99 protein-coding genes, 2 tRNA genes, 5 pseudogenes and 1 riboswitch (2 of these 107 only partly in view) are annotated in these 115,343 nt (G+C 53.5%); of the genes and pseudogenes, 57 read left to right on the top strand and 49 right to left on the bottom strand.

The features are described 5' to 3' along the window. The 14 genes from nrfC to ccmI form a co-directional block, all read left to right on the top strand. Nucleotides 1-586, top strand: partial view of a cytochrome c nitrite reductase Fe-S protein gene (nrfC, locus tag LCF41_RS12880; protein ID WP_225084954.1) — the 3' portion only. It extends 86 nt beyond the left edge of the window; the window shows 586 of its 672 coding nt (coding positions 87-672); the start codon falls outside the window, past its left edge; it ends in the stop codon at nt 584-586. Further along, entirely contained in the window at nt 583-1,545 is a 963-nt protein-coding gene (gene nrfD, locus LCF41_RS12875; RefSeq protein ID WP_225084953.1) for a cytochrome c nitrite reductase subunit NrfD, read from the top strand. Before nrfC ends, nrfD begins: the two co-directional genes overlap by 4 nt. A 21-nt stretch (nt 1,546-1,566) precedes the next feature. Further along, complete coding sequence (locus tag LCF41_RS12870; protein ID WP_225084952.1) at nt 1,567-3,441, top strand: heme lyase CcmF/NrfE family subunit; 1,875 nt, start codon at nt 1,567-1,569, stop codon at nt 3,439-3,441. Continuing rightward, nucleotides 3,434-3,835 carry a heme lyase NrfEFG subunit NrfF gene (nrfF, locus tag LCF41_RS12865; protein WP_225084951.1) on the top strand — a complete coding sequence of 134 codons (402 nt, stop codon included), beginning with the start codon at nt 3,434-3,436 and terminating at the stop codon, nt 3,833-3,835. The genes LCF41_RS12870 and nrfF overlap by 8 nt, the downstream gene beginning before the upstream one ends. Then, nucleotides 3,832-4,677 carry a heme lyase NrfEFG subunit NrfG gene (gene nrfG / locus LCF41_RS12860; RefSeq protein WP_225084950.1) on the top strand — a complete coding sequence of 282 codons (846 nt, stop codon included), beginning with the start codon at nt 3,832-3,834 and terminating at the stop codon, nt 4,675-4,677. The genes nrfF and nrfG overlap by 4 nt, the downstream gene beginning before the upstream one ends. A 191-nt stretch (nt 4,678-4,868) precedes the next feature. Then, on the top strand, nt 4,869-5,501 hold the full coding sequence (gene ccmA, locus LCF41_RS12855; protein ID WP_225084949.1) for a cytochrome c biogenesis heme-transporting ATPase CcmA: 633 nt from the start codon (nt 4,869-4,871) through the stop codon (nt 5,499-5,501). Continuing rightward, nucleotides 5,489-6,145, top strand: coding sequence for a heme exporter protein CcmB (gene ccmB / locus LCF41_RS12850; protein ID WP_005970933.1), 657 nt, complete (start codon nt 5,489-5,491; stop codon nt 6,143-6,145). The genes ccmA and ccmB overlap by 13 nt, the downstream gene beginning before the upstream one ends. Nucleotides 6,146-6,211: 66 nt before the next feature. Further along, a complete protein-coding gene (locus tag LCF41_RS12845; protein ID WP_225084948.1) occupies nt 6,212-6,952 on the top strand; it encodes a heme ABC transporter permease in 741 nt (246 codons plus the stop codon). Then, a complete protein-coding gene (ccmD, locus tag LCF41_RS12840) occupies nt 6,949-7,170 on the top strand; it encodes a heme exporter protein CcmD (protein WP_225084947.1) in 222 nt (73 codons plus the stop codon). Before LCF41_RS12845 ends, ccmD begins: the two co-directional genes overlap by 4 nt. Beyond that, nucleotides 7,167-7,649, top strand: coding sequence for a cytochrome c maturation protein CcmE (gene ccmE, locus LCF41_RS12835; RefSeq protein WP_225084946.1), 483 nt, complete (start codon nt 7,167-7,169; stop codon nt 7,647-7,649). Before ccmD ends, ccmE begins: the two co-directional genes overlap by 4 nt. Continuing rightward, nucleotides 7,646-9,601: a heme lyase CcmF/NrfE family subunit gene (locus LCF41_RS12830; RefSeq protein ID WP_225084945.1), complete on the top strand. Its 1,956-nt coding sequence runs from the start codon at nt 7,646-7,648 to the stop codon at nt 9,599-9,601. Before ccmE ends, LCF41_RS12830 begins: the two co-directional genes overlap by 4 nt. After that, nucleotides 9,598-10,155, top strand: coding sequence for a DsbE family thiol:disulfide interchange protein (locus LCF41_RS12825; RefSeq protein WP_180742715.1), 558 nt, complete (start codon nt 9,598-9,600; stop codon nt 10,153-10,155). Before LCF41_RS12830 ends, LCF41_RS12825 begins: the two co-directional genes overlap by 4 nt. Continuing rightward, nucleotides 10,152-10,610, top strand: coding sequence for a cytochrome c-type biogenesis protein (locus LCF41_RS12820; RefSeq protein WP_225084944.1), 459 nt, complete (start codon nt 10,152-10,154; stop codon nt 10,608-10,610). Before LCF41_RS12825 ends, LCF41_RS12820 begins: the two co-directional genes overlap by 4 nt. Next, nucleotides 10,607-11,476: a c-type cytochrome biogenesis protein CcmI gene (ccmI, locus tag LCF41_RS12815; protein ID WP_225084943.1), complete on the top strand. Its 870-nt coding sequence runs from the start codon at nt 10,607-10,609 to the stop codon at nt 11,474-11,476. Before LCF41_RS12820 ends, ccmI begins: the two co-directional genes overlap by 4 nt. Before the next feature lie 660 nt (nt 11,477-12,136). On the opposite strand, the gene napC is transcribed toward ccmI, so the two are convergent. From napC to napF, 7 genes are read right to left on the bottom strand one after another with little or no spacing between them, the layout of a single operon-like run. After that, nucleotides 12,137-12,739, bottom strand: coding sequence for a cytochrome c-type protein NapC (gene napC, locus LCF41_RS12810; RefSeq protein ID WP_431191538.1), 603 nt, complete (start codon nt 12,737-12,739; stop codon nt 12,137-12,139). Between the two features lie 8 nt (nt 12,740-12,747). After that, a complete protein-coding gene (gene napB / locus LCF41_RS12805; protein WP_411561433.1) occupies nt 12,748-13,149 on the bottom strand; it encodes a nitrate reductase cytochrome c-type subunit in 402 nt (133 codons plus the stop codon). A 47-nt stretch (nt 13,150-13,196) separates the two neighbouring features. Further along, the gene (gene napH / locus LCF41_RS12800) at nt 13,197-14,060 is read right to left on the bottom strand and encodes a quinol dehydrogenase ferredoxin subunit NapH (protein WP_225084940.1); all 864 of its coding nucleotides are present in this window, start codon (nt 14,058-14,060) and stop codon (nt 13,197-13,199) included. Further along, nucleotides 14,047-14,739 (bottom strand): ferredoxin-type protein NapG, encoded by a 693-nt coding sequence (gene napG / locus LCF41_RS12795; protein ID WP_225084939.1) that lies wholly within the window; start codon nt 14,737-14,739, stop codon nt 14,047-14,049. Before napG ends, napH begins: the two co-directional genes overlap by 14 nt. A gap of 5 nt (nt 14,740-14,744) precedes the next feature. After that, nucleotides 14,745-17,231, bottom strand: coding sequence for a nitrate reductase catalytic subunit NapA (napA, locus tag LCF41_RS12790; RefSeq protein WP_225084938.1), 2,487 nt, complete (start codon nt 17,229-17,231; stop codon nt 14,745-14,747). After that, on the bottom strand, nt 17,228-17,563 hold the full coding sequence (gene napD / locus LCF41_RS12785) for a chaperone NapD (protein ID WP_225084937.1): 336 nt from the start codon (nt 17,561-17,563) through the stop codon (nt 17,228-17,230). Before napD ends, napA begins: the two co-directional genes overlap by 4 nt. After that, nucleotides 17,560-18,096, bottom strand: coding sequence for a ferredoxin-type protein NapF (napF, locus tag LCF41_RS12780; protein ID WP_225084936.1), 537 nt, complete (start codon nt 18,094-18,096; stop codon nt 17,560-17,562). The genes napD and napF overlap by 4 nt, the downstream gene beginning before the upstream one ends. Before the next feature lie 258 nt (nt 18,097-18,354). Here napF and narQ point away from each other — a divergent pair, with 258 nt between their 5' ends. Beyond that, complete coding sequence (gene narQ / locus LCF41_RS12775; RefSeq protein WP_225088172.1) at nt 18,355-20,073, top strand: nitrate/nitrite two-component system sensor histidine kinase NarQ; 1,719 nt, start codon at nt 18,355-18,357, stop codon at nt 20,071-20,073. 47 nt (nt 20,074-20,120) lie between these two features. Then, complete coding sequence (gene narP, locus LCF41_RS12770) at nt 20,121-20,753, top strand: nitrate/nitrite response regulator protein NarP (protein WP_225084935.1); 633 nt, start codon at nt 20,121-20,123, stop codon at nt 20,751-20,753. A 234-nt stretch (nt 20,754-20,987) separates the two neighbouring features. Here the strand turns inward: narP and LCF41_RS12765 are convergent. Beyond that, nucleotides 20,988-21,064: transfer RNA gene (locus LCF41_RS12765), tRNA-Val, on the bottom strand. Nucleotides 21,065-21,591: 527 nt separating this feature from the next. On the opposite strand from LCF41_RS12765, the gene LCF41_RS12760 reads away from it, so the two are divergent. After that, the gene (locus LCF41_RS12760; protein WP_225084934.1) at nt 21,592-22,383 is read left to right on the top strand and encodes an HAD-IIB family hydrolase; all 792 of its coding nucleotides are present in this window, start codon (nt 21,592-21,594) and stop codon (nt 22,381-22,383) included. A 47-nt stretch (nt 22,384-22,430) separates the two neighbouring features. On the opposite strand, the gene LCF41_RS12755 is transcribed toward LCF41_RS12760, so the two are convergent. Then, nucleotides 22,431-23,204: a DeoR/GlpR family DNA-binding transcription regulator gene (locus LCF41_RS12755; RefSeq protein ID WP_225084933.1), complete on the bottom strand. Its 774-nt coding sequence runs from the start codon at nt 23,202-23,204 to the stop codon at nt 22,431-22,433. A gap of 213 nt (nt 23,205-23,417) precedes the next feature. On the opposite strand from LCF41_RS12755, the gene LCF41_RS12750 reads away from it, so the two are divergent. Both LCF41_RS12750 and katG read left to right on the top strand, forming a co-directional pair. After that, nucleotides 23,418-24,548, top strand: coding sequence for a metallophosphoesterase (locus LCF41_RS12750; RefSeq protein ID WP_225084932.1), 1,131 nt, complete (start codon nt 23,418-23,420; stop codon nt 24,546-24,548). Between the two features lie 427 nt (nt 24,549-24,975). Further along, nucleotides 24,976-27,150 carry a catalase/peroxidase HPI gene (gene katG / locus LCF41_RS12745; protein ID WP_225088171.1) on the top strand — a complete coding sequence of 725 codons (2,175 nt, stop codon included), beginning with the start codon at nt 24,976-24,978 and terminating at the stop codon, nt 27,148-27,150. Between the two features lie 50 nt (nt 27,151-27,200). On the opposite strand, the gene LCF41_RS12740 is transcribed toward katG, so the two are convergent. Next, nucleotides 27,201-27,467 (bottom strand): DUF3861 domain-containing protein, encoded by a 267-nt coding sequence (locus tag LCF41_RS12740; protein ID WP_411561432.1) that lies wholly within the window; start codon nt 27,465-27,467, stop codon nt 27,201-27,203. Nucleotides 27,468-27,727: 260 nt separating this feature from the next. Then, a riboswitch (guanidine-I (ykkC/yxkD leader) is annotated at nt 27,728-27,829 on the top strand. A 59-nt stretch (nt 27,830-27,888) separates the two neighbouring features. Between LCF41_RS12740 and LCF41_RS12735 the strand changes: the two genes are divergently transcribed. The 7 genes from LCF41_RS12735 to uca all read left to right on the top strand — a co-directional run bounded on the left by LCF41_RS12735 (nt 27,889) and on the right by uca (nt 35,855). Continuing rightward, entirely contained in the window at nt 27,889-28,947 is a 1,059-nt protein-coding gene (locus LCF41_RS12735) for a putative urea ABC transporter substrate-binding protein (protein WP_225084930.1), read from the top strand. 22 nt (nt 28,948-28,969) lie between these two features. Then, on the top strand, nt 28,970-29,785 hold the full coding sequence (locus LCF41_RS12730) for an ABC transporter permease (protein ID WP_225084929.1): 816 nt from the start codon (nt 28,970-28,972) through the stop codon (nt 29,783-29,785). Then, on the top strand, nt 29,782-30,573 hold the full coding sequence (locus LCF41_RS12725; RefSeq protein ID WP_225084928.1) for an ABC transporter ATP-binding protein: 792 nt from the start codon (nt 29,782-29,784) through the stop codon (nt 30,571-30,573). Before LCF41_RS12730 ends, LCF41_RS12725 begins: the two co-directional genes overlap by 4 nt. Before the next feature lie 13 nt (nt 30,574-30,586). Further along, the gene (locus tag LCF41_RS12720) at nt 30,587-31,321 is read left to right on the top strand and encodes an urea amidolyase associated protein UAAP1 (protein ID WP_225084927.1); all 735 of its coding nucleotides are present in this window, start codon (nt 30,587-30,589) and stop codon (nt 31,319-31,321) included. A gap of 11 nt (nt 31,322-31,332) precedes the next feature. Continuing rightward, a complete protein-coding gene (locus tag LCF41_RS12715; RefSeq protein ID WP_225084926.1) occupies nt 31,333-31,968 on the top strand; it encodes an urea amidolyase associated protein UAAP2 in 636 nt (211 codons plus the stop codon). Beyond that, on the top strand, nt 31,959-32,099 hold the full coding sequence (locus LCF41_RS12710) for a hypothetical protein (RefSeq protein WP_225084925.1): 141 nt from the start codon (nt 31,959-31,961) through the stop codon (nt 32,097-32,099). Before LCF41_RS12715 ends, LCF41_RS12710 begins: the two co-directional genes overlap by 10 nt. 150 nt (nt 32,100-32,249) lie before the next feature. After that, complete coding sequence (gene uca, locus LCF41_RS12705; protein WP_225084924.1) at nt 32,250-35,855, top strand: urea carboxylase; 3,606 nt, start codon at nt 32,250-32,252, stop codon at nt 35,853-35,855. Nucleotides 35,856-36,488: 633 nt separating this feature from the next. Here uca and LCF41_RS12700 read toward each other — a convergent pair. Both LCF41_RS12700 and LCF41_RS12695 read right to left on the bottom strand, forming a co-directional pair. After that, nucleotides 36,489-36,565 (bottom strand) — tRNA-Val (locus LCF41_RS12700). Nucleotides 36,566-36,725: 160 nt separating this feature from the next. After that, the gene (locus tag LCF41_RS12695; protein ID WP_225084923.1) at nt 36,726-38,099 is read right to left on the bottom strand and encodes an MATE family efflux transporter; all 1,374 of its coding nucleotides are present in this window, start codon (nt 38,097-38,099) and stop codon (nt 36,726-36,728) included. A gap of 242 nt (nt 38,100-38,341) precedes the next feature. Here LCF41_RS12695 and LCF41_RS12690 point away from each other — a divergent pair, with 242 nt between their 5' ends. Further along, complete coding sequence (locus LCF41_RS12690; RefSeq protein ID WP_225084922.1) at nt 38,342-38,977, top strand: riboflavin synthase subunit alpha; 636 nt, start codon at nt 38,342-38,344, stop codon at nt 38,975-38,977. Between the two features lie 61 nt (nt 38,978-39,038). On the opposite strand, the gene LCF41_RS12685 is transcribed toward LCF41_RS12690, so the two are convergent. Next, complete coding sequence (locus tag LCF41_RS12685) at nt 39,039-39,908, bottom strand: class I SAM-dependent methyltransferase (RefSeq protein ID WP_225088170.1); 870 nt, start codon at nt 39,906-39,908, stop codon at nt 39,039-39,041. 201 nt (nt 39,909-40,109) lie between these two features. Then, nucleotides 40,110-41,135, bottom strand: coding sequence for an HTH-type transcriptional repressor PurR (gene purR / locus LCF41_RS12680; RefSeq protein WP_225084921.1), 1,026 nt, complete (start codon nt 41,133-41,135; stop codon nt 40,110-40,112). A gap of 377 nt (nt 41,136-41,512) precedes the next feature. Here purR and cydH point away from each other — a divergent pair, with 377 nt between their 5' ends. After that, on the top strand, nt 41,513-41,602 hold the full coding sequence (gene cydH, locus LCF41_RS12675; RefSeq protein ID WP_121575788.1) for a cytochrome bd-I oxidase subunit CydH: 90 nt from the start codon (nt 41,513-41,515) through the stop codon (nt 41,600-41,602). 103 nt (nt 41,603-41,705) lie between these two features. Here cydH and LCF41_RS12670 read toward each other — a convergent pair whose 3' ends face one another. After that, complete coding sequence (locus LCF41_RS12670) at nt 41,706-42,557, bottom strand: C40 family peptidase (RefSeq protein ID WP_225084920.1); 852 nt, start codon at nt 42,555-42,557, stop codon at nt 41,706-41,708. A 341-nt stretch (nt 42,558-42,898) separates the two neighbouring features. Between LCF41_RS12670 and LCF41_RS12665 the strand changes: the two genes are divergently transcribed. Continuing rightward, nucleotides 42,899-43,249 (top strand): Grx4 family monothiol glutaredoxin, encoded by a 351-nt coding sequence (locus tag LCF41_RS12665; RefSeq protein ID WP_010276591.1) that lies wholly within the window; start codon nt 42,899-42,901, stop codon nt 43,247-43,249. 101 nt (nt 43,250-43,350) lie between these two features. Here LCF41_RS12665 and rnt read toward each other — a convergent pair whose 3' ends face one another. Continuing rightward, the gene (rnt, locus tag LCF41_RS12660) at nt 43,351-44,022 is read right to left on the bottom strand and encodes a ribonuclease T (protein WP_225084919.1); all 672 of its coding nucleotides are present in this window, start codon (nt 44,020-44,022) and stop codon (nt 43,351-43,353) included. Nucleotides 44,023-44,169: 147 nt separating this feature from the next. After that, entirely contained in the window at nt 44,170-44,577 is a 408-nt protein-coding gene (gloA, locus tag LCF41_RS12655; protein ID WP_225084918.1) for a lactoylglutathione lyase, read from the bottom strand. A gap of 288 nt (nt 44,578-44,865) precedes the next feature. On the opposite strand from gloA, the gene LCF41_RS12650 reads away from it, so the two are divergent. Then, nucleotides 44,866-45,105: a DUF1289 domain-containing protein gene (locus LCF41_RS12650; protein WP_347880943.1), complete on the top strand. Its 240-nt coding sequence runs from the start codon at nt 44,866-44,868 to the stop codon at nt 45,103-45,105. 227 nt (nt 45,106-45,332) lie between these two features. Continuing rightward, a complete protein-coding gene (gene slyA / locus LCF41_RS12645) occupies nt 45,333-45,770 on the top strand; it encodes a transcriptional regulator SlyA (protein WP_015840595.1) in 438 nt (145 codons plus the stop codon). Nucleotides 45,771-45,901: 131 nt separating this feature from the next. On the opposite strand, the gene LCF41_RS12640 is transcribed toward slyA, so the two are convergent. Further along, nucleotides 45,902-46,369 carry an outer membrane lipoprotein gene (locus LCF41_RS12640; RefSeq protein ID WP_225084917.1) on the bottom strand — a complete coding sequence of 156 codons (468 nt, stop codon included), beginning with the start codon at nt 46,367-46,369 and terminating at the stop codon, nt 45,902-45,904. Nucleotides 46,370-46,717: 348 nt separating this feature from the next. Here LCF41_RS12640 and anmK point away from each other — a divergent pair, with 348 nt between their 5' ends. The 5 genes from anmK (at nt 46,718) to pdxY (ending at nt 51,492) form a co-directional block, all read left to right on the top strand. Next, nucleotides 46,718-47,830, top strand: a complete 1,113-nt coding sequence (gene anmK / locus LCF41_RS12635; RefSeq protein WP_225084916.1) for an anhydro-N-acetylmuramic acid kinase — start codon at nt 46,718-46,720, stop codon at nt 47,828-47,830. 97 nt (nt 47,831-47,927) lie between these two features. Then, nucleotides 47,928-48,245, top strand: coding sequence for an MliC family protein (locus tag LCF41_RS12630; RefSeq protein ID WP_225084915.1), 318 nt, complete (start codon nt 47,928-47,930; stop codon nt 48,243-48,245). Between the two features lie 106 nt (nt 48,246-48,351). Beyond that, a complete protein-coding gene (pdxH, locus tag LCF41_RS12625) occupies nt 48,352-49,032 on the top strand; it encodes a pyridoxamine 5'-phosphate oxidase (protein ID WP_180742802.1) in 681 nt (226 codons plus the stop codon). Nucleotides 49,033-49,269: 237 nt separating this feature from the next. Beyond that, entirely contained in the window at nt 49,270-50,547 is a 1,278-nt protein-coding gene (gene tyrS / locus LCF41_RS12620) for a tyrosine--tRNA ligase (protein ID WP_225084914.1), read from the top strand. Nucleotides 50,548-50,631: 84 nt separating this feature from the next. Beyond that, on the top strand, nt 50,632-51,492 hold the full coding sequence (pdxY, locus tag LCF41_RS12615; protein WP_225084913.1) for a pyridoxal kinase PdxY: 861 nt from the start codon (nt 50,632-50,634) through the stop codon (nt 51,490-51,492). A gap of 54 nt (nt 51,493-51,546) precedes the next feature. Here the strand turns inward: pdxY and gstA are convergent, their stop codons facing one another. Next, the gene (gstA, locus tag LCF41_RS12610; protein ID WP_225084912.1) at nt 51,547-52,155 is read right to left on the bottom strand and encodes a glutathione transferase GstA; all 609 of its coding nucleotides are present in this window, start codon (nt 52,153-52,155) and stop codon (nt 51,547-51,549) included. Between the two features lie 924 nt (nt 52,156-53,079). On the opposite strand from gstA, the gene LCF41_RS12605 reads away from it, so the two are divergent. From LCF41_RS12605 to LCF41_RS12595, 3 genes are all read left to right on the top strand, one after another. After that, nucleotides 53,080-54,384 carry a dicarboxylate/amino acid:cation symporter gene (locus LCF41_RS12605; protein ID WP_225084911.1) on the top strand — a complete coding sequence of 435 codons (1,305 nt, stop codon included), beginning with the start codon at nt 53,080-53,082 and terminating at the stop codon, nt 54,382-54,384. A gap of 296 nt (nt 54,385-54,680) precedes the next feature. Further along, nucleotides 54,681-57,353 carry an aconitate hydratase AcnA gene (acnA, locus tag LCF41_RS12600; protein WP_225084910.1) on the top strand — a complete coding sequence of 891 codons (2,673 nt, stop codon included), beginning with the start codon at nt 54,681-54,683 and terminating at the stop codon, nt 57,351-57,353. Between the two features lie 212 nt (nt 57,354-57,565). After that, on the top strand, nt 57,566-59,197 hold the full coding sequence (locus LCF41_RS12595) for an ABC transporter substrate-binding protein (protein ID WP_225084909.1): 1,632 nt from the start codon (nt 57,566-57,568) through the stop codon (nt 59,195-59,197). Nucleotides 59,198-59,268: 71 nt separating this feature from the next. On the opposite strand, the gene ribA is transcribed toward LCF41_RS12595, so the two are convergent. Then, entirely contained in the window at nt 59,269-59,862 is a 594-nt protein-coding gene (gene ribA / locus LCF41_RS12590) for a GTP cyclohydrolase II (protein WP_225084908.1), read from the bottom strand. A 312-nt stretch (nt 59,863-60,174) separates the two neighbouring features. Between ribA and pgpB the strand changes: the two genes are divergently transcribed. The 3 genes and pseudogenes from pgpB to LCF41_RS22350 all read left to right on the top strand — a co-directional run. Beyond that, complete coding sequence (gene pgpB / locus LCF41_RS12585; RefSeq protein ID WP_225084907.1) at nt 60,175-60,951, top strand: phosphatidylglycerophosphatase B; 777 nt, start codon at nt 60,175-60,177, stop codon at nt 60,949-60,951. Nucleotides 60,952-61,282: 331 nt separating this feature from the next. Continuing rightward, nucleotides 61,283-61,609 (top strand): annotated as a pseudogene (locus LCF41_RS22355) (substrate-binding domain-containing protein); the annotation flags it as partial. Beyond that, nucleotides 61,583-62,473, top strand: a pseudogene (locus tag LCF41_RS22350) (sugar phosphate isomerase/epimerase family protein); the annotation flags it as partial. The pseudogenes LCF41_RS22355 and LCF41_RS22350, both read left to right, overlap by 27 nt. 89 nt (nt 62,474-62,562) lie before the next feature. Here LCF41_RS22350 and LCF41_RS12575 read toward each other — a convergent pair. Continuing rightward, a complete protein-coding gene (locus LCF41_RS12575; RefSeq protein ID WP_225084906.1) occupies nt 62,563-63,507 on the bottom strand; it encodes a sugar-binding transcriptional regulator in 945 nt (314 codons plus the stop codon). 251 nt (nt 63,508-63,758) lie between these two features. Here LCF41_RS12575 and LCF41_RS12570 point away from each other — a divergent pair, with 251 nt between their 5' ends. The 4 genes from LCF41_RS12570 (at nt 63,759) to yciH (ending at nt 66,504) form a co-directional block, all read left to right on the top strand. Then, nucleotides 63,759-64,064, top strand: coding sequence for a LapA family protein (locus tag LCF41_RS12570; RefSeq protein WP_015840581.1), 306 nt, complete (start codon nt 63,759-63,761; stop codon nt 64,062-64,064). Nucleotides 64,065-64,076: 12 nt separating this feature from the next. Then, nucleotides 64,077-65,246: a lipopolysaccharide assembly protein LapB gene (lapB, locus tag LCF41_RS12565; RefSeq protein ID WP_225084905.1), complete on the top strand. Its 1,170-nt coding sequence runs from the start codon at nt 64,077-64,079 to the stop codon at nt 65,244-65,246. Between the two features lie 182 nt (nt 65,247-65,428). Then, on the top strand, nt 65,429-66,172 hold the full coding sequence (gene pyrF / locus LCF41_RS12560; protein ID WP_225084904.1) for an orotidine-5'-phosphate decarboxylase: 744 nt from the start codon (nt 65,429-65,431) through the stop codon (nt 66,170-66,172). Further along, the gene (yciH, locus tag LCF41_RS12555; RefSeq protein WP_225084903.1) at nt 66,169-66,504 is read left to right on the top strand and encodes a stress response translation initiation inhibitor YciH; all 336 of its coding nucleotides are present in this window, start codon (nt 66,169-66,171) and stop codon (nt 66,502-66,504) included. Before pyrF ends, yciH begins: the two co-directional genes overlap by 4 nt. Before the next feature lie 74 nt (nt 66,505-66,578). Here yciH and osmB read toward each other — a convergent pair whose 3' ends face one another. Then, nucleotides 66,579-66,791, bottom strand: a complete 213-nt coding sequence (gene osmB, locus LCF41_RS12550; protein WP_039359270.1) for an osmotically-inducible lipoprotein OsmB — start codon at nt 66,789-66,791, stop codon at nt 66,579-66,581. Nucleotides 66,792-67,124: 333 nt separating this feature from the next. Between osmB and araD the strand changes: the two genes are divergently transcribed. Then, entirely contained in the window at nt 67,125-67,820 is a 696-nt protein-coding gene (gene araD, locus LCF41_RS12545) for an L-ribulose-5-phosphate 4-epimerase (RefSeq protein ID WP_225084902.1), read from the top strand. A gap of 265 nt (nt 67,821-68,085) precedes the next feature. On the opposite strand, the gene LCF41_RS12540 is transcribed toward araD, so the two are convergent. From LCF41_RS12540 to LCF41_RS12530, 3 genes are all read right to left on the bottom strand, one after another. Continuing rightward, nucleotides 68,086-70,149: a carbon starvation CstA family protein gene (locus LCF41_RS12540; RefSeq protein ID WP_225084901.1), complete on the bottom strand. Its 2,064-nt coding sequence runs from the start codon at nt 70,147-70,149 to the stop codon at nt 68,086-68,088. 625 nt (nt 70,150-70,774) lie between these two features. Beyond that, nucleotides 70,775-72,709, bottom strand: coding sequence for an exoribonuclease II (locus LCF41_RS12535; RefSeq protein WP_225084900.1), 1,935 nt, complete (start codon nt 72,707-72,709; stop codon nt 70,775-70,777). A gap of 252 nt (nt 72,710-72,961) precedes the next feature. Then, a complete protein-coding gene (locus tag LCF41_RS12530; RefSeq protein ID WP_225084899.1) occupies nt 72,962-75,274 on the bottom strand; it encodes an FdhF/YdeP family oxidoreductase in 2,313 nt (770 codons plus the stop codon). Between the two features lie 184 nt (nt 75,275-75,458). On the opposite strand from LCF41_RS12530, the gene LCF41_RS12525 reads away from it, so the two are divergent. Continuing rightward, a complete protein-coding gene (locus LCF41_RS12525) occupies nt 75,459-76,361 on the top strand; it encodes a LysR family transcriptional regulator (protein ID WP_225084898.1) in 903 nt (300 codons plus the stop codon). Here the strand turns inward: LCF41_RS12525 and LCF41_RS12520 are convergent. Further along, nucleotides 76,352-77,266: pseudogene (locus LCF41_RS12520) on the bottom strand (LacI family DNA-binding transcriptional regulator); the annotation flags it as partial. The gene LCF41_RS12525 and the pseudogene LCF41_RS12520 sit on opposite strands and share 10 nt — an antisense overlap. A 106-nt stretch (nt 77,267-77,372) precedes the next feature. Here LCF41_RS12520 and LCF41_RS12515 point away from each other — a divergent pair. From LCF41_RS12515 to LCF41_RS12500, 4 genes and pseudogenes are all read left to right on the top strand, one after another. Beyond that, nucleotides 77,373-78,161 (top strand): annotated as a pseudogene (locus tag LCF41_RS12515) (DUF5110 domain-containing protein); the annotation flags it as partial. A gap of 530 nt (nt 78,162-78,691) precedes the next feature. After that, complete coding sequence (locus tag LCF41_RS12510; RefSeq protein WP_225084896.1) at nt 78,692-81,556, top strand: flavocytochrome c; 2,865 nt, start codon at nt 78,692-78,694, stop codon at nt 81,554-81,556. Nucleotides 81,557-81,671: 115 nt separating this feature from the next. Beyond that, on the top strand, nt 81,672-82,658 hold the full coding sequence (locus LCF41_RS12505) for an FAD:protein FMN transferase (RefSeq protein ID WP_225084895.1): 987 nt from the start codon (nt 81,672-81,674) through the stop codon (nt 82,656-82,658). Between the two features lie 186 nt (nt 82,659-82,844). Further along, nucleotides 82,845-83,885 (top strand): IS630 family transposase, encoded by a 1,041-nt coding sequence (locus LCF41_RS12500; protein ID WP_225084894.1) that lies wholly within the window; start codon nt 82,845-82,847, stop codon nt 83,883-83,885. A gap of 69 nt (nt 83,886-83,954) precedes the next feature. On the opposite strand, the gene fabI is transcribed toward LCF41_RS12500, so the two are convergent. From fabI to LCF41_RS12460, 8 genes are all read right to left on the bottom strand, one after another. After that, nucleotides 83,955-84,743, bottom strand: a complete 789-nt coding sequence (gene fabI, locus LCF41_RS12495; protein WP_039351636.1) for an enoyl-ACP reductase FabI — start codon at nt 84,741-84,743, stop codon at nt 83,955-83,957. Between the two features lie 191 nt (nt 84,744-84,934). Continuing rightward, nucleotides 84,935-85,750: a putrescine export ABC transporter ATP-binding protein SapF gene (gene sapF, locus LCF41_RS12490; protein ID WP_225084893.1), complete on the bottom strand. Its 816-nt coding sequence runs from the start codon at nt 85,748-85,750 to the stop codon at nt 84,935-84,937. Beyond that, on the bottom strand, nt 85,750-86,742 hold the full coding sequence (sapD, locus tag LCF41_RS12485; protein ID WP_225084892.1) for a putrescine export ABC transporter ATP-binding protein SapD: 993 nt from the start codon (nt 86,740-86,742) through the stop codon (nt 85,750-85,752). Before sapD ends, sapF begins: the two co-directional genes overlap by 1 nt. A gap of 16 nt (nt 86,743-86,758) precedes the next feature. After that, the gene (sapC, locus tag LCF41_RS12480) at nt 86,759-87,649 is read right to left on the bottom strand and encodes a putrescine export ABC transporter permease SapC (RefSeq protein ID WP_225084891.1); all 891 of its coding nucleotides are present in this window, start codon (nt 87,647-87,649) and stop codon (nt 86,759-86,761) included. Further along, the gene (sapB, locus tag LCF41_RS12475) at nt 87,636-88,601 is read right to left on the bottom strand and encodes a putrescine export ABC transporter permease SapB (RefSeq protein ID WP_225084890.1); all 966 of its coding nucleotides are present in this window, start codon (nt 88,599-88,601) and stop codon (nt 87,636-87,638) included. The genes sapC and sapB overlap by 14 nt, the downstream gene beginning before the upstream one ends. Next, complete coding sequence (gene sapA, locus LCF41_RS12470) at nt 88,598-90,286, bottom strand: ABC transporter substrate-binding protein SapA (RefSeq protein ID WP_225088168.1); 1,689 nt, start codon at nt 90,284-90,286, stop codon at nt 88,598-88,600. Before sapA ends, sapB begins: the two co-directional genes overlap by 4 nt. A 359-nt stretch (nt 90,287-90,645) precedes the next feature. Continuing rightward, on the bottom strand, nt 90,646-91,968 hold the full coding sequence (locus tag LCF41_RS12465; protein WP_225084889.1) for an IS4 family transposase: 1,323 nt from the start codon (nt 91,966-91,968) through the stop codon (nt 90,646-90,648). A gap of 129 nt (nt 91,969-92,097) precedes the next feature. After that, a complete protein-coding gene (locus LCF41_RS12460; protein WP_225084888.1) occupies nt 92,098-92,907 on the bottom strand; it encodes an AraC family transcriptional regulator in 810 nt (269 codons plus the stop codon). A gap of 276 nt (nt 92,908-93,183) precedes the next feature. On the opposite strand from LCF41_RS12460, the gene LCF41_RS12455 reads away from it, so the two are divergent. Both LCF41_RS12455 and LCF41_RS12450 read left to right on the top strand, forming a co-directional pair. Further along, nucleotides 93,184-94,863, top strand: a complete 1,680-nt coding sequence (locus LCF41_RS12455; protein ID WP_225084887.1) for a 2-isopropylmalate synthase — start codon at nt 93,184-93,186, stop codon at nt 94,861-94,863. Between the two features lie 296 nt (nt 94,864-95,159). Beyond that, on the top strand, nt 95,160-96,677 hold the full coding sequence (locus tag LCF41_RS12450; protein WP_225084886.1) for a cellulase family glycosylhydrolase: 1,518 nt from the start codon (nt 95,160-95,162) through the stop codon (nt 96,675-96,677). A gap of 181 nt (nt 96,678-96,858) precedes the next feature. On the opposite strand, the gene pspF is transcribed toward LCF41_RS12450, so the two are convergent. Continuing rightward, a complete protein-coding gene (gene pspF / locus LCF41_RS12445; protein WP_225084885.1) occupies nt 96,859-97,848 on the bottom strand; it encodes a phage shock protein operon transcriptional activator in 990 nt (329 codons plus the stop codon). 225 nt (nt 97,849-98,073) lie between these two features. Between pspF and pspA the strand changes: the two genes are divergently transcribed. The 3 genes from pspA to pspC all read left to right on the top strand — a co-directional run bounded on the left by pspA (nt 98,074) and on the right by pspC (nt 99,416). Further along, the gene (gene pspA / locus LCF41_RS12440; protein WP_010276756.1) at nt 98,074-98,739 is read left to right on the top strand and encodes a phage shock protein PspA; all 666 of its coding nucleotides are present in this window, start codon (nt 98,074-98,076) and stop codon (nt 98,737-98,739) included. A gap of 87 nt (nt 98,740-98,826) precedes the next feature. Next, nucleotides 98,827-99,051 carry an envelope stress response membrane protein PspB gene (gene pspB, locus LCF41_RS12435; RefSeq protein WP_010276759.1) on the top strand — a complete coding sequence of 75 codons (225 nt, stop codon included), beginning with the start codon at nt 98,827-98,829 and terminating at the stop codon, nt 99,049-99,051. Beyond that, a complete protein-coding gene (gene pspC, locus LCF41_RS12430; protein ID WP_225084884.1) occupies nt 99,051-99,416 on the top strand; it encodes an envelope stress response membrane protein PspC in 366 nt (121 codons plus the stop codon). The genes pspB and pspC overlap by 1 nt, the downstream gene beginning before the upstream one ends. Nucleotides 99,417-99,508: 92 nt before the next feature. On the opposite strand, the gene LCF41_RS12425 is transcribed toward pspC, so the two are convergent. From LCF41_RS12425 to LCF41_RS12360, 14 genes and pseudogenes are all read right to left on the bottom strand, one after another. After that, the gene (locus tag LCF41_RS12425) at nt 99,509-100,063 is read right to left on the bottom strand and encodes a hypothetical protein (protein WP_225084883.1); all 555 of its coding nucleotides are present in this window, start codon (nt 100,061-100,063) and stop codon (nt 99,509-99,511) included. Continuing rightward, nucleotides 100,060-100,317: a hypothetical protein gene (locus tag LCF41_RS12420; RefSeq protein ID WP_225084882.1), complete on the bottom strand. Its 258-nt coding sequence runs from the start codon at nt 100,315-100,317 to the stop codon at nt 100,060-100,062. The genes LCF41_RS12425 and LCF41_RS12420 overlap by 4 nt, the downstream gene beginning before the upstream one ends. A gap of 241 nt (nt 100,318-100,558) precedes the next feature. Next, nucleotides 100,559-100,828: pseudogene (locus tag LCF41_RS22440) on the bottom strand (hemagglutinin); the annotation flags it as partial. Nucleotides 100,829-100,875: 47 nt separating this feature from the next. Next, nucleotides 100,876-101,430, bottom strand: a complete 555-nt coding sequence (locus tag LCF41_RS12410; protein ID WP_225084880.1) for a hypothetical protein — start codon at nt 101,428-101,430, stop codon at nt 100,876-100,878. A gap of 61 nt (nt 101,431-101,491) precedes the next feature. Beyond that, nucleotides 101,492-101,857 (bottom strand): hypothetical protein, encoded by a 366-nt coding sequence (locus LCF41_RS12405; protein WP_225084879.1) that lies wholly within the window; start codon nt 101,855-101,857, stop codon nt 101,492-101,494. Nucleotides 101,858-102,386: 529 nt separating this feature from the next. Then, the gene (locus LCF41_RS12400; protein WP_225084878.1) at nt 102,387-102,677 is read right to left on the bottom strand and encodes a hypothetical protein; all 291 of its coding nucleotides are present in this window, start codon (nt 102,675-102,677) and stop codon (nt 102,387-102,389) included. Beyond that, a complete protein-coding gene (locus LCF41_RS12395) occupies nt 102,674-103,054 on the bottom strand; it encodes a hypothetical protein (RefSeq protein ID WP_225084877.1) in 381 nt (126 codons plus the stop codon). The genes LCF41_RS12400 and LCF41_RS12395 overlap by 4 nt, the downstream gene beginning before the upstream one ends. Then, nucleotides 103,008-103,702 (bottom strand): IS1 family transposase gene (locus LCF41_RS12390; protein ID WP_225084876.1). Its coding sequence is split into 2 segments (ribosomal slippage): nt 103,008-103,456 and nt 103,456-103,702, totalling 696 coding nucleotides; the frame shifts between segments, so codons are not numbered across the junction. The genes LCF41_RS12395 and LCF41_RS12390 overlap by 47 nt, the downstream gene beginning before the upstream one ends. A 203-nt stretch (nt 103,703-103,905) precedes the next feature. Further along, nucleotides 103,906-104,409 carry a contact-dependent growth inhibition system immunity protein gene (locus LCF41_RS12385; protein WP_225084875.1) on the bottom strand — a complete coding sequence of 168 codons (504 nt, stop codon included), beginning with the start codon at nt 104,407-104,409 and terminating at the stop codon, nt 103,906-103,908. Beyond that, the gene (locus LCF41_RS12380; RefSeq protein WP_225084874.1) at nt 104,409-106,172 is read right to left on the bottom strand and encodes an endonuclease toxin domain-containing protein; all 1,764 of its coding nucleotides are present in this window, start codon (nt 106,170-106,172) and stop codon (nt 104,409-104,411) included. Before LCF41_RS12380 ends, LCF41_RS12385 begins: the two co-directional genes overlap by 1 nt. A 54-nt stretch (nt 106,173-106,226) precedes the next feature. After that, a complete protein-coding gene (locus LCF41_RS12375) occupies nt 106,227-106,718 on the bottom strand; it encodes a hypothetical protein (protein ID WP_225084873.1) in 492 nt (163 codons plus the stop codon). 208 nt (nt 106,719-106,926) lie between these two features. After that, on the bottom strand, nt 106,927-107,409 hold the full coding sequence (locus LCF41_RS12370) for a hypothetical protein (RefSeq protein WP_225084872.1): 483 nt from the start codon (nt 107,407-107,409) through the stop codon (nt 106,927-106,929). Nucleotides 107,410-107,421: 12 nt separating this feature from the next. Further along, nucleotides 107,422-115,257, bottom strand: coding sequence for a hemagglutinin repeat-containing protein (locus tag LCF41_RS12365; protein ID WP_225084871.1), 7,836 nt, complete (start codon nt 115,255-115,257; stop codon nt 107,422-107,424). Nucleotides 115,258-115,284: 27 nt separating this feature from the next. Further along, nucleotides 115,285-115,343 carry the 3' end of a toxin-activating lysine-acyltransferase gene (locus LCF41_RS12360; protein ID WP_225084870.1) on the bottom strand. Its footprint extends 457 nt past the window's final position, so the window shows 59 of its 516 coding nt (coding positions 458-516); the start codon falls outside the window, past its right edge — the gene reads right to left on this strand; its stop codon occupies nt 115,285-115,287.

Genomic DNA, 115,343 nt, shown 5'->3' with positions numbered 1-115,343 from the left:
GCTGAATATCAACGGTATCCGCTACGGCATGATCCACGATGAATCGCGCTGTATCGGCTGTACGGCGTGTATGGATGCCTGTCGGGAGGTCAATCAGGTGCCGGAAGGGGTATCACGCCTGACGATCGTTCGCAGCGAACCGATCGGGACCTTCCCAGACGTGAAATACCGTTTTTTCCGTCATTCCTGTCAGCACTGCGATCATGCACCCTGTGTTGACGTGTGTCCTACCGGAGCGTCGTATTGCGATGCGGCAAACGGCATTGTAGATGTGAATCCCGATCTGTGCGTCGGGTGCCAATACTGTATTGCTGCTTGCCCTTATCAGGTGCGCTTTATTCATCCGCGGACGAAAACGGCGGATAAGTGCGATTTTTGCCGCAAGACCAACCTGAAAGCCGGAAAACTGCCCGCCTGCGTGCTGTCTTGCCCGACTAACGCGCTGACGTTCGGCAACCTTGACGATCCCGACAGCGAGATTTCCCGCCTGCTGCGTCAACAGCCGACGTATCGCTACAAAATCGCGCTCGGCACTCGTCCTAAGGTTTATCGCGTACCGTTTAAATACGGGGAGGTTCATCAATGACGCCCGTGTCTTCAAGCGCATTCCATTTTGCTTCGTTAGTTTGGGACTGGCCGATTGCGATTTATCTGTTTTTGGTGGGTATTTCTGCGGGGCTGGTGACGCTGTCGGCGCTACTGCGGCGTTACCACCCCGAACAGGCAAACGCAGACAGTACGCTAATGCGCACAACGCTGATTCTCGCGCCGTGCACCATCATTTTGGGCTTGCTGATCCTGATCTTCCACCTGACGCGTCCCTGGACGTTCTGGAAGCTCATGTTCCATTACAGCTTTACCTCGGTGATGTCGGTTGGCGTCATGCTGTTTCAGGTCTACATGGCGGCGTTGGCAGTGTGGCTAGCCAACATTTTCAGCAAGCAGGTTATCGTGCTGCAACAGCGCTGGCTACCGAAGCTGACTCTCGTTCCCCGAGTGCTTGGCTGGCTGGCACCGATGCAGAAATCGCTGGATATTGTGATGCTGCTGCTGGCGGTGATGTTAGGGGCTTACACCGGATTTTTACTTTCCGCGCTGAAGACCTATCCGCTGCTGAATAATCCGATCTTACCCGCGCTGTTCCTGTTCTCAGGGGTGTCCTCTGGTGCTGCGGTGGCGTTGATCGCCATGGCCTGCCGTTATCGCCGCAATCCGCATAGCGAAGAAGCGCATTTTGTACACCGCGTTGAAACGCCAGTCGTGTGGTTAGAGATCTTCTTACTGTTCGCGTTCTTTATCGGCCTCGCCTTAGGGGACGATGGAAAGCAGCGCGCGCTGGTGGCCGCGCTGGCCGGGGGATTCTGGGCCGCGTGGTTCTGGCTGGGCGTGGTCGGGATTGGGTTAGTCATTCCCTTGCTGCTCAAGTCATGGGCTAGCCGACAGCATTCACCGTATGGCGTGCTGGCGGTTTGTGGTCTGAGTCTGGTGGGCGTTTTGCTCCTGCGCTTCTTTATCCTCTATGCGGGGCAGTTAACCGTTGTCTAATTCCCAGCAAGAGGCCTGTTGATGTTGCTATTGCCAGAATGTGGATATGTGGCGCTGTTGCTGGCGGTGTGCGCCGGTGTAGCGACGGCGTTGCTGACATTTTCAGGCTACTCCCTGCGCTGGTCGGGCACGTACCGACTGGCGCGGTGCTGGACGTTGGTGCTGTTTGGCCTGGTACTGTTTGCGTTTGTCGCGCTGACGCTGAGCGTGGTGCAGGATGATTTCTCCGTTAACTACGTCGCCCAGCATAGCCATCGTGATTTACCGCTGGGGCTAAAAATGGCGGCGGTCTGGGGCGGACATGAAGGATCGCTGCTGCTGTGGCTGTTATGTTTAACTGGTTGGAGCGCCGCGTTCGCTTGCCGCTATCGTAAGGCGACAAACGATCTGTTCCCACTGACGTTGGCGGTGCTGGCGGTAATAGCGACCGCGCTGCTGGTGTTCATTGTCTTTTTCTCCGATCCCTTTGCGCGTCTCTTCCCGCCTGCGGTAGCGGGGAGGGATCTCAACCCCATGCTGCAACACATTGGCCTCATCCTCCATCCGCCGTTGCTCTATCTGGGTTATGGCGGGTTAACCGTAAGTGCGGCACTGGCGTTAGCGGCGCTGATTCACGGTGCGTTTACGGCACCGGTCGCCTGGATTTGCTGGCGCTGGACGCTGCCCGCCTGGAGCCTGTTAACGCTGGGCATTATCCTCGGATCGTGGTGGGCCTATAACGAACTGGGCTGGGGAGGATGGTGGTTCTGGGATCCGGTAGAGAACGCCTCGCTACTCCCGTGGCTCACGGCCAGCGCATTACTACACAGTCTGTCTGTCACCCGCATGCGCGGCATCTTCCGCCATTGGTCGCTGATATTGGCGCTGCTGACGTTCATTTTATGCCTGCTGGGCACGCTGATTGTGCGTTCGGGGATACTGGTTTCCGTTCATGCCTTTGCTCTCGAACATGACCGTGCGGTGCCGCTATTTATCCTGTTTACCTGCTTGAGTATGGCGGCGCTGGCGGTTTATGGCTGGCGTGCTCAGCTTGTCCGCTCTGCTGCCCGCTTCTCCGGCTGGTCGCGGGAAATCGTGCTACTGCTGGTGCTGCTGTTATTCAGCGCCGTCGCCCTAGTGGTGCTGCTTGGCACGCTTTACCCGATGATTTACGGGCTGGTGGGGTGGGGAAAGATCTCCGTGGGCGCGCCCTATTTTAACCGTGTGCTCTTGCCCTTCGGCGGGGTGATGCTGTTGCTCATTGGGATAGCGGCAGGTGGCTATTGGAAACGCAGCGCGCGGTGGCCTGCCTGGCGCTTATTCATGACGCTGGCGGTCGGCGTCGTCACCGTGCTGGTCTTATGGCCGCATGGGTATGCCGTCGCACTGGCTGCGGGTTTGATCGGCTGGGTCATGGCCGCGCAGTGGTTGCAGCCGCTGTCGGCGATACGTCAGCAGCTTCCTGCATTGTTGGCGCATACGGGCGTGGCGCTGTTTGCTCTGGGGATTACATTTTCTGCGGGCAGCAAGCAGGAAATCAGCGTCAACGTGGGGCAGGGAGAACAGGTCACGCTGGGCGACTACCAATTTCGCTTTTTACAGCTGGATTTAGTGGCCGCGCAGAATTACACCGCAGAGCAGGCCATGATTGCGATTTATCGTGGCAACTCGCCAATCGCCCGCGTTATGCCGGAGCGCCGTTATTACAACGCACGCAAACAGCAGATGATTGAACCGGGCATTGCCTGGGGGCCGATCCGGGAATGGTATGCCGTGATGGGAGAGAAAACCGGCGAAAACCGCTATGCGATGCGTTTCTATGTGCAAACTGGCGTCCGCTGGGTGTGGGGCGGCGGCATGTTGATGGTGGCGGGCGCACTGCTGGGGTGGTTCAGAGGGCGAAGAGCGTATGACTAAACACATTGTGTTTCTTCTTATGCTGCTGGCGTTTTCTGTGCAGGCTCAGGTGGTGGATACCTGGGTGTTTGCCAGTCAGGCACAGCGTCAGGACGCGATGGCGATTGCTGGCGAATTGCGCTGTCCGCAATGTCAGAACCAGAGCCTGTTGGAATCGAATTCGCCCGTCGCGGTCAGCATGCGCCATGAGGTCTTTTCCATGGTGGCGCAGGGCAAGGACAAGTCAGACATTATCGCCTTTATGAATCAACGCTATGGCGATTTTGTTCAGTACAACCCTCCGATGAAAATGCAAACCAGCATCCTCTGGCTCACGCCGCTGCTGTTGCTGTTAGCGATTGCCGTTATCGCGTGGCGAGTGATTCGACAACAGAATCGGGGAGGACGCCAATGAGCCTGTTAAATCTAAACCTGTTAACTATCGTGTTCATCGTTACCGCGAGTGTCGCGCTGGTTGCTGGGCTATTGTGGCCGCTGTTGCCCCAGCGTAAACCGGAGGGGGAAGACAAGCTATCGTGTGTAGCCGAGCGCCTCTGGCAGTTTCAGAGCGAGCAGGCAGGGAACCACCTCTCCGAACATGAGGCAAAGCGGTTGAGTCGTGAGCTGATTCATGACTTGCCGTTAGCGCCATCTCCGCCCGCCGTGCCGCGTCCGATGCCCATCCTCGCTGTTGTCGTCGCGATCGTCGCTATTTTAGTGAGCAGTGGAGCCCTTTACGCGTTGAGCCAGCGCGGGGCGCTTGTTCAGGCGGAACGCCAGCGGCTGGCCGATCCGCTACACGATTTTAGTGCCGCGCAGCAGCAGGAAAAGCAGCTTGCTGCCTTGCAGGGCAACATTCGTAAAACGCCGGGCGACAGCGTCCTCTGGGCTGAACTGGGTGAATATTATCTTTACCGCAACGCGTATGACAACGCGCTGCGCGCCTATCGGCAGGCGATTGCGCTGAGGGACGATAGCGCGGAGCTGTATTCAGCACTGGCGACAGTGCTGTATTACCAGGCGGGTCAGAGCGTCACGCCATCGATGCAGGAAATGGTCGATAAAGCGCTGGCGCTGGATGCCAATGAAGTGACGGCGCTGATGCTGCTGGCGTCTGATGCGTTCCTGAAAGCGGACTATGCGCGCGCGATTACGCTTTGGCAGCGCCTGCTGGATACCTACAGCCCGCGGCTCAATCGTGCTCAGTTGATCGAGGCGATCAACACGGCAACGCTGCTGAAGAACAGTCAGAAATAGTAGGTGATTCCTCCTCTGTTCAGCGGTGCCTGCACGACTTTTGACGCCGTCATAATGGCGAGGCTAACCGGAATCACCGATTTTATTGATCTCAATAAAAGAGATTAACTCTTTAGGGTTACGGCCCCCAAGAGGGGGAGTAAGGGCAGCATGTTATTCTATAGCCACTGAGAAAGTAGGAGTACACCCCGATGTTAGAAGCGCGCGACGTGGTTTGCATACGCGATGAGCATGTGCTGTTCAGCGCGTTGTCGTTTACGGCAAGCCCCGGAGAAATGGTGCAGATTGCCGGCGCTAACGGCGTGGGTAAAACGTCGCTGTTGCGTATTTTAAGCGGCCTGGCGACGCCAGAATCGGGGGAAATCTGCTGGCGGGGGCAACGTATTGATCGTATGCGCGAGCAGTTTAACCAGCAGCTTCTGTGGTTAGGCCATCAGCCGGGTATCAAGAGCGTCCTGACCGCTGAAGAAAACCTGCGCTTTTTCTATCCGCAACACCATCAGGATGCACATTGGCAGGCGCTGGCTGCTGTCGGGCTGGCAGGGTATGAAGACGTGCCCGTGGCGCGTCTTTCGGCAGGGCAACAGCGGCGCGTCGCACTGGCGCGCTTGTGGCTTACCGACGTCCCGCTGTGGATTCTGGATGAACCGCTTACCGCGCTTGATGTGGCGGGCGTCGAAATGCTGACACAACGTATGGAACACCATATTGCGCGCGGTGGCATCATCATTTTAACCACCCACCAGCCGCTGCGTCCGTTCGCTCAGGCTATTCGCTGTATCCCGCTTACGCCGAGTGAGGGAGCATCATCATGCGGCGTCTGATTGCCCGAGAGCTGCGCGTCGCGTTGCGCAATAACGCGGAAATCCTCAATCCGCTGTGGTTCTTCCTGATCGTCATCATTTTGTTCCCTCTGGCCATCGGGCCGGAGCCGCAGCTCTTAATGCGTGTCGCGCCGGGCGTGGTGTGGGTCGCGGCATTGCTCGCGTCTCTGCTGGCAATGGATCGGCTTTTCCGCGACGACTATCAGGACGGTTCGCTGGAACAACTGACGCTGCTGCCGTTGCCGCTGCCGTTAGTGGTGCTGGCGAAAGTCGTGGTGCACTGGATGGTCAGCGGGCTGCCGCTGTTACTGCTTTCTCCGCTGGCGGCGCTGTTGTTTGGGCTGGACAGCCACGGCTGGTGGGTGATGGCGTTAACGCTGTTGCTCTGCACGCCCACGCTCAGTTTTCTGGGTGCTATTGGCGCGGGATTAACGGTCGGGCTGCGCCGCAGCGGCGTGTTGTTAAGCCTGCTGGTCTTGCCGCTCACCATACCGCTGTTGATTTTTGCGACGGCGGCGGTCGAGGCCGCGATGATGCAACTGCCGGTCGGTGGGTATCTGGCGATCCTTGGTGCCTTTCTGGCAGGCAGCGCCACCCTGAGTCCGTTTGCCACGGCGGCGGCATTGCGGGTGAGCATACAATAATTTTCCGATCTCAGGATCGCATTCATCGTCCCGTTGGGATGAGTTTTAGCAGAGTGAGCACACGTTATGTTGAAAAAGCACTATCAGCTTACGCAGCCGGATCGCCTTTATGGCCTGTGCGGCAGGCTTATCCCTTGGTTTGCCCTGCTTAGCGCCGCGCTGCTGATCGGCGGTTGTCTGCTGGGATTTGGGTTTGCGCCGGCGGATTATCAGCAAGGGCAAGGGTATCGCATCATGTACCTGCACGTGCCAGCAGCCGTGTGGTCGATGGGCGTCTATGCCGTGATGGCGATGTTTGCGCTTGTCGGGATGGTTCGGCAGTCCAAAACAGCAGAGCTTGCCGTGGCGGCGATGGCACCGGTCGGCGCGATATTTACCTTTATTGCGCTGACCACGGGGTCTACCTGGGGCAAACCGATGTGGGGAACCTGGTGGGTCTGGGATGCACGCCTGACGTCGGAACTCGTTCTGCTGTTTCTGTACGTGGGCATCATTGCGCTCTACAACGCGTTTGACGATCGCCGTCTTGCCGGTCGTGCGGCGGCGATTCTGGTGCTGGTTGGCGTGGTGAACTTACCCATCATCCATTTCTCGGTCGAGTGGTGGAATACCCTGCATCAGGGATCGACAAAAATGCAGAAAACGATCGATCCCGCCATGCGTCTTCCACTGCGAATCATGATGTTAGGATTCATGAGCCTTTTCGTGACGTTGTCACTCATGCGTTTGCGTAACCTGATACTGGAGCAGCAGCGCCGCGCGCCCTGGGTTGCGGCGTTGGTCAATAAAGGAGGAGTCGCACGATGAACATCGCGTTCACAAGCTGGCAGGATTTCTTTGCGATGGGTGGCTATGCCTTTTACGTCTGGCTGGCCGTGGTGCTAACGCTGTTACCGCTGAGTGCATTGATCGGGCATACCCTCTGGCATCGCCGCACATTGCTGAATGATATACGCCGCCAGCAGGCGCGCGAGCAGCGCAAGAGTACGGCCCGTCAGTCGGAAACGATGGAGGTGGTGCAATGAGTGCCCCGCGTAAAACCCGCCTCTATGCCATTTTGGCCGTCATTTGTGGCGCGGTGTTGACGATTGCGTTGACGCTCTATGCGCTGAGTTCAAATATTGACCTCTTTTATACGCCCAGCGAAATTCTTTACGGCAAGAACGAAACGCAGGAAAAACCGGCGATCGGGCAGCGCTTGCGCGTCGGCGGCATGGTGATGCCAGGCAGTGTGCACCGCGACAGCCAAAGTCTGGAAGTCCGCTTCACCGTTTATGATGCGCAGGGTTCAGTGGATGTGACTTATAACGGGATGCTGCCAGATCTGTTCCGCGAGGGGCAAGGGGTGGTGGCGCAGGGCATTCTGGACACCGACGATCATATTATGGCGAAAGAAGTGCTGGCCCGACATGATGAAAACTACACGCCACCGGAAATTAAAGCGGCGATGGAAGGACAGCACGGTCATGCGCCGGCGGCGACCACTGAGGGTAAACGGTTATGATGCCTGAAGTGGGCAATTATCTGCTCTGTCTGGCGCTGGGTGTCGCGCTGTTGCTTAGCGTGTATCCGCTGTGGGGCGCATCGCGTCAGGATACCCGCCTGATGGCCTTGGCGCGTCCGCTTGCCTGGGCGCTGTTTGCCTGTATTTTGGCGTCTTTCCTCGTGTTGGTGCATGCGCTGGTGATTAATGATTTCACCGTCCTCTACGTGGCTAACAACTCGAACCGCGCGTTACCGGTATGGTATCGCGTGGCGGCAGCGTGGGGGGCACATGAAGGGTCGCTGCTGCTCTGGGTGCTGCTGATGAGCGGCTGGACCTTCGCCGTGGCGGTATTCAGCCGGGGAATGTCGTTGGATGCGGTCGCGCGCGTGCTGGCTGTCATGGGAATGATAAATGTCGGCTTCTTGCTGTTCATCATACTGACGTCGAATCCCTTTACGCGTACGCTGCCGGACTACCCTATTGACGGGCGCGATCTCAACCCGCTGTTGCAGGATGTCGGGTTAATCTTCCACCCTCCCTTGCTCTACATGGGCTATGTCGGGTTTTCCGTGGCGTTTGCGTTTGCCGTCGCTTCGCTGCTGGCTGAGCGACTGGACAGCGCATGGGCACGCTGGTCGCGACCGTGGACGCAGGCCGCCTGGTCGTTCCTGACGTTGGGTATCGTACTCGGTTCGGGCTGGGCCTATTACGAGCTCGGCTGGGGCGGCTGGTGGTTCTGGGATCCGGTAGAGAATGCGTCATTGATGCCGTGGCTGGTGGGCACAGCGCTGTTGCACTCGCTGTCAGTCACCGAAAAGCGCGGCAGCTTCAAGGCCTGGACGGTACTGCTGGCTATCGGCGCGTTCTCGCTCTGCCTGCTGGGGACGTTTCTGGTACGTTCCGGCGTATTGGTATCGGTGCACGCGTTTGCCTCCGATCCGGCGCGCGGCATGTTTATTCTCGCGTTTCTGGTCATTGTCATCGGCGGTTCTTTGCTGCTGTTTGCCATCAAAGGCAACCGGGTACGGGCGCGGGTAACGAACTCGCTCTGGTCGCGTGAGACTTTCCTGCTCGGCAATAACCTGATCCTGATTGCGGCCACGCTTGTGGTACTGCTGGGAACGCTGCTGCCGCTGGTGCATAAGCAGTTGGGTTTAGGCAGCATCTCGATTGGTGCACCGTTCTTCAACACCATGTTTACCCTGTTAATGGCACCGTTTGCCTTACTGCTGGGCGTAGGGCCGCTGGTTCGTTGGCGGCGCGATGAGCCGCAGAAGCTGCGTAAGCTGCTGCTGATTGCACTGGCCGTGACCGCCGCGCTGTCGCTGCTGCTGCCGTGGCTGTTACAGGATTCCCTTGTTGCCATGACGGTGGTTGGTCTGTCGATGGCGCTGTGGGTGTTCTTTTTAACGGTGTTCGAGCTGCATACCAGTTCCACCCGTCGTCATGGTCTGCTGCGCGGTTTGACCACGCTCTCACTGAGCCAGTGGGGCATGGTGTGTGGTCATATTGGGCTGGCGGTGACGGTCGTCGGGATCGCCTTTAGCCAGAATTATAGCGTTGAGCGGGATGTGCGGATGCGGGTGGGCGACAGTATTCAGATCCACGATTACCGTTTTACGTTTCAAGGCGTGCGTGATGTCGTGGGGCCGAACTGGCAAAGCGCTAAAGGAACGATTGAGGTGACGCACAACGGCAAACCGGAAGCGACACTGAAGGCGGAAAAACGCTTTTACAACACCAGCGGCGCGATCATGACGGAAGCCGCCATTGATGCGGGTGTGACGCGCGATCTTTACGCCGCCTTGAGTGAAAAGCTGGATGACGGGAGCTGGGCGATACGGCTGTATTACAAACCCTTTGTCCGCTGGATTTGGTACGGCGGCGCGCTGATGGCGTTAGGCGGCATCCTGTGTATGTTCGATCCGCGCTATCGCCTGCGCCGCGCTGTTAGGGAGGCATCATCATGAGCCGCAAAATCTTGTTAATCCCGCTCGTCCTGTTTTTACTGCTGGCGGTGGCCTTGCTGTGGCAACTGGTGCGCAACAGCGACGGTGACGATCCGATGAGGCTGGAGTCGGCTCTGATTGGTAAACCGATTCCCGCATTTCGTCTTGAATCGCTGGATCAACCGGGAAAGGTCTATAACCAATCTGAACTGAGCGATGGCAAACCGCTGCTGCTGAACGTCTGGGCGACCTGGTGCCCGACGTGCCGTGCCGAGCATCAATTTCTCAACACGCTGGCGGCGCAGGGGATTCGCGTCGTAGGCATGAATTATAAAGATGAACGCCCCAAAGCGGTGGAGTGGTTGAAGACGCTAGGCAACCCCTATGCAATGAGCCTGTTTGATGGTGATGGCATGCTGGGGCTGGATTTGGGCGTGTACGGCGCACCGGAAACCTTCCTGATCGACGGGAAAGGCATCATTCGCTATCGCCACGCAGGCGATCTCAACATGCAGGTGTGGCAAGAAACGCTGCAACCGCTGTGGGAGAAATACAGCAAGGAGGGGGGCGCATGAAAGTGCTGAGTTTCCTTGGTGCATTGCTGCTGTCGTTCAGCGTACTGGCGTCCTCCGAGGTACTGCGTTTTGACAACGACACGCAGGAGCAACAGTTTCGTGAATTAACCATGCAACTGCGCTGCCCGAAATGCCAAAACAACAGCATTGCCGATTCCAATTCGATGATTGCCTCGGATATGCGGCAGAAAGTGTATGAGCTGATGCAACAGGGGCAAACGAAAGAGCAGGTTGTCGATTATATGGTGGATCGCTACGGTTACTTTGTGACGTATGAACCGCCGATCACGCCTTTCACTATCCTGCTATGGCTGCTGCCTGCGCTGTTTCTGGCTGCGGGGGCGTGGATGATTATTCGGCGTGCACACCGCATCCGAAGCGCCAAAGAACCCATGAGCGAACAGGATAAAAAGCGCTTGCAGACGCTGTTGGGACGTGAGGAGAAATCGGAATGATGCTACTGACTGCAACCATTGTGCTCTCGCTGATGGCGCTTTCTGCGCTACTGCTTGCACCGTGGTCGTCACGGGGCGAATACGATCGCGATGCGATCAATCAGGCGCTGTATCGCGACCGTCTGCGTGAGCTGACTGCGGATGTGGCCAATGAGCAGGAGCGCGCTCAACTGGTTGAAGAACTCCAGCATACGCTATTGCAGGATATTCCCGACGGCGCGAAGGCACAGCAGCGTCCGCTAAACCGCTGGATTTTGCTGCCGGGCATGCTGTTGCTGGTTATGGTCAGCCTCGGCGTATTTTGGAAAACCTCGGCGGTTAATCGCGTACAGGAATTGCAGCAGATTGTTGCGTTAACGCCGGATCTGATGAAGCGAGCATTAGATCCGGACGCTGAACCGCTGACTCTTGAAGAGGTCGCACGTCTCGGTTTGGGGCTGCGTAGTCAACTGGAAGCCCAGCCAGACAATCCACAAGACTGGTGGATGTTGGGGTGCATTGCGGGATTACTGAACAACTACGACATGTCCGTGCAGGCGTTTGCCAGGGCGTTCCAGCTCGATCCGAAAAATACGGATCTGGCACTGGATTATGCCGATCTGCTGTCGCGCTCCACCGATCCGCGTGATAGCCAGCGCGGTGGTGACATGTTGCGTGAGTTGATGAATTCCGGTTCGACCAATGTCCGCGTGCTGAGCCTGCTGGCTTTCAATGCTTATGAAGCCCAGCGCTATCAGGATGCGATTAACGCCTGGGAAGCGATGTTGAAGCTATTACCGCAAAACGACACGCGCCGTGCGGTTATCGAACGCAGCGTCGGGCAGGCGAAAGCGTCACTGTCGGTTCAGGCAACCACCGGCAAGTAAGTTATCTTCATCTAAATAGTAAAAGGGCGATATCTATCGCCCTTTTGTTGTTTCTGTTGTTACAGTGCTTGCTGTTTCTATTGTTACGACGAAGGTTTCGTGCGCATTAAGAAGGGGCATTCTCTGCAACTCGCGTTGCACGCGCCCGACACGGGGCGGCTCAGTTGCCGTCGCCCCGTGACCCCTGGCTTTTCGCGGTAAATCGCGCCGCTTCGCGGTGCCTTCGGTGTTCATGCCCACTGTTCGGACCGCCTGCGACGCGCTCCCGACGCGGCGCAGGCTTTCGCGGCGTCCATGCCGCTCATCCGGCGGTCATGTACACCTCTGCGCGATTTTTTTACGCGAGCCAACCCCATAAAATCAAAAGACTGAACGTAGCACATCTTTATTTGTGAAGGGATTACTCCGCCTGCACGGAGGATTGCTGTGGACGGCCTTCATGTTGAAGGGGGTGCCGTCCTTATACCGTTCTATTTGCAGAATGAAAACGGGAGTAACGGAATAGAAGAGTAAAGCGTTTGCGCCATGGATGGCGCAAGCCGAGCGTACATGGATGTATTCACAGCGTCTTTACGATCTATCCGTTACTCCCGCTCGACGGCCTTTGTCAGAAACGATAGGACGGCATACGCCGTCCCGAGTGTGACGAAGGGGGGTGGGTTATAACCCGCTTTTGACGCCGTGCATGTCCGGTAGTTTGTGGGCGATGCCTTTGTGGCAATCGATACAGGTTTGACCGAGTTTTATCGCTTCGCTGTGTTTCTCCGCTGCGACCGTTTTTTGCCCTGAAAAGTCCATATAGTCAACGTTGTGGCAGTTGCGGCATTCCTGAGAATTGTTATTTTTCATGCGCCGCCATTCGTTTTGCGCCATCGTCAGCCGATGTGCTTCAAATTTTTGTGGCGTATCGATGGTGCCCATTATTTTACCGTACAGCTCTTTACTGGCCTGAATTTTACGTACCATTTTGGGCACAAACTCATGCGGAACGTGGCAGTCTGGGCAGGTGGCACGCACGCCGCTGCGGTTGCTGTAGTGCGCGGTTTCCATATATTCCTGATAGACGGTATTGCGCATTTCATGACAGCTGATGCAGAACGCCTCGCTGTTACTCATCTCCATGCCTTTCTGGGACGTTGCCAGAAAGAAAATACCGCCCGCGAAGCCGATAATGAGCAACGTGCCCAGCGCCAGCCGGCTCGGGCGGCGCCACCATTGCCACAGCTGGCGCAACAACCGTCCTGCTTTTCCTGGTTGTTTCATAGAAAACCTCACTGTCCAAAGCCTTTAGAAGGTGCGAAGGTGTTGCCGGTAATTGGCGCACTGTCCGCTTGCGGCACGTGGCATTGCAGACAGAAATGGCGTGCAGGGGCGACATTGCTCAGCACTTTGCCGTCTCTGTCGACAAAATGGGTTGGGCTGACGCGAGGGGCGCTGGTGGAACGATAATTCTCCACGCCGTGACACTGTAGGCAGCGGTTAAAGGTCGGGGTGACCTGATAGCCATCCACGCTATGCGGGATCATCGGTGGCTGGTTGACATAGTTGAGCGCCATACGTTCCTGCTGCTTTGGCATCCGGCTATTGCCCGGCTGCGTTGCGGCAACTTCCGGCGATTGGCTTAAATCAACCTGTGCAGTCGCTATCGCACTACCTATTATTGTAATGCCCATTATCGCCAGGGCGGTGATCCAGCGAAACCATCCCATTCTCAGGCTTTTCATGACTTTGCTCCCGATTTCCATCTAAGGGTTATTTTAAAAACGTCTTCAGCGCAGACATCAATACAGCGTCCGCATGTTATGCAGTCTCGGTCAGTGACCTGTACCGGACTGTGTTTATCGAGCAAGGGCGCGCGCAGCACCTGTGGTTCTGGACAGACATGGAAGCAGTCCATACAGCGCGTACAGCGTTCACGCTCGGTGGCTTCTACCGCCAGCGCGCCTTTACCGCCGAGCACACCGTACAGCGCGCCAGTCGGGCACAGGTGTCCGCACCAGCCGTGTTCCACGACCAGCAAATCAAACAGAAACAGCGCCAGCAGCAGCCAAATACCTGCGCCAAAGCCGAAAATCAGCCCGCGTCCCACCAATGAGACCGGGTTGACCCATTCCCACAGCAGCCCGCCCGTCAACGCACTTCCTGCCAGAATAAGCACCAGCAGCAGGTAGCGCAGATTACGGGGGAGCGTCGCCGAGGCGGTGATGCCAAAGCGACGACGTAGCCAGGCGGCGAAATCGGTGAGCGGATTAACAGGGCAGACCCAGCTACAGAACAGGCGCTTGCCTGCCAGCGCATAGCTCAGCGCAATAATCAGCGCACCGACCAGCGCGAGTGTGGCGGGCAGATGACCGCTAGCCAGACTTTGCAGCACCATCAGCGGATCGCTAAGTGGCACGGTGTCGAACAAGCGGCTGGCGCTGTAGTTACCGTGCAGGATCCAGAACCCTAACAGCGGACCGCTGAGGAACATGAGCAGTACCAGAGACTGCGTCAGACGACGCAATGCCAGCCAGCGGTGGCTGCGCCACCAGCCTTTTTTCGCCAGGGCTTCTCGTCCGGCGTCTTGCTTACGATTTGCCATCGCGTGCCTCCAGCCAACTGAAACGGTAGTGGTGTCCGAGTTCGCCTTTTGCCAGCGCGCGCGGCAACACCTTGATCGCAGGCTGTTCCAGCACGCAGGCTTTTTCACATTTGCCGCAGCCAGTACAGACATCGCTATGCACCGTAGGCAGAAAACGGGCGTGTTTTCCGGTTCGGGCATTGCGCTCTGGCTCCAGAGTGATGGCGCTATCGATGAGAGGACAGACGCGATAGCACACATCGCAGCGTAACCCCTGATAGTTCAGGCAGTTCTCCTGATCGAGCAGCACCGCTAATCCCATGCGGGCATCATCGACGGCGTCCAGCGGCTGTAAGGCACCGCTGGGGCAGGCGACCACGCAGGGAATGTCCTCACACATCTCACACGGAATATCGCGTGCGACAAAGTAAGGGCTACCGGCAGCGGGACCGGAGGCCAGCGTCGCCAGCTTCAGCGTGTCATACGGGCAGGCCTGAACACATTGGCCACAGTGTATGCAGGCACCGGAAAACGCCGCTTCAGGCAGTGCACCCGGTGGCCGCAGTCGGAGTCCGTCTGCCTGAGCGCGCTGCTGCTGAATGCCAAGCACCGTCACCGCGGCGGATAAACCCGCAACGGCGCGGACGGCGTCACGCAGAAAGCGACGGCGAGCAGGTGAAGTATTCTCCGGGCGTGCCATGCGCGTTACACCTTAGCCAGCTTGACGGCACACTTCTTAAAGTCCGTTTCTTTCGACAGCGGATCGGTCGCATCCAGCGTCAGGACGTTAGTCATCTGTGCGGCATCGAAGAACGGCATATAGACCAGCCCACGCGGCGGCTTATTACGGCCACGTGTCTCAACAATCGAGACGACTTCACCACGGCGCGAGATAATGCGGACTTTCTCGCCGCGACGTAGATCGCGCGCTTTGGCATCCTGCGGGTGCATAAACAGCACGGCCTCGGGGAAGGCGCGATGCAGTTCCGGTACGCGGCGCGTCATGCTGCCGGTGTGCCAGTGTTCCAGCACGCGGCCGGTGGAGAGCCAGAGATCGTATTCGTCGTCCGGCGCTTCTGCGGCAGGCTCGTACGGCAGCGCGAACATCACCGCTTTGCCATCCGGTTTACCGTAAAAACGGTAGGCTTCTCCTGCTTTCACGTAAGGATCGTGCCCTTCGCTATAGCGCCACTGGGTTTCTTTACCATCCACGACTGGCCAGCGTAGCCCACGAGCCTTGTGGTAGTCATCGAACGGCGCCAAATCGTGACCGTGTCCACGGCCAAACGCGGCGTATTCTTCAAACAGGCCTTTTTGCAGGTAAAAACCGAATTCGCGAGATTCATCGTTCAACTGATTGTCTGCTAATTCGCTGAGTGGGAAGCGTGTAGTGACATCGTTGGCAAACAGCACGTCGTAGAGCGTTTTGCCGCGATAGGCCGGCTTCTGCGCCAGAAGTGCTTCCGGCCAGACTTCTTCTACGGCGAAGCGTTTGGCAAAGCTCACCACCTGCCACAGATCGGATTTTGATTCGCCTGGCGCTTTAACCTGCTGACGCCAGAACTGCGTCCGACGCTCGGCGTTGCCGTAAGCGCCTTCTTTTTCCACCCACATTGCCGTCGGTAAAATCAGATCGGCAGCCAGCGCACTGACGGTCGGGTAGGGGTCAGAAACCACGATGAAATTGCGCGGATCGCGCCAGCCCGGCATCCGTTCCTGATTGATGTTCGGGCCGGCCTGCATGTTGTTATTACACATCACCCAGTAGGCATTCAGTGTGCCGTCCTTCAGCGCCCGATCTTGTGCGACGGCGTGCAGACCGATCTTTTCAGGAATCGTGCCTGTCGGGAGTTGCCACAGTTTTTCCGCTGTCGCACGGTGTTTCTCGTTGGTGACGACCATATCCGCAGGCAGACGGTGGGCGAAGGTGCCGACTTCACGCGCGGTGCCGCAGGCGGAAGGTTGACCGGTTAATGAGAACGGCCCGCAGCCCGGCTGAGAGATCTTGCCCGTCAGCAGGTGGATGTTATAAATCAGATTGTTCGCCCAGACGCCGCGCGTGTGTTGGTTAAAGCCCATCGTCCAGTAGGAGATCACTTTTTTCTTCGGATCGGCATAGAGTTTTGCCAGCGCTTCTAACTGATCGGCGGGAACGCCGCTGAGCGCGACCGTTTTTTCCAGCGTATAGTCGGCGACAAAGGTTTTGTATTCTTCAAAACTCATCGGTTCAGACGCATCGGAACCCGGATTTTTCGCCGCTTTCTCCAGCGGGTGCGTTGGGCGTAGCCCGTAGCCGATATCGGTCATGCCTCGGCGCAGGTTCACGTGGCGGGTAAAGAAGGCCTCGTTCACCGCATTGTTTTGAATAATGTAGTTAGCGATGTAGTTGAGAATGGCCAAATCGGTTTGCGGTGTAAACACCATACCGTTATCCGCCAGCTCAAAACTGCGGTGCTGATAGGTGGACAGCACGGCGACGGTCACATTGCTGTTCGACAGGCGGCGGTCGGTAATGCGCGACCAGAGAATCGGGTGCATCTCCGCCATGTTGGAACCCCACAGCACAAACGCATCGGTTTGTTCGATATCGTCGTAGCAGCCCATCGGTTCATCCATACCGAAGGTACGCATGAAGCCGACTACTGCCGAGGCCATACAGTGGCGCGCGTTGGGGTCAATATTGTTGGAGCGGAAGCCAGCTTTGAACAGTTTGGCGGCCGCATAGCCTTCCCAAATCGTTGATTGCCCAGAGCCAAACATGCCTATCGCGTTCGGGCCTTTTTCCTTCAGGGCGGTTTTGAATTTCTCCGCCATGATGTCAAACGCTTTATCCCAGGAGATCGGGGTAAATTCGCCTTCTTTATCAAATTTGCCGTCACGCATGCGCAGCAAAGGCTGGGTGAGGCGATCCTGCCCGTACATGATTTTTGGCAGAAAATAGCCTTTGATGCAGTTTAATCCACGGTTAACTGGCGCGTCGGGATCGCCCTGACTGGCGACGATACGGCCGTTTTGCGTCCCGACTAGCACACCGCACCCTACGCCACAGAAGCGGCAGGGCGCTTTATCCCAGTGGATAGCCTCTGACTGTTCGGTCACGGCACGCACCGCAGTCGGTATGGTGATGCCTGCGACTGCGGCCGCCGCTGCGACAGCGTTCGCCTTCATAAAGTGTCGTCGACTGAGTTTCATGGTATTTCCTCACCCTGAGCTTGTTGATCAAGAGGTTGTTTATCGAAAGCAAAAGATTGTTCATCGCAAAATTGTTCATCGAAAGACGGTTCATCAAGCTGGTGATAAACCAGCGAAACCGCCAGTACGCCTGTAAGCTCGCGTATTGACGCTATTTGTTTTAACAGCGTGTCTTCTGAATCTGATTCCAGCACCACGGCCATTTTTCCGGTATCGCTATCGCTGGCACTCACCTCGACATTGGGATAGGTCGCTAACGTCTCGCTGACGGCCGCCATCTGCGCCGTATTGACGTGAACCACTACACTGCAAACATGCCAGACTGTGCTCATCGGTTTTCCTGTTGCGTCGGGAGACGCGTTGGCGCGGTGTGATATCCCGCGGTGATTTTTTTCATCGATAGGGCGCCGACAGGACACCCGGAAATGCAGGCGCCACAGGTGGTACAGGCGTCGTTGTCGATTGCCGGAGCCGCAACGCGTCCGAGGGCGGGACGAAACCGTATTGCCCCGGTTTCACACGCATCCTGACAGCTGCGGCATTCCACCTGATGTAGCGCTAAGCAGGTGTCCTGAATCGTCAGGTGGTATTCCCACGGCGTCGTGTGGCTCTCCGCGAACAGCGCTTGTGGACAGGCACGCGCGCAGTCGTAGCAGAACGTGCATTCGCCGCGCTGAAAGTCGATGGTGGGAAAACCGCCCGAACCGCGCTGAATAATCGCTGAACCGCAGGCCTCAACGCAGGCGTTGCAGCGCGTGCACTGGCTTAGGAACTGGCTTTCTGCACCGCTCCAAGGTGGACGCAACGCGTTGTCTGCCCGCTGTAGGCCACCAGTCAGTAGGGAACGCCGGGAGAGGTTAGTCATGGCAGTTTTTCGCTCTGGCACGCAATGAAATATCCAATAAAAAACACGCTGTTTTTGTAGGGGTTACACTATTCCCCTTAGGTTGTATGCGATAATCACCCTTTAGAGGTAAATGGTGGTGCCGGATCAAGCTTATGTGGGATTCGTGCCTTATCGGCTTGCGGGAGCGTGTGGGGATCGTGATAGTGCACAGAGGGCTAACTCGAATTATTGAGGGTAGTAGAGTCGGTATGATGCCAAAGAGGATTATTCGTTGTGATGGTCAAACGTCCTGTTTCTACCAGTCTGGCTCGCGCGTTTTTCTATATCGCGCTGCTCTCATTCCTGACGACGGGTATTGCGCTACTGACGCTGGCTAGCGGTTTACGCGATGCGGAAGCGATCAACGTCGCGGGCTCCATGCGTATGCAAAGCTATCGTATGGGATATGATCTACAGGGCGATCGCGCGGAATTAGAACCGCATCGCCGTCTCTATGCGCAAACGCTGGATTCCCCGGTTTTTCACCTGCTGGATCGCTGGTATGTGCCGCGCGATGTACGCGATCGTTATGCTGCGCTGTTGCAGAGCTGGAAAACGATGGATGAGCGGCTGAGCGCGGGCGATCGGGCCTGGTATCAGGATAATATTGTTCGCTATGTCACCCAGATCGACCTCTTTGTGCTGGCGTTGCAGCATTATTCCGAGCGTAAGATGATGATTGTTGTTGCGACATCAATAATGGGTTCGATCGCTATCTATATACTGATCTTCTTTACGCTGCGTCGTATTCGTTGTCAGGTGGTGGTGCCGCTGAATAAATTGATGGCGGCCTGTACCTCCATCGAGAAAGGGCGGTTTACCCATTCACGGCTGGACGTTAATTTGCCAAACGAACTGGGCTTACTGGCGCAAACCTTCAGTAGCATGACGGACGAACTGCAAAAGCTTTATCGTTCTCTGGAAGATAAGGTACGGCAGAAAACGCTGCGCTTACAGGAAGCGAACCGCATGCTGAAGGTGCTGTATCACTGTTCTCAGGCGATGAACGTCAGCACAATTGACAGGCATTGCTTTCAGCAGATTCTGCAAATTGTTCGCCGCTATGAAACGGTCGGCTGTCTGGAAATGCGGGTTGGGGAAAACTGGCGGTTATGTGAAGGCCAGCCGGATGAGCTGTCTGTGTGGCAGGCCTTGCCCATCTGTTTGCAAGAGGTCGAATTCGGGCAGTTGCGTTGGCAGGCATCAACGCAGCAGCCGTCGGCGCAGCTGATGGAAAGTGTCGCCAACATGCTGGGGCGTGGCCTCTATTTTAATCAGGCGCAGAAGCACTACCAGCAACTGTTACTGATGGAAGAACGCGCCACCATTGCGCGTGAACTGCATGACTCATTGGCGCAGGTGCTTTCGTATCTGAATATCCAGATGACGTTGTTAAAGCGTGCGGTAGCGGAAGAGAATGCGCAGGCCCGGCAGATCATCACCGATTTTGAACAGGCGCTCAACGATGCTTATCGCCAACTGCGGGAACTGTTGAGCACGTTCCGACTGACGCTGCAACAGGCCGATTTACCTGCGGCGATGCAGGAAATGATTGAGCCGCTAGGCGCGCAGACCCCGGCGACTATCACGATTGACTGCCGGATCCCTACACAGGCGCTGGATGCTTCACAGCAGGTTCACTTGCTGCAAATCATCCGTGAGGCGGTGCTGAATGCCATTAAGCACGCGCAGGCGACGGCGATTACCGTCAACTGCCGTACGCAGCCTGATGGCCGTCATTATGTGGATATTCGTGATGACGGCTGCGGTATTATCAATCAGGAGGAGCCAGCGGGGCATTACGGTTTAAATATTATGCAGGAACGCGCCGAACGGTTGGGAGGAACGCTATCTATCGGCCTCCACCCTGAAGGGGGAACGCAGGTTAGCGTCTGTTTCTCGACGCCGACGGCAGCGCGTGAACGTGATAACACGAACAATTTCTATCCAGAATAATTCACAAATAAAACAATAATAAAATTCATATTACATTGGGGCTGGGCATGTCAGAAAAACCATCTTATCGTGTGTTGATCGTCGACGATCATCCGCTTATGCGTCGGGGAATCCGTCAGTTATTGGCAACCGATGCCATCTTTGACGTGATAGGGGAAGCCAGTAACGGCATGGAGGCACTGAGCCTCGCGAATCGGGATTCTCCCGATATCATCTTGCTCGATCTCAATATGAAAGGATTGAGCGGGTTGGATACGCTTCATGCGCTGCGGCGCGATGGGATCTGCGCCCGCGTGATTGTGCTGACGGTCTCCGATGCGCCCAGCGATATTTATGCGCTGATGGATGCGGGTGCCGATGGCTACTTGCTAAAAGACAGTGCGCCGGAACACTTACTGGATGCTATTCGCAGCAGTGATGCCTTCAGCGAACAGGTGCGTGACGTGCTGCGTCACCGTATCGCCATACAGGAGACGCCGTCGCCCTTTACCGTATTGACGGAACGGGAACTGGACGTACTGCAAGAAGTGGCTTCAGGGCTATCCAACAAACAAATTGCGAGTGTGCTGTATATCTCAGAAGAGACGGTAAAAGTACATATCCGCAACATGCTGCGCAAACTCAACGTGCGCTCCCGCGTCGCCGCCACGGTGCTTTATTTGGAAACACGCGGCCAGTAGGGCCGTGTTGTTGTTTAAATTGTTGTTGTTTGAATCGTTGCTGTTTGAATGATGAGATGCCGTTTTATTCGCCCATACTGTTTTTAGGGGGGTAAATTACCCGAGCCAATTAGCAGAAAGATCAATGTATTGGATTGAATTTGGTTTTTAGGAAATTAATACGATACGAGTAGGGGAGAATTTCAACTCACATTCCTTAACCTACGGGCGCAGATTAAATTGCAGAACATGAATTGGTACGACCGAGTGGACTCGAACCACCGACCCCCACCATGTCAAGGTGGTGCTCTAACCAACTGAGCTACGGTCGTACAGGAGATAACATCTTAATCATTAACGTTTTGATTAGAATGCTTTTCTTCATTCCAGCGTTTGGAATGGGCGCTATTATGGACGGCTCTGATGTCGGTGGCAAGCGCTTTGTTTAGTATCCTCTTTCAAGTGTTGAATGTTTAGCCGAATTCGTCGAATGATGTCGTGGCATCCGCAAAATATGCCACTGCGGCGGTTCATTTTCATCGCGGCTCAGCTATGGTCTTCCCTCCTTGCCTGTTGCTCACTGTTGATTTATTTTGCTTCTTGTTGCTTGTTGTCAATAAATGCTATGCTAGTTATCGCATGATATCTCAATGAACTTGGCGAAAATCGCGTCTTATCGTATGTCGCATGCTCTTTTTGGTATGTTTTATTTTACATCGAGCTAAATCAAGCATTGGCGTTGAGTTGCCGCGCCAATCGTCTAACACACCGCACAAAATTGATATTTTCTTTGTTCAGGCAGGCTGTTCACAGCCTGACTTGCGACTATACGTGTACGTAAATCTGTAAGGGGAGTGGAATGATCAAGTTGGTAATTACCGATCTGGACGGCACGTTTCTTCACAGCGATGGCGACTACAACAGAACCTTGTTTGCCGACGTGTATGCGTTAATGAAAGAGAAGCGCGTGCAGTTTGCTGTCTGCACGGGTAAGCAGTGCGAGCGGGTCGAGGCACTTTTTGGCGATGTTGCAAAAGATATCTGGATTCTGGGAGACAGCGCGACGCGCATCAAGTATCAGGGAGAGTACGTTTACCTGTCGCTCATTAAAAACCGTCTGGCCTTGAGTCTGATTGGCGTTCTGGAAAGCGTAGACGATCGCCATGTGGTCATCGGCTGTACCCCACATGGTGCAATGGTCAGAGAAACGATCGACCCAGCTTTACTGGAAAAGATAAGGAAGTCGTACACCAACGTGACGCTGATCTCCAGCTTTGCTGCCGTGACTGATGACTTTGTGAAAATCACAGTTTATGACCCGGAAGGGAACTGTCATGAGACGGCGAAGTATCTCGATGCGTTCCACGATCATGTCTATATCGTGGTCTCTGAAGCGGCTTGGATCGACATTGCGAATGTCGGTGTACACAAAGGGCACACCGTCGACATCCTTCAGGAAAAATTGGCGATTACGCCACAGGAAACGATGGTGTTCGGCGACGGCTACAATGATATTGAGCTAATGAGCCGTGGGGCTTACAGCTTTGCGATGCGCAATGCGTTTGAGGAAACCAAAGCCGCGGCGAACTTTGTTGCCCGCAGCAATGACGATGATGGGGTACTCAACACGATAAAGCTGCTGCTTTCATGAATTGAACCGTGTGAACCGATCCGGCAGCCGCTAGGGCTACCGCTGTGTTATCTGGCAATAATCAGATCCAGGTTTTTTTCGCTTAATGCACTTTGGCAGGCAGGGGCAATTTGATCATCGGTCACCAGCGCGGTAATATCATCACACCCAGCGACGCGATAGCGTGCCAGAGCAGACATCTTATTGGCGGTCAGCGCAACGATCACTTCGCTGCTGCGGGTGACCAGACACTTTTTGAATTCTGCATCGTCATATTCAAAAACGGTCAGGCCTTCATTGACGTCAAAGGCACAACCTCCCAGCAGGCATTGATCGAAATACATTTTCTCTAGCTGCCGAAGCGTATCAATACCAATCGCGCCGCCAACTTCTTTCTGGATCCTTCCGCCAAGAAAAATCACTTCTACATCCTGATGCTGCATCAGCTCGGTCGCGATAATGGGCGAATTACATACGGCGGTAAACTTCAGGCCCGGCGGGAGCTGCTTCGCCACGGCCAGATTGGTGGTGCCGGTGTCAAAGAAGACGCAGCTATTCGATTTTATCAGTGGGATAACGGCCTGCGCGATGCGATCTTTCTGGACCGCATCGATGGTCGCTCGACTGGCAAAATCGATGGCTTCTGGCGGCATAATGACCGCGCCACCGTAGACGCGCTTACAGGCACCGGATAGTGCCAGCTCCTTCAGGTCGCGCCGTATGGTGTGCTCGGAGACGTTCAATTCGCGTGAGAGCTGGGCACAGACGACTTTGCCTTCCTCGCTGAGGATCTGCCGGATTTTGGCTTGCCGTTGTTCGGGAAAGTCGGTGTAATCGAACATAAATGTCCTTGGTTAATCAAAATCATGCGTCACCAGCCGCCGATGGCAGGCTTCACTGCTGTTAGTGCCGTGTACCGCAGGGAATCGCGCCATGGTAATCCGCCATTTCTGGCAACACAACCTCTCTAATGTGTTGCTCTGCAATGTGTGAGTCATAGTGTAAAATTTACGCGTTACTATACCAATATCACCGATAAAGAGAGAAAAACATCCGTGTTTCATGTCATTACCGGGCTTATCGCCCTCTATGTTATCTGGCGTCTGGTTTGGCGTTTGCGTGTCGGTGTGTCCGCCAAGCGTATACTGGCGGTGTTAGTGCTGTTGGCTTCGCAGCATCATCTGATTACGCGTACCTTTTTTGGCACGATGGCGTCGCCGGAAGTGCCCGCGTTTGTCCTGATGTTTCTGGGGTGGGCGTTTGGCGCGCTGCTGATATCCGCATTTCTGCTGTTGGCTGCTGATCTGCTTGGCATTGTGGGGCGTCTGTTATCCCGCTCGGTTGCGAATGTTCTGCTGAACAATAGGGCGCTGCGTGGCGGCATTGCCGTCGTGGCGATGGGGCTGGCGGCTAGTGGCGTTTGGGAAGCGGTGCGCGTTCCGGACGTTCGCACGGTAGACGTTGAACTGAAGCAGCTACCGCCCGAATTGGATGGTTTCCGGCTGGTACAGCTAACCGATTTACATGCCAGTCGTCTGTTACAGCGCGCCTGGATGGAGGCTGTGGTGGCAAAAACCAATGCGCTTAAGCCCGATCTGACGGTGATTACTGGCGATCTGGCTGATGGCACCGTGAATGCTCGATACGAGGATATGGAACCGCTACGTAACCTGACTGCGCCACACGGTGTGTTTGCCATCGTGGGCAACCATGAATATTACGTGGAATATACGCCATGGGTGCAGCGGTTGAATGCGCTGGGTTTACGTCTGTTGCTCAATGAACATGTGTCGATCGGTCGCGATAATGCCGCGTTTGTACTGGCTGGCATCACCGATCGTACCGCCGCTGATTTTCAACAGCCGCTGCCGGATATCGGCGCGGCGCTCAATGGAATCTCGCCAGATAGCGCCGTTGTTCTGCTCAGCCATCGGCCAACGGGAGCGAAAGAGAATGCGCGTGCTGGCGCGGATTTACAGCTTTCCGGCCATACGCACGGTGGTCAGGTGCTGGGCATGCACTGGGTGACACAGTTGGCGAATGAAGGCTATGTGTCTGGCAGCTATGACGTGGATGGCATGCATCTGTATGTCAGCAATGGTGCAGGCTTGTGGAACGGCTTTCCGATCCGCTTAGGGAAGCGCGCCGAAATTACCCAGTTCATACTCCGTTCGCCGTCGCTGTAGTTTTTGGGAGGCGTGAAATACCCGCAAGTTCTCTGAAAATGCCTCTATTACACGTTAATACTGGTCACTTAAGTATGGATTCAGGGGGAAACACGATGATGAGGCTCCCGCAGGGCTGCCTCACTCCGTGGTCGCCCCGGTATCTCTCTCCTTAAACGATTAGCACTGCCTACGACAAACAGGCTCATTATCACACGCTGTTCTGGCGGCGAGATTATTGATGCAGATAGGAAAAATGTGCGATTGAGCTACTTTTCATCAGCTTAAACTATCGCAGAAGTTAGCATATACAATTATAAATTATAGGGAGACTCTGGCACTGTCTTGCATCAAGAAGAGGGAATAGGCGAAGGCTCCGTAAGGCTATTGGAGGACGACCCTGCCTTCTTGCAGCGTTTAAGGCAATGCAACATACTGGGAGATAATGATGGACGAGAATAAAACGAAACCAGCCGGCAAGTGTCCGGTTATGCACGGCGGAAATACTTCTACTGGCTCATCAAACACTGACTGGTGGCCAAATGCCCTCAATCTCGACATTCTTCATCAACATGATACCAAGACCAACCCGTTAGGCAGCGATTTCAGCTACCGCGACGCCCTCAAAACCCTCGATGTCGATGCCCTCAAAAAAGACCTGCATGCACTGATGACCGACAGCCAGGAGTGGTGGCCGGCGGACTGGGGCCATTACGGTGGCCTGATGATTCGTATGGCCTGGCACTCGGCGGGGACTTACCGTACAGCCGACGGTCGCGGCGGCGGCGGAACCGGTAACCAGCGTTTTGCACCACTTAACTCTTGGCCGGATAACGTCAGCCTTGATAAAGCGCGTCGTTTACTGTGGCCCATCAAGAAAAAATACGGCAATAAACTGAGCTGGGCAGACCTGATTATTCTGGCGGGTAATATCGCGTACGAATCCATGGGGTTGAAAACATTCGGCTTCGCTTTTGGGCGTGAAGATATCTGGCACCCGGAAAAAGACATTTACTGGGGTGCCGAAAAAGAGTGGCTGGCGAAGAGCACCGGGCGCTACGGCAGCGATGATCGTACCTCGCTGGAAAACCCGCTGGCTGCCGTACAGATGGGGCTGATTTACGTGAACCCGGAAGGGGTTGATGGCAATCCCGATCCGCTGCGTACCGCACAGGACATGCGTGTGACGTTCTCCCGTATGGCGATGAATGATGAAGAAACCGTTGCCCTGACGGCGGGTGGACACACGGTAGGTAAAACCCACGGTAATGGTGATGCCAGTTTGCTGGGAGCGGCACCGGAAGGCGCCGATGTTGGAGAGCAAGGCCTCGGCTGGCATAACCCGACAGGGTCGGGCAAAGGGCGCTATACCGTTACCAGCGGGCTGGAAGGCGCCTGGACAACGCATCCGACGAAGTGGGATAACGGCTTCTTCCATATGCTGTTGAATCACGAATGGGAACTGAAAAAGAGCCCGGCGGGAGCGTGGCAGTGGGAACCCGTCTTCATTAAAGAAGAAGACAAACCGGTGGATGTTGAAGACCCGTCTATCCGTTACAACCCGATGATGACCGATGCCGACATGGCGCTGAAAGTTGACCCGGAATACCGCAAAATTTCCGAGCGCTTCTATCAGGATCAGGCTTATTTCTCCGAAGTGTTTGCCCGCGCGTGGTTCAAACTGACGCACCGTGATATGGGGCCGAAAGCGCGTTACCTCGGCCCAGATGTGCCGCAGGAAGATTTACTGTGGCAGGATCCGGTTCCGGCTGGCCGTACCGACTATGATGTCGATGTGGTCAAAGCCCGCATTGCGGAAAGTAGCTTGTCCATTAGCGAGCTGGTGGCTACCGCCTGGGATAGCGCCCGCACGTTCCGCAGTTCCGATATGCGCGGTGGTGCTAACGGCGCGCGTATTCGTCTTGCTCCGCAGAAAGACTGGGTAGGGAATGAACCTGACCGTCTGGCGCGTGTATTAGTCGTACTGGAAAGTATTGCGGCCGCAACCGGAGCCAGTGTGGCCGATACCATTGTGCTGGCCGGTAATGTGGGGATTGAGAAAGCAGCGAAAGCGGCAGGTGTAAATATCACCGTGCCGTTTGCACCGGGACGCGGCGATACCACCGATGCCCTGACTGATGCAGAGTCTTTCGATGTCCTCGAACCCATCCACGATGGCTATCGCAACTGGTTGAAGAAAGATTATGCCGTGAGTCCAGAAGAACTGATGCTCGATCGCACCCAACTGATGGGGTTAACGGCGAAAGAGATGACGGTGCTGGTTGGTGGGCTGCGTGTGCTGGGAACCAACTACGGCGGCACGAAGCATGGCGTATTTACCCATCGTGAAGGGGCGCTGACGAATGATTTCTTCGCCAACCTGACCGACATGAAATACACCTGGAAGCCATACCGTAAAGACCTGTATGAAATCCGCGATCGTAAAACGGGTGAAGTCAAATGGACAGCGACGCGTCTGGATCTGGTCTTTGGGTCTAATTCCATTCTGCGTTCTTACGCCGAGCTGTACGCACAGGACGACAATAAAGAGAAGTTTGTGAATGACTTTGTTGCCGCCTGGGTGAAAGTGATGAATGCGGATCGCTTCGATCTGGCAGAGTAAGGCGTAGCGCTCTCCGTGCAGGCGCTATAGAGCACGGGGAGCATCATTTTTTACTGCTGCCCCTTTGTGGATCCCTGCTTCTTGAGATTAAGCATAAATTCCCTGAACGGGGCGGCAAATTCCTTAAACAACGGGTGCTTTCTATTCTGCATCATCACTTCACTAAATAGCTTCAGCCCCACCAGAAAAGCCTGCGTCTGTTCCGGCGTCATATCCATCTTGCCATCGACTTTTTCCAGTATCTTGAACAAGTCATCGTGAATCGAGCATTCAAACGACAGCGTGCGCTGCGGCTCTGCTTTTTCTTCCACCGTAATCTTGACGAACAAGCCACGTTTAGCGCGCTGCTGGAAAAAATAACGGCGAATTGTTCTGCACGCTAAGTCTCGTATCCGTTAACCCTCACTGCACTGCCGTGAAGCGCACTTGCTGTGCTACTGCACCGAGATAGCGCGCTTCCCCGCATAATTCTCCCTAGATTATCCATAGAAACGACAGCTGTACTGTGCTTTTCGGTACTGGCATGCATTTTGCTTTTCTCTATTCGGGACAGCACCACGCATGGCGCTGAACAACCTGAATAGCTGGCTAGGGTTCCGATCCATACCATATGGATGTCTGGTCCGAGAGCTGGCGACCTCCAGTTGAGGTTACACGGCGGGACAAAAGCCCGGGAGACAGCAACACCCATGGTGTCGCGCTGTTCCCGCTTTTTTCCTACTCAACCGGAGGTCTGGCATGAACCTATCTCGTTTACTGGGCGTTTGCGTCCTCAGTCTCTCAGCGTTGCTGAGCTTCCCTTCTCAGGCTGCGCCTAAAACGCAATTCAACGTGTGCTGGACGATCTATGCCGGATGGATGCCGTGGGGGTTCATCGGCACGCAGGGCATTATCGATAAATGGGCCGACAAGTACGGCATCAAGATTAAGGTCACGCAGCTTAACGACTACGTCGAGTCGATCAACCAATATACCGCCGGACAGTTTGACGGTTGCACGATGACCAACATGGATGCGCTGACCATTCCGGCTGCGGGCGGTGTGGATACTACGGCGCTGCTGCTCGGCAGTTTCTCGGCGGGCAACGATGGCATTGTGCTCAAAGGCAAAGGGAAAACCCTGAGCGATTTACGCGGGATGAAGGTCAACCTGCCTGAACTCTCCGTCTCGCATTATCTGCTGGTGCGCGGTCTGGAAAAAGCCGGATTGCGGGAGCGAGATGTCACGGTCGTCAATACGTCGGATGCTGATATTGTCGCCGCCTTCGCCACCCGCAGCGTGCAGGCTGCCGTCGCCTGGAACCCGCAACTGTCTGCGATTAAAAGCCAGCCGGACACCACGGAGGTCTTTCAGTCCGGCCAGATCCCCGGTGAGCTGATCGACATGATGGTCGTGAACACGCAGACGTTACAGGACAATCCAGTATTGGGCAAAGCGCTGGCCGGTGCCTGGTTTGAAATGATGACGCTGATGAAGGCAGGCGATAAACCCGCGCTGGAGTCAATGGCTGCCGCCTCCGGCACCGATTTAGCGGGCTATCAGGCGCAGTTAAAAACCACCCATCTGTTTTATTCCCCACAGGACAATCTGGCATTTCTGACCAGCCCGGATCTCCCTAACACCATGAAGCGCGTGGCGGATTTCTCCTTTGATAAAGGGTTGCTTGGTGCAGGCGCACAGAGCGCGGATTTTATTGGCATGACGTTCCCCGGACAGATTACGCAGGGTGACAGCGCCAATGTGAAACTGCGCTTTGACGACACCTTCGTGCGTCTGGCCGCAGAGAACAAACTCTGACCCGCAAACTGGAGAGACTATCGTGCGCTTGATCAATCGCTACCCCAGCAGGGGCGGACGGCTGTTGCTGGTCCTGCTGCCGTTTGTCGTGCTGCTGGTGCTGTACCTCATCGGGTCGGCATTGCGGCTGGAGGCTAACCCCAATGACAAACTTCTGCCGAGTCTCGGGCAAATGGCCGAGGCGATTCAGCGCATGGCACTGACCGAGGACAAACGCAGCGGCGATTACCTGTTCTGGCTGGATACGCAGGCCAGTCTGGTGCGTCTCGCGCTGGGGCTGGGGATCGCCAGCCTGTTGAGCCTGCTGTTCGGGATTGCGGCCGGGGCTTTCCCGCTGTTTCGCGCGTCGCTCTCGCCGCTGATGACCGTACTGTCGATGATTCCGCCGCTGGCGATTTTGCCCATTCTCTTCATCGTTTTCGGGCTGGATGAACTCTCGAAAGTGATGCTGATCGTGATTGGGATTACGCCGATGCTGGCGCGCGACCTCGAACAGCGCGCTCGCAACATACCGCAGGAAACGTTGATTAAAGCGCAGACGCTGGGGGCGAACAGTTGGGTCGTGGTGCTGCGGGTCATTCTGCCGCAGCTGTTGTCGCGGCTGTTGATTTCACTGCGACTGCTGCTGGGCGCGGCGTGGCTGTTTCTGATTTCTGCCGAAGCGATTTCGGCAACGGCAGGACTCGGTTACCGCATCTTTCTGGTACGCCGCTATCTGGCGATGGACGTGATTCTGCCTTACGTCGTGTGGATCACGCTGCTGGCATGGCTCATGGATAGGGCGCTGCGGTGGCTGCATCGCCGCTGGTTCCCGTGGTCAGAGGAAAGCAAAGCATGAGTTTTATCGAGATCGATAACATCTGGCAGGAATACGGCGACCACGTTGTGCTGGAACGGCTCAACCTGAACGTTGAGGAAGGGGAGTTTTGCACGATGGTTGGGGCATCCGGCTGCGGTAAATCCACCTTTCTGCGCCTGCTGCTGGGGCAAGAAACGCCCAGTCGTGGTGAAGTACGGCTTGAAGGGAAGCAGCTGCCCGCTGAACCGGATGCCAGCCGCGGCGTGGTGTTTCAGCGCTATTCGGTTTTCCCACATTTAACCGTGCTGGAAAACGTGGTGATTGGGCTGGAGATCCCGCGTTCCCCTTGGCTCGGCAGGCTGTTTGGAGCGCGTAAGCAGGCGGCGCGAGACCGTGCCGCGCGGATGCTGGAGCGCGTCGGGCTGGGACATTCCATGCACAAATACCCGAACCAGCTTTCTGGCGGCATGCAGCAACGGCTTGCGATTGCGCAGGCGTTTATTGTCCAGCCGCGCATCCTGCTGCTCGATGAACCGTTTGGAGCGCTGGATCCGGGTATTCGCGGCGATATGCACACGCTGCTGCTGGAGCTGTGGCGAGAAACTCGCTTAACGGTCTTTATGGTCACCCACGATTTGCCGGAAGGTTTCCATCTCGGCACGCGTTTGCTGGTGTTCGACAAAGTGCGCGTCGACCCGCATGCGCCGGAAGCCTATGGCGCACGTATTACCTATGACATCCCGCTTAATCAGGAGCGTCTCGCTACGCGCCAGCGTGCGCTGACGCTAGTGCCTCCTGCAGTCAGCGTGGCGACATCCCCCATTTAAGGAGCTTTCGGTTATGACAGCGATACAGACATCGACAGGCCGAACAACATTTGATGAAGAAATAGTGCCGGGCGGAGGCCATACCTCCTTCATTCTCAAACGTGGACAGATTCTGCGTATCGAAGATCTGGAAGGCGGCGGCAATGTTGGCCTGCTGCTGTTTAACGCGCACCAGACCAGCGAACGCCTGAACCTGCCGGATACCCTGAAAGGGCAACATACCGCCAAATTAACGGCTGGGCACTGCCTCTATTCCGATATGGGACGCGTGCTGGCGGCAATCATTACCGATACCTGCGGCTGGCACGACAGCTTCGGCGGTGTGCTCAATGCACAGGAAGTGCAGGAGAAATACGGGCAGGGGCGTTATCAGGAATTGCGCAACGGTTTTTTCCGTAATGGCATGGATAACCTGCTGGTCGAGATGGGGAAATGGAATCTCAATCTGCAAGATCTGCTGATGACCATCAACCTGTTCAGCAAAATCACCGCGGATGCGCAGGGGCAGTTTCATTTTCACGCCAATCATTCTCAGGCGGGGGACTACATCGAGCTGTATGCGCCGATGGATACGCTGGTGGTGCTGACCGCCCTGCAACACCCGATGGATCCTAACCCGACGTATGCACCGCGCCCGATTGCACTCACCTGGAGCCGGGCGGAAGGCGAGGATGTCGCTGCGTACTGCCGTGCGTTCCGTGAGGAAAATGCACGCGCGTTTCACAATACCGAACGCTTTTGCCTGTAAGGAGGCCGGACATGACGTTAATTGCCAGCAATAAAACGGCCGAGGACGCGGTATTCCGCCATGTGATTCCTGCCGGAGAACCCTATCTGTTTGAAGTGAAGCAGGGGCAGACGCTGCGGCTGCTGGATTTGGAAGGCAATCAGGCGGTGGATACGCTGTTCTATCGCGTCGATGATCCGCGTGAACGCTATGATCCACAACGCACGCTGCGTCGCCAGAATAGCGTCTACCTGACGACGGGCAGCGTGCTGTATTCCAACCTTGGCAACCCGCTGCTGACGATTGTCGCCGACACCTGCGGTCGCCATGACACGTTGGGCGGAGCCTGTGCGCAGGAGAGCAACACCGTGCGCTATGCGCTCGACCGACGCTACATGCATAGCTGTCGCGATAACTTTCTCTGTGCCTGCCTGCACGATGGTCGCCTGAATAAAAAAGACATTAGTGCAAACATCAACTTCTTTATGAACGTGCCAGTAACGGCGGAAGGTGGGCTGACTTTTGAGGACGGCATTTCTGCACCGGGGAAATATGTGGAGCTGCGCGCTGAAACGGACGTCATCGTGCTGATTTCCAACTGCCCGCAGTTGAATAACCCGTGTAATGGCTGGAACCCGACGCCAGCGGAGGTGCTGATATGGAATTGATGTCGGATCGCGGCGATGAGAAACGTACGCGCTGGCAGCGAGTGAAAGCGTGGCTGGTGAGCGCGATGGAGGCTCGGGCAAATCGCTATTACCTGCCGTCGGCTAACGCCCGAACGGACAACGCCCCGTGATACCGACTCGATAGCCTGTTTCAGTTCTATCTGTTTCAGCATGACCCGTTTTACCCGCTGTTTCAGCAGCACCTGACTGTTAGCGTGATGGACGACCATCATGCGGATCGCATTTTGGTGGGACGACCCGCCCTTGCATGAGTCTAGCGTATGTTCGACAAACTTCTGATTGCCAACCGTGGCGCAATTGCGTGCCGTATTCTGCGTTCGCTGCGCGAGATGAACGTCCATGGCGTCGCAGTCTATTCTGATGCCGATATCAGTAGCCTGCATATTCAGGACGCCGATGAAGCCATTAGCCTGGGGGAGGGCGCGGCGGCGTACACCTATCTGGATGTAGAAAAAATTCTCTCTGCGGCTCGGCGCAGCGGCGCGCAGGCCATCCATCCCGGCTATGGTTTTCTGTCCGAGAATGCCGCGTTTGCCGAAGCCTGCGAAGCGGCGCAGATCGCTTTTGTCGGGCCGACACCACAGCAGCTACGAGTATTTGGCTTAAAACATACGGCGCGCGCGTTGGCGAAGCAGCACAACGTACCGCTGTTGGAAGGCACCGAACTGCTGGAAAATCTTGATGCGGCCCTCCGTGCGGCGGAAGCGATCGGCTATCCGGTCATGCTTAAAAGCACAGCCGGAGGTGGGGGGATCGGGATGCGCGTTTGCTATAGCGCCACGGAACTGTCCGACGCGTTTGAAACGGTAAAGCGTTTGGGACAGAACAATTTCAGCGATGCGGGCGTATTCATCGAAAAGTATATCGAACGCGCCCGACATCTGGAGGTACAGATCTTTGGTGATGGTCAGGGAGATGTACTGGCGCTGGGCGTTCGGGACTGCTCGGTACAGCGTCGCAACCAGAAGGTGATTGAAGAAACGCCTGCACCCAATCTGCCGGACGGCGTCGCTGACGCGCTGTGCGCGGCGGCAATCAGTTTGGCTCAGGCGGTGAATTATCGCAGTGCTGGGACGGTGGAATTCGTTTATGACAGCGCGACGGATCGTTTTTACTTTCTTGAAGTCAATACGCGCTTACAGGTAGAGCACGGTGTAACGGAACAGGTCTGGGGTGTGGATCTGGTGCGCTGGATGATCGAACTGGCCGCAGGGGATTTACCACCACTGCGCGACTTGGCTGTGGGTCTGAACCCTCAGGGGCATGCGATACAGGCGCGCCTGTACGCGGAAGATCCGGGCAAACAGTTCCAGCCTTCGCCGGGGTTACTGACGCAAGTCGCGTTTCCTGCCGCAGAGGATCATCGCCTGCGCATCGACACTTGGGTGAGCGCAGGGTGTGAGATCCCCCCGTTTTTCGACCCGATGCTGGCGAAGATCATCGCCTATGCCCCCACCCGCGAGCAGGCGATGGCCGGGCTGGATCGGGCGCTGGCGGATACGCGACTCTACGGCGTGGAACACAACCGTGACTATCTGCGTCAGATTCTGGCGGCAGAGCCGTTTGCCAGCGGCCAGCCGTGGACGCGTTGTCTGGATGCGCTGATCTATCAGGCGACAACCTGCGAAGTGGTGAGCGCGGGTACGCAGACCACCGTACAGGATTATCCCGGACGCCTCGGATACTGGGCGGTCGGCGTACCACCGTCGGGGCCGATGGACGATCGCGCATTACGTTTAGGTAACCGTCTGGTAGGGAATCCGGCGGGAGTGGCCGCCCTGGAGATCACAATGAACGGGCCGACGCTGCGTTTTAATACGGATGCGGTAGCGGCGGTCACCGGTGCGTCTCTCGCTATCGACTTGGATGGGCAACCCGTTCTGATGGATACTGTCTTTGCGATACCTGCGGGGGCCACGTTGCGGTTAGGGACGGCGAATGCGCAAGGGGTACGCAGCTATCTTTGCCTGCGCGGCGGGGTCGATGTGCCGGAGTATCTCGGCAGTAAAAGCACCTTCACGCTGGGGCAATTTGGCGGCCATGCGGGCAGGGCGCTGCGGGCGGGCGATGTATTGCACCTCGCGCTGCTGGCTGATAGACGTACCGGCGATAGGCTGCCGGACGCGTTGCGCACCACGTTGTCCGCGGTACGTGAACTGCGCGTCATCTACGGCCCGCATGCGGCACCGGACTATTTCACGCCTGCCTATATGGACACCTTTCTCACCACCGAATGGGAAGTGCATTTTAACTCCAGCCGCACGGGCGTGCGCTTGATTGGGCCGAAACCGGAATGGGTACGCGACAGCGGTGGTGAGGCGGGGCTGCACCCGTCGAATATTCACGACAACCCGTATGCCATCGGCGCGGTGGATTTCACCGGTGACATGCCGGTTATTCTGGGGCCGGATGGCCCGAGTCTGGGAGGTTTCGTCTGTCCGGTGACGGTGATCGAGGCCGATTTGTGGGCGCTGGGGCAGCTCAACGCCGGTGACCGCGTACGCTTTATTCCCGTCGAGCTCTCCACGGCGCGCGCGCTGGCGCAGGCACGCCAGGCTGAGGTAGACCAGCTTGCCCCGATCGTGATTGACTGGTCGCCTGCCGCACTGATTTCCCCGGTAGTGTTGGATAGCGGGGAAGCGGATAAGCGGTTGGTTGCACGGTTATCCGGCGATACCCACTTACTGCTGGAAGTGGGGGCGGCAGAACTGGATGTCGCGCTGCGTTTCCGCGTCCATGCGCTGATGCTGGCGCTGGAGCAACTGGCGCTTGATGGCATTATTGACGTGACGCCGGGGATTCGTTCGTTACAGGTACATTATCGCCCTGAGGTACTTTCGCTATCGCACCTGTTGGACGTGCTGTCCATGCTATGGCAGGACGTTTGCACACAGCAGAATCTGACCGTGCCGTCGCGGGTGGTTTATTTGCCGCTGTCCTGGGACGATCCCGCCTGCCAACTGGCGATCGAAAAATACATGACCACGGTACGCCGTGATGCGCCCTGGTGCCCGAGCAATCTTGAATTTATCCGTCGTATTAACGAGTTGGAGAATCTCGATGAGGTTTACCGAACCGTCTTTGACGCCAGTTATCTGGTGATGGGGCTGGGCGATGTTTACCTCGGCGCACCGGTGGCAACGCCGCTGGATCCGCGCCATCGGTTAGTCACCACCAAATATAATCCGGCGCGCACCTGGACGGCGGAAAACTCGGTGGGCATCGGCGGTGCTTACTTGTGCGTTTACGGCATGGAAGGGCCGGGGGGCTATCAGTTTGTTGGTCGTACGCTGCAAATGTGGGATCGCTATCGCGGCGTTGACGCATTTGATGGCAAACCGTGGCTGCTGCGATTCTTTGACCAAATTCGCTTCTATCCGGTGTCGGCCGATGAGTTGTTATCCATTCGGCGGGATTTCCCGCTGGGGCGCTATCCGCTGCGGATCGAGCAAAGCGAGCTGGCGTTAAGCGCCTATCAGGATTTCCTGTCGCGGGAAGCGGAAGACATCGAGGCATTTCGCGTGCACCAGCGAGCGGCGTTTGAGGCGGAGCGCGAGCGCTGGCGTATTGCCGGTCAATCGGTGACGGATAGCGTTGACGTGGTGATTGAGGACGCGAACGACGCGCCGATCCTGCCGGGACAGGTCGGCGTAGAAAGCCCGATTTCCGGCAATCTCTGGCAGGTGACGACGGAGATCGGCAAGACGGTAGCCGCGGGCGAAACGCTGATGATTCTCGAATCCATGAAAATGGAAATCCCGATTGTGTCGCCACAGCGCGGTACGGTGCGGGATATTCGCTGCCAGCCCGGTGCATCTGTACGCGCCGGACAGTGTGTGGTGGTGATCGAGTCGCTGGCGGAATAACAGTGGCGCGCATGCTTTTACGCCAGAGTGACACTCTGGCGTGACATTACCTATGGCAAGTTTGAACACCATGCAGAGTCACATGGATATGTTGTTGAGGCTAATGGTTATCAGAGCAAATAAAAGTGAGAGACATACGGTTGCAGCCAATCAGGGAGGAGCAAATATTTTCTGATGAGAAAGAGGCTAACGACGAACGTGCCTATTGAAAAAATAATATGAAAGCCGATCCAAAAACTAAACCAAAATTCGCCACGATGAAATGTCACGTCTTTTCTATTAATTCTCTCGACTAACACGCCAGATTTGAGTCCGTTATAGACGTGACAAATTTCCCATATCCCACCACCAATGAGGAGCAGTGGTATGTAATCTTTTAACCAATCCATTGCAATTTACTCTTTCAATATTATTTTCGCGGAAGGATTTTATCATAACGGCTGGGGCGTCTATACAAACCTGAGGAAGTTCAATACGTTGCTTTGAGTCAGAACAAATAGGTGTCGCGACCGTGAGGATAGCCAGAACGAAATCGATCTTACGTGGAGAGAATAAATGCAGTTACTTCAGAGGATATCGCCGATTATTTTCAGTAAGAAATACTGGAAAGTAAAACGTGTAGAAAGCGGAAAATGGTGCGTTCAATTGGACTCGAACCAACGACCCCCACCATGTCAAGGTGGTGCTCTAACCAACTGAGCTATGAACGCATTAATATACCGTGCTGCCTGTGTGACAGCGAGGCGAATAGTAGCGAGCAAGGGGAAAACTGGCAAGAGGAAAAATGCAATTTTGTGCTCTTGCCAGCGCGATTGCTGGGGTTGTATCCATTGTGTCGTTTTTTTCGACTCAAAATGGATAAAACGTTATCTAGCGAGCCGCGCGCGCTAAAATCTGTGCGACAGGCTGGTGCTGAAGAAAACGAATCCGCGTCACCATCATCACGGCCGCTGCCGTCAGGCCAATAATGAAGCCACACCAGAAACCCGCAGGCCCCATGCGCGGTACGACGATATCCGTCAAGGCCAGAATATAGCCGCTCGGTAAACCCAGCACCCAGTACGCGGTGAACGTAATATAGAAAATCGACCGGGTATCTTTATAGCCGCGCAATACGCCACTGCCGATAGCCTGAACGGCATCGGAGATTTGATAAACGGCCGCCAACAGCATGAGCTGAGACGCCATTGCCACCACCAACGGATCCTGATTGTAGAGCAGCGCAATAGGCTCACGCAGCAGCGTGGTGAAAATGGCCGTACAGCTGGCTAGCGCCACGCCGGCCATGATGCCAGTATGCGCGGCAATGCGGGCGTTATCGACCGAACCTTCCCCTAACCGATGTCCGACGCGAATGGTGGTGGCGACGCCAACCGACAGCGGAAGGACGAACATCAGCGAACTGAAATTCAGCGCGATCTGGTGACCGGCCACATCGACGACGCCCAGCGGTAGCACCAACAGCGCCACGACGGCAAACAGCGTGACCTCGAAAAGCAGCGCCAACGCGATAGGTAAACCGAGACCAAAGAGGCGTTTGAGTACGGCAACGTCTGGGCGGAATGCTGGACGATGCAGGCGGATGTCGCGTAGCCAGGAGGCGCGTCGGGTGTAGGCCATCATCAACAGCATCATGATCCAGTAAACCGATGCGGTAGCGACGCCGCAGCCTACGCCGCCCAGTTCGGGCATGCCAAATTTACCGTGGATAAAGACATAGTTGATCGGGATATTGATTAATAACCCGATGAACCCAATCATCATGCCGGGGTAGGTTTTGGACAGCCCTTCACACTGGCAGCGCAAAACCTGATAGAACAGATAGCCAGGTACGCCCCACAGCAGCGCATGCAGGTAGCCAATGGCCTTTGCCGCCAGCTCTGGTGAATCGTCGCTCATCAGGTTAATGGCATATTCCCCCTGATACAGCACCAGCATCGTAAATACAGAAATAATAGCGGCCAGGAAAAAAGCTTGTCGCACCTGATGCGAGATGCGATCGCGTCGGCCGGAACCGTTGAGCTGTGCGACAACGGGCGTCAGCGCCAACAGCAGACCGTGACCAAAAAGAATGGCGGGTAGCCAGATTGATGTTCCTACAGCAACGGCGGCCATATCGGTGGCGCTATAGGCACCAGCCATGACGGTGTCAACGACACCCATCGATGTTTGAGACACTTGCGCAATAATGACAGGAACAGCAAGCGCTGATAATTTACGCGCTTCTGTCAGATACTGTTGCACGGATACCTTCCTTGAATGACTTGACGGCGGAATAAATAATTTAGATATAAGAAACAGATCGGGATAAAGAGAGAGTCATTGTAACGACTTAACGAAAGTAAACCAGCATGGAAGAGAATATATTCTTTTTGTTACGCTACGGTTTCGATGACCATGCGGTGTGCAGTATTCCGGTTTGGTTTTCCGCGAAATATCGGGCACACTGCACAAAATCATTTCTTTGTTTTTAAGAGGCAAACCGTATGTTTACCGGTATTGTGCAGGGCACCGCGCCGGTGGTGTCGATTGAAGAAAAATCCAATTTCCGTACGCATGTCGTTCAACTCCCGCCCGACCTGCTGCCCGGACTTGTACCTGGTGCCTCGGTGGCGCACAACGGCTGCTGCCTGACGGTAACCGCTATTGACGGCGATCGTGTCAGCTTCGATCTCATAAAAGAAACGCTGCGATTAACGAATCTGGGCGATATTCATGAAGGCGATGTCGTGAATATTGAGCGTGCCGCGAAGTTCGGTGACGAGATCGGCGGGCACGTCATGTCGGGCCATATTATGTGTACGGCGGAAGTGGTGAAGATTCAGGTTTCAGAGAATAACCATCAGATTTGGTTCCGTCTGGCAGATGACGCGCTGATGAAATACGTGCTGCATAAAGGCTTTGTCGGGATTGATGGCATCAGCCTGACGGTAGGGGAAGTAACTCGTGGGCGCTTCTGCGTGCATTTAATCCCCGAAACGTTGAACCGGACTACGCTGGGGCAGAAACGCCTGGGGAATCGCATCAATATTGAAATCGATCCGCAGACCCAGGCCGTAGTGGATACCGTTGAGCGTGTGTTGGCGAGCAAGCAGGCGAACGACCAGAGCAAAGAAGAGTAATTTCTGCGTTGCCTGATTCTGTAAACCGGACGAACAGCGTCGTCCGGTTTTTTCTCTTCTGCTAGCGTGAAACACGTACTCCTCCTTCGATCCCATCCAGACTGAATACCACTTGCCAGAGCTGGAGTGTTCTTGCTCTGAAGGCTCCAGCACAGAGGTTCAGGTAGTAGCTGAACATCCGGCGGAAGCGGTCATAGTTGCGCGGTCCGACGTGTTCAAACATGCCTACCGACACCACGCGGTCAAATTGCTGATCGAGATCGCGATAATCTTGTAGATCAATCGTGACATTCAGACTCTGACAACGCTGTTGTGCCAGCATCTGCTGTTCTCTGGAAATGGTGACGCCATAAACTGACACACCGTAGTGGCGTGCGGCGAATTCGGCAAGCCCGCCCCAGCCGCAACCGATGTCCAGCAGCGTCATTCCCGATTTGAGCTGGAGCTTTTCGCAGATCATCGCGAGTTTATCTTCCTGCGCCTGTTCCAGCGTCTGTGCTTGTTTCCAGTAAGCACAGGAGTATTGCATGTAAGGATCCAGCATCAGGGTAAAGAGGTCATTGCCTAAATCGTAATGTGCCTTGCCAACAATCTGAGCGCGTCTGCGGGATTGCGGATTCATGACACGTGAGAGGGCGACTCGCGTAAGATCGTGCAGACGGCGGGGCAACTTCGTTTCCAGCCCTGCACGCAGGACGCGATGGGAAAATATATCCAGTCGTTCACATTCCCACCAGCCCTCCATATAGCTCTCTCCCAGCCCCAGCGATCCTTCGCGCAGAACACGTTTAAAAAAACCAGGATGGGTCACGCGGATGTCAAAAGGGCGAGAGCCGTTGATGGTGATATCGGCGACATCCAACATGTCCTGCACGATGTGGAACCAGGGCGCGATATCGTCATCCCATTCTTCTGTATAAGGTAAACCCATCATGTCTCCTTAACTTTATGTAAAAGTATCGTAAAACATACCTGGACAGCACTTATCGCAGCCGACGTATCGGCTGTCACCAGAGAAAATGAAACGCGGTATTAAATTTAGAACTACTTCAGCCAGCATACAAGAAAATTGGCTGAAGCAGAGAGGGAAGCGGACAGGAATAAGAAAGTTGTCTGTATCGTGTCGTCGCGCTTAGCGGCGATAGTCGAGGTAAGGGCCGTCTGCCACAGAACGACGTTCAATTAACGTCGGATGGACTTCAATGACATGTGCATCTTCCCGCTTACTGGTAATGCGATCCAGCAACATCGCGAAGGCGGACTGCCCAAGACGCTCTTTCGGCTGATGAATGGTGGTCAGCGCCGGCGTAAAGAAACGCGCGTGGCGCACGTTGTCATACCCGATCACCGAAATATCCTGCGGCACGCGCAGACCCAGTTCGTCTGCCGCACAGATGGCACCCATCGCCATGATATCGCCACCGCAGAATACGGCCGTTGGTCGTTGTTTCTGCGCGAGAATCTGATGCATGGCTTTGTAACCGGATTCCGGCTCGAAATCGCCCTGAACCACCCATTCCTCGCGTACGGTGATGTCTGCTTCCTTCAGCGCTTTTAAAAAGCCGAGGTAGCGCCCGCTGCCAGTATTACGTTCTTGAATACCGGGAATGGCGCCGATATCCCGATGGCCGCGTTCGATCAGGTAGCGGCCTGCCATATAACCGCCTTCAAAGGCGTTATCGATAATCGTATCGGTAAAGTCGCTATGCATCTGGCCCCAGTCCATCACGACCATCGGGATGCTGCGATAGTCTTCCAGCATTGCCAGCAGCTCAGGTGGATATTCGGCACACATCACCAGTAAGCCGTCCACACGTTTTTGCGCCAGCATGGAGAGATAAGCGCGCTGTTTACCGATGTCGTTATGCGAATTACACAGCACCAGCGTGTAGCCTTTGGCATAGCAGCTGTTTTCGACGGCTTCGATGATCTCGGCGAAATAGGGGGCTTCGCTGGATGTAGCCAGCAAACCGATTGATTTAGTGTGGTTAACTTTGAGGCTGCGTGCGACGGCGCTGGGCGAATAGTGCAATTCTTTGATTGCCGCCCTGACGGCTGCCTTAGTCTCTTCGGCGACGAAACGTGTTTTATTGATCACGTGCGATACGGTTGTGGTGGAAACGCCAGCACGTTTTGCCACATCTTTAATCGTTGCCATCTAAAAATGACTCCTGAACTTACCTGTTACAGACGTAAGTATATTGTTAATCGTTTGCCTACGTTTAAAGTTCTTCTTCTAAGCTAAAAAACAGAATTTCAGAAGGAGAATGCCGAATGTTATACCGAAGGGATCTGGGTTGACGTTTTTCGACCGATACGCAGCGCTTTCATAAACAGCGGATTGTGTCCGATTTATCATGAAAGGGAAAGGGCTAATTTATACTATTAGTGATGCATTGGTCCGAGATTTTTCACTAAAATTATGAAAGAATCGTAATAACCCTATTGTTTGTGGTTTTAACCGCCTGGATGGGTTCGCAGTAAAGGGCGGTTTCCTCTTTCAGATAAAATTTGTTCGTTAATAAGGAGTGGTTTATGGATACAGATCTGAAGATGTCTTTGCTGACAACGGTTGGCGCACTGGCGATGATCATTGTGTTCAGTTTTGTTGCGGTGCTGAACTAACCGAACGATGCCTCTGTGTGATTTCCGTATTCAGACACGTTTATGCTACAGCTACATAAAACGTGTCTGAATCATTCTTCTTCTTCGATGCCGAATCCATTTCTCAACGAATTGTCTGTGGCGTTACTACGCGACGCGCGCCAACGTAGTGCTCCTGCCAATAATCTTCACTCAGTTTGCTGATACGAATATCTGAACCGGTACGCGGCGACTGGATAAATTTCCCTTCTCCCAGATAAACGCCGACATGATCGGCGGCACCGCGATTGTTGATGCGGAAGAAGACCAGATCGCCACTTTCCAGCTCGCTCTTTTTAATCGGAGCGGCATCACGCAGGTGATACATTTCATTGGCGGTACGTGGAATCTGGATCTTAACGACGTCTTTGTACGCGTAATAGACCAGTCCGCTACAGTCGAATCCGGTAAAAGGAGATGAGCCGCCCCAGTGGTAAGGCTTGCCTATTTGGCTCATCAACTTATTCATTGCTGTCGTTTTGGCATGTTGATAACGCTTTTTATGCGCCGCGCTCAGCGCCATACCTTTTTCTGTAGGCGCCGGATTTTTCTCCGCTTTTCCCTTGACCGTCGTTTTCTTCAGCCCGGTTTTGACTCTGGCCTGTGCGGTTGTCTGCTTTTCTTCTTCAGGCTTCAGCTTTTTGAGATTCTTTTTCACGAGTGCGGGCGTGCTGCTTTGCGTCCGTGACGGTTTTTTTTCTGTTGATTTGTTTACGCTGCGAGGTTTGGTTTTCGTGCTGACCGCGGTAGGTTCTGGTTTTTTGCTTTTGATCGGTGTCGGTGACTTCGCATTACCCTTTGTTTGACGGCTTTTCTTATTGGTTTCTTCAACGGCGCTTTTCTTTGGCGCAGAATGCGGGGTATGCGGTGCAGCCTGAACGACGTTCAGGGACAGATTGCTGAAAAATAATATAAAAAGAGTAATAAACAAGCGCATAATAAAAGTGACCGAACATAATCCTTAACTCGCTCAATCCGCACAGTATTCCTGAAAACGGCGGCATAAAAAAGTGGGCATGGTCGCTTTATTCATACAGAATAGTGAAAAAACGTTAATAGTTGTTTTTTCGATTGATTTATCAACGCTTTCTGGCGTTGATTTCATCAAGGGCGAATAACTTGCAGGGAAAATATCCCTACAAAAAATGGCGTTTTTTTGTGACTGGTGGCATCGGTACAATATCACTGAGTCAATGTCGCTGTCGTAGTACCTCTGACGGCGGCTCATGGCTAGCGTTTTGGACGTTAGCCATCCTATAAGTTTAAGGAAGCAAGAAGATGACGACACCGACAATTGAAAAAATTCAGCGCCAAATTGCTGAAAACCCGATTCTGCTGTACATGAAAGGCTCCCCGAAATTGCCAAGTTGCGGTTTTTCCGCACAGACAGTTCAGGCGTTGTCTGCATGTGGCGAGCGTTTTGCGTATGTTGATATTTTACAGAACCCGGATATTCGCGCTGAGCTGCCGAAATACGCGAACTGGCCGACATTCCCACAGCTGTGGGTTGACGGCGAGCTGATTGGCGGTTGTGATATCGTGGTTGAAATGTTCCAGCGTGGTGAACTGCAACCGCTGATCAAAGAAACGGCCGACAAGTACAAAGCACAGCAGGCCGATCAAGAGTAATGCGTTCTTAATGACGATGCTATACGTCATTACCGGAGCGTAAATCCTTCCAACGGGTGCCTTATGGCACCCGTTCTTTTATCTCTGATTTTCCCGTCTTTTTAGTCTTCGGCTGACGCGTCTTCCAGCGAATGTTCTTCCTGCGCAATCGGCCACCCACCCAGACGTTTCCAGCGGTTAACCAACTCACAGAACAGCAAGGCTGTCTGATTGGTATCATACAGCGCGGAGTGTGCCTGACTGGAGTCAAACGCAATACCCGCAGCAATACAGGCCTTGGCAAGGACGGTTTGTCCTAACACCAGCCCGCTGAGGGCCGCGGTATCAAAGGTGGCGAAAGGGTGAAATGGGTTGCGTTTCAGGCTACAGCGCTCCGCTGCCGCCATCATGAAACTGTGGTCGAATGTAGCATTATGCGCCACGATAATGGCACGGTTGCAGTTTTGCTCCTTGATCCCTTTGCGCACGACTTTGAAAATTTCGTGCAGCGCATCATATTCGCTCACGGCGCCGCGTAGCGGATTGGTAGGGTCAATGCCGTTAAACGCCAGCGCGGCGGGTTCAAGGATCGCGCCTTCGAATGGTTCAACATGAAAATGTAGCGTTTCATCTGGCTGCAACCAACCGTCTTGATCCATTTTTAATGTTACCGCCGCCACTTCCAGCAAGGCATCGGTTTTCGCATTAAATCCGGCGGTTTCAACATCAATCACTACCGGGTAGAACCCACGAAAACGGCCGCTCAGGGCGTTCAGATCACTTTTATCAGCCATTTGTCTCTTAATTGTTAGCAAAACGCAGCGCGCATTATTGCAAATTTTGACTGGAGATGCAGCATGCCGTTGTGGTTCAAACCGCGAGGGGGACGAAGAGGGGGAGGGAACAGGTGCCGATGTAGCACCTGTAGCATGCGAGAGATATCAGTGGCCGATGCCGTTACCCGCGTGGGCATTTTCGATCAATTCAATTTTATAGCCGTCTGGATCTTCAATGAACGCGATGACGGTTGTGCCGCCTTTGACCGGACCAGCTTCGCGCGTGACATTGCCGCCTGCTTTGCGGATACGCTCACAGGTTGCGGCAACATCGTCAACGCCCAGTGCGATATGACCATAGGCGTTGCCTAGATCATAACTGTCGACGCCCCAGTTGTAGGTCAGTTCGATAACTGTACCTTCGCTCTCTTCGGTATAACCGACGAAAGCCAGCGTGTATTTGTATTCGGTATTCTCGCTGGTGCGCAGCACGCGCATGCCCAGAACCTGAGTATAGAAATCGATAGAACGTTGTAAATCGCCAACACGCAGCATGGTGTGAAGTAAACGCATAGTGTCCTCGTTAAAAAGTGCAACAAAAGGGAAGTATAGCGTTGTGGCTCTGCCGAGTCCAAGCTGTTGGGATGATGCTAAAAATGCGACACTATGGTGAGGTTTGTGTTAAAACGTACTAACAGGAGGGGGAAATAGCGCGGTGGGGCACTTTTAGGCTGCCGGGCGTGTAAAAAAATCGTCAGTTATTACAATGGTTATCTAATTATTTTCATTGTGACTGTCCGTTTGTGCTTGCCAGCGGTAAAGAACAGGGCTTCAATAAATAGAGTTGTAGCAGGAGGTGTTGTGCCAGAGCAACTAGAACTCTTTGTGGTCCCTAATCCATGCCGTGGTATTTGTCAGGTGGATGAAGGCGGGTATTGTCGCGGTTGCTTTCGCAGTCGTAATGAACGCTTTAGTTGGAGCCAAATGAGTGATGCGCAGAAACAGGATGTGCTGCGTTTGTGTCGGCAGAGAATGAAACGCTCACAGCGTGCAGAGAAAACCGATACGCCAGCAGAATCCCGTCAGCCATCGTTGTTTTAAGTCATCTTGTCTTAGATGATCTATTAACGTGAAATTTTGTTTAAGCAACGCAGGAGCGTTCGATTGAATAAAATAAGCCTGAGATCATTTTTAAAAGACTTTTATTTGATAGAATCCATTTCACGGTGGTTCTATTTTTACAACAATAAAGTCGTTTCTTATTTTATAAATCAGAGTTGATTGCAATCCAGGGATATAACTTAGCGTGCTAACAATAAGGAGAGGTGATGGAATTGCCATTAGGATCTGATTTAGCCCGTCTGGTGCGCGTATGGCGTGCGCTAGTCGATCATCGGTTAAAACCACTTGAACTAACCCAAACACACTGGGTTACGCTGCATAACATATACCATTTACCCCCTGGTCAATCGCAGATTCAACTGGCCAAAGCGATAGGTATTGAGCAACCTTCATTGGTTCGAACACTGGATCAGCTGGAGGAGAAAGGGTTAATCACTCGCCATGTTTGTGCACACGATCGTCGGGCAAAACGTATTATGCTGACTGAATCGGCAGAGCCGATCATACAGGCAGTCAATGGCGTAATTAGCCATACACGTAATGAAGTATTATTTGGAATTACGCCGGAGCAGGTTGATGAATTAGCGCTGCTGGTTGCGCGCCTTGAGAAAAATATATTGGCATTACATGAGAATCAAGCGTAGCTAAATTTGGGTTGCGCAGAGGGAGAATTAAATCCCGGTAATATTACCAATATCTGTCATTGGTTATTCATTCCGGGAGTTGATTATTCGTTGTGACGATCGCCGCAGTTGGCGGCGATCGTCACACAGCATCAGCGTGGAGAAACGGTGATGCTGCGGCCATTGCTGGCCATAGCAACGCGTTGACCTACGCTGAATTTCGTATCGCCTTGTTTCTGTACTACCATGATAGTACTTCCGTCATCACGACGAATTTCCAGCTCTACGCCCTGTGTACGGTTCAGTGCACTTGTTGCGCTTTGACCCGCAACTCCACCTGCTACCGCACCCGCTGCTGTCGCCAGACTACGACCGGAACCGCCGCCGACCGTGTTGCCCAGGAAACCACCCAGTACGGCACCGCCCAGCGCACCGATCACGTTAGAATCTTCCCCCGCCTGAATCTGAACCGGGCGCGTAGAAACAATCGTACCGTAGGTCACAGTCTGTACCTGCTTAGCTTCGGATGCACTGTAAACATCACCTGAAAGTGTACTGGTATTAGCACAACCAGCCAGCGTGATACCTGCAAGGGTAACCACAAGTAAACGCTTCATCATAATACTAACTCCTTAATAGCGAATATGTCGGGCTGGCTCAGCCGCGGCCGACGCAGTGTTATACCAATAAATTATGGTCTGGCTCAGTATAGCATGCCACTCTTTTTACTCTTTTTTTCAGAATATAATAGTGCGCTTAAATTGCGTATAAACAGAGGAGTAAATCGCACGAGAAGTGGCTTTTTTTGTAGCAAATATTATCAAAACCCCCCATTTGGTTAAAAGCTGGCCCATGTGGCAAAAACGCAAAAAATTTAATAATTCAGCGTGTTAACGTGCTACTTTTATTCTCGATATAACGGTTATTAGCGGTGTTCTCTTTTTATCCCATAGGGCAAAGGCTACATAATGAGATCAGGCAGATATATTGGCGTAATGTCCGGCACCAGCCTGGATGGTGTGGACGTTGTGCTCGCCGCGATTGACGAGCATACGGTTGCTCAGCAGGCCAGCTACTGTCACCCGATACCGCAGGACATCAAAATGGCCATCCTGGGGATGTGTCAGGGGCAGGCGGTAACGCTGTCGGCACTGGGAAAGTTGGATACGCGTCTGGGTATCTTGTTTGCCGAAGCTGTACTGGCGCTGCTTAAAGAGACGGAATTGGGGGCTCAGGATATTACGGCGATTGGCTGCCACGGGCAGACGGTCTGGCACGAGCCTACGGGCGACGCGCCCTGCACGTTGCAGATCGGTGATAATAATCGTGTCGCCGCATTGACGGGTATTACGACCGTGGGGGATTTTCGCCGTCGGGATTTGGCTTATGGCGGGCAAGGCGCACCGCTGGTTCCCTCGTTCCACCATGCGCTGCTGCTACATCCTGTCGAACGGCGTATCGTGCTCAACGTTGGGGGAATCGCCAATCTGTCGCTGTTGGTTCCGGGTGCGCCAGTACGTGGTTACGACACTGGCCCCGGCAACATGTTGCTGGATGCCTGGATCTGGCGGCACTGCGCACAACCGTACGATAAAGACGCCGCGTGGGCGATAAGCGGGCAGGTTAACCCGCTATTGCTTCGTCGGATGTTAACCGATCCTTATTTTGCGTTACCGGCGCCAAAAAGCACCGGACGTGAGTATTTCAACCTGAGCTGGCTGGAAAGAATGCTGGCTGGGCTGCCGCCGATGGCATCACAGGATGTTCAGGCAACACTGGTTGAGTTAACCGCGATGAGCATCGCTGAACAGGTGCTGCTGGTCGGTGGATGCGAACGTTTACTGGTTTGTGGTGGCGGGGCGCGCAATCCGCTCATCATGTCGCGTCTCTCGGCGCTGCTGCCGGGCATCGAAGTTAGCACGACGGATGAATGTGGCGTAAGCGGCGATGACATGGAAGCGCTGGCATTTGCCTGGCTGGCTTCACGCACGTTGTCGGGACTGTCGGGCAATCTGCCGTCTGTTACGGGAGCGAGTCAGGAAACGGTGTTAGGCGCGATTTATCCGGTCAACGCGGATTAATCAGATTTTGCCGAGAGGTTCAGGTTTATCCTCTTGTTAAACTTCAAGGTGCGGCAGCGTCAGTTGCCGCCATTGACAAGAATGACAGGAGAAAAGAATGAAACGATTGCTGACGGGGACAGCGCTGATTCTGCTGAGCGGATGCAGCTATTTCGGTCATAAACAAACGGTGGAAACGCTGCATTATCAATGTGGTACCATGCCGCTAACGGTGACGCTACAGCAGGGCGGCGAAACGCCTTCGCAGGTGAGTTTCCTGCTGGACGGCGAACGTCTGGCTCTCCCTCAGGTGGTGTCCGCTTCTGGCGTCCGATACAGCAATGATATCTACACATTTTGGAGCAAAGGCGATCGCGCATTTATCCAACGTGGTGAACGGGTTATCGTAGACGACTGCGTGTTGGCACCGATGTAACTACGTCGCACGGTCGCGGTGTTACTGCTGATTGCGATTTTTCGGGTACGGGAGCAAAATGGGATTTTCGCCCGCTTCTGGCCCGACATTGCGACAGCAGGACATTATGACTCAGGAACGCTCCCCCTCTGATAGTACTCCTCTTCAACCCGCCGATATCGCCGACATCCGCCGTGAATACACGCGTGGTGGGCTTCGTCGTAGCGATCTTCCGGCTAACCCGTTGGATTTGTTTGAACGCTGGTTGAAGCAGGCCTGCGACGCGAAACTGGCCGATCCTACCGCGATGTCCGTCGCGACCGTCGATGAGCATGGGCAACCTTACCAACGTATCGTTCTGTTGAAACACTATGATGAGAAAGGCATGGTGTTTTATACCAATATGGGCAGCCGCAAAGCCCATCACCTGGAAAACAACCCACGTATTAGCCTGCTGTTCCCTTGGCATATGCTGGAACGACAGGTAATCGTGCTGGGGCGCGTGGAGAAACTACCGGCGCTGGAGGTGCTGAAATATTTCCACAGCCGCCCGAAAGACAGCCAGATTGGTGCGTGGGTATCTAAGCAGTCCAGCCGGATTTCAGCGCGCGGCGTGCTAGAGAGTAAATTTTTGGAATTGAAGCAAAAATTCCAGAATGGCGAGGTGCCTTTGCCGAGCTTCTGGGGAGGCTTCCGCGTCGTTATCGATTCTGTGGAGTTTTGGCAGGGCGGTGAGCACCGCTTGCACGATCGATTTTTCTATCAGCGGCAGGAAGAAGGCTGGCAGATTGATCGTTTAGCGCCTTAATCGCGAAATATCCGTGTTAAACGCTGGCGCTCCTATCATCAGCACTTTATCCTATGAAGTTTCGCGTTGACTGGGCATTGCACAGCGATAGGGGTGTTTATAGCGTGTTGCGTAAGGTAATGCGGCAGTGAAATCATCATGCGGCAGCAGGCAGGTATGCTGCGCATTTCTCACGGCGTTGTGCGTATCCCAAAGAGGGAACGTAACGGCCTGTTTTTTATAAAAATGGAGTTATCGATGGCGAGTAGTAACCTGATTAAACAATTGCAAGAGCGGGGCTTGATTGCCCAGGTGACGGATGAGGGTGCGTTAGCAGAGCGGCTGGCGCAAGGGCCAATCGCACTGTATTGCGGCTTCGATCCCACCGCTGACAGCTTGCATTTGGGGCATCTGGTGCCGCTGCTCTGCCTGAAACGCTTCCAGTTGGCTGGGCACAAACCGGTGGCACTGGTAGGCGGCGCCACGGGGCTGATCGGTGACCCCAGCTTTAAAGCCACGGAGCGCAAGCTGAACACGGCTGACACCGTGGGGGAATGGGTAGAGAAAATTCGTCGTCAGGTGTCTCCATTCCTGGATTTTGACTGTGGCAAAAACAGCGCAATTGCGGCTAATAACTACGATTGGTTCGGCAGTATGAACGTGCTGGATTTCCTGCGTGACATCGGCAAACATTTCTCCGTTAATCAGATGATTAACAAAGAAGCCGTCAAACAGCGTTTAAACCGTGATGACGTTGGTATTTCGTTCACCGAATTTTCTTACAACCTGCTTCAGGGATATGACTTTGCCTCGCTGAACAAACAGCATGACGTCGAACTGCAAATTGGGGGTTCTGACCAGTGGGGCAACATCACCTCCGGTATCGATTTGACGCGCCGTATGAACCAAAAACAGGTTTACGGTTTGACTGTGCCGTTGATCACCAAATCTGATGGGACGAAATTCGGTAAAACGGAAGGCGGCGCGATCTGGCTTGATGCCAGCAAAACCAGCCCTTACAAATTCTACCAGTTCTGGATCAACACGGCGGATGCCGATGTGTACCGCTTCCTGAAATTCTTCACGTTCATGAGCCTTGAAGACATCGACGCGCTGGAAGAAGAAGATAAAAATAGCGGTAAGGCTCCGCGTGCGCAGTACGTGTTGGCGGAAGAAGTGACCCGTATGGTGCATGGCGAAGCGGGTCTGGAAGCCGCTCGCCGTATTACACAAAGCCTGTTCTCTGGCGCATTGCAGGAGATGACGCAGGACGATTTTGCCCAACTGGCGCAGGATGGTATGCCGATTATCGAACTGGAAAACGGCGCGGATTTGCAACAGGCGCTGGTGAGTGCGGAGCTGGTGCCGTCACGCGGTCAGGCTCGTACGATGATCTCTTCGAATGCGGTAACCATTAATGGCGAAAAGCAGGCCGATCCTGAATACACCTTCAGTGCTGCTGACCGTTTGTTCGATCGCTACACCTTGTTGCGTCGCGGCAAAAAGCACTACTGCCTGATCTGTTGGAAAGCATAAGCATCACCGATAAGGGAGCGCCAGCTCCCTTTCTTCTTGTAAGTTGAGGCGCACAGGCGCTGGCAAGGATTTGAGTTGTATCTAATGAAAAATATACTTTCCATCCAATCCCATGTCGTTTTTGGTCATGCTGGTAACAGCGCGGCAGAGTTTCCCATGCGTCGGATGGGCGCAAACGTTTGGCCGTTGAATACGGTGCAATTCTCGAACCATACCCAATACGGCCACTGGACGGGGTGTGTAATGCCTGCGAGTCACCTGACCGACGTGGTGCAGGGGATTGCGAATATCGACAAGCTGAAAACCTGTAATGCCGTGCTGAGTGGTTATATCGGGTCGGCGGAGCAAGGGGAACATATCCTTGGGATTGTCCGTCAGGTAAAAGCCGCCAATCCTGATGCGCTATATTTCTGCGATCCGGTGATGGGAACGCCAGAGAAAGGCTGCATTGTCGCGCCCGGCGTATCTGGGTTTCACTGTCAGCAGTCGTTGCTTGCGGCCGATATTATCGCGCCGAATCTGCCTGAACTGGAACTGCTCGGTGGCCGCACCGTACATAACGTGGCAGAGGCCGTGGAAACCGCGCGCGCGCTGTGTGAAAAAGGACCAAAAATCGTTCTGGTCAAACACCTTAGCCGAGCGGCTGCGCGTGAAGACAGCTTCGAGATGCTGCTGGTCACGCCGACGGATGCCTGGCACATCAGCCGTCCCCTGGTGGAATTTGAACGCCAGCCCGTCGGCGTGGGCGATTTAACCAGTGGCTTGCTGCTGGTGAACTTGCTGAAAGGAGTGGCCTTGGATAAGGCGCTGGAGCACACGACGGCGGCTGTCTATGAAGTCATGCTGGTGACGAAAGAGATGAATGAATATGAGCTGCAACTGGTCGCTGCTCAGGATGGGATTGCCAATCCGCGTCATCATTTTCAGGCGATTCGCCTGTCGTAAAATGTATAACGCCCCGAATGTCGGGGCGTTATTGCATGCTATTTTTTCAACCTTTCAACCTTTCAACCTTTCAACCTTAAGCGCGGTCGCGACGGAAGGGCGTTCGGCAATGTGGTCGAGGTAAGCCGCTAGTGCAGGGTAGCGGAACATGTCCAGTTTTAGCGACTGTGCCCAGCGCATCACGGTAAACAGATACGCATCGGCGATACTAAAACGGTTAGCGACCAGATAGTTTTGTTCACTTAACACCAGATTTATATAACGAAATTTGACCTGCAAATATTCCATCAGCAGCTCTTTATACGTTTCCGGCGTGCCGGGACGGAAAAGCGGCGTAAACGTTTTGTGCAGCTCCGCAGAAATGTAATTCAGCCATTCGAGAGTATGGTAGCGCGCCATGCTGCCGGTCGGGGCGATAAGGTTACAGTGTGGAACCAGATCGGCGATGTATACGGCGATAGCGACACCTTCAGTCAGAACAGAACCATCATCCAACTCTAGTGCTGGCACCATTCCTTTCGGGTTGATGAACGTATAGTCGGTTCCACGCTCTGTCTTTTTCGTGCGCAGGTTGACCTTCTCCAGCTTGAATTCCAGTTTGGATTCGATCAAAACGATGTGTGTAAATAGAGAACTGCTTTCAGCTTTATAAAACAGTTTCATGGAAACCCCTTTCTATTATTATTTTTCCATCAACACATGCGCTGATGATTGTTGAATAGCTACATGTCGTTTTTTTACAACAAAACGTAACGAGAGAGTGTGAGGCTTCTTGCAAAATACTCCTTATGTATGATTGTTGTATGAAATTCAGGCGATTTTGACCGTTCAGCATCAAATGTTCATTCGCCATTCCTGGGCTGTTTTACTGAGGTTAACGGCGAAGGTAAGTAAAGCGATGTGGCGGTCGCCATAGGCCGCTTTTGGCGGGGATGGGAACATCGACGTGATGGATCGCCAGAGTCACTTCGGAATTGGCAAGATCGCGATAGCCTGGGAGATGAGACGTTAACGCAGGGAACGTGCTAAATAAAGGACGCTGTGGGTTTTTGAAGCCTATGCGGTTAAATCAGCGGTGTAAGTGATGTTTTCCCACGTGTGATTTATCGAACTTAATTAATGATTACTACATTTTTTGATAGGAAAAAATTCATTAGTGACAGATTTCGTATTTTTCATGACACCGTCAATTTAAGTTATTTCCCCAAGGTTGGTGCCTTATGGATATTTAAAAATGAAAATAGGAGGGGTATGAAGAAACGTAATTTATTGTTACATAGACTAGGTTACTCCTTTATTTTAGCCTGTAATAAAATAGGGGTAGTCATGTTGAATGGTTTTTGTGGGGAAAGAATGAAATGAGTTAACTATGACGCTTCCTGTTATATCTTCTGTGTTATTTCTCGGCTTCTATTATTGATGGGGAAGCAATAACATTATCGATTAACTATTATTCTACACCAAGATACAGACAATATTACGACGAAAAATGGGATAAACCGCAGGATGATGACGAGGATGCATCGAACGGCGAGTTCTTACTAATAATGCGTATTGTCTAACGCTATTTGTTACCATGAGGTTACTATGAAAAAGAACAGCTTATTGTTTTTTATTGCCTTGGCTATTGTTCTCGGAATTATTGTCGGGGGGGTCTGTCATGCTGTATTAACTGAGCAGCAAGCCAAAGACGTCGTTTCCTACTTTAATCTAGTGACCGATGTTTTTCTTCGCCTGATAAAAATGATTATTGCGCCATTGGTATTCGCAACATTGGTCTCGGGTCTTGCTAGTATGGGGAATTCTTCCTCAGTTGGCAGAATAGGTCTGAAGGCCATGGTGTGGTTTATTTGCTCTTCAGTGGTATCCCTCTTTATTGGTATGTTGTTGGCAAATATCTTTGAACCCGGTGTTGGCATGAATCTCGCCATTCCAAGTACGCCAATAGCCGTAGATACTGGCGTAAACACTGGCGGATTTACGCTGAAAAGCTTCATTGCGCATATATTTCCACGCAGTATCGTCGAAGCCATGGCGAATAACGAAATATTGCAGATTCTGGTGTTCTCGATGTTCTTCGGTTCTGCATTGGCTTTTGTTAAAGGCCAAACCAAGCATGCCGTTACCATGGAAACGATGGTAGAAGCACTGGCGAAAGTGATGTTTCGGGTGACGGACTATGTCATGCGATTAGCGCCGCTGGCCGTGTTTTCCTCGCTGGCGTCATCTATTACGACCGAAGGTCTGGGGCTTCTCCTCGACTTTGGCAAAGTTATCGGCGAGTTCTACCTTGGATTAGCGCTGCTATGGGGGCTCATGTTTGGTGCCGGGACGTTGTTCCTCGGTAAGAAAGCAACCTGGGGTCTGATCAAACTGCTGCGTGAGCCTAGTATGCTGGCGTTTGCGACGGCTAGTAGCGAAGCGGCCTATCCGAAAACAATGGAAGCGCTGAGCGAATTCGGCGTGCCTAAAAAAATCACCAGCTTCGTGCTCCCGTTGGGGTATTCCTTTAACCTTGTCGGATCCATGATCTATCAGGCGTTTGCCATTCTGTTTATCGCGCAGGCTTACAACATCCACTTAAGTTTGACGGAGCAGACCCTGATTCTGCTGACGCTGATGATCACCAGTAAAGGTATGGCTGGCGTAGCGCGTGCCGCCGTCGTCGTGGTTGCTGCGACATTGCCGATGTTCAGTTTACCCGAAGCGGGCATTTTGCTGATTATTGGTATCGATCAGTTCCTGGATATGGGCCGCACGGCGACCAATGTGATTGGTAACGGTATGGCGACTGCGGTTGTTGCCAAGCTGGAGCGAAACCATGGACTGGAAGAACAAGAGCATGAGCATGCCGATGAAGACGCACCTGTGATGGCGGCCGAAAATGTCTAAATTCGCTTCAGGTTAATACACTGAGACAGACGGCCTTCGGGCCGTTTTTCTCTTCTGCTTTCGCTCCCTTCTGCTTGCTGCTTTTACTGTCTGCTATCCCCTTCACGTTCCTATTAGCGTTTATTTTGATCTACCGCTTTTCAATAGCTAACGGCTATCGCTGCATTCATATCGTCTTGTTGCAAAAACGTTATTTTTTGTTTGTGTTATCTTTAAATAAGACCGCAAGATCAGGCTGGTTATTCATTGATCGCCCGATGCAGAATAACGAATAGCAAGTTAATTTGGGAGGAAGCATGTCATCACACCTTCGCGACACTTGTCTGGACACACTGACGGTACAGCAGCAAATTTACCATTATTACAGCCTGCCGAAGGCGGCGAAAGCGCTCGGTAACATTGATAAATTACCGAAGTCACTCAAGGTGCTGCTGGAGAATTTATTGCGTCATCAGGACGGCGACACGGTCGAGCAGGACGACCTTCAGGCGGTCGTGGACTGGCTGAAGACAGGCCACGTTGACCGGGAAATTGCCTATCGTCCCGCGCGTGTATTAATGCAGGATTTTACCGGCGTGCCTGCCGTGGTCGATCTGGCAGCGATGCGGGCGGCGGTGAAGCGACTGGGCGGCGATGTGAATAAGGTTAACCCGCTGTCGCCAGTTGATTTGGTTATTGACCACTCGGTGACGGTTGATCACTTCGGCGATCGTCAGGCGCTCACGGATAACACACAGCTGGAAATGGCGCGTAACCGTGAACGCTATGAGTTTCTGCGCTGGGGGCAAAATGCCTTTAGCCACTTTAGCGTCGTGCCGCCGGGAACCGGGATTTGCCATCAGGTGAATCTGGAGTATCTGGCTAAGGCCATCTGGCATGAAAAGCAGGGCGATAAACAGTTCGCCTATCCCGATACGCTGGTGGGAACCGATTCACATACCACGATGATTAACGGTTTGGGTGTGCTCGGCTGGGGCGTCGGCGGGATAGAAGCCGAAGCAGCGATGCTGGGGCAACCGGTGTCGATGCTGATCCCCGATGTGGTCGGCGTTAAACTCAGCGGCAAGATGCGCGAAGGGATCACGGCAACCGATCTGGTGCTGACGGTTACGCAGATGCTGCGTAAACACGGCGTGGTCGGCAAGTTTGTGGAATTTTACGGCGATGGACTGGATTCGCTTCCGCTGGCGGATCGCGCGACCATCGCCAACATGGCACCGGAATATGGTGCGACCTGCGGTTTTTTCCCCATCGATCAAATCACGCTGGACTACATGCGGTTGACCAACCGTGCGGAAGAACAGATTGCACTGGTGGAAGCTTACAGTAAGCAGCAAGGGCTGTGGCGTAATACCGGGGATGAACCGGTATTTACCAGCCAGCTCGCGCTGGATTTGGCGACGGTGGAAACCAGTCTGGCAGGGCCGAAACGCCCGCAGGATCGTGTGCCTTTACCTGGCGTGCCAGAAGCCTTTAAAGCCAGTCGGGAGTTGGATGTCAGCACGGTGAAGAATCGTTCGGACTATGAAGAATTCACGTTGGAAGGCGAAACGCACCGTTTGCATCAAGGCGCGGTCGTGATCGCTGCGATCACGTCCTGCACCAATACCTCTAACCCGAGCGTGCTGATGACAGCCGGGCTGCTGGCAAAAAATGCCGTAGAGCGCGGTCTGAAAACCAAACCGTGGGTGAAAACGTCGTTGGCACCCGGATCACGCGTCGTAACCGATTACTATGCTAAAGCGGGATTGACGCCGTACCTTGATGAACTGGGGTTCAATCTGGTCGGTTACGGCTGTACCACCTGTATCGGTAACTCCGGCCCGCTGCCGGACGCGATCGAAGCCGCGATAAAAGCAGGCGATCTGACGGTTGGCGCGGTGCTGTCAGGCAACCGTAATTTTGAAGGCCGCATCCATCCGCTGGTGAAAACGAACTGGCTGGCATCGCCGCCGCTGGTGGTCGCGTATGCGCTGGCGGGGAATATGAACGTCGATCTGACCCAAGAACCGCTGGGTGAAGATCGTGACGGAAAAGCCGTCTTCCTGAAAGATATCTGGCCTTCGACCAAAGCGGTGGCAGACGCGGTATTGAATGTCAGCGCGGGCATGTTCCACAAGCAATATGCGGCGGTGTTTGAAGGCACGCAGGAGTGGCAAGATATCGAGGTCGATAACAATCCTACCTATCAATGGCCGGAAGAATCGACCTACATTCGTCAGACGCCTTTCTTTCTGGAAATGGGGAAAGAACCTGAACCGGTTCAGGATATCCACAACGCGCGTATTCTGGCGATGTTGGGCGATTCGGTCACCACCGACCATATCTCGCCAGCCGGTAATATCAAGCGCGATAGCCCGGCAGGGAAATATTTGCTGGAGCGTGGCGTCGAAACCGCGGAGTTCAACTCTTACGGTTCACGGCGCGGTAACCACGAAGTGATGATGCGCGGGACGTTTGCCAACATCCGTATTCGTAATGAGATGGTGCCGGGTAAAGAGGGCGGTTATACCCGCCATATCCCGTCGCAGAATGAGATGACGATTTATGACGCGGCGATGCGCTACAAGGACGACAATGTGCCACTGGCGCTGTTTGCCGGGAAGGAATACGGTTCAGGCTCCAGCCGCGACTGGGCCGCGAAAGGCCCGCGTTTGCTGGGGGTTCGTGTGGTGATTGCCGAATCGTTCGAGCGTATTCACCGTTCTAACCTGATTGGGATGGGGATTCTGCCGCTGGAGTTTCCTGACGGTGTGACGCGTAAGACGCTGCAATTAACCGGCGACGAGCAAATCTCGATTACGGGGCTAAATCAGCTGACGCCGGGGGCGACGGTTGAGGTCAACATCACGGATACCAGTGGTAACACGCAGACCATCAGCACCCGCTGCCGCATCGACACCCGTAACGAACTGACCTACTACCAGAACGACGGCATCCTGCACTACGTTATCCGTAATATGCTGTAACGTTACTCCTGTTCAGTCCTGCCGCGCTGGTGCACTTTTCTTCTGCACCAGCGCACGTTTTCCCACATTAAATGCTCGAATCCTCAGGTGAATTGTGGTTAGGTGGTAGTGACGCTAACTACATGGGGAATAAGTAAAAATTATTGCCCATCCATGCCTCGGAATCGCGGAAATGCCGCTTGAAGAATGACGGGGATATAACAGGAGGTTATATGAATGAGTTAATTAAAAAACGCTTCAAACACTCGCTGCTGCTCACGCTGTGTACCGCAGGGGCGATGACATCGGCTTTTGCTGCCCAGGTTCCTGCTGGGGCGGTACTGGCGGATAAGCAAGAACTGGTACGAGGCAACGGTTCAGAGCCGGCATCGTTGGATCCGCATAAGGTGGAAAGCGATGTAGAAGGCCACATTATCAATGATTTCTTCGATAATCTGGTTCGCGTGGACGATGACGGCACTATCGAACCGCGACTGGCGGAGCGCTGGGAGAATAAAGACAACACGGTGTGGACGTTCCATCTGCGGCCTGATGCCAAATGGTCCGATGGTTCACCGATTACCGCTGATGATGTGGTTTACAGCTGGCGACGTCTTGGTGACCCGAAAACGCTGTCACCGTACGGTAGCTATGTCGCCAGTATGTATGTGAAGAATGCGGCGGATATTCTGGCAGGCAAGAAAACGCCAGATTCCTTGGGTATCAAGGCGCTGGATAGTCATACCGTTGAAGTGACGCTGGAGCATCCGCTTTCCTATTTCCTGGAAATGTCGGCTTACCATGTACTGGTGCCATTACCGAAAGCGGTGATTGAAAAGCATCCGGAAAACTGGACGCAGGTCGGCAATTTTGTCAGCAGCGGTCCCTACACGCTGAGCGAGTGGGTCGTTAACGAACGTATCGTCGGCACGCGCAATAGCCAGTATTGGGATAACGCGCATACCGTGATTAACAAAGTGACGTACCTGCCGATCAGTTCTCAGGCGGCGGAGCTGAATCGCTATAAGTCCGGTGAAGTTGACATTACCGGGCTGTTATCACCGATCCAGTTTGCATCATTGAAAAAAGAATACCCGCAGGAAGTGAAGGTAGCACCGCAGATCGGTACCTACTTCTATCGCTTCAATACGAAAAAGGCACCTTTTGACGATCCCCGTGTTCGTCGTGCTCTGGATCTCAGCTTAGATAAAGATATCATCGCCAATAATGTGTTGGGTATGGGACAGACGCCTGCTTACAGTTTGATTCCTAAAAATATTGGTGGCTTCCAGCGTAAGGATCCTGAATGGGCTAGTTGGACACAGCAACAGCGCAACGAGGAAGCGAAAAAACTGTTGAAAGAAGCTGGATTTGATGAAAAACATCCGCTGAAATTCAACCTGCTTTACAACACCTCTGAATCGCATTTGCGTGTGGCGATCGCCGCGAGTTCAATGTGGAAGAAGAATCTTGGCTCAGAAGTGACGCTGCAAAATCAGGAATGGAAAACCATGCTGGATACTGTACGTATGGGGAATTTTGAAGTGGTCAGACAATCCTGGACGGGGGATTACAATGAAGCCAGTACGTTCCTGAATACGTTGGAAACCAATGACAGTAACAACAATGGTAAATTCAGTAATACGGAATATGATGCGTTGTTGAAAAAAGCGCTGACGGTGAAGGATAAGCAAGATAAAGAGGTTATTTATCAACAGGCTTCGGATATTTTAGATAAAAACATTCCATTATTGCCTATCTATTATTACGTCCAGCCTCAGATGGTTAAAACCTATATTGGTGGTTTTTCGCCTAATGTGCGCGGCGATTATTACACGCAAGACATGTACATCCTCAAGCACTGAACCAAATAAAACAGCCGGTAAAAACCGGCTGTCGTCATTGAAAGATACGATCCTGACGCGACGTGGGATCGCTATTTCATATCCAGCATGTGTCCCATTTTGGCGGCTTTGGTTGCCAGATAGTTCTCATTCTTTGGGTTGCGCCCGACGAGTAATGGCACACGTTCGACGATATTGATTCCTGCTTCGTTGAGTATTTTCACTTTCTGCGGGTTATTGGTCAGCAGGCGGACTTCATCAACGCCCAGCAGCTTGAACATATCAGCGCACAGTGTGAAATCACGCTCGTCGGCGGCGAATCCAAGCTGTTGGTTGGCCTCCACCGTATCGGCACCCAGATCCTGCAACGCATAGGCGCGGATCTTATTGAGCAACCCAATGTTACGGCCTTCCTGACGGTGGTATAACAGTACGCCGCGACCTTCTTCGGCGATGTGACCCAGTGCGGCTTCAAGCTGGAACCCGCAATCACAACGCAGGCTAAATAACGCATCCCCTGTCAGACACTCGGAATGCACGCGGGCAAGTACGGGAACTGAACCGGAAATATCACCATAGACCAATGCAAGGTGATCGTGCCCCGTGGCGATCTCTTCAAAACCGACCATCAAAAAATCGCCCCATGGGGTAGGCAACTTGGCTTCCGCCACCCTTTTTAGCTGCATACTCTTCTCCAAAAATGCTGTATCCAAAAAGCTTTTTCTAAAAAGCTGCTTTTTAAAAATAAAAGTGCTGGGGCGAATCCTACTGCGCCCTATCGCGCTTGACTAGCAAAAAAGCCTGTCTAAGAACGTCACAAAAATTGAACTATAACGCCACCAGACTGCCATCTGGTTTCAGATTCGTTGACAGAACTGAGCGCTATTTTACGCCATACTGACAGTCTATGTCGGATTTTCTGATAGAATTGTGAAAGTTTTGTTGCAAAGCATCATACTGAATTATGGGAACAAACTATCTGTATTATGGGAAAAACTATGTACGAAATTGCCAAACGAACAACCATTGGTGCGGCGCTATTACTGATTATGCCAATGATTATCTGGGTGAGCGGTTGGCAGTGGCAACCGGAGTATAACGGGCTCTGGTTACGCGTACTTTTCTGGATTACAGAAACGGTGACGTCGCCGTGGGGCATTCTGACCAGCATCGTACTGGGTATTTGGTTTCTCTGGTGCCTGCGTTTTCGTCTGAAGCCCGCGCTCGGTCTGTTAGTCATCATGGCGATTACCGTGCTGGTGGGTCAGGGTATCAAATCGGTGATTAAAGAGTGGGTACAGGAATCTCGGCCCTATGTCGTCTGGCTGGAGAAAAATCACCAGGTAGATGACAGTTATTTCTATTCGTTGCCGCGTAAAGAACGTTCGGAACTGGTGAAAACGCAGTTGCAGGATCAAACACAGATTCCGCAATGGCTGCGTAGCCACTGGCAGTTTGAAACCGGCTTTGCTTTCCCGTCCGGGCACACCCTGTTTGCAGCGACTTGGGCGCTGCTGGGCGTTGGGCTGCTGTGGGCGCGTCGACATTATAAAACGGTGGTGATCCTGATGCTCTGGGCGAGTGGCGTCATGGGCAGCCGTCTGGCGCTCGGCATGCATTGGCCGCAGGATCTGGTGGTGGCGACGTTAATTAGCGGGCTGCTGGTGATCGTCGCCAGCTGGCTGGCGCAGCGCTGGTGTGGCCCGCTCTCGCTCCAGTATGAAGAAATTACAGAACAGGCGGAGGAGGATGCCGCCGAAAATAAACCCTCGTAGTCGTTGAGTTGTTGTTCCTGCTGTAAGTTATACTCCATAGATATTCCCCTGTAGCGCGTACCATGCGGATGGCATAAGTCATCCGCATTTTTTATGTCGCGCCTCCTTGTTCGTCGCTCGGTTGCCGTTGCTGATACAACGGCAAAAATTCCTCTCGCCTCTTTTTTTTCCCGGCTCTTGCCGCTATCGCCTCGCGCAAAATGTAAACAATTTGTGAGCTGCTTCGCTATTCCTGTTTTTGCTGTTGGACAATTTTTCGGTTGGTTGTAAAACTTCACTTGAATTTTAATTCGATATTGAATATATATTCAAGTGATGGGGGGGGATAACAATGAAACCTTACCGTCTGAAATCCTCCCTGCTGGCCATCATGTTTTCCTTTTCTGCCGGTGCGTTCGCCGCAGGTAACGGGTTGATCGCCATTATTACCCCTTCACACGACAACCCGTTCTTTAAAGCGGAAGCCGAAGGCGCCAGAACCAAAGCTATCGAACTGGGGTACACCACGCTGGTGGCGTCGCATGACGATGGCGTCAGCAAACAAAATCAGCTGATTGAAACCGCCATTGCCCGCAAGGCGAAGGCCATCATTCTGGATAATGCCGGAGCCGATGGCACCATTGGCCCGTTTCAGATCAAAGCGGCGAAAGCCGTTGGCGAGCTTTCCTATGTCGATTTGCCTTATCCCTTCACGCCGGGCGTGACGCTCAGCGAAGTGAAGGATGCGTTGAAAGATGCCGGGCTGAAGGCGATTGGCATCACGCCGGAAATTTACCTGCAAAAGTGGTCTCGCGGTGCCTTTACCAACCCCGATCCGGCGGCCCGAGCCGCAGCATTTTAACTCATGCACGAATCAGCCGGCATTGTGCGTGAATTAGGGGCAAATTACGTCAAAGTCTGGCCGGGTCAGGATGGCTGGGATTATCCGTTCCAAGTTAGCCATAAAAACCTGTGGAAGCTGGCGGTTGATGGTATGCGCGATCTGGCGGGGGCTAACCCCGATGTGAAATTCGCTATTGAGTACAAGCCGCGTGAACCGCGCGTGAAAATGACCTGGGACTCTGCCGCGCGAACGCTGCTGGGAATTGAAGATATCGGGCTGGATAACGTCGGGGTGCTACTGGATTTCGGGCATGCTCTGTATGGCGGCGAATCACCAGCCGACTCGGCCCAGCTGATTATCGATCGCGGCCGACTGTGCGGTATGGATGTGAATGACAATCTGCGCGGTTGGGATGACGACCTGGTGGTCGGCACCGTGCATATGACCGAGATCTTTGAATTCTTCTATGTGCTGAAAATCAATAACTGGCAGGGTGTCTGGCAGCTCGATCAGTTCCCGTTCCGCGAGAATCACGTTGAAGCCGCGAAGCTGTCCATTCGTTTCCTGAAGCATATCTACCGCTCGCTGGACAAGCTGGATATTCCGGCGCTCCAGGCGGCACAGGAAGCGCAAAATCCGTTACAGGCGCAGCGGATTGTGCAGGATGCGCTGCTGTCATCCATTAACGTAAACGAATAATCTCGCGGTGGTGCGTCAGACGTAGAGAGGGGAATTACTCTGCGCCTGACGCTATCGTTCTTGCTTGCTCATCACGCATGATGGGTACGTTAGATCAGTGTCTCGGCTGTTAACCGATCGGTAATCAGTACATCAACGTAATGGCCGATCAACGCGCCGCGAATCGCTGCACTTTTCTCGATACCCCCCGCCAACGCCACCACGCGAGGACATTGACGCAGTTGTGGCAGTGCCATACCGATCACCGGATCCTCATCGTCCTGCAATACTGGTTCGCCGTCCGCATTGTAGTAATGCAGGCACAAATCCCCCACGGCGCCGCGTTCGGCCAGCTGTTGCAGCATCGCTTCGTGATAGTAGTTACCGGAATTTTTCAGCAACTGCGACGGTTCCAGTACGCCAATACCCACAAGCGCCAGACTCACCTCGCTGAATTTATCGACCACGTTGGAAACTTCATCGCTGGTCACCAAACGGGCACGGTCTTCTACCGACCGTTCAATACTCTGTGCGGGCAAGAGGTAAGCGGGGCAACTGAGCTGATTGGCTAAGGTTTGCGTCAGGATCGTCGCTTGCACGTTGCCGTTCGGCCCTACGCCGCCTAACAACTGGATGACGCCCTGAGCCTTGACACTCTGCGGATGCAGGCTGTCCACCATCGCCCGCAGTGTGCTGCTCCAGGATGAAATACCCACCAGATCGTCAGGACGGATACTGGTTTGGACATAGTGTGCGGCCGCAGAGCCAATCGCCTGCTTGATTTGCGTCAGCGTGGCGTTATCGGCGACATCCACCACGATAGCCTGATCGATGCCGTAGCGCTTCTGAATCGCCGCTTCCAGCCCCATGAACATGTTCGGGGGTTGAATTACGCTGATTTTGACCACACCTTCTTTAACACAGCGCGTGAGGGCGCGGGAGACAAAAGATTGTGACAAATGGAGTGAGGCAGCAATGTCTGCTTGTTTCATCCCTTCGCTATAATAGAGCGTAGCGATCTTGACCAATAATCGCTGTTCGTCCTGCTTTGACATGACTTTTCCCCTTGCTGACTTGCTGCTGTCATTTTTATTCAGCACAGAATAAATAACAAGCGCAGACGGCAGCGGAGCACGGTTCTTGTTTTTGACTTTTGTACACTGGAAGTGTGGTGATAAGTGCGGCGACAAAAAATCGGGTTGACGCTGTGATTTCCCTGTCCGTGCCGGACATGGTAATTTAATGGGGTTTGTTGCCAAAATTTGGCATAATTCATCCGGTTACTGGATATCACAGGAAGGACAATGTGAAATATTTGCTGATTTTTTTACTCGTGCTGGCGATATTCATCATTTCTGTCACACTGGGTGCGCACAACGATCAGGTTGTGACATTTAACTACCTGCTGGCACAGGGGGATTATCGCATCTCCACGCTGCTTGCTACGCTGTTTGCCTTGGGCTTTGTCCTTGGCTGGGTTATCTGTGGTCTGTTTTATCTGCGTCAGCGCATTGCGCTTGGCCGTGCACAACGTAAAATCAAGCGTCTGGAACAACAGCTTTCTACCTCCACCGAGGAGAACGTGGCGCCAGTGCAGACGGTCACCCACTAAGGAATCCTCTCTATGTTAGAACTGCTGTTTCTGTTGCTGCCCGTGGCCGCCGCGTACGGCTGGTACATGGGGCGCAGAAGTGCGCAGCAGGACAAAGATCAGGAGTCCAACCGCCTGTCCCGTGAGTATGTCACCGGGGTTAACTTCCTGTTGTCCAATCAGCAGGATAAGGCGGTTGAGCTGTTCCTCGATATGCTCAAGGATGACAGCAACACCTTTGAAGCCCACCTCACGCTTGGTAATCTGTTCCGTTCGCGTGGCGAAGTCGATCGTGCGATACGCATCCATCAGGCGCTGACCGAAAGCGCATCGCTAACCTTTGAACAACGCCTGCTGGCGGTGCAACAACTGGGCCGTGATTACATGGCCGCCGGGTTGTACGACCGCGCTGAAGAAAGCTTCAACCAACTCGTGGATGAAGAGGATTTTCGGCGCAGCGCCTTGCAACAGCTATTACAGATCTATCAGGCGACCAGCGACTGGCCAGCGGCGATTGAGATTGCCGAGAAGTTGGTGAAGATGGGAAAAGATCAGCTCCGTGTGGATATCGCCCATTTTTATTGCGAATTGGCGCTGTTGGCGATGGGCAGCGACGATCTGGATAAAGCGTTAACGCTGCTTAAAAAAGGTGCCGCGGCGGACAATCAGTGTGCCCGCGCATCCATCATGATGGGGCGCATTTACATGGCACAGCAGGATTATTCGCGTGCCGTAGAAGCGCTGCGACAGGTTCTCGATCAGGATAAAGAGCTGGTCAGTGAAACGCTGCCGATGCTACAGGAGTGCTATCAGCATTTAGATAAGCCCTTGGATTGGGCGAATTTCCTCAAACGCTGTGTAGAAGAAAATACCGGTGCGACGGCGGAATTAATGCTGGCCGACATCCTTGAAAGAGAAGAGGGGGCTGAGGTTGCACAGGCTTATATCAATCGTCAGCTTCAGCGTCACCCCACAATGCGCGTATTCCATCGCCTGATGGATTTTCACCTGCATGAAGCGGAAGATGGACGAACAAAAGAAAATCTTCAGGGGTTGCGCGACATGGTGGGCGAACAGATTCGCACCAAACCCCGCTACAGTTGCCGCAAGTGTGGCTTCACGTCACAATCACTCTATTGGCAGTGTCCTTCCTGCCGTACCTGGGCCAGCATAAAACCGATCCGTGGGCTCGACGGCCAGTAACGCTTCACTATATCGCATGGATGTTATTTAATGCACTTTAGTTACAACATACTATTAACTGTGCACGATTTCGGTTCCAGCCAGCCTCTTTAACCGCATTGGTCTTCAGGTGGCTGGGATTTCAAGGGCGGGGCATGTAGAATGCGGCGGGAATTTTGGCTTCGCAAGAGACTGGGTGACGAATGAAAAACGAGAATCTACAGAAAAAGAATCAAACGGTATCATCCCCAATTGTGGTCGCGCTGGACTATGACAGTCAGCAAGCGGCGTTGTCGTTTGTTGACCGTATCGATCCGCAGGATTGCCGCTTGAAGGTAGGCAAAGAGATGTTTACCTTGTTCGGGCCACAGTTCGTGCAGACGCTACAACAGCGCGGTTTTGATGTGTTTCTCGATCTGAAATTCCACGATATCCCGAACACCGTCGCTCACGCCGTTGCGGCCGCGGCCGATCTTGGCGTGTGGATGGTGAATGTCCACGCCAGCGGTGGTTCGCGCATGATGGCGGCGGCAAAAGAGGCGCTGGTGCCGTTTGGTAACGATGCACCGCTGCTGATTGCCGTGACCGTGCTAACCAGCATGGACGAAGACGATCTGCGCGGGCTTGGTATTACCGTCAGTCCTGCGGAGCAGGCGGAAAAGCTGGCCGTGCTAACGCATAACAGCGGGCTGGATGGCGTGGTGTGCTCCGCACATGAAGCGCAGCGGTTGAAGCAGGTATGCGGGCAGGCATTTAAGCTGGTCACGCCAGGAATTCGTCCCGCAGGCAGCGATGTTGGCGATCAGCGCCGCATCATGACGCCGATTCAGGCGCAGCAGGCTGGCGTAGACTATATGGTGATTGGACGTCCGATCACCCAATCGGCAGACCCGGCGCAGACGCTGCGCGAGATTCGCGCCTCATTGTTAAACGGGGCTGCCTCATGAGCATGCGTCGTGATGAGAATAGCCAACTGGTTTACTCCACGGAAACCGGGCGTATTAAGCCAGAAGAAGAAAAGGCCGTTCGGCCAAAAGGCGATGGCATTGTGCGTATCCAGCGTCAGACGAGCGGACGCAAAGGGAAGGGCGTATGCCTGATCAGCGGTCTCGATCTGGATGATGTCGCGCTGGATAAGTTGGCGGCTGAATTGAAGAAAAAATGCGGCTGCGGCGGTGCAGTGAAAGACGGTGTGATCGAAATCCAGGGAGATAAACGCGATCTACTAAAACAGCTGCTGGAAGCGAAAGGCATGAAGGTTAAGCTGGCTGGTGGCTGAAGTATGCCAGAGGCAGATAAGAGATAGATAAAAGCAGCAGGCTCAGTCCCGTGAACCTGCTGCTCATGAATTCGTTAGTCGACCTGACGGCCAATCAGTCCGCCGATAGCTGCACCGCCCAGCGTTCCTAATGTTCCGCCATCCGTTAAGATAGCGCCACCTACCGCACCGGCACCGGCACCAATCGCGGTATTACGGTCACGTTTAGACATGTTTGAACAGCCTGCGAGTGTAACGGCAAGCGTAATTGCCAGAGCGGCTGTTGCAAAACGTTTGTTTAATTTCATCTTTTTCCCCTTCTGCGCTTGGCCTCACGTTTCTTGTGAGGAAATATCGAACAACGTACCTTTTACGGTATTAAATAAAGAAACAGAGCCTTTTACTGCTTGATGACAAGTATAATCATCGGAAAAAACTGCAACAGGTAAAAACTCTTAATTCCCTTGCGTTATGTTAACGATAGCAATAATTGATAAAGTTGGCTGTTTTTTGCGCAATTCTGTGGTGTGTCTCTTTCTTTTTCCCATAGCAGAACACCGCTAGGTCTTTAGCGATTTAGCCCATAGCGACCCGCTCGTCAGGCCGCGAAAATGGTGTTATCGCGCCGATGGGAGGCTGATATGTTAGAAACGCTAAAAAAACAGGTGTTGGAAGCCAACTTGGCTTTGCCGCAGCACAATCTGGTGACGTTTACCTGGGGAAATGTCAGCGCGGTAGATCGGCAGCATGGCCTTATGGTGATCAAACCTTCCGGCGTGGAGTATTCAGCCATGACGCTGGAAGATATGGTTGTCGTTGAGTTGGAAAGCGGTAAGGTGGTAGAGGGCACGAAGAAACCGTCGTCAGATACCGATACCCACCGTGTGCTGTATCTGGCGTTTGCCGATATCGGCGGTATTGTGCATACCCATTCTCGCCATGCCACGATCTGGGCGCAGGCCGGTAAAGATATCCCCGCTTGGGGAACGACGCACGCAGACTACTTTTATGGCTCGATTCCCTGTACGCGCCTGATGACGGATGAAGAAATCAACGGACGCTATGAATGGGAAACCGGGCAAGTGATCGCCGAAACGTTCCGCCAGCGTGGCATTTCTCCGGTAGATGTCCCCGCCGTATTAGTTAACTCGCACGGCCCCTTTGCGTGGGGGAAAGATGCAGACAATGCGGTGCACAACGCCGTTGTTCTGGAAGAACTTGCCTACATGGGAATTTTCTCGCGCCAGTTAACGCCTCAACTGGGTGAGATGCAGCAAACGCTGTTGGATAAACACTATTTACGCAAGCACGGTAAGAACGCGTATTACGGGCAATAAACCGCCGCGATTCCTTTCACTTTCTAGGTAACACCTTAGCGCCGCAAATGCGGCGCTATCGTTATTGATTACGTTGCTGAATGGCACGCCATAAAAAATCCCTCCATGAAGGATAATACTGTTCACTTAAGCGTGGATTTAGGGGGAAACACGGTGATGAGGTTCCCGCAGGGATACCTCGCACCGTGGTAGCCCCCGGTATCTCGATTCTTAAACGATCGGCATTACTCCATGAAGGAGGGATTGAGGAAAACGTGACGACGTTTTAAGGTTGTGCGCCGTCCCGTAATACTATCGGCGTCTCTTTTGCCGTTGGGACATCGCTGTTCAGCGCCCGGCGAATGACGAAGAACGCGGAAACCAGCATCGTTACCGCTACCAGCATGAAGAACCCGCACAACGCAGCATTAATCTGGTTACTGAAGACGATGGTTTCCATGTCTTTAATCGATTTGGCCGGGGCGATCAGCGTGTTTTGCTCAATACCCGCCGCGAAGCGTTTTGCCTGTGCCAGAAAACCGATGCTGGGCTTTTCATGGAAGATTTTTTGCCAACCTGCCGTCATCGAGGTAATAAACAGCCAGACGGTAGGGACTATAGTCACCCACGCATAGCGCTGTTTCTTCATCTTAAACAACACCACGGTGCCGAGAATTAACGCCATCGAGGCTAGCATCTGGTTACCGATACCGAACAGCGGCCAGAGCGTATTGATCCCGCCCAGTGGATCGATAACACCCTGATAGACGAAGAATCCCCAACCGGAAACGGCGACGGTCGTACCGGCCAGATTACCCAGCCAGGAGTGGCTGTTGGCCAGTCTGGGAATCGCAATACCGACCAGATCCTGCACCATGAAGCGACAGGCGCGCGTCCCGGCGTCTACTGCGGTCAGAATGAACAGGGCTTCAAACAGAATCGCGAAGTGATACCAGAATGCCATCATCGCCCGGCTGTTAAAGATTTCGGTGATGATGTAGGCCATGCCTACCGCGAAGGTTGGCGCACCGCCCGCGCGGGAAAGAATCGAGGCTTCGCCCACGTCATGGGCAATCGCGCTCAATTCCTGCGGGGTGATGACAAATCCCCAGCTATTGATGGCCTGCGAGGCGCTCTCAACCGTGGTGCCGATCAGCGCGGCAGGTGAGTTCATGGCGAAGTAGATGCCCGGTTCGATAACCGAGGCACAAATCAGCGCCATGATCGCGACGAAGGATTCCATCAGCATCGCGCCATAACCAATGAAGCGGATGTGGCTTTCACGTTCAACCAGCTTCGGCGTGGTGCCGCTGGAAACCAGGGCGTGGAAGCCCGAAATCGCGCCACAGGCGATAGTAATAAATAAGAAGGGGAACAGCGTACCGGAGAAGACCGGGCCGGTGCCGTCAATAAAGCGGGAAACGGCGGGCATTTTCATTTCCGGCATCGCGAATACGATACCGAAGGCCAGCCCGATAATGACCCCGATTTTCAGGAAGGTAGAGAGGTAATCACGCGGCGCCAGCAGCAGCCAGACCGGCAGCACAGAAGCGATGAACCCGTAAATCACCAGAATCCAGGTGAGCGACGTGCCTTTCAGCGTGAAGAACGGCCCCCAGTAGGGATGCGCGGCAATGTTACCGCCATACACAATCGCCAGCATCATCAGCACAAAACCAATGATAGACACTTCCGCGATTTTACCCGGACGTAAAAAGCGCATGTAAACGCCCATAAAGAGCGCGATAGGGATAGTGGCGGCGATGGTGAACAGCCCCCACGGACTTTCCGCCAGCGCCTTAACGACGACCAGCGCCAGCGCCGAGAGAATGATGATCATCACGCCCAACGCACCGAGCATGGTGATGATACCCGCGAACGCCCCGAGTTCCTGTTTCGCCATCTCGCCCAAAGAACGCCCATCCCGGCGGGTGGAGATAAATAGCACTAGGAAGTCTTGCACGGCACCAGCCAGCATAACGCCGACCAGAATCCAGATTGTTCCGGGAAGGAAGCCCATCTGCGCGGCGAGGATCGGCCCAACCAGCGGCCCGGCTCCGGCGATGGCGGCGAAGTGGTGGCCGAACAGGACCCATTTATTGGTGGGAACGTAGTCCAGACCGTCGTTATGACGCTCCGCCGGTGTCAGGCGGCGATCGTCGAGCTCAAAGACTTTTTTGGCGATAAACAGACTGTAAAAACGATAGGCAATGCTGTAACACGATACAGCAGCGACGACTAACCACACGGCATTGACGTGTTCACCGCGGCTCAGTGCCAGCGTAGCGAACGCAAAGGCGCCCGCCAGGCCGACTAGCAGCCAGATCACAATGCTCTTTACGTTATTCATAACAACGGCTCCTTCGTTATTCAGAACGGGTATACCGTTAATACTTCAAGCTGCATGTGCGTTGGCTTCTCTTACTCACCCCAGTCACTTACTTGTGTAAGCTCCTGGGGATTCATGCGTTTGCCGCCTTCCTGCAACTCGAATTATTTGGGGTATATGGCGCGAGTGTTAATACAATTTAACAATAGTGGGTTTAATGGCGAAGAGAAGGGAATGGATGAGAAAATGTGAGCGAAGGTGAATTTTTGTAAAGAAAATTAAAGCCCAAACAAGGGGTAACGTGCTGACTCGGTAAAAAAGCTGCCTCAGCTCGATGACGAATCAGCGTTGACGTGCGATGACAATCGTGGCGCTATGCAGGCTACTGGAACTAGCAATGCGCGGGCACAACCCGCGCATTTTTGTATGTGCTGTCTATTTCATCAATGGCACTCTACAGATGCTGTCAACGGGCTGCTGCGTTTATCGACCACACCAACGGCAAATCGTTGATAAACCAGTTGTTGGTAAATTTTGTCATTGATAAATCATGTTGCGGAATAAATGCATGATGATGCGCGGGTCAGTTCGCGATGAACGCCCGCGCGGAGATGCTGCCCGCCGCGATGAATCGGCGGTATGACGCTTATGCGGCTGGCTTTGCCACAACGCTGCGGGTTTCCAGACGTACTTCCGCGATGACGACGTCCAGCGTATCCCCCTGGCGATAGACGACTTCGCCCTTCACGGCGAGCGTGCCCATTTCCTGACTGCACACCAGCTCGTCACGCACCGCGTGGATAAAGGAGGACGGGATAAAGGCCACTGCGCCGTTATCCAGCAGTCGGACACGCAGACCGCCGCGTGTGACATCAATGATTTCCGCATTGAAGCGCACATCGGTACCCGCTTTGTCGCTGAGGTAGCGAGCATACAGCCAGTCACCGACATCACGCTCGGCCATACGGTTAAGGCGACGGCGTTCCGCCAACTGTACCGTAACGTCGTCCTGCGGTTTTTCCGCAGCCTGCCCGGTGATCACGGCTTTCAGCAAGCGGTGATTCACCATATCGCCGTATTTACGGATCGGGGATGTCCAGGTGGCATAGGCTTCCAGACCCAGACCAAAATGCGGCCCCGGTGTGGTGCTGACTTCCGCGAAAGACTGGAAGCGGCGAATACGGCTATCCAGGAACTGTGTCGGCTGGGCATCCAACTCGCGACGCAGCTTACAGAACCCTTCAAGCGTCAACAGCGCCTGCGCGTCGGCCTGAATGCCGTGAGTGTCCAGCACAGCAACGGCCTGATCAATGGATGCCGGATCGAAGCCGTTATGGACGTTATAGATGCCAAAGCCCAGTTTGTCTCGCAGCATAATGGCCGCACAGACGTTGGCGGCAATCATGGATTCTTCAACGATACGATTAGCGATACGGCGGTGTTCAACCACGATATCCAAGACGTCGCCTTTTTCACCCAGCAGGAAGCGGTAATCAGGACGATCTTTAAACACCAGCGCGTGGGTGGTGCGCCATTCGCTGCGCGCCAGACAGAGGCGGTGCAGCAAACGGATTTGTTCAGCAATGGCATCGTTTTGCGGTTGCCATTCACCTTGCTCCTCCAGCCAGTCAGAGACATCGTCATACGCGAGCTTGGCTTTGGATTCGATCCAGGCGGCAAAGAAGTGAATATCATCACCTAACGCACCGTCGGCGGCAATTGTCACGCGGCAAGCGAGGACAGGGCGGCGCTCGTTCGGGCGCAGGGAGCAGATATCATCGGACAGCGGGCGCGGCAGCATCGGGATGTTGAAGCCGGGCAGGTAGTTGGTGAAGGCGCGCTGGCGTGCAATCTTGTCCAGTTCGCTGCCCGCATCGACATAGGCGGTCGGATCGGCAATAGCAACGGTTAATTGCAGCGAACCATCGCCGTTGTCCTGTACATACAGCGCATCGTCCATATCTTCGGTGCTGGCGCTGTCGATGGTGACAAAACTCAGCGCGGTCAGATCGTCGCGGATGAGTTCGCCGTCATTGCGTTCCGTTGCTTCAACGTCCGGCGCTGCACGCTCCAGATTATGACGTGACAATGTCACCCACCACGGCACCAGCGGGTCATCGCCCGTGGTGATGTACTGCGTCAGCTCTGCATGAAATCCACGGTCGCCCTTCAGCGGGTGACGGCGCATCTCTGCCACTGCCCAATCGCCTTCCTGAAAATTGTGCGTCACATCGCGTGCGGCGCGGCAAGGGATGGCATCTTTCAGCAGCGGATGGTCAGGCGTAATGGATAAACGATCGTCTTTTTTATGAATGCGCCCAACAAATCGGGTCAGGAAAGGTTCGATGAGCGTTTCTGGCTCGACAATTTCCCGCTCTTTTTCTGTATGCAGGGTGGCGGTAATCCGGTCACCGTGCATCACTTTTTTCATGTGCGGAGGGGGAATGAAATAGCTTTTTTGTCCGTCAGCTTCAAGAAAGCCAAATCCTTTATCAGTGCCTTTGACGACACCTTCAACACGCGGCGTCTGAGAGTGAAGTTGCTGTTTTAGCTGTGCAAGCAGCGGATTATCTTGAAACATAGCGTCCAGAAATACGGTTGTGAATGGCTCAATTAGCGGTTCACAGTTTTACTCGAATCGGGTGCTGGCGGCAAGAATAATCGGGGGACGGAGTGAGCACAGATCAGCAGTAGGGCGCGTATGAATTCGCGTCAAGTCAGCGCCGATTTGAACGTGTCCCCCAGCCGTGCACTCGACGGATGTCACTGCACGACAGGGGGAGCTTTTGAGGTGGCGACAGCCTAGTGGACAGATGTTCAGGCTATATGCAATTCAGGCGATACGTAAGAGAGACTCCGCTTGCATACTACGACGAACGCTAACCGGCACCGATTTAGAGGTTGGCGTGTGCGTTTCATCCCCGAAGCTGGACAATGGCACCAGCGGGTTGGTTTCTGGGTAATAGGCTGCCAGATTGCCGCGTGGAATGGCGTAGCTCACCAGCTTGAATCCATTGACGACGCGGGTGATGCCATCATTCCACAGCGTTTCGATATCAACCCGATCGCCATCTTCCAGCCCCAGTGCGCTGATGTCATCCGGGTGCATGAACAGCACTTCTCGTTGCCCATACACGCCGCGATAGCGATCGTCCAGTCCATAAATGGTGGTGTTGTACTGGTCGTGTGAACGCAGGGTTTGCAGCGTAAAAGGCACATCGCTGCCTTGTAGCTGTGGGAACAGCGTATCGGGCAGCGTGGCATGGCTGAATTGCGCTTTCCCGTTGAGGGTATTGAAGTGCAGTTCGGCGGCAGCATTACCGAGATAGAATCCGCCCGGCAGGTCGCACTTGGCATTGAAATCGGTAAAACCGGGAATCGTCGCGGCGATATGGTCGCGGATGCGTGAGTAATCGTCCGCCAGCGCCAGCCAGTCGAGCGTTTCATGACCGAGAACCGCATCGGCAATCCCGGCGACAATGGCTGTTTCCGAGCGCTGCAACGGCGAAAGCGGCTGGCCGACACCTTGTGACGCATGCACCATGCTGAAGGAGTCTTCAACGGTAATAAACTGCGGGCCGCTGGCCTGCATGTCGAGATCGGTACGACCGAGCGTCGGCAGAATTAGCGCATCGATCTTGCCAGTAATCAGGTGGCTGCGGTTGAGCTTGGTACTGATGTGCACGGTTAGATCGCAGCGGCTGAGTGCCTCTTCGGTACGTGCCGAATCCGGTGCGGCAGCCGCGAGGTTACCGCCCAGCGCGATAAGCACCTTGATCTCATCACGCAGCATGGCTTCCAGCGCTTCTACGGTGTTGTGGCCGGCGACGTAAGGCGGTGTGAAATCATAATGCGCCGCCAGACGATCGAGAAATGCCGCAGTCGGCTTCTCATCGATCCCCATGGTGCGGTTGCCCTGCACGTTACTATGTCCACGCACCGGACACAGCCCGGCACCCGGTTTCCCCAACTGCCCGAACAGCAGTTGTAGATTCACGATTTCCCGCACGGTGGCGACGGAGTGCTTATGCTGGGTAATTCCCATCGCCCAGGTGCAAATGACCCGCGGTGACTGCTGATAAATCGCCGCCACATAGCGCAGTTGTGCTTCGCTCAGGCCGGACTGTTGTTCGATTTTCTGCCAGCTTGTCGCGTCGACAACGGCCAGATATTCGTCCACCTGCTGGGTGTGCGTGGACAGGAACGCTTGATCGAATAACCCCGTTTCCCCGTCGGACAGGCGCTGGCGATGCGTTTCCAGCAGCGCTTTTACCATACCGCGCACGGCAGCCATATCGCCGCCCAGATTAGGTTGCAGGTAAGTTTCGCTAATAGTGCCGGACAGCGGCGTGAGCAGCTCCAGCGGATTCTGCGGATTGGCAAAACGTTCCAGACCGCGTTCGCGGAGCGTATTAAAGGAGACGATGTGCGCGCCGCGATCGGCGGCATGACGCAGGCTATGCAGCATCCGCGGGTGGTTGGTGCCAGGGTTCTGACCAAAAACGAAGATGGCGTCAGCGTGCTCGAAATCGTCCAGTCGGATGGTGCCTTTGCCCACGCCGATACTTTGCTTCAGACCAATACCGCTGGCCTCATGACACATATTCGAGCAGTCAGGGAAATTGTTGGTGCCCAGCATGCGGCCAAAAAGCTGATACAGATAAGAGGCTTCATTACTGGCACGGCCAGACGTATAAAGCTCCGCCTGATTGGGGTGATCCATGTTATTGATGTGGTGAGCGATCAGCGCAAACGCCGCGTCCCAGTCGATGGGAACATAGCGGTCACTGGCGCGGTCATAGCGCATCGGGTGGGTTAAGCGCCCCTGATATTCAAGGAAATAGTCGCTTTGCTGACGTAGTGTCGTGACGCTGTGGGCAGCGAAGAAATCCAGATCGACCGCTTTGCGCGTCGCTTCCCAACTGACCGCTTTCGCGCCGTTTTCACAGAAACTGAACGTGCTGCTGTTGTCATCACCCCAGGCGCAGCCGGGGCAGTCAAAACCTTTCGATTTATTGACCCGCAACAAGTTTCGGATATTTTTCAGCGCTTGCTTGCTGTCGAGCACAAAACGCGTGGTGGCTTCCAATGAGCCCCAGCCGCCAGCCGCGTTGCGGTATGGCTTGATGGATGGTTTGAATTTCATGACATATTCCGCAGGTGATGATGTTTTTTTTATGTGAACAAAATTTTAAATATTTGCTCTTGAGGAAAGTTTAGGTGTGGTCGGCGATCCCGTCTAATCAAATGCGGCTATGGTGGGATAGAGGCGGTTTATCAGTATATACTCGGGGTTTACCCACTACTGTGTCTGACGATCGAGCCTGACGATGGATATCAAGCAACTGCAATACTTGTGCAATCTGGAGAAAGAGCGCCATTTTGGTCGAGCCGCGGAAGCCAGTTTTGTCAGTCAACCAACGCTCTCCATGCGGTTGAAAAATCTGGAGCGAGAGCTGGATCTGCCGCTCATCAACCGGGGTAACAATTTTGAAGGTTTTACCGCCGAAGGCGAGCGCGTGCTGGCCTGGGCGCGGGAGATCGTCTCAGTTTATCAGGGGCTGAAACTGGAAGTCGCGTCGCTAAAACGCGGCGTCAGTGGTGTTCTGCGCATCGGTGCGGTGCCGCAAAGCAGTATTGCGCTGTCGAGTCTGCTGGCGGCGGTAAATGAGGTCTATCCGCAGTTGGATTTTCAGATCTCGCTGTTCAGTGCGGATCAACTGCTGGAAGCGCTGAATGCGCATTCGGTGGATGTCGGTATCGGCTTTTTTGAATTTTCGACGTTACAGGAACTGCACTTTCAGGCGTCGCCGCTGACGGAGCAGGGCATTGATCTGTTGTTCCATCCTCACCATTTCCCGCAGTTAGTCGGGGACACGCCGCTGCCTCTCGCTGCGCTTTCCGATGTGCCGCTTTGTCTGGCGGAGGCCAGCCGCTATTTCCGTCGCTATCTGGATAGCCATTTCCGTGAAATGGGCGTCTCGCCGTGGGTCAAAGTGGAAAGCGCTTCTATCCTGCAACTGATCCAAAGCGTTTATGTCGGGCTGGGATGCGGCATTGTTCCCCGTGGCAGCCTCATTCCAGAAATGACGCCTGCGTTAGCGCTGCGACCGCTGCAATTTCCGCCAATGCACCGTCGTGCGGCGGTTGTGGTCGCACAGGCAGGCAGAGCGACGCCGCTGGCGCAGAACTTCTTTGATGTGGCACAGCAGTGGTTACACACTCAGTCGTAAAGGCTTTCATCCTGTACTGGTGCGACCGATTTACTGGCGCGTAGCCGCCTGACGGACTGGCGCACCACCAGCGTACCGTTGAGCAGGATGTTGCCAATCGGGGCTTCGGGGCGAATCAGGCGATATTGCAACAGCCTGATGGCTTCTTCGCCCAGCGCCTCGCGCGGCACATGTACTGATGTGAGCGGCACATCGTGAATGGCCGACAGATTGAAGCCATCCATACTCATCACCGAGACGTCCTGCGGTACGCGCAATCCTGCCTTATGCAGCGCATTCACCACCCCGACCGCGATGAAATCGCCGCCTGCCAGAATAGCCGTAGGCCATTTATCCTGCGGACAGCGGGATAAAAAGGCGGTCATCGCTTGCTCTGCGTCTGCCGTGCTGAAATTATCTAGCGACAGCAGGTGGTCCCCGCTAGAAAATGGCAGATTATGGTACTGATAGGCATCCCGGATACCGTCCAGACGCAGTTCCATCGTGTAGCGACGCAGGCACAGCAGCGTCAATACATTATGGTGCCCTTGCTCAAAGAGATAGTGAGCGGAGAACTCGCCAATTAACCGATGTGCCGGCGCGACACCCGGTAATCGCATCTTACGATCGATACAGTTAATCAATATGCAGGGCTTACCGCTGTCTGCCGCCAACGCGTGAATATAGGGATCGTCAATGCCGATCAGTAGCGCAGCCTCCGTGGCGGGATCGCGCATTTTGTCTAAAAAGAGCGCCGCATCGCTGTCGTTTTCCTCCAGCCCGCAGTACCGCACTCGCACATCGTGTGGCTTCAGGGCATCAATGATGCTCTGTACCACCTTGTGATAGAAGATGTCTGACCGAATATCAAACGCGCGCGGTGGAGCGAAGATCGTTAACCCGTTCAAGAGCAGACGGCCATCGGCGGATTCGGTCATCAGGTCATTTCCTGCATGCTGAGCGCACTGGTGGTGGAATCGTTTGATAAAGGGCAGATGGCAACGGTGAACGGGATGCGCGGTTCATTCGCCTAAGCCAGACGCCGAGCTGTTTGTACGCTGGGTACAAAATGGCATGATGCACCCGCGTTTCACCATTCACTCCTGGAATGACGACCAGACGGTGAACGAGCCGTGGATGTATCCTGCGGTGACGCCAGCGATTCGCAGCGCTATTGAGCTACGCTATCGTCTGTTGCCGTATTTTTACACCTTACTGTGGCAAGCTAGCGCAGACGATGAGCCGATGCTGCGCCCGACGTTCCTCGATCACGAGCAGGACAGCACGACGCTGGCAGAAACTGACGATTTCATGCTGGGACGCGATATTCTGGTCGCCAGCGTGGTGGAACCGGGGCAGCGTCAAAGGGCGGTTTACCTGCCAGCGAATACGTCAGGCTGGTACGATTTTCATTCCGGCCAATGGTTCAGCGGTGGACAGACGATCGTGCTGGACGCGCCATTGGAGCGACTTCCATTGCTGGTGCGCGCGGGCGCGATGATCCCGCTATCGGGGCGCACGGCGTACGTCAGTCCGCAGAAAGACGAACAGCGTGAATTCCTGCTCTTCCCACCCGTTGCTGGCGGCACGGATAGCGGGCTGCTGTTTGAAGACGATGGCGAAACATGGCAATGGCGTGAAGGTAACGCGCTGTGGTTACGCTGGGAAATCCGCACGGATAGCCAACGGATTGACGTGACGTTCACACCGGAAGGGCGATATCAGCCCGCCTGGCGGCACGCGACGCTGCGCCTGCCAGTGGGTGAGCAACGCCAGCTGTACATTAACGGCGTCCACACAGCGACCTATCAACACCAATAATCATCTTATTTCTTCCTGTTGCGCCCCGGTCTTATTTGTTTACCGGGGCGTGAGGTTGCTGACGAAGTCCGCAGGGCGGGGGTAACGGATAGATCGTAAAGACGCTGTAAATACATCCATGTACGCTCGGATTGCGCCATCCCTGGCGCAAACGCTTTACTCTTCTATTCCGTTACTCCCGTTCTCGTTCAGAAAATAGGTTTGTCAACGGTCTGACGCCTCGGTCTTATTGTTTATCGGGGCGTTTTTTTGTTATGCAGAATATAAATAATATCCGATTGGTTATTTTAAGGATAAGGAGATGTTAATGAAGTGAATGGAATATTAAATATAAAAAAGAGTTGTGCCAATACCCCTAATAAAAGCGGATCTACAAAATAGTTTAAATACTAAGAAAACATTTTATAACATCAAAAAAAATAGATACTTGGTAAGTAATAAGTTCGCAAATTATCAGCCAGAAGAATTAATGATTAAAAGAAAAACATGGCCTTTTCGAACAGGATTTTATTTTAAGTGGAGTATTCATTATGAAGAATAATCACCATGATCTATTTGCCGCTTTTACACTCCCCAACGGTGCGACGCTGAAAAATCGGGTACTGATGGCGCCCATGACCACCTGTAGTGGGTTTTATGATGGGAGCGTGACCAAAGAGCTGGTGGAATATTATCAGGCCAGAGCTGGCAGCATCGGCACCGTGATTGTGGAATGCTGTTTTATTGATGATAAAGGGTTGGCATTTCCCGGTGCGATAGGGATAGACAACGACGACAAAATTGCCGGATTGACCAAAATAGCGACGGCGATTAAAGAAAAGGGATCGACGGCAATTCTGCAAATTTATCACGGCGGCCGGATGGTCGAACCGCGTTTTATCGGTGGTGCGACGCCAGTTGCGCCGAGTGCCATTGCCGCGCCGCGCGCGGGTGCCATCGTTCCGGTCGCGCTATCGGGCGATGAGGTTGATGCCATGATCGGCAAATTTGGCGATGCCGTTCATCGTGCCATTCAGGCGGGTTTTGATGGCGTGGAAATTCACGGCGCGAACACCTACCTGATCCAACAGTTTTATTCACCTCACTCTAATCGGCGCACAGATAAATGGGGCGGCAGCCGTGATAAACGTGCGGCGTTTCCGCTGGCCGTTCTGGATATTGCCCATGATGTTGCCGGTAAATACGCCGATCCTGCATTTATTATCGGTTATCGTTTTTCGCCGGAAGAGATCGAAGAGCCGGGCATTCATTTTGATGATTCACTCTATCTGCTGGAGAAATTAGCGGCACGCGGGCTGGATTACGTTCACTTCTCGATGGGAAATATTCTGCGTTCATCGATTGTCGAAACAAACGATACGACGCCGCTGATTAAGAAATATGTTGCGCGCCGTTCTACGACATTAGCGGCAATTCCGGTGATTGGCGTCGGGGATATTGTCAATCAGGCAGATGCCGACGCGGCGCTGGAAAATGGTTATGACCTGATTGCGGTTGGCAGAGCCTGTATTGCCTATCCTGACTGGACAGATCGTATTGCCGAGCAGGAAAAGCTCGAACTTTATATTGCCAGCGATAAACGTGAAGCATTAATGATTCCTGAACCCCTGTGGCGTTTTTCATTAGTTGAAGCCATGATTCGGGACGTGAATTTAACCGGCAAAAAATTTAAATCCGGGGTTTATCAGGAACGCGTTCAGGATGAATGTGGCGAGTTGCGAATTCAGGTTCATTTTGAGCAGAATCGGGTCGCCGATATCGCGCTGGAGAATAGCGAGATGTATGATTCGCTGAAAATCAGTTTTGAGATTATCCGCGAACGCATTCTGGATACCAATAGCCCACACGTTGATGCTGTAACGGGCGCAACGGCACAGAGTGAAGCGATTAAAAAAGCGGTCACCAAGGCGATGGTGAAATCCAGCAAAGATGCCATCATTGCCGATGGCGGTAACCCAGACGCACGTCGTGAAGCGGACGTGGTGGTCATTGGCAGCGGCGGCGCGGGGCTGGCAGCGGCGATTCAGGCCAGCGAAGCGGGCGCGCGCGTTATCGTGATTGAAAAGATGTCGGTCATCGGCGGCAATACCATCAAGGCCTCTGCCGGTATGAATGCGGCAGGCACCGTCTTCCAGCAAAATAGAGGTATCGAAGATAGCCAGGCGCTGTTCTATGACGAAACGCTGAAAAGCGGCAAACAGAAGAACAATCCCGCGCTGGTGAAGTATTTCGTCGATCATGCGTCTGACGCGATTAACTGGCTGGCGCAGCACGATATTGAACTGAGCGATATCACCACGACGGGCGGCATGAGCGTAGACAGAACGCATCGGCCTGCCAACGGCGCCGCGGTAGGCGGCTATTTGGTCAGCGGGCTGATTAAAAACCTCAATAAATACAATATTGAGGTGCTGCTGGAAACGTCGGTGACCGAGATTGTGCAGGAAAAGGGCAAGGTTACTGCCGTCAGAATCGTCAATGAGGAGTTGGAAGAGAGCCATATTGCGACAAAAGCGGTGATTGTCGCCACGGGCGGTTTTAGCGCGAATACGTCGATGGTGGAGTCATACCGTCCAGACCTGAAAGGCTTCGTCACCACCAACCACAAAGGGGCGACGGGCGGCGGGATTCGTCTGCTGGAACAAATTGGCGCGGATACGGTGGACATGGGGGAAATTCAGACCCATCCGACGGTTGAACAGACGACGTCTTATCTGATTTCTGAATCCATTCGCGGCGGCGGGGCGATTCTGGTGTCACCGCGCGGGGAACGCTTCTTTAACGAGATGGAGACACGCGATAATGTTTCATCAGCTATCGTGAATCTGCCAGAAGGCTATGCGTACATTCTGTTTGACGAGCAGGTGAGAAGCCGCAATAGGGCGGTCGAAGAGTATGTCGCGCAAGGACTGACCGTTATCGCGGGCAGCGTCGCGGAACTGGCCGACAGGCTTGATATGCCAACGGCGGCGCTGCACGCTACGCTCGACCGCTACAATGCCTTTATTGCCGATAAGCACGATGAGGACTTTGGCCGCACGACGGGGATGCGCGACCCGCTGAATCAGACGCCTTACTACGCCATTAAGGTAGCGCCGGGCGTACACCATACGATGGGGGGCGTTACCATCAACGAGAAGGCAGAAGTGCTGAACCGCTATAAAGAGACGATCTCCGGGGCGTATGCCGCAGGGGAAGTGGTTGGCGGTATTCACGGTGCGAACCGTATTGGCGGCAATGCCGTAGCGGATATCATTATCTTCGGTATTCAGGCAGGCATTCAGGCCGCGGCCTATGCGCGGGCGCCGCGTCGTTCCGACGTTTTTCCAACGAAGGCGCGTAAGCCAAGGTTTGCGAAAACGGCTGAAAATCAACCGATGCTGGTAGAAGAATAAGTGGCAGGAGCGTTAGTCGTAAAATAGCCGTGCTAATGGCGGGCGTCTGAAAGGGCGCTCGCGATTTTCCAACCGTATCCTCTCTGTATCGCTATTCGTTCATGGGAGCCACCGTATGCCTTCGGTCGATAACGTTTACGTTTATTCCGTTAATCTGATGGGCAGCCCCATTCTGCTCAAACTCTTTGTTCATGATGAAACCGCCGTCAGGCAAGTTTTCCAGCGCATCAAGCAGCTTGAAGACATGCTAACCGTTAACCGAGCGCGGTCGGAAGTGATGAGTATCAATCACGCGGCGGGAAAAGCGTATGTGTCGGTCAGCCCGATTGTCTTTGAGCTGATTAAACGCGCCAAAGCGGTGAGCCTGATGGAAAATAGTGCTTTTAATGTGGCGATTGGCCCCGTCGTCAAACTTTGGAAAATCGGTTTTAGCGGCAGCACGGTTCCTGACCGCGCATCGATACAACGGGCGCTGGCATTAACATATCCCGAACGCCTTATTCTCAGAGAACAGGACTGCGCCGTGTTGCTGGAAAGCGCCGGAATGGAGATCGATCTGGGGGCGATTGCGAAAGGGTATATTGCCGATATCGTCCGTGATGTCCTGCATCAACATGCGATTCAGGATGCGCTGATTAATCTGGGGGGGAACGTGCTGGCGATTGGCAGCGCGCTGACGGATGAGCAAGGGCTATGGAGCGTCGGGTTACAGAAGCCTTTCGCGGATCGCGATAGCCTGCTGGGCATCATTAAGGTGAAGAACAAATCGGTAGTGACATCCGGCGTCTATGAACGCTTTTTTACCGTGGATGACCATATCTATCATCATATCCTCGATCCCCGGACGGGGTATCCGCTAGATAATGAACTGCACAGCGTAACGGTTATCTCGAATGATTCTCTCGACGGCGATATCTACACCACGCTGCTCTATGGCATGGGCGTGAGCGCGGGTATTGAATTTCTACACCGTCAGCCGGACATTGAAGCCATCTTTGTGACAAAAACTAAAGAAATTTTTTTTTCTTCGCAGCGGAATTATACGTTTGAATTATTGGCTAAGGATTATTCGGTGGCCGTTAGCATTGAAAAAAAAGAGTAACAATCTGTTTACTAAAGGGATATTTAGTCCAGAGAGACGTGACAAGCGTATTGTCTTACCTGATTTAACCGAGCAGCACCATCTAAATAACTTTGCCAAATAGTAGATCACTTGAAGGGAACTCAGTCCGAGTTATGCGATCTGATCAATCGCCAAATCAAAACAAATCACCAACCGGACTGAGCGATGCCGATCATAGCAGCAATCCCTGATGAAGAACGACGACTAATGCGTAAAGAAGCCCAACAGACACATGATAAAAATTACTCCAGACGACTCATCGCCATACTGATGCTGCATCGGGGAATGACTGTCACCGACGTTGCCAGACTGCTTTGTGCGGCCCGCTCATCGGTTGGAAGATGGATAAATTGGTTTACTTTACATGGTGTTGAAGGTCTAAAGAGCCTCAAAGCCGGACGAGCACCGCGCTGGCCAGTCGCTGATATCCTGCATATGCTACCGCTTCTTATTAAACGCTCTCCTCAGGATTTTGGCTGGCTGCGCTCCCGCTGGAGTACCGAGTTGTTGGCACTTATCATTAACCGGCTTTTTAACGTGACGCTTCATCCTTCCACGTTACATCGCTATCTGAGACGAGCGGGTATTGTCTGGCGCAGAGCCGCGCCAACACTGAAAATCAAAGATCCAGATTATGAGGAAAAACGATTCGTCATCGAACAGGCGGTCTCTCGGAAACAAACGGAGCATCCCGTGTTTTATCAGGATGAAGTAGATATCGACCTGAACCCGAAAATCGGCGCGGACTGGATGCTCAAAGGGCAACAGAAACGTATTACTACGCCGGGACAGAACCAAAAGTATTATCTGGCAGGGGCACTGCATTCGGATACGGGACGAGTCCATTACGTTGGCGGCAGTAAAAAGTGTTCTGATTTATTTATCAAGCTGTTAGAGACATTACGGCGGACATATCGGCGAGCGAAAACCATTACGCTGGTCGTTGATAATTACATCATTCATAAAAGCCACAAGGTGAAAAAGTGGCTGGAAAAAAATACGAAGTTCCGGTTGTTGTTCCTGCCCACGTATTCGCCGTGGCTAAATCCAATCGAGTTGCTGTGGTTGTCGTTACACGAAACGATAACGCGTAACCATCAGTGCCGGTATATGTGGCAGTTACTGGAACAGGTAAAATTATTTATGAATGCCGCTTCACCGTTCCCCGGCAATCAGCATGGTCTGGCTAAAGTGGAGCGGTATTAGGCGAAGTCATTTAGGTGTTATAGCCGAAAAAGGAAAGTAGCCCATCAGGGACAGGCTACTTTTGATGACTTATTTCAGTTCCAACTCATTCATTGCAGCGATGCTGAAACCGCCGTCAACGTGCAGAACTTCACCGGAGATACCGGCAGCCAGATCGGAACACAGGAACGCAGCAGAGTTGCCCACGTCTTCAATGGTCACGACACGGCGGATTGGCGTAACGGCTTCGCAATGCGACAGCATTTTCTTGAAGTCTTTGATGCCGGACGCAGCCAGTGTACGAATCGGGCCCGCAGAGATGGCGTTAACACGCACGCCCTGAGCACCCATGGCGTTCGCCATGTAACGTACGTTTGCTTCCAGAGAGGCTTTTGCCAGACCCATCACGTTGTAGTTCGGGATGGCACGCTCAGCGCCCAGGTAGGACAGGGTAACCAGCGCAGAGTTCGGGTTCAGCATTTTACGGCAGGCTTTCGCCATCGCAACAAAGCTGTAAGAGCTGATATCGTGAGCGATGTTGAAACCTTCACGGGTAACGGCATCAACGTAGTCACCGTCCAGTTGGTCGCCCGGTGCGTAAGCGATAGAGTGCACGAAGCCATCAAAGGTCGGCCATACGTTAGCCAGTTCGGTAAACAGTGCTTCGATGCTGGCATCTTCAGCGACATCACACGGCAGAACGATGCTGGAACCCAGCTCGCTGGCAAAGCCTTCCACGCGTGCTTTCAATTTGTCGTTCTGATAGGTGAAGGCCAGTTCGGCACCTTCACGCTGCATTGCTTGTGCAATACCGTAGGCAATAGAACGGTTGCTGGCAACACCTGTTACCAGAATGCGCTTACCGGTAAGAAAACCCATAGCAGTAATCCTTGTGATCATTGTTGCTGCGATCGCCACTTCGGTGCCGGTAAACCTACGCGGCAAGTGACGACCGAGATGAATAAACCGCGCGATTCTACCATGTTGGGGACGGTAGGGGTACTCCGAGCAGTATCCGCCTTTTTCCACAGCCCTGTGGTCAGAGGGAATACCGTCGTTGTGCGCGGAGATTAACGTTGTGCGCCGTCGCGTCGCCAGGCATCGGCGCTGAGCGCTTCGCCGAAGTGGCTGGCAATTAAACGTTTCGTCAGGTCGTGAAGCGGGGCGGACAACACATCGGCGGTACTGCCGCGTTCGACCACTTCGCCAGCCTGCATCACCAGAATCTGGTCGCTGATGTGCTTCATCATGCCCAGATGCTGCGTCACGTAAATATAAGAGATACCGTGCTTTTCCTGTAACTCCAGCATTAGGTTGATAATCTGTGACCGCATAGACATATCCAGTGACGCCAGCGCCTCATCGGCAACAATCACTTTCGGTTGCAGGATCAGCGCACGCGCCAGGCCAACACGCTGTTTTTGCCCCGGCGCGAGCGTATGCGGATAGTAATAGGCGTGGTCGGGACGCAGGCCGACCTGATACAGCGCCTGATTAATCGCTCTTTCGCGCGCTTCGGCGCTGAGGTCGGTATTCAGCCGCAGCGGGACGTCCAGCAACTGCCCGATACGCTGGCGCGGATTGAGCGCATTGCCCGCATCCTGAAAAATCATGCGGATACGCTGGCTGCGATAACGATAATCGCCGTAGTGCAGCGGATGATCGTCAATCACCAACTCGCCGGACGTTGGGGCGATCATGCCCGACAGCATTTTAGCCAGCGTCGATTTCCCCGATCCGTTTTCGCCGATGATGGCGAGCGTTTGTCGTTCACGTAGCGTAAAACTGACGGATTTCACCGCCTCAACGTGCTGACGGCGGAACAGCCCGGTCCGATAGCGGAACGTCTTGGTCAGATTGCGGGCTTCAAGCAGCATCTCAACCATCACGGTTCCTCCATGTTGAGCGGAAAGTGGCAGGCATATAGGTGGTTCTTAATGGAAAGCAATGGCGGCGTTTGCATACACTGTTTTTGTGAATACGGGCAGCGTGGGCCAAGTCGACAGCCAATCGGCAGATGCTCCAGCGAGGGGATTGCACCAGTCAGCGTGTTCAGCCGGCTTTTGTGCGGCAGCGAGCGACCGAAATCGGGCATCGCGCGAATCAGCGCCTGCGTGTAGGGATGGTGCGGCGCGGTGATCAAATCTTCACTGGTGGCGCTCTCCACCGTTTGCCCGCAATAGAGCACGTTGATTCGGTCGGCCCATTTGCTCATGGTTTGCAGGTCATGGCTGATGAGCAGAATCGTGGTGTTATTGTTTTGATTCAGGCGCGACAGCAGGCGGAAAATCTGCGCCTGCGTGGTGGATTCCATCGCGTTGGTCGGCTCATCGGCAATCAGCAGGCGCGGCTGGTTCGCTAACGCGATGGCAATCATCACTTTCTGGCACTCACCGTCGCTCAGCTCATAAGGGTAGCTGCCCATAATATCTTTATGATCTTTAATCCCGACGCGGTGCAGCAGTTCGATAGCGCGACGTTTGCGCCAGTTAAACCGCTGCCACCAGCGGCCTTTATACGTCCAGCCGGGAATCGCCTGCACCAATTGCCGACCAATACTTTCAGACGGATCGAGACAGGATTGCGGCTCCTGAAAAATCATGGAGACGTTATGGCCAACCAGCTTACGCCGCTCGCGCGACGACAATTGCAGCAGGTCGATATCATCAAATCGGAAGCGATCGGCGGTCACGCGCCAGTTCTCTTTGGTGATCCCGCAGATGGCTTTGGCGATCAGGCTTTTACCTGAGCCGGATTCGCCCACCAGTCCACGAATTTCCCCTTCGCTCAGCGTCATGCTGACGCGATCGACGGCTTTTACCGCGCCGTCGGGGGTCAGGAATTCAATCGTCAGGTTACGGATATCAAGTAATGGCATAGGGAGTCGTCGCCTCTTATTCCGTTTCCGCGGCGAGCGCGCGGCGGATGCCGTCGCCCAGCAGGTTGACGATTAACACGCTCAGCGCGATAGCCGCACCGGGCAGCATCACGGTCCACGGGGCGGCATAAACCAGCTCCAGCGAGTTGCCGAGCAGGGCACCCCATTCGGTCGTCGGTAGCTGTGCGCCCAAGTCGAGAAAACCCAGCGCGGCAATATCCAGAATGGCGATCGACAGCGCGCGGGTAAATTCGGAAACCAGCAGCGCGGCGATGTTGGGCAGCACGACATACCAGACCAGATAAAACGTGGACGCACCGTCAAGACGGGCAGCGATCACGTACTCTTTGTCCATTTCAGCGTGTACGGCGCTGTAGATGGTGCGCACCATACGCGGCAGCAGTGCCAGCCAGACGGCGAGCATGGCGTGTTCGAGTTTAGGGCCGATAAAGGCGATGACCACAATCGCGAGCAGCAGCGACGGAATCGACAGTAGCGTATCCAGAATGTGGTTAAGCATCGCGGATCGTAGCCCGCGGGTCACGCCCGCAAAGACGCCCAGGACGATGCCGCACAGCGCGGCCGCGTAGGTGACGATGAGTGAGGAGCCTACGGTGGGTGCAGCCCCGCTCAGCAAGCGGCTTAGCTGATCGCGCCCCAAATCGTCGGTGCCGAGAAAGAATGAGACTTCACCGTAGTGCGACCAGGAGGGGGGCAACAACTGGTAGCCCAAAAATTGCTGATCGACCTCATAAGGCGCGAGAAATTTGCCGAACAGGCACAGGCCAATCAGGATCAGAAAGCCGTATAGCCCGATCATCGCCAGCATATCCTGATGAAATGCGCGCCAGGTATCGCCCAGTCGGCTCGGCAGCCGTTTTTCGCTATAAACGTTATCGAAGGGCATACCATTCCTTGTGTTTCAACGGGTTTGCCATAGCACCCCAAATATCGGACAGGATGTTAACCGTAATGACCATCGCGCCGACGACCATTACGCCCGCAGAAATCGCCGCGTAGTCCTGCTGGCGAATGGCGTTGACCAGCCAGCGACCAATCCCCGGCCAGTTAAAGACCACTTCGGTAATCATCGTCAGCGTCAGCATCGTGGAAAATTGCAACCCCAGTTTGGGAATAATCGGCGGTAGCGCGTTATGAATCAGATGGCGGCGAATGATCGTAAAGCGCGACAGTCCGCGGGTTGCCGCCGCTTTAATGTAGTTTTTGCTGATAATTTCCGTGGTGCTGACGCGCATCAGACGGATCACTTCGGTCGTCGGCCCAACGGCCAGCACGGTAATCGGCAGAATCAGGTGACGGATGGCGCTGACGATCATTTCACCACGATGGGGCGAATCTGACAGCCAGGCGTCAATCAAGGCAAATCCGGTCACAGTTTTCACCTGATAGAGCAGGTCGAAACGGCCTGAAACCGGTAGCCAGCCGAGGTGTAGCGAGAAAAACAGCGTCAGCAGCAGCGCCAGCCAGAACACGGGTAGGGAAAAACCAATGAGCGCCAGCGTGCTGATCACGATGTCCGCGCCGCGGTTCTGCATCACGCCAGCGGTAATGCCCAGCGGAATCCCGACCAGCAGCGAGAGCGCAAACGCCAGAAGACAAAGCTCGATCGTGGCTGGGAACACTTCTTTCAGCAGCTCGCTGATGGCCTGTCCGTTAATGCTGGACCGACCGAAATCTCCCTGAAGCAGGCTGCTGAGGTAAAAATGATAGGCGTCAAACAGCGCAGCACCATTGAGCGGGGCGTTGGGTGTGTAATAACTGAGGCTAAAGCCTACCAGCGTCAGTAGTGACAAGGTCACTATCAGTAACACCAGACGTCGCAAGGTAAAAATAATCACGGCTGTGCTTCCTCCACGGTTTCCGGTGCAGAGGGCTTCTGCTGCGCCTGTTGATCCTCGCGGAAGACGCCCGCGAATGAGGCATTGCCGAAGGGGCTTAATACCAGCCCTTTCATGTCATAGCGGTAGGCAAGCAGTCGCAATGACGATGCCAGCGGCAGGACAGGTAGCTGCTCTGCCAGAATACGCTGTGCCTGTTGATAATAGTCAATCCGCTTAGAAAGCTGTTGTGACGAGAGCGCGTTTTGCAGCACTTCGTCAAACGTAGGATCGCACCAGTGCGCGTAGTTGCTCTGGGAACGAATTGCCGCGCAGCTTAGCAGCGGGCGGAAAAAACTGTCCGGATCGTTACTGTCCGTTGCCCAGCCTGCCAGCGTTAAATCGTGGCTGAGTTCCATGAGCTTCGCTTCCTGGAAACGGCCTTCCACCGGCACGATGGTCACGGTGACGCCAATTTGCGCCAGATCGGCCTGTATCAGCTCTGCGGTTTTCAACGGGCTGGGGTTGTAGGACTGTGAGGCGCTGGGCACCCACAGGCGCAGGCTGAGGTTAGTCAGCCCCAGATCCTGCAAGATTTGCCGTGCTTTCTGCGGGTTATATTCCGTAATCTGCGATTCATTATCGTACGCCCACGAGGCGCGGGGTAGAATCGACGCTGCGGTTTCCGCTGTACCGTAATAGATTGACTGCATCAGCCTGTCGTTATTGATCGCCAGCGCGATGGCTTCCCGCACGCGGCGATCGTCCAGCGGGGGTTTACGCACGTTGAAGGCCAGATAGGCAACGTTCATGCCGGGGCGCAGTGACAGACGCAGGCGAGGGTCGTTACGTAAAATCGTCAACTGGCTGGCAGCCGGATAGGCGAGCACATCACATTCGCCCGTCAATAGCTTGGATAAGCGACCCGTACCGCCGGAACCAAGATCGACAACCACCTGCCGCATACGTGGCAGACCGCGCCAATAATCGCCGTTGCGCGTCAGCCGGATATATTGTCCGTTGCGGTATTCATCGAGCAGATAAGGGCCAGTACCGACCGGTTCGCGATCCAGCAGCTCTTTTTTGTCCTCTTTCGCCAGACGCTGCGCGTATTCTGCGGACAGAATCGGCGCGTAGTGCGTGGCCAGATGCCAGAGGAAAGACGCATCCGGGCTGTTAAGCCGGATTTCAACGCTATACTCGCCCAGTTTGCGGATGCTTTGCACCGAATCGGCAAATTGCAGGCTGTCGAAATAGGGGTATTCGCCGCCGTTGACATCATGATACGGGTGTTTTTTGTCCAGCATGCGCTCGAAGCTGAATATCACATCATCGGCGTTCATATTGCGGGTTGGGCTGAACCAGGCGGTGTGCTGAAACGGTACATCGCGGCGCAGGTAAAAACGGTATGTCGAGCCGTTGTCTAGCACTTCCCAGCGCTGGGCCAGTTCTGGCATCAGACGATAGGTATAAGGGTCGACATCCAGCAGACGATCGTAAAGCTGCGCCGCCAACGTATCAATGGTGACGCCGCTGCGTGCCATCTGCGGGTTAAATGTGTTCAGGACATCATTGACGCAATAGACAAAACCGCTCTGGTGAATACTTTCCAGCGGAGCAGGTGACGTTGGCACGGACGGCGGTGCGGCCAGTGCAGGCAATGCCAGCCAGGTTAATGCCAGTGCGAAACAGGTTTTTCCGAACATACGGGATTTTTCAGTCAATACGGTTATAGACAGAGTGTATCGTACTCTTGGCATCCTCCCCACTCTTGTTATGCGCGTCTGGCGACTTTCCAACCGCTTAAGCCACCAGCACTGTCAGCAGAGGGGAGAGAAGTCATCCTATTCTAACGGTATTTCTGCTGTGAGTTACGATGGAAAGAACCCTATAGTCAGTATGGAAATGAGAAAAATTCTCAACAAAGTGCTTTACAGATGATACTGATAACTATTATCATCATTTTCGCACTTCAGCAGTGGCTTCTCGCAGGCACTGAAGGAGAGCACGACATTGCTCACATTGCTTCCAGTATTATTTTAGCCAGCCTATGTGCTAATGCCGGTCACTTAAGGTGACCGGCATTGTTTTTTAACGGATATTTCGCTCGTCTTCCCCTGATTTCTCGGGGGTAACTTCGCTCCCTTCTTAACGGCAATACCAGATAGATTGCCTGCTCATAAAAATGCTTCAGATGTCCTGGTATCGCACCCGGTGATGAACCCGGCAGACCGATAAGTAATCGCCAGATTTCCGTCAGGGCGCCGCTGAAGCTCAACTGATACGGCAGGTAATCTCCTTTCAGCGTAAACGCCATTTTCACCATCTGATAACGCACCAGATTGTACGTCAGCAGCACGCCCCACAACTCCTGCCTCACCATTTCCGGCAGTCTGCTCCGTAAATGCCACCTGTTACCCAGCAAGCCTTGTTTCGCCTCGCGATATCCCAACTCGATTTCCCATCGGTGAGCGTAAAGGGCGTTCACCTCCGCCGCCGGATAACGCATCGGGTCCGTCAGTGACGTCAGCACCTCTCGCGTTTTTCCTTCTATCGTCTTCGTTAACAACCGCGCTGTGATGCTCTCCGGCAGCGTCGCCCATTGTTTACGCGCCTGCGGCGATGTCTTTATCCGTACCAGTCTGTCTTGCCTGCCCAGCTTGCTTATCACTTCGTATTGCGTATTTTTCTTCAACGGCAGCAGCCAGTGCCGATTTTCCCCTGCTGTTCGCCAGTGATGCAGTAAACCGACGGAGTAAAACCCTTTGTCGAACAGGGTTATGCTGTTATCTGGTGTTTTTCCGGTCAGCTCTGCTGCCAGCCGCATCTCGTTGACATCGTAGCGGCCGAACGCACTGGCAGTTATCAGATGACTGCTCAGTTCCATCAGGCAAGCCATTCTCACCTGCGGGTAACCCTTGTCGCCGTGCTGATTGGAGGCCTTGCCGAAGGCCGCCTCATTTTCCGGTGTATCCTGCGTTTGCCAGACCACACCGTCGACGGCAAAGAGGTTAAGCCCATGCCATTGTGGGTGCTGAGCCTGTTCGTTCCAGTGTCGTTGTGTGATATCAAACAGTTCTCTGACAGCAGCCTCACCGAGCGTCTGCCGCCGTTGTATGACTGAACTGGGGGCGACGAACGGGGTGCCTGAGCGATCAGCGATATCCATGAGATTAACGATGTGGGAAAGAGGGCGCTGATTGAATACGGCCATGCCAATAACCAGCCACACCATGGACTCAAGGGGGAGTTTTCGCTTGCGCAGCGTGACGGTATCAGTGAGCGTTAATGCCTGTTCAATCATGCTAACGGGTAGGAGATCAGCCAGAGTGTGAATCTGTTCCGGCGCAGTAAGATTGATAATGCCAAGAGCCTGAGAAAGTTGCATAAAAAAAGGTCCATGAATGTCATGAACCTTTTTTACACCAACGGCTGGATCGTTCAACTAATCCTTAAACGATCGGCATTAGCCTATGTGCTGGCTTTTTTTTTGTTCTCAGCCCTTCCTGTGACGGCGCTATGTGTTGCGCCGTCTGTCGCCCATAAATGCCGATGGCGACTGCCCGAACTGTTTTCTGAATGCCGTCGTATAGGCACTGTGGCTGTCGTAACCGCTGCTCAGGGCAACCTGAGTGATGGGGGCACCTTGCACCAGCAGGGTCAATGATGACATTAGACGCAACTGTTGACGCCACTTGCCGAACGTCATCCCTGTGCTTTTCAGAAAGCGGCGATGAAAGGTTTTGCCGCTAATCGCCAACTTTCCAGCCCAGTCGTCTGCCGTCGCGGTATCACCTGGGTCGCTCATGAGTATCTGGCAAACCGTCTGTATCTGCATGTCTTGTGGCCAGGGCAGATGAAAGGGGAGATGTGGCGTTGTGCGCAGTTCCTCGATTAATAGCTCTCCTAGCAGTTGCGTATAGCGCGGCGTGGTTGCGTGACTGTCTGCATCGGTGAGTCGGGCTATCAATTCTCTGGCCAACCCAGACACGCGTACGACACAGTCTGCGGTAGGCAGTTGTGTACACATATCTTCACGCACGAAGATGCCATTTGCCTGTGAAGCGACCGGAATGATCAGGCGATGGGGAACACCTGGACGCAGCCATACGGCAGAGGTGGGCGGAACCAGCCATTGTCCGGTTGGCGCCTCCACCTGCACCAGTCCACTATCCGCATAAATCAGATGACCTCTGCGGTGGTGGTGCATGGGAACCACATGCCCCTGCGGGTAATGCATGGAGACCCCCGTGACAGGCAGCTCTGAAGCTTCGGCCGCGTTTAAGTCAAGCGCGTGTCCACCGTCTCCGGGGGAAGAAAAACCCATATCGATTCACTTTGTCCAAAACAAACAATTGAATGTCTATTTTCATGTAGATGGACGAATTGTGCAAACCTAATATGGACGTGTAATGACAACCTTGAGTCTCTCGTACATGCTGCCGTCCAGCCATTATTCCTGTTCGTTACGACGATTGTCTCTCGGTCGGGGTCGGTATGCATACGTTCGCATCATGCACCATCCTGCTTCTTCCTGACCCCGACGCCGGTCCGCTTTTCTTGAGTCCGGGGATCAGGTTCTATTGATTCCCTGGAGATTGTTATGTTGACCGATCCTTCGCAAAAGTATCGCCCCTTTCCCCCTGTTGATTTGGCCGACCGCCAATGGCCGTCGCGTACTTTGACGTGCGCTCCTGTCTGGCTCTCTACGGATCTGCGTGATGGCAATCAGGCGCTCTTCGAACCCATGAACCGTGAACGTAAGCTGCATCTGTTTCAGGAATTGGTGCGTATCGGCTTTAAGGAGATTGAAGTTGGATTTCCCTCTGCATCACGCACCGATTTTGAAATCGTGCGCCACTTAATTGATGCCGACCTGATACCCGAAGACGTGACGCCGATGGTCATTACCCAACTGCGTGATGATCTGGTGAAAGAAACGGTACGCAGTGTGGCTGGCGCGCGACGAGTGATTGTTCATTTTTACAATGCCATTGCCCCCGCCTGGCGTGAGATCGTGTTTGGTATGAGCGTGGCGCAGATCGTCGAGATGGTCGAGCATCATATTGCGCTGCTGAAACAGTTAACGGCAGAGCATCCCCAAACGCAGTGGGTTCTCCAGTATTCTCCAGAGACTTTTTGCATGGCCGAACTGGATGTTTCCCTGCTGCTCTGCAACGCGGCCATCAGAGCCTGGGATGCGGGACCGCAGCGCCCGATGATCATTAATCTGCCAACAACGGTAGAAGTCTCGACGCCCAATGTTTTCGCGGACCAGATCGAATGGATGCACCAGCGTCTGGCGCGGCGCGAGCACATCGTGCTGTCCGTTCATCCACACAATGATCGCGGCACTGGCATCGCCTGTGCGGAACTGGCGTTGCTGGCAGGTGCTCAGCGGGTCGAAGGTTGCCTGTTTGGAAATGGCGAGCGCAGCGGCAATCTTGATCTGGTGACGATGGCGTTAAACCTGTACACCCAGGGCATCTCACCCGGTTTGGACTTCTCTGACATTGCCGCTGTGGCTCGCGTGGCTGAGGATTGTACCGCGCTGCCTATCCATCCGCGTCATCCCTATGTCGGAGACCTGGTTTTCACGGCATTCTCCGGTTCGCATCAGGACGCTATCGCCAAGGGGTTTGCCGCACAGCATTCAGACGCACCGTGGCGCGTCCCATACCTGCCTATCGATCCTCAGGATCTGGGGCGCACCTATGACAGTATCGTGCGTGTTAACAGCCAATCTGGTAAGGGCGGCATCGCTTTTCTGCTGCAACGCGATCATGGCATTGTTATGCCACGTCGTATGCAAGTGGAGTTCAGTGCTATCGTTCAGGCACTGGCGGAAACCAGTGAAACCGAACTGAGCAGCGAGAACATTTGGGAGGTTTTCCAACAGACTTACCTCTCTCCGGTTCTTGATCAACCGGGTTTTATCTACCGTGCACATCACCTGTCAGACCATCCCGAAGGGCAGGCGATTGATTTGGAACTCATTGATGCCAACGGTTCGCCACAAAACTATCGGGGAAAGGGGAATGGCCCGATCTCCGCTACGGTGGACGCGCTGGGGTTACCGCTGCGTATCGACAGCTATGAGGAGCGCAGTCTGGGAGCAGGGGCGGATGCCGTCGCGTTAGCCATTGTCGAAGCCGCATTGCCCGGTGTACCGGGATCGCGCTTCGGTGTTGGGAGACATCCGAACATCATCACGGCTTCGGTGCTGGCGGTACTGAGCGCCGCAGCCAGATTTCCGGCGGTCGGGGATATCGCTGGGAGATAAAACGCGCTAAGGCCACGCCACTGCAATCAGGATGGTAAGCACGTTATCTTTCTGGACGCGCGCGCTTAAGGCCGCGCGTTCTTCATTCCGGTTCGGATATGAAGCAACGGCGGATGACGAAAATGAGCTGCGCATATTTTGGCAAGGGCAACAACATTATATGCTTACTATTTTTCTGTGAATAATTAATAAAATCAATATCATTGGGATATTTCTTAAATTATTTGCGGGAGCAAAAATCTCCCTTATCATGCCTGTACCCAAGATCATGGGTGTTCACAATGGAGATAAGGAATATGTGGATCAGAAGGAATCAACTCGTCAGGAAATTGACGTTAGGTGTAGTAACCGCAGCACTGGGCATGTCGCTCAGTTTCTCAGCATTATCCGCCACGCCGGTGGAAACGCATGGTCAGTTGTCCATTGAAAATGGACAACTGGTGGATGAACAGGGAAAAAGGGTGCAACTGCGAGGAGTGAGTTCGCACGGTTTGCAGTGGTTTGGTGATTATGTCAACAAGGACTCGATGAAATGGCTGCGTGACGACTGGGGGATTAACGTATTCCGTGTGGCGATGTATACGGCAGACGGTGGCTATATCGCTAATCCTTCCCTTGCCAATAAGGTAAAAGAGGCCGTTGCGGCGGCACAAAGCCTCGGCGTTTACATCATCATCGACTGGCATATCTTGTCAGACAACGATCCTAATATTTATAAAGCACAGGCAAAAACCTTCTTTGCCGAAATGGCAGGGCTGTATGGTAATTCGCCGAACGTGATTTATGAAATCGCCAATGAACCCAACGGCGGCGTAACATGGAACGGGCAGATTCGACCTTATGCGCTGGAAGTGACTGACACCATCCGTAGCAAAGATCCCGATAACCTCATTATCGTCGGTACGGGCACCTGGAGTCAGGATATTCATGACGCGGCGGATAATCAGTTGCCCGATCCGAATACGCTGTACGCGCTGCATTTCTATGCGGGCACGCACGGGCAGTTCCTGCGCGACCGCATTGACTATGCACAAAGCCGCGGCGCGGCGATTTTTGTCAGCGAGTGGGGCACCAGCGATGCATCCGGTGGGGGCGGACCGTTCCTGCCTGAATCGCAGACCTGGATCGATTTCCTGAATAACCGCGGTGTGAGCTGGGTGAATTGGTCGCTTACCGACAAAGCCGAGGCCTCCGCTGCGCTGGCGCCGGGAGCGAGCAAATCAGGCGGTTGGACGGAGCAAAATCTCTCAACGTCAGGGAAATTTGTCAGAGAGCAGATTCGTGCGGCGGCGAACCTAAGCGGCGGCGATACGCCAACCACGCCAACGGAACCGACTAATCCAGGTAGTGGAACCACGGGTGACATCGTACTGCAATATCGTAATGTGGATAACAACCCTTCTGATGATGCGATTCGTATGGCTGTCAACATCAAAAATACTGGAAGTACGCCGATCAAACTGAGCGATCTGCAAGTGCGCTACTACTTCCATGATGATGGCAAACCTGGTGCGAACCTCTTTGTTGACTGGGCGAACGTCGGTCCGCAAAACATCGTGACCAGCACAGGCACCCCTGCCGCCAGCACTGATAAGGCTAACCGCTACGTTCTGGTGACCTTCAGCAGCGGAGCCGGTTCTCTTCAGCCTGGCGCGGAAACCGGTGAAGTACAGGTGCGTATTCACGCCGGTGACTGGAGCAACGTGAATGAAACGAATGACTATTCATACGGTGCTAACGTTACGAGCTACACGAACTGGGATAAGATCACCGTGCACGATAAAGGTACGCTGGTATGGGGCGTCGAGCCGTAACCGTGTGCTGTTAACGTATTAATCGTAATACGGTCACTTAAGCCTGGTATTAGGGGAAGCACAGGGGGAGGTATCCGTAGGGAGGCCTCCCCCCTGTGGTCGGCCCGTGTATCTTGATGCTTAAACGATCGGCATGACTTACTCTGCGGGCGTGAATTCGCCCGCCTTTTCTTTCCAGACTTCATTCATTCACCACAATATCGTGTTTCTTCAGCAATCCACGCAGTTGGTGGTAGGTTAATCCCAGCAGTTCAGCGGCCTTACGCTGGTTAAATTTTGCCTGATTCAATGCCCGTTCGATCAAGCTTCTCTCTTGTTTCAACAGCCACGGTTTCATCTCCAGCGGTAAATCCGGCAGGCCGATTGTCGCCTGTGAGGAAATATCCTGAACGGCGGGAGTGCGGCGGAAGGGATTCAGAATGATGGCGTCAAGAGGCTGTTCGCTGTCGCCGTGGCGGTACACCGAACGTTCAACCACGTTTTTCAGCTCACGAATATTGCCCGGCCAGCCGTAATTCAGCAGTGTGTCGCGCGCGGCGGGCGTAAAACCGGGAAACAGCGGCAAATGCAATTCGCGACACATCTGAATTGCGAAGTGATCGGCCAGCAGCATGATGTCCTGCTGGCGTTCGCGCAGCGGCGGGAGCTGTACGACATCAAAAGCCAGACGGTCGAGCAGGTCCGCACGGAATTTACCGCTCGCGGCAAGCGCAGGAAGATCGTCATTGGTCGCGCACACCAGTCGCACATCTACCTGTAGCTGATCTCTGCCGCCGACGCGCTCCAGCATGCCGTATTCGATCACTCGTAGTAATTTTTCCTGCACCAGCATCGGCGCGGTGGCGAGCTCATCCAAAAACAGCGTTCCACCGTCGGCGCGCTCGAAGCGTCCCAGATGACGCTTCTGCGCGCCGGTAAACGCACCGGCTTCATGGCCAAATAGCTCGGAATCAAGCAGGTTCTCGTTGAGTGCTGCACAGTTGAGAGAAACGAACGGCCCTTGCCAACGCGGAGAAAGGTAGTGCAGGCGGCTGGCAATCAGCTCTTTACCAGTGCCCCTTTCACCAATCACCAGCACGGGCTTATTCAACTGTGCCAGTTGCGACACCTGTTCCAGTACCTCCAAAAAGCTGTTGGCTTCGCCCAGCAGATTCTCTTTTTCCTGAAGCATGATGTTCCACCGTGTTATTTTTACTAACTGTTAGCGTATTTGACTAATCTAACGAAAAGAGAAAAATAGTCAAAATTATCTATTTCTTTATTTTCAGTTAGTTAAAAGAAATTAAAAGTTGGCATGCTTATTGATATACCTATAGGGAGATCGCGGCTGGCTTGGTCAGCCTCGGTGATAAATCAGGCGTAATCAGACGCTGGAAATCATGAAGAGGATGTAATTATGGGTATTTTTTCTCGTTTTGCCGACATCGTGAACGCCAACATCAATTCATTGCTGGATAAAGCTGAAGATCCGCAGAAATTGGTGCGGCTGATGATTCAGGAAATGGAAGATACGCTGGTTGAAGTGCGTTCGACCTCGGCGCGGGCGTTGGCAGAAAAGAAACAGATTGCCCGCCGCATTGAACAAGCTCACGGTCAGCAAGATCAATGGCAGGAAAAAGCGGAACTGGCGCTGCGTAAAGATAAAGACGATCTGGCTCGTGCCGCGCTGATTGAGAAGCAAAAGCTGACCGACCTGATTGCGGTGTTGCAGCATGAAGCCGAAAGTGTGGATGAAACGCTGGAGCGTATGAAGCGTGAAATCGGCGAACTGGAAAACAAATTAAGCGAAACGCGTGCTCGCCAGCAGGCGCTGACGCTGCGTCATCAGGCTGCGGCATCGTCGCGTGATGTGCGCCGCCAGTTGGACAGCGGTAAGCTGGACGAAGCGATGGCACGTTTCGATCAGTTCGAGCGCCGCATCGACACGATGGAAGCGGAAGCCGAAAGCCACGGGCTAGGGAAACAAAAATCGCTGGATCAGCAGTTTGCCGAGCTGAAAGCGGACGATGAAATCAGCGCGCAGTTGGCAGCACTTAAAGCTAAAGTTAAGCCAGCAGAGTAATAAGACGAATAAAGCATAGATGCCATCGGATGGCTGTCGTGAGAAAACGGCAGCCACCAGCGTGTGAATAATAACTAAGGAGACACAATGAGTGCGTTGTTTCTTGCCATTCCGTTGACCATTTTCATGTTGTTTGTGGCACCGATATGGCTTTGGCTACATTACAGCCAGCGTAAAAACAGTGCTCAACTGGGACAAAATGATATGCAACGTCTGACACGCTTAACGGAAGAGTCCAACCGCATGCGTGAGCGTATCAGAGCGCTGGAAGATATTCTGGATGCAGAACACCCAGACTGGAGAAAATCGTAATGAAAAATACGTGGTCAGGTAAAACGTTATACCGCATACCGGAAGAGGGCATGCTGAAAGGGGTTTGTGCTGGTTTAGCGCGTTATTTTGACGTGCCGGTGAAGCTCCTGCGGATAATCGTGGTGCTGTCGATGTTTTTCGGCCTGTTCTTTTTCACCATCGTGGCTTATATCATTCTGACCTTTATGCTCGATCCGGCTCCGGCGGGAATGGTGGGGGAGGATGAAAAGGTGACCCGAACGCCCAGCCAACTGCTGAATGAGGCGGACGCGACATTGCAGGCCAGCGAACAGCGCCTGCGTAACATTGAGCGCTATGTCACCTCGGAGACGTTTGGCGTTCAGAACCGCTTTCGTCACCTGTAATTTGTCATCGGCCATACGCTTTCGCTGACGTTATCCACCGTACGACTGGGGTCTAGAGTGGATAATGTCGCGCTACTTTTTCGCTGCAATCTCTATGATCCGATCCCACTGTGCATCGGATGCCAGCCATTTCCTTCTTTCGCGCTGTAGCGCACGTTTTGCAGTGGTATGCGCTGCCATTGACCCTTGCTGTCCTGCACGATTTCGCTGGCATGAACGCGACAGCGGAACCGCAATGTATCGGTTTCCAGTTGGAACTGATAAAACTTCCCTTCTTCCGGCGTGAAATACGTATCCACAAGGCAGGTATGCTTACCTTCAACGTAAACATTGACTACTTCGGTTTCAGCACCTGCAATGAGTTGTGTTTCGTAGTAGTCAATATTGTATTTTTCTCCGGCTATTTTTGGCATCCCCCGATCCACTGTGTTCTGTAATACCCACTCACTGGATCGTATCAGGCCACCTTTGCTCTCACCATTGACCATTTGATAAAGGCTGGTTTGTTCAGTGTTATCGACAATTCTCAGCCATGGAGCATGAGCACTTTGAGGTGGGGGAACGAAAAAAGTATGGTCTGGAATAAAGGCACAACCCGCAGCGGTCAGAATGACCGCTGCGTTCGCAGAACGCAGCAACCGTTTCACTGTTTATCTCCTTTACTGTATTCCATGCGCATATGTATCCAGACACCCAGGCCAATCACTGGCCCTGAAGCGATGCCAATTCGTAGAGCCTGAGCCAGTAATGGCTGCCACTGCATACCTGATGGCATTTGCAGGATAAACTGGTAGTAGAGCCATACCCCAAAATAGACAAGTGCCACCGTGCAGGAGAGCGCTAGGAAGCAGCCTGCCATCAGAAATAAAAGCGTACTAAAGCCAGGTTTTTTTGTACTCACGGCTTATTTTCCTTGTTGATCCTGTGGTTTCTTATCAATTGCTTTCTGGATTACCGTCCCGGTCCCCTCAGAAACCGCGGCTCCAAAAGTACTTCCCAGCATATCCGCTGCAGGTTTCGGCAATTTCGTACCCGCTGCGCCACTGATAATGGTCGACGTAGTGGCACCGGCAACGTTACTGACACCAGCGCCGGTAACAGCCCCAGTAGAATCTTGATCACCCTTAATTTTACTGCCAACATAGGCGCTGCTGTTCCTTCACTTTATCGAAGATGGGGCTGATGCTGTGGTTAGCGTGCTCGACATCGCGGCTCAGTGCGCTGACATCCTGCTGCTGGTTCGCCTGATCGCGGATAATCAGCGATCCTGGAGAAACGGCCGCATACGTGGTGCCGAAAGCCTTCCCATCGCTGCCATCCGCTCCCAGGCCATTGGCCGCCAGATCCTACGCGCCCAGCCCGCCAGTGCTGATACCGACGCTGCTGTGCGATACCTCAAACTCGGCGCCATTGAGTTGTGTGTGTGTTAACAAGTCACGCAGGCAAGCATTGACAATATCTATCCTCTGATCCCGCTGTGCATCGGGTGCCAGCCATTTCCTTCTTTCGCGCTGTAGCGCACGTTTTGCAGTGGTAGGCGCTGCCATTGACCCTTGCTGTCCTGCACGATTTCACTGGCAACCGCACGGCATTGATAATGCAGCGTATCGGTCTCCAACCGGAATTCATACTTTTTGCTTTTTTCCGGAACAAAGCGGGTGGTGATCAGGCAGGTGTATTTACTTTCGACGTACACATTTTCAATAGCGGTTTCCACGCCGGGAACGACCGGTGTTTCGTAGTAGTCAATATCGTATTTCTCTCCGGATACTTTTGGCATCCCGCGATCCTGAGTGTTTTGTAATACCCATTCGCTGGAACGAATAAGACCGCCAGTGCGTTTGCCGTTTAACGTCTGATAGATACTTGTCTGTTCTGTGTTATCTACGATGCGTACCCATGGTGAATCAGCGTCTTGAGGAGGGGGGACAAAGAAATCATTATTTGGCATTATGGAACAGGCAGAACTAAAAGATGCAAGAATAGCAAATGTAACTTTTAAGATATTTTTCACGCTATGCTCCTTATTAACAAGGCGTCCTTGCCTTATCATAACATATTCGCGGATTTAGATATTATTTCACTGATAAATCATAATGATCTGGTAATTGATAACCTTCAGGGATTGCAGGCCAGCTATCTATTTTCAATAACATCTCACTGTCTTCAGCTATGGATTCGAAGAAACTTGAGAGGGTCATTGCGTGGCTTCTTAACTTCAATAAAGCTGATTGCATTGCCAGTTCATCATTTTCAGCACTGGCTTTGTTTAGCAAGTCAGTATGAACTTTTAGCAAAGTTAGTTGCTTGAGAAATTGTTCATTCAGCTGCCCATTGTAGTCAATCGACAAGTCATCCATTTCGATAGCCGATGTGCTTTTTTTCTTCAACACAGAGATGAAATTATTCTTCATTATCTCAAAAAAGAGATCATTTATCATTTAGGCAGTCTCCGTCCTTCTTTAATTTTACCAAAACAGTTAGTAATCATAACGGCTATACGACCTTGTTTGTCCATCGTAAATCAGCTAACAAGGTGCCAAATTCGGGTGTCCAGTTCCAGTTCAATGTGTTCATACTGGCTAGCCATTGTAGTATTAATTTTTTAAAATCAGATACTACTGTGCATCGGATGCCAGCCACTGCCTGCTTCGGGAATAAAGTGAGTGGTTACCAAACAGGTATATTTGCTTTCGACATGCCACGATCCTTAATGTTTTGTAATACCCATTCACTGGCGCGAATAAGGCCTCCAGCACGTTTGCCATTAACTGTCTGGTAATGCTGGTTTGCTCGGTGTTGTCTATAATACGAATCTATGATAAATGGGTATTCTATGCCAGTGGAGTGAAGAAATCATTATTTGGAAAACACACCCACCCTGAAATAATGAATGTAAATGGTAATCCACTAATAAACGATACTCAGTAATTTATTTTACTGAGTATCGTTTGTGTTTTTTAATGAATACTATTGGTGATAGATGATCTCGTATTCGCTGCCAAGCTCATCCCGTAAACGCTGAGAAAGAATATCTCCCTGACGTTTAAATTCGGCTTCTTCCTCAGCATTACTAAATCCTGAAGATGCCGGATCATCCATGTTCAGTGTATTATCATACTGCTCTGCCCATTGGCGGAGTGATTCTATTAGTTGTACTGAGATTGGCAATTCATCAGGAGCAATATCGCCAAAATCATCAGGTGTTGTTCCCCACAATGGGTGACATTGATAGTCTGCCATGAGCTTTATTTTTTTCATTTCACTGCTCCTCTCAGGTTCGCACCTACAACATAACCATTATTACCAACGGTTACAGCAACATTGTACTTTTGACCATTTATAATAGTTTCGTAGATTGGTCGGCCTGTACCAGAGCCCTGGTAACCGACCAATTTTCCTTTTGTAACCGCATTCATGACCACTTCAGGGATCTTTGCTTCTGTGATGCCTATTTGCGCGAACTGGCTACCATGCTCATTAATAATGTGCTGCAGACCTGCTTTAGCGTTTCCTTTTTCAAGGAAAATGATTCTCCCGCTTGCATCCTTCGCGACACTGACAATATCTGCGGGTGGGTAATGCGTCCAATTAGTAGAACATGTGTTTTTCAATGAATGCCCCGATGACTTTTTCATGCAATTCTATCGAACGCGAGAAGCAGATTGTTTTACGGGCCAGACGTTTAATACGTGTCCTCAGTGTCAGGTTGTTACGCTCAATACGCTGAGTGAAGATTTTTCCTGTCAGATGCTTATCTTTCGGGAGTTCTCTGGCATAACTGCCCCAGTCATCGCTGGTTATCATACCGATGTTAAACGGCGTCAGCAGAGCCAGAAGTTCACGGCAGGTGTTATCCGTGCGCGGCCCAAACGTGTAAGCCAGAACGCCACCTGTTTTGGTGTTGTATGCATACCAGAGCCAATGCTGCCGGGCTTTATTGCCGACAAAGCTCCATTGCTCATCAAGCTCACAGATAAGTGCTACATCGGCATGAGCGACCGGAGAGGAAGTTATTCGCTTCGGCGCGAGTTTTTTAACGTGCGAATGACGGTGTTAATACCGATTTTCAGTGTTCTGGCTGTATCACGAACGCCGGCGCCGTTGAATGCCATTTCGGTAATTTGTTCTTTGACACCGGGCTTACGCGCTTCATAGGTATAGGTGAGCAGAAACACGCGGTGACAGTCACGACAGCGAAACCGGTCACGACCTTTAGGGTTCTGTCCATGACGGTAAACCTGAACAGACTGACAGCGAGGACAATGAACATTAACGCTGGCCATGAGCAAACCTCAAAGCGGTCATTATATATCAATTCAACTAATTAGAGGCACCACCTGCGGGTGTATGTTTGATACCTTGCGTCGCCAGCTCTTTCAGCAAGGCTTTTGAAGAGAGAACGTGTTAATTTTCATTACTCATTAAGAATAATTTTATTTAAAAACAGACTGTTATTTCCTCCAAGGGCAACCTCGGAGGAAATATGTTATCCAGTACAACGACTTAATGCCAATCGCAAACCCGCACCAATATCCTCTACTGGGCTATTTGTAGTGAGTATGACGTAATCAGTCTCGGGGATTCGCTCACCACTCCAAGCTTCAAGTTTTTCATGATAGCTGGGACGAATCGTTATGATCTCATCTTTCAAGTGAATGCCGCACTTTTTCATATTGCTGAATAGAGATCGCTTAGTTTTATATTGATAGTTTTCCATCAAATTCGCAACCCAACTTGCGTATTTTTCTTTACTTCTATTTATGTCGAAAAATTTAATTCTCTCCTCGACATTGTTTAAAGTACGACTATTAGCCAGAGCTTTTAGTACGGATTCACCAATTTCTTTATCATCTGCTCCTGGTTCGAGTAGATGGGGTGGGAACAATGGATCTATAGCGATTCTTCCCAGACCAGAATAGGTTTCAATGCTCAAAAATTTATCCGTGCTAAAAACGCAGCTCCAATAATCTTGATTGCTATTAAAGTCCATTATTTCACCTGTGTTACAGTAATTTTTACACCCTGACTCTTACCGTATTCAATCGCACGGTTAATTTCAGTCCACTGTGTCTTCGTTGTGTTCGCAGGAACTGCCAGACGTATCTCTCTCTGCGCGATCATCGTTGAATTCAGCTCCTGACCTGAAAGGGTATAATCTTTGAATTTGGCGGCAGCATCAACATTTCCTTTAATAGAGCTGTAAATTTGTTCCGGTTTTGACAGTTTTGCTAGTGTTTGAGTGTCCAGAGACTTTGCGCTCACGGCAGTTTTTGTCACGCCATCATAGTAGTCAAACGTTTTGAAGTTTTGTGGCAACCGGGCATCAGCAGGAAGAGAAGTTCCTACATAATCTTCCCATGGCATACCCTGCTTCATATTGCCCTGGCCCCATTTCATGCCTACTTCACTTGCTTTTACTGTCGTAGTGGCTGAATTTCTGCCCATGTAAGATAATGCGGCTTTTGTGAGGTCTTTTCCGACAAGCCCCAGTGAAACGACAGCCGCCTGGTTCTCTGGATCAGATATAAACGCAGCGAATTTTGTCCAGTTAGGGCTCGCCGTGTCTATTTTTTGCAGATCTTGCGAATTCCAATACTGGACATAAGCTTTCACCTCTTCGTCTCGCATCACAGAAAGGCCAAAAATATCCCCTGCCCACGCTGGCCGTTCCGTTGCCTGTATACCTCCGTAGGCGAGCTCTTTATCCCAGACCTGGGCTTTAAGTGGGTGTTTTGCAAGCGTAATGTCGACCTCCGCACTTTGCGCATCACTGATTTTTTTATACTTAGCGATAATTGCAGTGCAATCTTTCCCTGATTTTCGGCATTGTTGCATTTCTTTATCGAAGTCGAGTGCCTGATTCGCTGTCAGATAGTTATTATCAACCGCATTCTTACCCGCATCATGTCCGCTGACGGCACCAGCAGAAGAGTCACTTGCTACGCTGCCTGCCAGTATTGCCGCCAGCGAGGCCAGATTGCTGATCTTATCTTTATCACCGTTGGATAAATGGGCGATGTCAGTGTCGGGGTAGAGATAGTCTTTAATTGCACGCGCCGCCAACTCACCCGTTGCTGCGCCCACCGCACCCGCAGTGGCGTTACCTCCGGAGAGTTCAGCAATCACACCACCCAGCACGGCGTGACCAATTGCGTTCGCCGCAATTTGTCCGGCGGTAGGATTGTCATCAAACCCCACCTTCATGTCTTTAACCACACCCGCCATATAAGGTGCCGCGCCCTGAGCCAGCGCTTTTAGTGGATCGCCACCCGCCAACGCGGTAATGGCAGAAGCGGCGGCACGAATGCCCTTATCCAGATCGCCACCGGCTTTATACTGTTCGCTGATGTCTTTGTACGCAGCGGTACTTTGCACGCGATCCCAGTATTCTTTGCGTGTTTCTTTCGTTTCATCCCATTTACCCGCCGCGTTAATGCCCGCGTTGTTGGCCATAATCTGGCCCTGGGTGAGGGTGATATCCACGCCCTGATTCACAACATCACCAATCAATCGCAATCGGCTTAGGCGCTGCTGTTCCTTCGCTTTATCGAAGATGGGGCTGATGCTCTGGTTAGCGTGCTCGACATCGCGACTTAGCTCACTAACATCCTGCTGCTGATTGGCCTGATCGCGAATAATCAGCGACCCTGGTGAGAAAGCGGCATAGGTGGTGCCGGAAGCCTTCCCATCGCTGCCATCCGCGCCCAGCCTGCCCGTACTGATACCGACGCTGCTGTGCGATACCTCAATCACGGCGCCATCGAGTTGTGTGTGTTAACAAGTCACGCAGGCAAACAGTGACAATATCTATCCCCTGATCCCGCTGTGCATCGGATGCCAGCCATTTCCTTCTTTCGCGCTATAGCGTACGTTTTGCAGTGGTATGCGCTGCCATTGACCATTGCTGTCCTGCACGATTTCTCTGGCAATGGCACGGCACTGGTAACGCAGCGTATCGGTCTCCAATTGGAATTCATATTTTTTGCCTTTTTCCGGAATAAAGCGGGTGGTAATCAGGCATGAATATTTGCTTTCGACATAAACGTTGATAATTGCGGTTTCAAGACCAGGTACTAAGGGTGTTTCGTAGTAATCGATATTGTATTTCTCACCGGAGACTTTCGGCATACCGCGATCCTGAGTGTTTTGTAATACCCATTCACTGGAACGAATAAGACCGCCAGTGCGTTTGCCGTTTAACGTCTGGTAGATACTTGTCTGTTCTGTGTTATCTACGATACGTACCCACGGGGAGTCATTGGTTTCATGGGGCGGAATGAAAAAAGAGTTGTTTGGCATAATAGAGCAGCCTGAAGAGAGGAGTACTATCATTGCCAGATTATTTCGCAGTAACTTTTTCACTTGTTTCATTCCTAATGGGTTTGAAAGGTAATGAGTATTTTACAGTAACGCTGCGCTCAGTTTTTTTAAGACTAACAGCTCCCCACCAGAGGTGGGGAGTGCAATATAATAAAGGCGTCATTATTTTAATTAGCGTATTTCGTTATCATTTAATGGGTTGTAAAGAAATCGCTATTTCCAGCACGATATCAGAATAGCATTTATCGCCATTGGCTGATGTTCTCTTAAGTTCATCAAGTGCATAAACGATATCCACCCTGGCTCCCGGGCGGAACAGTTTTTTATCTTCATCATCGATATGGCTATAAATGCTTTCTTCAATGACAGAGCCATCATCCAGCCGCAAACTGAAACAGTTATCTACTGGAGAGGGATCTTGTCCTGCCACATAGGTTCTTGTGATCGTGCCAGATCGGTGCAGTAAACGCATTTTTCCCTGTTCAATGCTACTCCACCACTCGGATGAGCCAAAAAGACCATTGGCTCCCTTCAGGCCCATGGCTGGTCTTGATGGATCGAGAGTCAGAGCCTGCGTTAAAGCCACTTGATCAGGGTCCCCTTTGAGTTCTTCTGAAAGAAGATAGACAATTTTCATAGGGTATTTCGAGTTTTCAAGATTTAACAGCATAATGCTTTCCTGTTATTTAACCTGTTCAAAATGGACGATGTTTTTATTAAAAATCTCCATTCCTTTGCCTTGTCCAAGTTGTGTCGTCATCTGTCCTCCTTCAACCTTGAAGCGAGTATTGGTTTCCATCCATTTACCCGTTTGGGTGGACATATTGGGCAATTCTTTAGCTGCAGCACTGTTTGCGGCAATACCAATTTTTTCCAGTTCGGAGAAAGTGCCTGACTTAACAGTGATTTTCACTGTTATACCATCGTACTTAGAAGAGTATGATAGCACTGGAGAAACGGATGTTTCAGTGGTCGCTGGCATCACACCTGTTCTTTCAAACTGCCTGAATTGCTCAGGTGACATCGTCCGATAAACAATTTCATTGCCATGAACATCACGTTGCTGAACGGGACTTAGCGGATTTTTAGCTGTCGTCACAGGAGTACCAATGGTACCCGACGTCCCTTTGTTGCCTGACTGCGTTTTTTGTATGACTTTATTGAACGCCATGCCAGCAGCAAATTTTACAACTTCCTGCGCTGATGCACCATTATCGTATAAGCTGAGGATCCCATTGATATCAACAGGCGTCATCGCTGAGGTAATGATATCGTTTTTCAGCGCCAGCTCACGGATTTTCTCATCGCTCAGTCCCTGCGCTTTCCATTCGGCAAGTTGTTCACTGCCCTTAATGGCGGCGACATAAGGATTGCCAGCGACGCCCATCGGTGTCCAGTCAATGCCCGTCTGTGTATAGATGTCACCGATGAATCCAGAGTAATCAGAATTTAGCTGTCCCTGTTGCGCACCACGCATCATCGTTCTGGCATAATCGGTTACGAGATAGCCGAACTCATCAGCCGTTATTGCTCCAGATTGATACATCGCGACCAGCTTTTCACCCGCTTCTTTTTCCCGTTTACGGTACTCATTGCGGATCTCGGTCTGGCATTTACCATTAGAACCACAGGCAGCAAAGCGTTCCTGTAGTTCATCCATGCCACCGATACCGGCGGCTTTTAGTTTTTCATACAGCGCGCGGCCTTCTTTACTCAGTTTTTCAACGCCGTACTTATTTGACAGCAGATTATAATCAACGGCATTTTTACCCGCGTCATGTCCTGCCACCGCGCCTGCCGAAGAATCGCTCGCTAGGCCTGCCGCCATGGTGGCAGCCAGAGACGCCAGATTACTGACTTTCGCCCGTTCATCATCAGTCAGTGACTCAACCGTTCTGTTTGGATAGAGATAGTCGACGATCGCTCGTGCGGCCAGCTCACCACCTGCTGCACCCACTGCCCCAGCAGTGGCGTTGGAACCGGAAAGCTCAGCCACCACGCCGCCAACGATAGCGTGACCGATGGCATTTGCCGCGATCTGCGCGGCAGTTGGATTGTCGCTATTCTGCAGAGTCAAATCGCGCACTGTGCTGGACAGATAAGGTGCAGCACCCTGTGCCAGCGCTTTCAGTGGATCGCCACCCGCTAGCGCCGTGATGGCTGCCGCTGCGGCACGAATGCCTTTATTAAGCTCACCACCCGCTTTATATTGATCGTTGATGTCCTTATACGCGGCGGTATTTTGTACACGAGCCCAGTACTCCTGACGTGTCTCCTTGGTCTCATCCCACTCACCAGCCGCTTTAATTCCCGCGTTGTTTGCCATAATTTGGCCCTGGCTGAGGGTGATATCCACGCCCTGGTTAACAACGTCGCTAATCAGGCGCAGCTGGTTCAAACGCTGCTGTTCCTTCGCTTTATCGAAGATTGGGCTGATGCTCTGGTTAGCGTGCTCGACATCGCGACTTAACTCACTAACATTCTGCTGCTGGTTCGCCTGATCGCGAATAATTAGCGACCCTGGTGAGAAGGCGGCATAGGTGGTGCCGGAAGCCTTCCCATCGCTGCCATCCGCGCCCAGACCATTGGCCGCCAGATTCTGCACCGCATTTTTCAGCAGATCCTGTGCACCTAGGCCGCCCGTGCTGATACCGACGCTGCTGTGCGATACCTCAAACTCTGCACGGTTGTTGATATTGCTGAAGCCCAGCGTGCCGGTACTGAGACGGTTTTTATCTTCGCTGGCGGTGCTGCCAATCACGGCGCCATCCAACTGCGTGTGGTTACCGACGTTGATATCGACGCCACCGTCACCCGCGAAGATACCAGTCTGCTCCTGCACACTGTTATAGGTGCTGTGGATTTTGTCCTTCGCCACGCTGGCGCTGACGCTGCCCGTCATGCTGCCAAAGGTAAAGCTGGCACCGGCTGAGCTGTTCTTCTGCTTCGAGTCGTAGTTGTTAACGTCCTGCTCACTCTGCAACGTCAGGTTACGGCCGACATTGGCGACGACCCGATCGGCACTCAGCTGTGCGCCGCGCAGGGTGGTGTCACGCCCGCTGTTGACCGTCAGCTTATTACCCGCGTCGACGGTGGTTTCTGTATGCGTCAGGCCATCGCCATTCTCCTTACCGGAACCTTTACTGGCGTTAGCAAATACGCTGATCCCCGCGCCGCCCTGACCCGCACCGATGCTGATGCCCACGCCGCCGCCGCTGTTGCTGTTTTTGCCGGTCTGCGACTGCGTATTCTGCGCTGATAGCAGGTTGATATCACGGTTTGCCGACAGCAGCACATCGTTGCCCGCTTTCAACTTGCTGCCGCCGAGGGTCAGATCGCCATCGGTACCATTCTCTGAACCGGTCGCTACCAGATTGATATTGTTGCCCGCCTGCACGGTGCTGCCGGAAGCGTTGACCGCTTCGCTGTGGCTCTCGCTCTTCGACTTCGAGGTGCTCAGCGACAGGCTGACACCAATGGCGTTATTGTCGGTGGTGTTCTGCGCCGCCAGCACCGCGGCCTGCGCGGCCTGTACGCCTGCCAGACCGGATTTCAGCTTCTGTAGCGATGCCATACGGCCATCCTGCTGCTCATCGGCGGCTTTCGCGCTGGTGTAAGCGGTGTTGATCGCGCTGCCAATGGCGCCGGACAGCGCCAACGTCAGGCCCGTCTGTTTACGTTCGTAAGTGGTGTCGGTGGTGCTTTGGTTATTCGCGGCATCAATGGTGATATTGTTCGCCACCATATTGATGTCGTTACCGGCGATCACATCAGAGCCCTGTACGGCGATATTATTACCTGCCACCAGACTGGTATCGCCCGCCACGCTGCCCAGCGTGCTGTTGTTCTGCGTTAGTGAGGCGGTGTCGGAGGTGGAGGTTTCTTTGATTGAACCAGCAAAGAAGCCAATGCCGCCGCTGCTCATCAGGCCCGACTTGGTGGTTTTCTTCATCGACCAACTGTCGCGGCTCTCTTCCGCTGCCGTGACGTTGAGGTCATTACCAGCACGCAGTGCCAGATCCTGATCTGCCGCCACATCGCTGCCGGTGATATTCAGGTTGTTACCCGCGCTGACGGCGATATTTTCCCCGCCCAGACTGCTGCCGTTTGCCAGCGTTGCATCGTAACCAGCGCGGGTGGTCGTGGTGCGTTTCGACAGGAAGCCGGAACCTTTCACCTTCGAATTCATATCCAGATATTCCTGGCTGCTGGCGCTGCCGAGGTTGATATCATGGGTGGCGGTCAGCGCAAGCTGCCGATCGGCATTCAGTTTTGCCGCTTGGGCGTTAATATTATTGCCGGCATTCAGCGTGATAGTGCCGTCGCTAGTGACTTCACTGCCTTGTACCTGAGTCAGCGTCTGCGTGACGTGGTTATCTTTATCCCACACCACCTTGTCGCTGCTGCCGGTGGTGACGGTGGTCATATTGATATCGCGGTTAGCGGCGATCTGCGTCTGGCTGTTTTCACCGGAACTGACCACCTGCGCGGCCTGCAGATTGACATCACGGCCTGCCTGCAGCAACAGTTTGCCATCGTCACCCTGCACATACATTCCCGCCACGCGATCGATATTATCACGGCTGAAGCGGTTGCTGCCGTTCTGGTTCTTGGCGTGGTTGGTCTCGCTGGCGACGGTGATATCTCGTCCTGCCTGCGCCAGCAGGGTATCGGTCGCGCGTAACGTGCCACCGGTATTAGTGATGTCGTTGGTTGCCTGTAGCGACACAGATTTACCGGCAATAATGCCGCCCACATTCACGATATCGTCGCCGGAAATGCTGACCAACTGAGTGGCGCTGATGCGGCCGCTGTTCAGCATGCCGCCGCTGACGCCGATGCTGACGTTTTTACCCGCCAGCAGCGCGCCGCTGCCATCCATATCGCCTTGCTGAACCTGCGCATACACCTGCGGCACCAGCACGTTCTGGGTGCTGCCGTCCGGCATTTTCACATCCTGCGCCACCAGCCATACCATATCTTGCGTGATCTGCTTCATCTGCTCGGCGGTCAACGCCACACCCGGCACCAGATTGAATTTCTTCGCGAAGCTGACACCCGCTTCCATTAGGCCTTTGTACTGCTCTTCATCGCTGGTGTAATCGGCGAGATAACGCTGGCCGACTAGCTCGACGATCTGCTCGCGCACCAGACGCTGTTCATAGAAACCATCGCCGAGGCGTTTCTGCGTGATCGACGGGTCTGTCTGCAACTGGCTCAGCATATAGTCGGAACTCAGCCAGGTTCTCTGATTGGTGAAGCGCGGATCGGTTTCGATCAGATAGCTGCTGGTGGCATCCGGCAGGGTGGTGAACAGGCTGCCGGTTGGCAGAGAAGCGTCCGGTGTCATCGAGCGAATGACATCGGTGTTCTGTCCGGCCACGTCCACGCGCTGCGCGGCGTAATCCGCCAGCGATGGCGCGTTGCTGGTTGGCTGGGTATTCTCCTTCATCACGCTCGGGCTGAGGCTGATGGACTGAATTTCCGTTGGCGGGGTATAGGCGGATGCTCTGGCTTTCTGGCTGTCGGTGCCTTTCTTATGGATACGATCCCACTCAATCACCTGTCCGACTTTTTCCGTCAGTTTCTGACCGGTGACTTCGGTGTTCACCAGTTCTTTGACGGCGGTCAGCAGGTTGCCGCCAGCAATAATCTGGCTCTTGTCGTTCAGCAGCTTATCGCCGGCGAGTGAGATCTGGCCGCCCGCGATAATTTTCGCCGGATCGCTCTGTGCGATCTGTTCTTCGCGCACCGTTTCGGTGTAGCTGTACTGATAATAGTGGTCACGACCACACACCACACCTTCAATACAGATATGACGCACTTCATTTTTGTAGAAACTGATGTTGTAGTCATCAGGGCTATAGTGGACGCCATTATTCAGGCTGACCACCATATACTCATTTTTCTGCTTCTGTGACAGTTGTACGAAGCGGGTGACAAAATTGTCGTTGATATTGTTCAGCGCGGTGAAGCTGAGCGCCATATTGCCGACAGACTCTATTGTGGCACTGTGGTTGTTAAGGCTGCCCGCTTTGCCGCTGGCCAGACCGTTTTCATCGAGGTTGCCACCGATGGCCAGATCGCCACCACTGTAGATCAGGGAGTGAGTATGGTTGTTCAGCGTGCCGACGCCCAGATCGAGACGCTGACGCGCCGCAATGGTGGCGCTGCTATTATTTTCCGCCAGGTTATTCAGTGTCGCTGCGCTGATCGCCAGGCCGTCACCATAAATACGACCGGGACCGATATTATTGACGGTGCTGGCATTGATGCGGGTCAGCACGCCGTCGATCAGGCCACGGTTGCTCAGCGTATCGCTTGCGTTCAGCGTGGTCTGCTGCGCGCTCAGTTCACCTGCGATCTGGTTGTCGATGTTGCTGGCCTGCACATTCAACTTACCGCCTGCGCCAAGCAGCGCATTGTTAATCACGCTGTTGTTGACGTTCAGCGTCAGATCGCCATTTGCCAGCGTTTTATTGTTGTTGCTGAAGCCGTCCGCGAAGCTGAGATCCATATCGCCAAGCGACAGAATTTCACCGCTGCCGTTAATCTCGCGACCGCGGAAGGTCAGTTGCTGACCCGCCACCAGACGACCACCTTCATTGCTGATACGCAGATCGCTGTGGGTGGCTGCGGCGCGGGAGAGGGCGCTGCTGTTTTGCTGATCGAGCGTCAGCCGTTTATTCGCGGAGATCTGCCCCAGATTATTGTTCAGCACCGGCGTGGCGATGGCCAGATCGCTGGCGGCGGCCAGCGTACCGTTTTGGTTATTCAGTTCATTGCTGGCCGCAACATCCAGCGAGCCGGAGCTGGCCGCCATGATGGTGCCGCTCTGGTTGTTCAGGCTGGCGCTCTGCACGCTGAATTTTTTGGCATTGGCGGCGATACGGCCATTCTGGTTATCAATACTGTCGCTACTGAGTTGCAGATCGCGGTCGCCGCTTTGCAGTAACTGGCCGCCACGGTTGCTGATCTCTGGCGTGCTGACCTGTAGCGCATTGGCGTTAATCACGCCGCGATCGTTGCTAAGTTTATCGGCCGCTGAGAGTTTCAAGTCGCCGCTCGCCAGAAGTTGCGCGTCATCGGTGATGATATTGCTGCTGCTGGTCAGCGTGGCGTGATGCGCGGCGGTATCGCTGCCGCTAAGATCAATCTGGCTGGCGCTGGCGTTCAGATCGCCACCGGCCAGCGCCTGACCCTGACTGGTCAGTTTGCCGTCGCTAGCGAGTGTCAGATTGCCGCTGTCGGCCAGCGTGCCATCGGTTTTCATCCCGGCGGCAATGGCCGCGCCTTTGCTGTTGCGGATGGTGGCGCCGCGCACATGGGTGTTGCCTTTGGCGGCGATCAGGCCGCTGTTGGTCACCCCGTCGCTGGCGGTGGTACTGTGGTCGCGCTGAGCAAACAGCGTGCCGCTATTATCGACTTTTTTACCGCCCAGCAGCAGATCCTGTCCGGCGTTGATTGTGCCGCTGTTAACGATATCGCCATTAGCGTTAATGGTGATATCACCCGCCTGCGTGCCGAGTGTGCCTTTGTTACTGACGCCGACCCCTTGCTCGGTCGCCACCAGACGGATTTTACCGGCATACATGCCGCCCAACTGGGCGACGTCGATCGCCAGTGTCGGCTTGACGTCGCTACTGTCGCTGTCCGTCGCGCTGCTGGCGGTGGCGCTGTTGTTATCGACAACGCGATTGTTATCGACAACCCTATTGTTATCGGCGGCCACCTCGTTTTTACCGGTGGTGACGGTGACATCTTTCGCCCAGATACCGGCATTGACCTTCACGGTGCGGGCAATCAGATCGGTGTAGTCCTGCCGGCTGCTGTCCATGCCAGCGCCTTCCACCACGATCTCGCCGTTGCCTACGCGATAACCGCGCAATTCGCCGTTGGTTATCTGTGGGGTGCCGGTGGTCAGGGTGGCGCGGTTGGCGTTAATAAAGCCACAGCCGTCGCAACTGATGCCCGCTGGGTTAGCAATCACCACCTGCGCCTTACGGCCTGCCACTTCGACATAACCGTTCAGCTTGCTCGGATCGCGTGAGTTGACCTCGTTAAGAATGATTTTGGCTTCGCCTTTCGCCAGCCATGGGTTACCCGCCACCCAGCCGCCCATCTGGGTCTGTACTTGCTTATGCGAGTTATTGAGGATGGCACCTTTGTTATCGACGTCAAACTGGGTGTATTTGTTATGCGAAACACCACCCGCGCTCGGCGTCTGGATATTGACCTGCGGCGTGCCGTTGGCGCTCTGCATGACATTCGGCTGCTGGCCGCCTGGGGCGCTCTTGTCGGCAACAATCCCGGCCGCCAGCGCCTGTGGCGCGAGCGTGACCAGACCGAGTGCGGTCATGGTCAGGAAGGCGGTGGGCTTCATGCGGCCAATCAGCTGGCTCAGCGTATGGCCGACGCCGTTTGCACCGCTTTTACCCTGGCCGCGGTTGATTTCGGAAACCACCATTAACAGGCCGCGAGCTTTATTGAAAATGATGCGATAGAGGTTCTTATTCACGAAAAGTTATCCCTGCTAAAAGTGATGTTAAGCAACCAGCGGCGTGTTCTGCTGCCAGAGTCTGAATTGTTGTTGTGTGACGTCAT

Source organism: Pectobacterium colocasium, assembly GCF_020181655.1.
Classification (GTDB): domain Bacteria; phylum Pseudomonadota; class Gammaproteobacteria; order Enterobacterales; family Enterobacteriaceae; genus Pectobacterium; species Pectobacterium colocasium.
Note: the sequence above shows the minus strand (reverse complement) of the source record. Positions and strands in the feature narration are given on the sequence as shown.

Coding starts and splice junctions, on each gene's coding strand:
- LCF41_RS12725 (WP_225084928.1), top strand. CDS start 29,782: ATGAGTTTTATCGAGATCGATAACATCTGGCAGGAATACGGCGACCAC.
- LCF41_RS12510 (WP_225084896.1), top strand. CDS start 78,692: ATGAAGAATAATCACCATGATCTATTTGCCGCTTTTACACTCCCCAAC.
- LCF41_RS12670 (WP_225084920.1), bottom strand. CDS start 42,557: ATGCGCTTGTTTATTACTCTTTTTATATTATTTTTCAGCAATCTGTCC.
- anmK (WP_225084916.1), top strand. CDS start 46,718: ATGAGATCAGGCAGATATATTGGCGTAATGTCCGGCACCAGCCTGGAT.
- narQ (WP_225088172.1), top strand. CDS start 18,355: ATGGTCAAACGTCCTGTTTCTACCAGTCTGGCTCGCGCGTTTTTCTAT.
- LCF41_RS12755 (WP_225084933.1), bottom strand. CDS start 23,204: ATGTTCGATTACACCGACTTTCCCGAACAACGGCAAGCCAAAATCCGG.
- cydH (WP_121575788.1), top strand. CDS start 41,513: ATGGATACAGATCTGAAGATGTCTTTGCTGACAACGGTTGGCGCACTG.
- LCF41_RS12450 (WP_225084886.1), top strand. CDS start 95,160: ATGTGGATCAGAAGGAATCAACTCGTCAGGAAATTGACGTTAGGTGTA.
- LCF41_RS12400 (WP_225084878.1), bottom strand. CDS start 102,677: ATGAAAAAAATAAAGCTCATGGCAGACTATCAATGTCACCCATTGTGG.
- LCF41_RS12820 (WP_225084944.1), top strand. CDS start 10,152: ATGAAAGTGCTGAGTTTCCTTGGTGCATTGCTGCTGTCGTTCAGCGTA.
- fabI (WP_039351636.1), bottom strand. CDS start 84,743: ATGGGTTTTCTTACCGGTAAGCGCATTCTGGTAACAGGTGTTGCCAGC.
- araD (WP_225084902.1), top strand. CDS start 67,125: ATGTTAGAAACGCTAAAAAAACAGGTGTTGGAAGCCAACTTGGCTTTG.
- uca (WP_225084924.1), top strand. CDS start 32,250: ATGTTCGACAAACTTCTGATTGCCAACCGTGGCGCAATTGCGTGCCGT.
- LCF41_RS12465 (WP_225084889.1), bottom strand. CDS start 91,968: ATGCAACTTTCTCAGGCTCTTGGCATTATCAATCTTACTGCGCCGGAA.
- osmB (WP_039359270.1), bottom strand. CDS start 66,791: ATGAAATTAAACAAACGTTTTGCAACAGCCGCTCTGGCAATTACGCTT.
- napD (WP_225084937.1), bottom strand. CDS start 17,563: ATGAGCACAGTCTGGCATGTTTGCAGTGTAGTGGTTCACGTCAATACG.
- napA (WP_225084938.1), bottom strand. CDS start 17,231: ATGAAACTCAGTCGACGACACTTTATGAAGGCGAACGCTGTCGCAGCG.
- LCF41_RS12405 (WP_225084879.1), bottom strand. CDS start 101,857: ATGATAAATGATCTCTTTTTTGAGATAATGAAGAATAATTTCATCTCT.
- rnt (WP_225084919.1), bottom strand. CDS start 44,022: ATGGCTGATAAAAGTGATCTGAACGCCCTGAGCGGCCGTTTTCGTGGG.
- pspF (WP_225084885.1), bottom strand. CDS start 97,848: ATGCTTCAGGAAAAAGAGAATCTGCTGGGCGAAGCCAACAGCTTTTTG.
- napB (WP_411561433.1), bottom strand. CDS start 13,149: ATGGGCATTACAATAATAGGTAGTGCGATAGCGACTGCACAGGTTGAT.
- purR (WP_225084921.1), bottom strand. CDS start 41,135: ATGGCAACGATTAAAGATGTGGCAAAACGTGCTGGCGTTTCCACCACA.
- sapF (WP_225084893.1), bottom strand. CDS start 85,750: ATGGTTGAGATGCTGCTTGAAGCCCGCAATCTGACCAAGACGTTCCGC.
- tyrS (WP_225084914.1), top strand. CDS start 49,270: ATGGCGAGTAGTAACCTGATTAAACAATTGCAAGAGCGGGGCTTGATT.
- sapC (WP_225084891.1), bottom strand. CDS start 87,649: ATGCCCTTCGATAACGTTTATAGCGAAAAACGGCTGCCGAGCCGACTG.
- LCF41_RS12760 (WP_225084934.1), top strand. CDS start 21,592: ATGATCAAGTTGGTAATTACCGATCTGGACGGCACGTTTCTTCACAGC.
- LCF41_RS12735 (WP_225084930.1), top strand. CDS start 27,889: ATGAACCTATCTCGTTTACTGGGCGTTTGCGTCCTCAGTCTCTCAGCG.
- yciH (WP_225084903.1), top strand. CDS start 66,169: ATGAGCATGCGTCGTGATGAGAATAGCCAACTGGTTTACTCCACGGAA.
- LCF41_RS12870 (WP_225084952.1), top strand. CDS start 1,567: ATGTTGCTATTGCCAGAATGTGGATATGTGGCGCTGTTGCTGGCGGTG.
- pdxY (WP_225084913.1), top strand. CDS start 50,632: ATGAAAAATATACTTTCCATCCAATCCCATGTCGTTTTTGGTCATGCT.
- narP (WP_225084935.1), top strand. CDS start 20,121: ATGTCAGAAAAACCATCTTATCGTGTGTTGATCGTCGACGATCATCCG.
- napF (WP_225084936.1), bottom strand. CDS start 18,096: ATGACTAACCTCTCCCGGCGTTCCCTACTGACTGGTGGCCTACAGCGG.
- LCF41_RS12370 (WP_225084872.1), bottom strand. CDS start 107,409: ATGCTGTTAAATCTTGAAAACTCGAAATACCCTATGAAAATTGTCTAT.
- LCF41_RS12595 (WP_225084909.1), top strand. CDS start 57,566: ATGAATGAGTTAATTAAAAAACGCTTCAAACACTCGCTGCTGCTCACG.
- LCF41_RS12535 (WP_225084900.1), bottom strand. CDS start 72,709: ATGTTTCAAGATAATCCGCTGCTTGCACAGCTAAAACAGCAACTTCAC.
- LCF41_RS12685 (WP_225088170.1), bottom strand. CDS start 39,908: ATGGGTTTACCTTATACAGAAGAATGGGATGACGATATCGCGCCCTGG.
- pdxH (WP_180742802.1), top strand. CDS start 48,352: ATGACTCAGGAACGCTCCCCCTCTGATAGTACTCCTCTTCAACCCGCC.
- LCF41_RS12845 (WP_225084948.1), top strand. CDS start 6,212: ATGTTGAAAAAGCACTATCAGCTTACGCAGCCGGATCGCCTTTATGGC.
- ccmA (WP_225084949.1), top strand. CDS start 4,869: ATGTTAGAAGCGCGCGACGTGGTTTGCATACGCGATGAGCATGTGCTG.
- sapA (WP_225088168.1), bottom strand. CDS start 90,286: ATGTTCGGAAAAACCTGTTTCGCACTGGCATTAACCTGGCTGGCATTG.
- LCF41_RS12665 (WP_010276591.1), top strand. CDS start 42,899: ATGACGACACCGACAATTGAAAAAATTCAGCGCCAAATTGCTGAAAAC.
- LCF41_RS12630 (WP_225084915.1), top strand. CDS start 47,928: ATGAAACGATTGCTGACGGGGACAGCGCTGATTCTGCTGAGCGGATGC.
- nrfG (WP_225084950.1), top strand. CDS start 3,832: ATGAGCCTGTTAAATCTAAACCTGTTAACTATCGTGTTCATCGTTACC.
- acnA (WP_225084910.1), top strand. CDS start 54,681: ATGTCATCACACCTTCGCGACACTTGTCTGGACACACTGACGGTACAG.
- sapD (WP_225084892.1), bottom strand. CDS start 86,742: ATGCCATTACTTGATATCCGTAACCTGACGATTGAATTCCTGACCCCC.
- pspC (WP_225084884.1), top strand. CDS start 99,051: ATGAAAAATACGTGGTCAGGTAAAACGTTATACCGCATACCGGAAGAG.
- LCF41_RS12540 (WP_225084901.1), bottom strand. CDS start 70,149: ATGAATAACGTAAAGAGCATTGTGATCTGGCTGCTAGTCGGCCTGGCG.
- LCF41_RS12500 (WP_225084894.1), top strand. CDS start 82,845: ATGCCGATCATAGCAGCAATCCCTGATGAAGAACGACGACTAATGCGT.
- katG (WP_225088171.1), top strand. CDS start 24,976: ATGGACGAGAATAAAACGAAACCAGCCGGCAAGTGTCCGGTTATGCAC.
- LCF41_RS12715 (WP_225084926.1), top strand. CDS start 31,333: ATGACGTTAATTGCCAGCAATAAAACGGCCGAGGACGCGGTATTCCGC.
- lapB (WP_225084905.1), top strand. CDS start 64,077: ATGTTAGAACTGCTGTTTCTGTTGCTGCCCGTGGCCGCCGCGTACGGC.
- ccmI (WP_225084943.1), top strand. CDS start 10,607: ATGATGCTACTGACTGCAACCATTGTGCTCTCGCTGATGGCGCTTTCT.
- pspA (WP_010276756.1), top strand. CDS start 98,074: ATGGGTATTTTTTCTCGTTTTGCCGACATCGTGAACGCCAACATCAAT.
- LCF41_RS12455 (WP_225084887.1), top strand. CDS start 93,184: ATGTTGACCGATCCTTCGCAAAAGTATCGCCCCTTTCCCCCTGTTGAT.
- pspB (WP_010276759.1), top strand. CDS start 98,827: ATGAGTGCGTTGTTTCTTGCCATTCCGTTGACCATTTTCATGTTGTTT.
- LCF41_RS12605 (WP_225084911.1), top strand. CDS start 53,080: ATGAAAAAGAACAGCTTATTGTTTTTTATTGCCTTGGCTATTGTTCTC.
- LCF41_RS12530 (WP_225084899.1), bottom strand. CDS start 75,274: ATGAAATTCAAACCATCCATCAAGCCATACCGCAACGCGGCTGGCGGC.
- ccmE (WP_225084946.1), top strand. CDS start 7,167: ATGAGTGCCCCGCGTAAAACCCGCCTCTATGCCATTTTGGCCGTCATT.
- nrfD (WP_225084953.1), top strand. CDS start 583: ATGACGCCCGTGTCTTCAAGCGCATTCCATTTTGCTTCGTTAGTTTGG.
- LCF41_RS12710 (WP_225084925.1), top strand. CDS start 31,959: ATGGAATTGATGTCGGATCGCGGCGATGAGAAACGTACGCGCTGGCAG.
- LCF41_RS12395 (WP_225084877.1), bottom strand. CDS start 103,054: ATGAAAAAGTCATCGGGGCATTCATTGAAAAACACATGTTCTACTAAT.
- LCF41_RS12690 (WP_225084922.1), top strand. CDS start 38,342: ATGTTTACCGGTATTGTGCAGGGCACCGCGCCGGTGGTGTCGATTGAA.
- gloA (WP_225084918.1), bottom strand. CDS start 44,577: ATGCGTTTACTTCACACCATGCTGCGTGTTGGCGATTTACAACGTTCT.
- LCF41_RS12385 (WP_225084875.1), bottom strand. CDS start 104,409: ATGGACTTTAATAGCAATCAAGATTATTGGAGCTGCGTTTTTAGCACG.
- LCF41_RS12720 (WP_225084927.1), top strand. CDS start 30,587: ATGACAGCGATACAGACATCGACAGGCCGAACAACATTTGATGAAGAA.
- pgpB (WP_225084907.1), top strand. CDS start 60,175: ATGTACGAAATTGCCAAACGAACAACCATTGGTGCGGCGCTATTACTG.
- nrfF (WP_225084951.1), top strand. CDS start 3,434: ATGACTAAACACATTGTGTTTCTTCTTATGCTGCTGGCGTTTTCTGTG.
- napC (WP_431191538.1), bottom strand. CDS start 12,739: ATGAAACAACCAGGAAAAGCAGGACGGTTGTTGCGCCAGCTGTGGCAA.
- LCF41_RS12825 (WP_180742715.1), top strand. CDS start 9,598: ATGAGCCGCAAAATCTTGTTAATCCCGCTCGTCCTGTTTTTACTGCTG.
- ribA (WP_225084908.1), bottom strand. CDS start 59,862: ATGCAGCTAAAAAGGGTGGCGGAAGCCAAGTTGCCTACCCCATGGGGC.
- LCF41_RS12640 (WP_225084917.1), bottom strand. CDS start 46,369: ATGATGAAGCGTTTACTTGTGGTTACCCTTGCAGGTATCACGCTGGCT.
- pyrF (WP_225084904.1), top strand. CDS start 65,429: ATGAAAAACGAGAATCTACAGAAAAAGAATCAAACGGTATCATCCCCA.
- slyA (WP_015840595.1), top strand. CDS start 45,333: ATGGAATTGCCATTAGGATCTGATTTAGCCCGTCTGGTGCGCGTATGG.
- LCF41_RS12505 (WP_225084895.1), top strand. CDS start 81,672: ATGCCTTCGGTCGATAACGTTTACGTTTATTCCGTTAATCTGATGGGC.
- LCF41_RS12575 (WP_225084906.1), bottom strand. CDS start 63,507: ATGTCAAAGCAGGACGAACAGCGATTATTGGTCAAGATCGCTACGCTC.
- gstA (WP_225084912.1), bottom strand. CDS start 52,155: ATGAAACTGTTTTATAAAGCTGAAAGCAGTTCTCTATTTACACACATC.
- ccmD (WP_225084947.1), top strand. CDS start 6,949: ATGAACATCGCGTTCACAAGCTGGCAGGATTTCTTTGCGATGGGTGGC.
- napH (WP_225084940.1), bottom strand. CDS start 14,060: ATGGCAAATCGTAAGCAAGACGCCGGACGAGAAGCCCTGGCGAAAAAA.
- LCF41_RS12375 (WP_225084873.1), bottom strand. CDS start 106,718: ATGCCAAACAACTCTTTTTTCATTCCGCCCCATGAAACCAATGACTCC.
- LCF41_RS12460 (WP_225084888.1), bottom strand. CDS start 92,907: ATGGGTTTTTCTTCCCCCGGAGACGGTGGACACGCGCTTGACTTAAAC.
- LCF41_RS12830 (WP_225084945.1), top strand. CDS start 7,646: ATGATGCCTGAAGTGGGCAATTATCTGCTCTGTCTGGCGCTGGGTGTC.
- napG (WP_225084939.1), bottom strand. CDS start 14,739: ATGGCACGCCCGGAGAATACTTCACCTGCTCGCCGTCGCTTTCTGCGT.
- ccmB (WP_005970933.1), top strand. CDS start 5,489: ATGCGGCGTCTGATTGCCCGAGAGCTGCGCGTCGCGTTGCGCAATAAC.
- LCF41_RS12525 (WP_225084898.1), top strand. CDS start 75,459: ATGGATATCAAGCAACTGCAATACTTGTGCAATCTGGAGAAAGAGCGC.